The sequence below is a fragment of the Paraburkholderia sp. EG304 genome, from assembly GCF_046543485.1.
In the GTDB taxonomy this organism is placed as follows: Bacteria; Pseudomonadota; Gammaproteobacteria; order Burkholderiales; family Burkholderiaceae; genus Paraburkholderia; species Paraburkholderia youngii.
Genome location: NZ_JBKGUA010000032.1, coordinates 1 through 81860, shown reverse-complemented (window position 1 = coordinate 81860; position 81860 = coordinate 1). Strand labels below are relative to the sequence as shown.

Genomic DNA, 81860 nt, shown 5'->3' with positions numbered 1-81860 from the left:
GATGTCATGCGCAACGCCAATCCTGCCGTCCGGTCCGCTCGGTCACGTTCCCGAAATGACCGGTCACGTTGCCGAAATCCCCGGTCACGATCCCGAAACGGCCGGTCACGTTCATCCGAAATACGCAATTACTCATAAGTCAGGAATTTTGCGGACAGGCGGCATATGCTTGAGCGATAGCTATTGAGAGCATCGCACATGAAAAGAGATGGCCGGAGCCTGGCTCACAACACGCTCGAAGAGATGCGTATCCTTGCAGTTCAGCGTATGGCTGAAGGTGAGCATCCAAATGATGTTGCCGCGATGGAATGCATCGCTCGTGGGCCTACAAGATCAGGGCGCAGGCGCGAGGCAGTGGTCGTGGTGTGCGAGCGCTGCGATCGACCAAGGGCACAGGTCGCCCACGTACGCTTACTGCGACGCAGGAGCAGCGGGTAATCCGCTGGGTTAATGGCAAGAATCCAATGCAGTACGGGGTTCGATTCTGGCTTGTGGACGCGCAACCTGGTTCGTGAACTGGTACGGCAGAGATTCGACGTCACGCTGAGTCTGGCTTCGATCGGTGCGATGCTCGCGCGTCTGAACCTGACGCCGCAAAAGCCGTTGCAGCGTGCTTATCAGCGTGACCCGGAAGCTATCGAGCGTTGGCAGCGAGACACCTATCCGAGCATTGCTAGGCAGGCTCGTGAGCAGAAGGCGGATATCTTCTTCTGGGACGAATCGGGCTTCCGTGCTGACTCGGTACATGGCAGGACGTGGGCGCCGCGCGGTGAGACGCCGGTGGTCGAGCGGTCCGGCGAACGGCAAAGCATGAGCGCCGCGTCCGCTGTTATTTCGAAGGGGGCTTTCTGGTTTGCAACGTATGATGGGGCACTTAGTGGCGAGTTGTTCGTGGAACTGCTCAAGACGTTGATGTTCAATCGGAAAAAAGCGGTTCATTTGATCGTCGACGGATTGCCAGCGCATAAGAAAGCCGTCATTAAGGACTATATCGCTAGCACGCAGGGCAAGTTGACTTTGCATTTCCTGCCTGGTTACGCATCGAGACCTCAATCAAGATGAACTGGTGTGGAGTCACGTGAAGCGGACCGGCGTCGCGCGACGCCCGCTTCAAAAAGGTGAAAAGTTGGGCTCAAAAATTCACGAACAGCTTTCACAAATCAGGAGCGATCCGCGCCTTGTTCGATCCTTTTTTAGGCATCAATCTGTCCGCTATATTTCTGACGTATGAGTAATCCTCCACCGCCACCGTACAAGCTCTAGTACTGCGCGAGCGGTCATTGACGCACATCAAGAGGGGGTGCGAATTGCCGAGTAGGCTCGAAATCGGCGACAGCGACTTGTAAGTCGCGCCCTGCACACCCGGAGGCAACAATGAAGAAGCTTTTTTTCGCGATGACTCTATGCACCGCATTGACTTCGCCGACGCTCCTTGCTGCGTCCAAAGACGCGGCTGCCGCACAAAGCAGTTCAAAATCTCAAAGTCCGGATACTGCTGCATTCGACAAGAAGCTGGCTCAGTTTCAAGAGCAGATGAAGACCATGCAAGCGCAGATGGATCAGATTCGCAAGACCCATGACCCGCAGGAACGTCAGAAGCTCCTGCAGAAACACTGGGCTACGATGCAGACCGCAATGGGCACCTTGCACGGCATGTGGGGCTCCGGCATGATGGGATACGGTGGGATGGGCCCCGGCATGATGGGTGGATGGGGGCACATGGGAGGATATTACTCGCAGTTGACACCTGAACAGCTCAAGAAGCGCCAGTATATGACTGACCAGTACCTGCGGATGCAGCAGGAAATGATGAACAACATGATGTGGCAACAGCAGTACTGGATGGGACCTCCTGCCTCGCCCCAGTAAAGTCCGCGCGAGCGGATGATCCAATTACTTCAATCGTGTCGAAAAAGTCGCGTTTTGGGCGGAGACACTGGACCTGGCAGAACGTCGCGATCGGGGAAGCAGCGAACGGGAACGAGGCAACGGTCCCCGTTGATCGTCATGTGTGCGATTCACAGACATCGTTTCAATTTCTTGAATGCCGTTTTCTCGGCGTGCCTGAGTTTGCGGCTCGTTAGGAGACGCAAACTCAGGCACGCGCCGGTGATGTTCGGCAAGGATCTTGTCAACCCGCCATTCGCGATGTCGTATCCTCTCCTTCAGCCCGTCGTAGGCGTTTTCCACCTGCTCCGCGAGAGGTGTGATTTCGTTCACGTCTGCGATGCGGTCGACGGGCGTCTTACCACCGAGTGATCCGTGCGGGCGGCGCCAATTGTAGTCGAACTGCCACTCCTCAATTCGCCGATCGATCTCGTCCTCGGTCGGGGCATGGTGGGACCAGAACTCGTTGAGGTCAGTAAGCTGTGAGCGCTCGACTTTGCCGTTGAGGTGTGGGGAGCGCGGCGGAATTGGTCGGAATTTGATGCACTCGCTCATCAGACGCCGCTGCACCGAGTCGGCGAAGAACTCGCCGCCCCTGTCGGTCTGGATACGCTGGATTGGAAATGGCATTTCCTCGATGACACGATCAAGAAAAAGCAGCGTATTTCTGGCGTTTCTGCGGGGATAAACAGCCAGAACGCGGAAACGCGAGCAGCCGTCGATGGCAGTGTATTGATAGACACCTCGCGCGATCTTCATCGTGTCCATCTGGACTCGATCCCCGGGAACTGGGCGGCTATAGCGTTTGGGATTTGCAGGCCGTCTGGGGCGCGCTAACGGCTTCACAGACGCCTCAGTCAGAACCTTGTGAATGGTCGCGAGGGACAGCTCTCTTTGCTCATGTAGCCGCAACTCGTTCTGAATCCGGCGTGCTCCCTTTCGTTCTGCGCGCAACCGGAGAATCGTCGCCCGATCGGCTTCGGAAACCTTTCGGTTTGGACCGTTGAGAGGGCGGCGGCTTCGCGAGCGCAGACCTTCTTCGCCAGCATCCCGGTAGCGTCGTAACCATTTGCGAAGTGTCGGTCTCGAAATGCCGCATCGCGCACATACGAGACCGGCGCTGCCGGTCTCGTGATACATCAGCACCCAACGTAACCGAGTCGCAACCTCGCGGTCCATCGCTTCATTTCAGTTGAAACGATGTGTGCGAATCACACACGTCATGCAACCGCCCGATTCATCTGCTTGCTTCTTGGAATAAGCCGCGTGGCCATTCTTCGCAGGTTTTGCGCAGTCGCTGCCATCAGAAACTCATCATGGGCACCGCTTAGACCCCGCAGTCTGAGGCGGCCGAGCTTCAGAATGCGTTTGAGATGAGCGAAGAGCATTTCCACCTTCTTTCGCTCACGGCAGGATCGGCTATATTCAGGCGCCTTCGCAATACGCCTCGTTTGGTCACGCGCAGCCTCATGGATGCTGCGAGCGATCTTGCGGAACGGTGTATTCGGACAGCAGCAATCCTTCATCGAACAGCTCTTGCAGTCGAGCCGGCCCGATACATGATCGTGTCAGCCTTCGTGACACGCGAGCGCGGATTCCTGAATTTGTGCCGATCACTGCGTACTGCGTGTCCGGTGGGACAGCGATATTCATTGGCCTGCTCATTCCATTGGAACTCACTGCTCGACAATGTGTTGTCGTTGCGTGCGGTTTTATCCCAGACCGGAATATGCGGTGCAATCCCTTTCTCCTCGATCATCCGGGCAAGCATCGAAGCTGAGCCATACGCGGTGTCGCCTGCAAGACTTCGAGGTTTGAGATCATGCCGCCACTCAACGCGGTCAAGGATCGTCCTGGTTGATTCCACTTCGTGCCAACAGTTCGCGTGCGTCGCCTCAACGTCTACGATAGTCCCTGCCTGCAGGTCAATCAGATAAGTGGTCGAGTAGGCAAAGAACGCCGAGCTACCCTTCGCAGCTGTCCAGCTCGCCGCGGGATCAGTCAAGGATATCTTCTTTGGAGGTGTCGATATCTCGGCCTCCTCAGCCGCGTTTGCGCCGGCGGAATTCGCGTCGTCCAAAGCTTTTAGATATTCCCTCACTGCGCGGCTTTGGCCTTTGACGCAACCCCAGTCGACGGGCTCGGAACCCGGAGTCCAGGAAGTGATCGATGCCTCTCAACAGGTGCTCACGAGGGACGTGATTATCGAGGTTGAACGAGTATAAGAGTTTGTCCTGTCCGCTGCCCAATTGACCCATCATCGCGAATCACTCCCGTCGATCGATGTCTTCCAGGATACCGAACTGCTACGACAATGCCTGACCGCCCCCCTTTGTCCTGTCCTGACTTACGCCGCGGGATCCTCGCGCAGCAAAGGAACTGGAGACCGCAGACGATATGTTCAGGCGGTTATTCAAAACGCTGCTGCTTTCGATAACGCTGGTTTGCGCTGCACAGGCGCAAGCCGCGAGCCCACCGGTACGTGTGATCACATTCGTTCTGCCGCCATTCGTAATGGAGCAGCAAGGTTCGCTGACCGGATTCAGTATTGATCTTTGGACAGCGATCGCCGCAAAAATGGGCATCGAGAGCCGCTACGAGATGGCGCGTGACGTCAAGGATGTCTTCGATGAATTACGCACCGGCAAGCGGATGTCGCCGTTTCCGGCCTTTTCTACACGACGGAGCGTGATCGCGAATTCGACTTCTCATATCCGATCACGGAGGTGGGCCTGCGCGTCATGGTGCTGGATCCAGGGCAGCCCTCGAAGCCGAGACCGCTGCATGACCTGCTGAGGCTGGTGTTTTCGCGGGTGAGCGTTTATTGACTCGGCGCTGCATTCCTGATTGTCGTGGTTGCTGCGCATCTGATGTAGTTCGTCCAGCGACGGCGCGAGGACAGCGCAACCAGTTCTGATCGGAAATACTTCCCCGGCATATTTCACATGATTGCTGGGCAGCCACGACCCTGATTACGCAGGGTGACGAGCCTCCCCTGATTGGCTCTCCGAATACTCCCTGTCCTGTGGATGTTGGTGGGCATCGTGTTCGTTGCTTTCTACACCGCTCAATTGACAACGATGCTGACCGTAGAGCAGATCCAAGGTGTCGTCAACGGACCGAACGATCTACCAGGGAGGCGCGTCGCCACACTGAACGGCGGCTCCGCCGTCGGCTACCTTCGGGAGCACAACGTTGACGTGCGCGAATTTCCGGACCTCGGCCACGTATATCAAGTCTTGCAGAATCGCGAGGTGGACGCCGTGGTGCTGGGCGCTGCGGCTCTCGACTACTATGCAGCTCATGAGGGAAAGGGCCTGGTCAGGATAGCGGGGCCCGAGTTCAACAGAAACGATGTGGGATTCGTATTTCCGATCGGCAGCCAATTGCGCAGACGGGTCGACAGCGCGTTGATCGCCTTGCGCGAAGACGGTACTTATCAACGGATCTGCGACAAGTGGTTCGGCACCCAGTAGCGGTTCTGGAGGGAACCGCGGGCGACGCGCCTACGAGCCCGTGTTCAGCGTTGCCGTGCACTGTCGCGCATGAGCCTGCGCGATCTCCAGATAGTCGAGCGTACGCCGGCGCCAGTGCCTGACACGTCCGATCTTGCGTTCGAGAAGATGAGCCGCGGCCAATCTTGCCCGCACAGTCGCGCGGAAACTTTGATAAAAATGCAGCAAGCACGGGTCGACGGGGTCGTGCATCGACGCGCTATAGGCATCGAGAATCGCCTTGGCGGTTCTGGGCGCACCGAGACGCTCACATTCGAGCGCGAGAAATCCCGCTTCATCGAGGGTGTCGATTGTCCTCAAGCGCTCTGAAAACTCCAGACAATCGATGATCGCGACCGGCCTCGTCAGGCAAATGTGCTCGGGACGCAAATCGCCATGACATTGGCTGACCCAGCCGTGCGCGACACGCTGTTCGAGTCGGGCCGCGCAACAGGCTACCGCCGCGCGCTGCGCTTCGCACAGTTGACGCACCGCAGCGGCCTGCCGGCTCATGATGCGGACCAGCACCGATTCGTTGATTGCGACCTCTCTCAGAAAATGCGTGCGATACGTGGACGCGCTCAGTTTGCAAGCAGGCAAAGAATGGTAGAACGTGCCGAGCCTGCGAACAATCCGTGCGATGTCGGATTCCTCCACTGCACCCCGCGTGAGCACGCGGTCGAGCATCAGCCCGGCAGGCAATCGACGCATCTTGATCAGCCAGTCGACAACTTTCCCCGAGGCACCGACGCGCATCACTCCATCGGCGCCGAGCGTCAGCGGAACCACACCCAGATACACGGATGGCGACAAACGGCGGTTCAACCGAAGTTCCGTAATGCAGCTTCTTTTTCGTGCAGCGACACTGCGCAAATCCACACCGTCGTAGCAACCAGGCTTCTTCATCTTCCACGCATGGCGCGCAGTGAGGAAAACCCAGGACAGATGCGTTTCGATCGCCTCCACATGGCGTGTCCGATCAGGCCATGCATCACATACGCGCAGCCGGGCGACCTTGTCCTCGGGTGACACGGAGCTGACCGGACTTCGCACCCGTTTAACGTTGCGCTTGCGGACACCGACCCGAGCCATGTTTTATCGGCAACCTTCAACGTGTTCGACCATCTACCAGCTTCGACGCAAACCATTGGACGGCAAGACCCTCTACGACCTCCAGCTTGCCCGGTTCTTCGAACAGGTGCGTCGCCCCTTTCACGATCGTTATCTCGTGCTCGCATCTCATCTGCTTCGCAGCTTTGCGGTTCAGGCGAACCACCTCTTCATCGAGTTCGCCGACTATCAGCAAGGTCGGGGCGACGACTGATGGCAACGCTTCGCGCGCCAGATCCGGTCGCCCTCCGCGCGACAGGATCGCAAGCACTTCAGGCATTTCCGCCGAGGCGGCCAACGCGGCTGCAGCTCCTGTGCTCGCGCCGAACAGACCGATGGGAAGCACGTTAACGAGAGATTGCGCGCGCAGCCACCCAAGTGTTCCAATCAGCCTGCGTGTCAGCAGCGGAATATTGAAGCGATATCCGGCCGTTACGTTGTCGTTTTCCTGTTCGCCGCACGTGAGCAGATCGAACAGCAACGTCGCCATGCCTGCTTTCTGCAAAGCTATCGCGGTCTGGCAGTTGCGAGGGCTGAAGCGGCTGCTTTCGCTTCCGTGAACGAAGACGATCATCGCGCGCGCATCGTGCGAGACACCCAACGTACCTTCGAGCTGCACATAGTCGACTCCGATGGCCACATCCATGGTTTGCATACAATCTCCTTATCGCTCCGGGCATCTCATCGCTAGTGCGGAACGAACGTCCACAGCGCCGCCATGCCCATCACGGCAGTTGCGATGCATCCGAGTCCCCGAATCGGTTTGCTTGCTGTGAATGGGCCCATCACCGATGGCTTTGACACGAGGATGATGATTACGACCATCAGCGGAACTGCGACCACTCCATTGATCACTGCACTCCAGAACAGCGCCCGCATGGGACTGATCGGCGAATACTGCAGGGCAAGTCCGGTGAGTACACTTGCTGCGATGATTCCGTACAAGCCGCGCGCCTCGGCGACACCGTACTCGAGTCCCTCCTTCCAGCCCATCGACTCGGACAGTGCATAAGCCCCCGAGCCTGCCAGTACTGGCACGCCGATCAGCGCTTCGCTCCAAAACACTCGGATATTTCTGACACGCCCGGCAAAGATCGGACGCCAATCCCGGCCGGGGCTGATTGTGCCCGCCGCTCCCATCGCCGATGCTTGAGGCGTGACGGGAACGCAAGCCTTCGGCGGCCACCTGGCGAGCAGAGTCAAGCTCCACGACGCTGTTCGAATGGACCCAGTGCCGCTGCAATGTTCGGGAGCTAGCCATGAGCCTGCAGCAGACAACCGCGTGCATCGACCATGCGTCCATGCGCGACTTGCCGGTCGGCGCCCATCTCACCACGAAGCGCGCCGGCTACATGCATCACGGCATTTATGTCGGGAACGGCCGGGTGATTCACTATGCAGGTCTGTCCAGCCGCCTCTGCGGCGGTCCGATCGAAGCTGTGTCGATCGAACGTTTCGCGGCGGGCCGCGGCATCGAACTCATCCAGCATCCTCATGCGCAATACAGCCGCTTCGAGGTAGCGCACCGCGCGCAATCGCGACTCGGCGAGCGCAACTACCGGCTGCTGACCAACAACTGCGAGCATCTGTGCCTGTGGTGCGTGTTCGGACAAGGCAGAAGCGCCCAGGTCGAAGCCTGCATCCGTAATCCTGTCCGCGCCGTGGGCGTGCTCTTCGCGCTGGTCGTCTGCAAACTCGTCGGTGACCGGATACCGGCGCAGCCGGGCAGGACGCGCGAGATCGCCGTTGCGGCGCTGGGCGATTGGGTCGCGCGCGCGAGCGGCCGCGCCGCGATTCACGCGTAGTTGGAGGGTTGGTCGTCTCCCACACGCCCCCAGCCGGTTTCCCCGGCGGCACGGCGTACGCGTCGAAGGCTAAACGTGCAAGGGTGCCTGTACGCTGCCGATTTTTTCGCGGTTGAGCTCGCTGCGCAGAATGCCCGTGAGCATGCTCCAATCGCGGCCAAATGCATCGATGACATCGTCGAGCGACAGAATCCCGACGATGGCGGCGTCGTCCCGTATCACAGCGAGGCGCCGCACACCGTGACTGGACATGATTTCCATCGCGTCATCCAGATCGGCCATTTCGTTGACCATCGCCACGCCTTTGGTCATCACTTCGCCGACCGCGGTCTCGTTCGGCGGTTTGCCGAACGCTGCCGCCTTCAGCACGATATCGCGATCGGTCACGACCCCGACCATCTCGCCCGGCACGACGTCGTCGGTCACGATCAACGCGCCGACGTGCTGTGATGCCATTTGCCGTGCCGCCTCCTGAAGGTTGCAGGTCACCGGGATGTGAACAGTCCCGCGGCTATAGCACTCATCTACTCTCATGATCGTCTCTCCTTCGGAATGGACCGACCGCGCGGCGAACGCCCGCAGTCATGCCTTCAGTTCCGAGGATAGGTAAGCGCGCCGCCAGGCAATTGACATCGATCAACTAGCGCATGAGTCATGGCAACGGGTCGTCGCGGCGCACGGCTAACGCATCCGAGCCGCCGCCAGGAGCACCGAACTGCCGCGCGGGGTCAGACTTGCGCGAGCGGTCGCGCTATCGCGCCGTTCCACGACTATCAGCTGCCGGATCTCAGGGCTTCCAGTTCGGCACGCTCCAGGTGTTCGACCTCGTGCCCGTCATTGATCAACATGAGTGTGGCGAGTTCGTGCGGACTCAGCATCATCCGGCTCCTGTGCAAATGGTCTGCCTGGGGCGGTAGCGCCGCAGACCGCGGCCTCACGCAAGGCGAGACGCGCAAATAGACACGCAAACCATGAATTGATCCGACCATCGTCTTCGGTTGGCGTGGGGGGCGACAAATATTGAAGTTTCCGACCAGATCGCATCGCGTCATTTGACGCAGATCAACGGGCGCTCCGGCGACGACATCCGGGAAAGATTCTTCAGCCAGCTCAGGCATTCCCTCGGCGGCACGCCGTCAATCCACTGCAGCGGTCCTTGCGCCATGTCAAAACGGCGCGGCACCGATACAGCAGTATGAAACCGGTGCGGCAACCGGTTCCCTTTGCCATCACCGGCAAACGCCGCGACACGCAGTAACGGAGTACCGCAATGAAAGTCGAAGACAGGCGAGCGCCGCAACGGCGGCGCTACACGCGGTGGTACGCGGCGTCCTTGAGCACTCTGGTGGTGACGGCCATCACCTGGCTCAGCGCCATCGTCGATCTTCCGATCGACGATGCAATCGTCGCGGGAATGACGGCGCCACAGTGCGCGAGGGTCGGCAGCATGCCTTCCGGCTCAGTGCTGCTTGCTGCGCTACCGGACGACGCCATCTGTCGCTCCTTCTTTCTCTACCGCGCAACGACACAGAACGCCGCCATGGATGCCCCTTCCTACACGAACATGATCATGCAGGAGCGGGTCGGCGAGTTCTGGAAAATGATCGGCTACGTGCTTCTATTGTGGTTGCTGGCGAGCGCAACCGTGGTCGGACTGGCGCGGCAGCTCAAGCGGTTTTTCACTTGCCGCATGCATCGCTCGTAGCAGCAAATGGTTGGACGCGTCGACGCTCATGGCTTCAGCCGGGGATGTCGAGCCGCCAGATGAGCGAACCGGCTTTCATTTCGCCTCCGTCCGCTCGGCCTGCATCGGTTCGCACGAGTCCATCTGGTTCACGTCCTCGCAAACGAACACGAACGGAAAGCGGGGGTCGGCGGCGCCTTGGGACACGAAATCGGGCACCGACACATCACCTAAGCGGTGTATGACGAGAATGCCCGCGCATACTATGGCCGATGCGGTCACGATTCCGAACGCCAGCCGTTCGAATCTGCGAAAGAAGCGATACATGGCACTGCTCCCTGCATTGCGTCCACATGTGGCCATTCACCTGTCGTTCACGCCGCCTGCACCGACGCGAAATGCCCGCGAACGAATTCACGCACCTGCGCGAAATGCTGGCGGCTATGGCGGGAGGCATCGCCGGGCCGACTTCGTCGAAATGCAGGTGCCCGATCAGGTCGAAACCGGATGCGCGGTACACATGGGTATCCTGCAGCAGCTGCATCGCTTGCCATCGGCCGTCCTCCGCGAACGAGGCCAGCGGTGCCGCGGAGAGGCTCACGACGAGGGCACGGCTGTCCCGACAGCAGGCCGTGAACGCCGTCCGGTTGCGTCTCATACGCGAAATCGCGGCTGAATACGCAGTCGATGTAGCCTTTCATCATCGCAGGCATCGCCATCCACCAAAGGGATTCCCGCACTCCGGCTCATTCGACAAAGCGCTTGTCGATCATGCGGCATGGTGAGCCCTGCACCGCATCTCACATCGACGAGAAGATGTTCGGATATTCCATGTGGTCCTTCACTTCCTTCACACCCGGCACACGCTCTGCCGCCGCGAGGATTGCATTGCGTTCTTCCTCGGAACGCGCCACACCCCAGCAATGCACGACACCGTCGGTGACGATCAGGCCGTCGGAGGCCATTGCCCAGCGATGTCCATCGAGATCATTCGCAATTGCACGACGAATCTGTTCGTCCGACGGTTGCGCATCAAGCTGCGCAGGCGCACAACTCGCGAGAGCGCGCACCAGGTTGGCCCGGCTGACGATGCCGACGAGCTTGCCATCGCGCAACACAGGCAGGCGCTTGATGTGTTTGCGCCCCAGCAGTTCGGCGACCTCGGTGAGCGGGGCGGCCTGACGGACGGTGAGCGCCGGCGTGCTCATTACGTCGCGCACCTGGATCGAATGTTCCTTCAGATACTCGGCCGCGAGTTCACGCGTGGGCGCCATGAACTCGGCAAGCCACGAGCGGCGCTGCGTTTCGGTACCCGTTTCGATGCGTCTGAGCAGATCGCCCTCGCTGACGACGCCGACCACGTCGCCGTTGTCGTCGACTACCGGCATTCCGCTGATGCGGTGCTGCGTCAGCAGCTTCGCCGCGTCGTAGACCGAGCTGTCGGGTGCGATAGAAATGACCGGAGTCGTCATGATGTCCGAGGCTTGCATAGTGAGTCTCCATATCGAGGGCCTACCCTATTGCAAACAAGTGTAGGCATGAGGCAGACCATGCAATTGACGAACGTCAAAGAGAACCTCACTTCGATCCCGCACCGGTCGAGCCCGCGATTCCCGGCGCAGACGTTACGCAGCACATCGCCGGGGCGGCCTCGGAATGGCAGGCCGACGCGATCGTGATAGGCACGCACGGTCGCCGCGGCCTCCGGCGATTCGTGCTCGGCAGCGTCGCCGAGCGCGTGCTGCGCGACGCCCTCTGCCCGGTTCTGATGATCCTTGGCCGAGCGAGCGGCCCGCCGCAGCCTCGACTGTCGCGGCTGCCGCCGAAAAGGAACTGACATGAGCTACCGGACTGTGCTCGCTCATCTCGCCGACAGCCGCTGCTGCGACATGCAGGTCGCCCTCGACCTCGCGTGACGGCTATCCGAGACATGCTTACGGCAGCTCGCCCGGCGCCATCGACGTCGCGGCGCATCTCAAGGCGCACGGCGTGCGCGCATCGTTCTCGACGACGACGCGCCATGGCGCCGCCGGTACGGGGGCGACGTTGCTGAACCGGGCGGCGGATCCGCACGCCGACGTGCTGATGATGGGTGCCGGCGGCGCTTTGCCAGATACTATCCGGCGACGGCTTTGTGCTTGTCCTCTTCGCGAATCAGCAGCACCGGACACCGCGAAAAGCGCACAACCTGCTCCGCCACGCTGCCGATCACCAGACGCCGTACCCCACGGCGTCCATGCGTGCCCATCACGAGCAGATCGGCATGGGCCTGATCCGCGTGCCGCAGCACTGCGCTGGCCACGTCGTCAGACAGGTTGTTGGTTTCGTCCAGTTCGGCGTGACATTCCACGTCGGCGCCAGCGCAGGCCCGCTCTGCGTCCTGCAGCACTGAGCGTCCATCCTTGCGCACCGCATCGATGAAGGTTATCGGATCGTAATAGCCGGCATAGGAGAAGAGCGGTGTCTTGTCTACGACGTAGAGCGCATGCACGAGACCCTTCGTCAGGGCAGCAAGACCCACAGCTTCTTTCAGTGCGCGCTTCGAGGAACTGCTGCCGTCGAGCGCGACGAGGATGTTCTGGTACATGGTGATTCTCCTGCAGGATGGTCATGTGCTCCGGCAACGGCTATGCACACCGCGCATAGCATGTGCATCAGTTACAGCGCAGGTCTCCGTTCGGGCTAGAGGCAACGGCCTGAAACAGAGAAGTTGCTCGGTTACATCATCGGCCGCGATGCGACAGCCAACTTGATCTGGGTCAACCGGTTGCAGGCGATCCGAACGTCGACAGGTGCCGGTCGCTAAACGGGCTCCCGCACCAACTTGCTGATCAGCGTTCTGGGTTGACCTCCTTCGATGACGGTTTCGACGTCGATGCAAAACCGGCATCGCTCGCCTGTCGGTGTTTCGACGGTCAAATCGTGGGCGTCTGTCGGGAATTCCATCCGATGTCGGACATAGCCGGGGCCGAACTTGCGCGGCGCCAACTGGCTCTCGATCAACTTCGTAGGGTCTGAAATGCCCCGAATTGGACCGAAGGGAGAAGCCGTTTCCCACACTACCTCGGGATGCAGAAGGCTGGCGGCGCCAGCGCCGTCCCGCCTGTCGACGTAGTCGAGAAAACGCATCAGAAGCAGTCGTTTGGAATTTCGTGCGGCATAGCCCGTGTGGAGAAAGCGTGGGCGTATGCGGAGTTGGGGTGCACAAGTTCAGTCGCGTAAAGACGTTCGATGTCGCGATTCTCGTACGAGCAACGGTGCGGCGCGAGCTTGTCCATCTCATAGATGGCGTCCATACGTTTCTCAAGAATTAGCGGATCCAAGGATTTAGGCTCCCCGCCTCCTCCCAGGCAGCCTGCAACACACGCCATGACCTCGATGGCGACGTACTCGGCGCGCCAGGCCTCCGTGCGCAACATCCGCTGCGAGACACTGATGCCGTTGCAAACGGCGACCTTGCCGACTGCGGGGATATCAGCCGTCTTCACGCCCACATCCACGCCGCGAATCTGATGCCAGTCCAACACAAGCATGGTCTGATCAAGCAGGTGGGACACGGTACGCGCAATCGCCTCCATGACTCCGCCAGATGCGGCGAAGATCTGTGCGGCCCCCGTGCTCTCGCCAAGAGGATCATCGAATGCTCCAGCTTCCGGCAGAGCGTTGAAGGCAATGCCTCGGGCCCTGATCATCCGGGCTGGCTCACGCGTGGTGAGAACGCGGTCGACGTCACCAGAAACCCCCGGCCGGACGGCCTCATCCTTTTTGGCGGTACAGGGCATTACGCTCACGACATACGGCTCGGCGTCGCCCTGCGCGAAATCCGGGCCAAGTCCGCGCGCGAACGGCCCCCGCTTGGAAAGCGCGCCGTGCATTTGCTGCGGAGATTTCGCCGTGCACAAATGCGGAAGAAGATCCGGCCGGTTGAATTCGACCCAGTGTACCCACCCTGGGCAGCATGACGTAAAAAGCGGCAATCTTCCCTTTTCTCTCAGACGTGAAAGCAGCTCGGCCGCTTCTTCGATGATGGTCAGATCAGCCGCAAAATTCGTATCGAACACATAGTCGAACCCCAACTGTCTCAGGGCGTTGATCATCCGTCCGGTACTGACGGTACCGGGCTGCATCCCGAATTCTTCACTGATTGCAACGCGCGTCGCCGGTGCCTCCTGGACGACGGAAACCCGCCGGTGCCTGTCGAGAGTGTGAAGTACAGCATGCCAATGCGGCGTCTCGATCAGAGCCCCGGAGGGACATACGAGCGCACATTGCCCGCAGGAAATGCATGGGGTTTCGGCCAAAGGGCGATCGAAACCGGTAACGGGCAACCGCTCCGATCCGCGCTCAGCGAACCCGATCACGTTTTGCTGTTGCCCCGCATCGCCACATGCCTCTACACATAAGCCACATTCGATGCATTTCGAAAGGTCGCGCCAGATGCTCGGCGAAGTGTGGTCGTCGAGGGCATGCAGCGGATGATGCGCGGATCCTCGAGAAATCTTCTGCCACTTGTCTTCTAGTTGATACTCGTTGACGAAACTTTGAAAACTGCAGGAGCCGTTTACCTCGCATCGCATACAGTCGTCAGGGTGACGCGCGAGAAGCCACTGTGCGTCCTCGCTGCGAAAAGTCTGCAGTTCGGCGGAGTCTGTCACGACGACATCGCCGTCGTTTGCCCGTGTTGCGCAGGCCGATTGCGGACGAACCTGGCCGCGTACTTCCACGAGACAGATGCGGTATACCGCACGGGACGGCAGGCGGGGGTGGTAACAAAGCGTGGGGATATCCCCCCGGCCTTGCCGGCGGAATCGAGCAAGGTGGAGCCGTCTTTTACCTCGACGGCTTTCCCATTAATTGTCAGCCTGATCATCGGTGTCTCCCGCTGCTATCCCTACTCGTCGGCACCGCCTCACTTGCTGGGGGGGCGGCGGCACTCGTGCAGACGGGCAGCGGTGTTTCAGCGTGCAGAATGCCGGCCGCCAACAGTAGAGACGCAAAATCGCCTGCCAACGGACGCGGCCCGCTTGCAGTCTGTGCCGCCGTTCCGATATTCGTCGCGCCGGCGATGTCCAAGGTCACTTCCGTGGCGAGAAAGATGAACCACCCGGACGCCTGACAAAGGCCGCAACGTTGACAAGGACCGGTGATCCGGCCAGCCCTTGCTGCCCCTCTCTATTGAACCTGTCGACGCGGCACAAGCGTTGATGTACGTCAATCGGGCTTGACGCGGCCCGTCCGAAATACATCGCGCCACGGTGAACGAGATGACCCAGATCAAATGACATCCGGGCGCCTCGCGTATGGTGGACAGCAGACTACCGGAGCACATCGTGTACTCGATCGAACCTTTCTTCGTTGAGATCTTTCCCGAACGGGTCGATGGCTGGAACGCCGAGGCACGGTTTTCGCGCCAAGACGACTACCGGAAACCGATCCGGATACCAAAGATCCGTTTCTTTCTCCGTGCGGTGAAGCCGACCAGGGCAACGGCTGAATATGACGCCATCGAGTGGGCGCGTCGCTACATAGCATCGTCGGCCGAGGTTCTGGAAGAATCGCTAAAACGGGAAGAGGCCCGTCACAACCCGCGTACTCGTTTCTAAGGTTCATTGAAGCGCCCCCTCGGGCGACTCCCAAAGACCGACATCGATAACGACCCGCCAAAGCAGACTTTCGCTCGAGATGCGTATCGCCTTTGACGTGTATCAAACGTCCCGCCATGCGAGGCCTTAGGCTGAAACCATACGTGAAGCCCAAACGGGGCACAGCATGTTGAAACGGATCTTGCTGATCGGCTTTCTCGCGTTGCCGGGGTCCTTCGTGATCGTGTCGGTCGCGTGCGTTCACCCCCGCATCCGCGCCAGGTTGGCCGACCTCGTCTACGCGCCGCAGTTGCTCGCGCGCTTGAACAGGAATATTGCGCCGTTGCAAGCTATCGGACGCAGCGGCGTGAACAACCGCATTTCAGTCGCACGACGCGAGGGGCGCACGAGATGAAACGCGGATGGCAATGGGGGTTACTGACGATCAACGAGAAGCTCGAGAAAACCGCCACGCCAGAGACAGGTCGTAATGGACGGTGAAGGGGAACGCCGGAGCCTTGTCGACCACGTACACCACGTGCACCACACCTCCTGTGAGCTTGGCAAGCCGGGCCGCCTCGCCCAATGCAGCCCTCGACGAGTCGCTCTCATCAAACGCGAGAAGGATTCTTGAATACATAAACCGCTCTACTTCAGCACATCATGTTGCTGCTAACTCTTGAAACCGGGCACAGGAAACGGGGCCGCAAAAATTCATGCTGACACGACGTCGCGTGCAGGTGTGCTAATGACCTCGTAGCCGTCGGCGGCGATCTTCCACGTGGACACGCGCTCCAACTTTTCGAAACGATGAATCGCGCCGCAGATCGCCACCGCCGCTTGCACCGCGCCGTCAGCGCAGACGCGCATTAGCTCACAACGGTGTGGAAAGCCGCGGTGGTCGAGGAGTTCCTTGTAAAACAGCACGACTTCGACACGAGACTGATCCTCGGGCACGGCGCCGCCGGGTCGCAGCGACGGATAACGTGCGCAGTCGTCGATACGACGACCGCGGGCTTTTCTGCCATTGCGCGTCGGCTTCGCCTCGCATCCCACATCGCAACGGTCAAGCTTGCGATTTTCACGTCGTCCAGGTTTCTTTGGCATGGCAGGGCTCCGACTGTGATGCGGCTCGCTGCAACGGACGCGCATTCCGCACGACGAGCGCGATGCGCACGAAAGGCGCGCGCCGATGTAAGGAAAATCTAAGCGTCTCACTCAAGGCGCGGTTGACGCACGTCAACCGGATCGAACTGGCGAGCCACCGCCGTGCGCGAACTCACCGGTGTTGACCGGTACTATCGCAGCGGTTAATTCAAAGTCTCGAACCGGGTGTAAAAATTGCGTTAATCGTCCGTCAGGTGGGTAATAGCTGCTATAAAATGAATGAGTTTCGCATGCTCGCTGGCGGTACTCTTCGAACAGACGGAGATTGAATGGAACCGTACAAGCACTTGAGCAGTCCCACGCATGAGCTATTCGGCCAGGTGGTTGAAGCGGCCCCCAACGCGATGGTCATGGCCGACCGGGATGGCCGGATCGTGCTCGTCAACGCGCAGGCAGAGAAGCTGTTTGGGTATCGGCGAGACGAACTGGTCGGCCATAGCGTCGATATGCTCGTACCCGAGCGTTTTCGTTCGGTGCATCCTGAGTATCGCCGCATGTTCTACGGCAACCCCAGCAGCCGGCCGATGGGCACGGGCCGGGATCTGTTCGCGCTCAGAAAGGATGGTTCCGAAGTCCTCGTGGAGATCGGTCTCAATCCGGTCACGACCTCGGAGGAGGTCTTCGTGCTCGCTGCGATCGTCGATATCACGGAACGCAAGCGCGCGGAGCAGGAACTTATCGGACGCACCGAAGAACTCGCGCGCTCTAACCACGATCTCGAGCAGTTCGCCTACGTAGCGTCGCACGACCTGCAGGAGCCATTGCGCGCTGTCGCGGGGCCTCTTCAACTGCTGCAGCGCCGCTATCAGGGGCAACTGGATGCCCGCGCGGACGAATTCATCGCACATGCGGTAGATGGTGCGACTCGCATGCAGAAACTCATCGATGATCTGCTTGCGTACTCGCGCGTCGGAAGATCAGGGGCCGTGCAGGAGCTGACCGACTGCACGACGGCGCTCGAACAGGCGCTCAAAAGTCTGAGCGTCGTACTGCAGGAATCTAACGCACAGATCAACCACGATGTGCTGCCCGTTGTCGTAGCCATTCCGACGCAACTCGCGCTCCTTTTTCAGAACCTCATCGGCAATGCGATCAAATTCCGGCGAACCGATCAACCGGTACGCATCGACATCGGCGCCCGTCGTGAAGGAGACGAATGGATCGTGTCGGTCAAGGACAATGGAATTGGTATCGAGCCACAATACTTCGAGCGCATTTTCATGATTTTTCAACGCCTGCATTCGCGTGCAGAATACCCCGGCACGGGAATCGGCCTCGCGTTATGCAAGCGTATCGTCGAACAGCATGGCGGCCGCATCTGGGTGGAATCTTCGCGTGACGGAGGTTCGACCTTCTTTTTCACGGTGAAAGCGAAGCTGGATGGCAGCGCTCGAACATAATGTCCGCCCGAGGAGTCGCCGATGCTATCACATGTCATGTGCAATACCGTTAACATCCTTCTCGTCGAAGACAGTCCTACTGACGTGTTGATGACGCGCGAGGCCTTCGAGGACTACAAGGTACCCAATCCGTTACATGTCGTGCAGGACGGTGAGGAGGCCATGGATTTCCTGCGCCGAAAAGGACGGCATCACGATGCACCCCGTCCCGGCCTGATCATTCTCGACCTCAATCTGCCAAAAAAGAGCGGCCGCGAGGTCCTGCAGGAACTGAAAACCGATCCCGAACTGATGAGCATCCCGGTCGTCGTACTGACAACCTCGAAATCGGAGAAAGACGTCGCAAGGTCGTACGGGTTACATGCGAACTGCTACGTCACCAAGCCGGTCGACTTCGCGATGTTCGGCGACGTCCTGCGCAGAATCAACGACTTCTGGTTCAGCGTCGTGACCTTGCCGCCGGCCGCGTCATGAACCCGACCCTGCATCTGCAGATCCTCCTTGTCGAGGATAGTCCGACCGATGCGCTGTTGGTCCGTGAGGCGCTGGCCGACGTGGACGATTTCCAGCACAACCTCGTGCATGTGGGCTTCCTCGCCGAAGCGCTATCGAACTGCGCGGCCAACCGTTTCGACATCGTCCTGCTCGATCTGGGTTTGCCCGATGCGCAGGGAATCTCCACGTTCAGGACCTTTCGCGAACGGGTCCCGGACCTGCCCGTGCTCGTATTTACAGGTCTCGACGACAAGTCGGTCGGTCTTCTGGCGATTCAGGAGGGAGCGCAGGATTATCTCGTCAAGCGCAACATCGACTCTTCCGAATTGAGCCGCGCGATCCGGTACGCGATCGAACGCCATCGCATCGCACGCGCGCTCAAGGAAAGCGAGGAGCGGTTTCAGCTTGCCGTAAGCGGCGCAAGCGCGGGACTGTGGGACTGGAGTCCGCAATCGGGTGCAACCTGGCTTTCCCCCCACTTCAAGGAAATTCTCGGCTATGAGCCAGATGAGTTTCCCGACGACGCCAAGACGGTTCGCGAAGCCATTCACCCGGCTGATGTTGAGCGCGTCAACACATGTCTAGCCACGCATCTCGAACAGATGCGCCCCTACGACGTCGAATATCGCATGCGGACTAAGTCCGGTGAATACTGCTGGGTCCATGCGCGCGGGCAGGCGTTGTGGAATCAGTTCGGGCAACCCTATCGCATGCTGGGCTGGATCATCGATGTCACAGAACGCAGGCTCGCCGAGGAGGCCCTGCGTGCCTCCCGCGAAGAGCTCCAGCGACTGTCGGCAGGCATCCAGCAGGCGCGCGAGGACGAAAAAGCCCGGATCGCGCGCGAATTGCATGACGATTTCGGCCAGCAGCTCGTCGCGCTGAAGATTGCGTGCGCAAGGCTCGATGCGTCGATCACGCGTAGCGATAGCCCGGCTGGCGCGGCCGACCTCGCCAACGTCTACAAACTCATTGATCAGCTGGTTGTGTCAGTAAGGCGCATCGCCACCGATCTGCGGCCGGCGATGCTCGACGATCTGGGCCTGATCCCAGCCCTCGAATGGCTCGTCAACCGGTTTTCGGAGCGACATGGCGTGCGCGTCTCGCGTCGCATTGCCGACAACATCGCTTTCAACGACGACAGCGCCACAGCCGTGTTCCGGATCGTTCAGGAAGCGCTGACGAACGTCGCCCGGCATGCGCGGGCGACCGAAGTGGCGCTTGAAATCCTGCGCAAGGAACCGCATTGCGTCGTTCAGATTGCAGACAACGGCTGCGGCAGCGCGCCGGACCAACGGCCCGCAGCGGACTCGTTCGGCCTGCTGGGAATCCGCGAGCGCGCGTGGGCCCTTCGCGGTGACCTGCAGATCCGCACGGCGCCGGATCGGGGCTTTGTGATCATGGTCTCGTTGCCGCTCGACACCATTGAAGCCCGCAGTGGAAGAAGTTGACGGAGGTCGTATTCGAACAGCGTCTCTGCATGGCTCAGGGACGCAATTGTGGCGCGTTGCATGGTCACACGACGACAGAACAATTCGCGTCGGACAGCATCCGCGACGTGATGAACGCGCGGCATGCCTGCCAGTTGCACATGAGGGCCGCACGTCCGGTCGAGCTGCACATCGTGACCCGATTGATCGAGGTCAACAAATCTCATTTCGCCACTCGTAAACTGACCTTTATCCTAGGGAGCGCCTGCCGTGATTACACCGTCACGAACTGCCTGCACGCATGCGCGACGTTTGCGCTGACCGCCGGTATCGCACACAGAGATTCCGATCGGACCGCTCTCATCGATCAGCAGTTGCATGTTTTGCCATACGCGTGATGCGCCGTTTATCACGTCGTCGTTCCAGCAAATCGCGGAACGGTATCGCAACCTGCCGGATGCGCAGATGTTGCTCGAGCACAAGCTCCGGCTTGGCGGCAAGGCGCACTCGGTGATATGTCGATGCCGTCCAGTCAAACTCCGCGGACCGCTTTCGGCGGAGACGCGCATACCCTGGTGAAATGCGTATTGAGTCAATGAGGCGTCGATGAGTCCGGCTCGGTCTCGTGGTTGCCGGGTCTCCACCATGAATTGCTTTGTTCCGGAGAATGTTCATGCGACTTACCGTTCATCTCGATACGTTCGATCGAATCCACCCGATGGCTTTCGCGATCCTGTGGCTACACAGGGACACTCGGCAATGGTCGCGCGAAGGCCACTTCGGACTCGAACTGCCCGAATCGGGTCCGTTGCAAATCGATTGCGGCAATACACTTGTATGCGCTCCGCACAGCATGGTACCCATGTGTGTGCTCGAAGGGCTCGATTTGAACGACGCGAATGAGCCGGTCGAGGGCAAAGTTGGCCGGCTTCAGTGGTGCACGGAGGGCGCTCGCTACCCGATGACCGGACACTGGCGTGTGACGTGCATCGACACCGAGCGGACGCAGTCCCCAAACGGCGTCTTTTCCAGCGAAGACGATGCTTAAGGCCGTCCACGAAGTGCATCGACCGCGCCGGCGCGCGCAGTTTTTGTTAGCAAGGTTATTCGCCATGAGTCTCGTGTCCGATCTGGACGGTGCGCGGCACGCGTACCGGCTATGCTTCGTGCGTGCGCCGTGGCCACACTTCTCGCGGCTTCCGTTCGATCAGCAATGGCGCGACGGATGGGAGCGCGCGCCACACCAACAACATGCAGGACCGCCTTACGACGACGCAGCTCTGCGCGGCGGATGCTGACCGTCACCCACCACGACCTTCTGACGCTCCGATCCCGGACGTGATGACCGTTCGCTGAGCGCCGACACGACACATGGCGACGCTGCGCCGTGCTTGCGCACGCAGTTCTTATCAACAACGCGCCGGTACGAACTCCCGCCGGCGTTTCGCTCGAATGATTCGTCCGCTTGGTCGAACCGGGACGCGGGCCCGCTTTACCACGGGATCCCGGTGGTTACGAGCGATGCACAAGCATGACCCCCTCTGGAAGGGCTCGATTCGTCGTCGCGCCTTGCATTTTGCGGCGCGAGCCCGTCGTTGCATCGTCCATGCGGTGCGTTGTTCTCCCAGACGGGTAGCGGTTGCCAACCCGAGTCGATCTCACGGTTACCGTGCTTCCGGCACTGACACCATCGGGAGCAGTCGTAAAGGCCGCGGCAGGCCTGCGCGACGCCGCTCGCGGCGCAGTAGGCGCTCATTGTGGGGAAAGGGTTCTGAGCGAGATCTCTCTGCTGGACGATGCGCCAGTCGAAATTCGATTGAACGGGTCGGTCGCGGAGACAGTCATGACCTACTCGACTCGAGCCGTTGTGCCCCATCATAGGTCACTGTCAGTTCGTACGGGATTGGGCAGGCAAGTCCGAAACCGTTCAGCGTGACGGTATGCCATCCGGCGGCGCTGGCGATTATTTCAAGTGAAGCTGACATGTCACTGTAATAGATAGTCTTGCGACCGATTACGTGGCCGTCTGGCCCGACAATTTCGAGCAGGATCGACGCGCTGCGCGACCCTACAGTGCTTGCCGGTTTGAGGAGCGCGATCACTCGACTGCCGGAACCGGCATACACCCGGGCCGGGCTTGTGGCGCCGTTGCTCAAAGGAGGCCGGTCGAGATCCTCAGCACCGAAGAAAGTTTGTGAAGTCGAGCGCAGCCGGGGCTCAAAAGCGGCGCCATACCCTGGCAGAGAAAAACAAAGGTAGCTTTTTCCCGAACCATATGCATTCGACGGCAGCGAAAAGCTCGCGCGACCTTGGCCGTCTGTCCAGATTTCCGAGTGCTTGCCTGTATATTCGTGAAGGCACACGTGAGGCCCAAAACCTGTCGCGCATGTGATCGAATGGCCGTTCATTGAGTCGAAATTGAGCGCCGTCAACAGGCCCGGAAATCCAGTTCGGTTCAAAACAATCACATTCCGGTCGATATACCGTGTGACAGTGCTTCCTGAAGCGAGATTCTCGTGAATCCATATCAGATTGTCGATCCAGGGCTTGAGACCATATGCTCCGCGCCAGACGTCCTCGCCAAAATAGTCCTTCCCGCTAACGAACGGGTAACCTTCGGTTGTCAGTATAAAAGCATAGGCAAGCAGTTTGTTCGACACGATTTGCTGGCCAGGCGACGTGTCAGTGTCGGGGTTGTCGACGAAGGTGCAGGAAAGATGCGGATTCCAGCTCGCGTACCCAGCACCGTTGAGTGCGGATACGTTGCCGCCGTCGCAAGCGGCCTGAAGCGCCCAATGAAGAGGGAAATCGGCGACTAGCGAGCGTGACATCATCGGCGAGCGCGTGGCCCAGTCATCGAGTGCTGCGCGATTGCCGTCGAAGTATTCAGAGTATGCAAACTTCGACGCCATCGATTTCGAACGCATGAACTGCGAAACGAACGGAGCCCACGTGCCTTTGACATCGTCGAAGCGCATACCGTCGGCGCCCGTGGTGCGGAATAGCCAGTCCCCGAAGTCGATTGCGTCGTGCAGCGTATAGCCAGGCGGAACGCAATTTTGATAAACCTTCTCCCGTCCGAACGGAAAATCGTCGTTTGGTGCTGGGACCTCGTCCTCCGGCCTGAACGGCGGAATCGGATCCTGATTACCGGTGCCCCCCCGGAAGCATCCGGGCTGCATGGGACCCCGTCCATTCAACAGATGGCAATCCGCGCCAAGATACCTGAAAACGCCGGGGCCGCAGTTTTCTCCAATGAGCTGATGTAAAACAACGTCGAGATAGACATCGATCCCAACGGCGTGACAACAGGCGATCAAACGGCGCAACGCGTCTGCGTCTCCATAGCGGGTCGGGGTACTGCCCTGCTGTGGCTTGGTCCCGAGGTCCCGCAGGTCAAATACGCCATATCCATCACACCCGGCTTCGGCACCGCCTTCCGCCTTGCTGGCTGGCGGTAATTGCAGTGCGGTAAAGCCGGCGCCGCGTAAGTCCCAAGCAATGCTCGCGAGACGATCCCAAAGCCATAGAGCATCCGGGTCCGTGCTCGGCGCTGGAACAGTCACTCTCTGGCCACGCTCGAAGAATCGTCCCCATGCGATCAATGCTACCCCCATGTCGCTTCCCTCTTAACGATCTGCCATATCAGTTGGACTGCCTTTGACGGACCACGATTCCATCCCTCGATGAACCCGCAACAGGCGCTGCTTGAACAGGGCGGACTGCAGTCCGCACTTGATGTCGGTAGGCGCGCTGCCGTTCCGGCCAACGATGGAAATCGAGAAACACGCGAGCATTCCCGATATCAGCGCAGAGCGCATCGAGGCAGCTTGCGGACAGCGCTGACGGACAGGCCCCGTTCAATCGCCTGTCGAACGTTTAGGGTTTGTCATCAGCGCCTTGATTTCGTCGAGCAGATCAAGCGCGAGCGCAATGCCCGGAGCGTTGATCTGAAGATCTCGAGCCAGCCGGAAAGCCGTTCGCGCACGACACAGCGAAGCGCCGCTGAACCGCCAATCCCGTGGGCCGGCGCCTTTCGGCTCGAAAGCGCCTTCAGCAACCCAAAGGATGATTTCTGCTGCCGATGCGCCAGTTATCCGACTCATCTCGACGAGTGTGATTCAACGGCTTCATCAACGATCTGGCCTGCCAGATAGGTGATCCCGAGTTCTTCATCATGAGCTACCCATAAAGCCGCCCACGCGGGTCAAAGTCAAACGCTTGCCGCATCGTGTCGTAGGCAGCTTTGGCTCGCTCGCTGTCGGCCGGCGGCAACACGTTGTTCAAGATCACGTACAGGTCCCCGGGGGCTTGCCAGGAATTCCCTTACCCTTGAGCCGCAATCGCCTGCCACCGGCCGAGCCCATCGGTACCGTCATGTCGACCTTGCCATCGGGTGTCGGCACTGTCACATGCCCGCCAAGCGCCGCTTCCCACGGCGCCACCGGCAAGTCGAGCAAGACGTCGGAGCCATCGACGCGAAAGTGCGGATGCTCGCGAAACGCGATTTCCAGGTAGAGATCCCCTGCCGCCTTCCACGCCGGACCCTCCCTGGCCTACGAGCCGCAGGTGCTGCCCCGCCCGCACGCCCTTCGGAATGGAAACGTTCAACGTATGTGATCGCAGCGATACTTGGCCGTGCGCATCGACGGTAGGCAATTGCAAAGAAATCGAGCGCTGTGCTCCCCGATAGGCGTCTTCGATATCGATGGCCACCCTGGCGTGGTGATCCTGGCTCATCGTATGAGAGGGCCGCGCATGCGCGGTTCGTTCACCGCGAAACAATGCTTCGAAGAAATCGTTGAGGCCCGCATCCGTGCCGGCTTGCTCACCCGCGCCGCTGAATTCGAAACCTTCGTCCCAGTTCGGCGGCGGCTGGAAGTCCTGCCCGGCGCGCCAGCCTGTGCCCATCTGATCGTAGGCTGCGCGCTTTTCCGGATCCTTGAGCACCTCATATGCTTGGCCCAGCTCCTGGAAACGATCCTCCGCGTCGGCATGCTTGCTGATGTCCGGGTGGTATTTGCGCGCGAGCTGGGGAAGCTAGCGGGTAACTGTCTCACCAGTTGTTGCAACGCGTCGATGCCGCCGTGCGATGCGCCTATCACAAAGATCCGGCCGCTCATGATTAGCATTCGGTTCGAATAGAACCCCATGATCGCTGCGTGAAGCCGGACCATTGTTGATCTGCGTCAAGCCGGCAGTGGCGGCGCTCATGCAGATGCCCCACGACTATCGTGCGCGGCTCGACCGGGTCGACCGGTGGTGCCCGCCCCATTTCATATCGCAGGGTAGCTGCCGGTTCCGCCCCGCTTGATGTGGATCAACGCGACGGCCGCCCTCGACCGTAAGGTAAAGCCATTGGCGGTATGGAGATGCAGATGGCAAGCGCAAAGGAATCCCCGACGCCCGCTGTGATACACGAAGCCGGCGTCAGCCCACCCTCCGCGCTGCCGCCGCGCGTGCGCCGCCTCGTCGAGAACCCCACTTATCTGCAAGCGGACGAAGACCTCGCTTTCCTGCGCAGACCGGAAATGTGCGGCATCCGCCTGCAACTCGACTACTGGAAGACCGAGGAAACGCTGCAACGTTATGAGATCTGTCACACGATCGTCGTGTACGGTAGCACCCGCATTCCCGCGCCCGACCTCGCGCGACGGCGGCTTCGCGAGGCGCGGCGCGCACTGCAGGAGCGGCCCGACGCGCGACGCAACCAGCAGGCGCTGCAAGCCGCGACACATCAGCTAGAGCTCAGCCGCTTCTACCGAGTTGCTCGCGAGCTGGGCCGCATCGTCGGCAGCGCGCGCCTCACCGGCGCCCTGTCGTCGCTCGCGATCGTGACAGGCGGCGGCCCTGGCATCATGGAGGCAGCGAACCGCGGCGCCCACGAGCGCTCCGCGCCGAGCATCGGCCTGAACATCGCGTTGCCGCACGAGCAGCAGCCGAACCCCTACATCACGCCCGACCTGTGCTTCAGGCTCCACTACTTTGCGATCCGCAAGCTTCATTTGCTGGAGCGGGCGCAGGCGGCCATTTTTTTTCCCGGCGGATTCGGCACTTGCGACGAACTGTTCGAAGTCTTGACGCTGCTGCAAACGAGGAAGATCAGGCTACTGCCCGTCGTGCTGGTCGGAGAGTCCTACTGGCGGCGCACGATCGATTTCGACTTCATGGTGACCGAAGGCATGATCCGCGTCGAGGATACAGATCTTTTCGTCTTTCGCGAAACGGCCGAGGACATCTGGTCCGCGATCGTCGAATGGCACACGCGTCATCGATCGGGTCCGTGAACGCGCCGCTGCTCCGCACCGGCCAACTGCTCCGGTCACGCGCTCTTCGACCTACTGGGGGTAGCGGGCGATGCGCCGGACGTCGCGCAAGCCGCGTCACGACGCGTTGACTGAAGTCAAACGGCAGGCGCGTACGCGCCGGTATGTTCAAGACGATGCATCGACATGCGAGGGAACGCATCGCCCCCATCATCGAAGGAGTCGACCATGTCCGACACCCAACTGCTGACCTATGAACCCGCACCCGCTCGAGCGCCGGCACGCGCGCGCGGGCAAGCTCCGGCTTCAATCGAATTGCCGCTGCCCGACATGGGTTCGGGCGCACCACTGATAAAAGCACTTTCGTTGCGTGCGAGCACGCGCGAGTTCTCCGGGGCCGATCTGCCGCCCGCGACGCTCGGCGCGTTGCTGTGGGCTGCCGGCGGGGTCAATCGTCCCGCGACCGGCGGGCGAACGGCGCCGTCCGCGCATGCCGTCCACGAAGTCGACCTCTACGCGGTGCTGCCCAGCGGCGTCTATCGCTACGATCCCGCGTCGCACCGCCTCGTGCTCAAGCATGCCAGCGACGCGCGCAACCTGACCGGCTATCAGGACTTCGTCGGCGAGGCACCGCTCGACCTCGTGTATGTGGTCAACACGTCGCGACTGCTGCAGATGCCGTTGCAGCAACGCGATATCTTTTCAGCCGCCGCAGCGGGCGCTATGGCGCAAAACGTCGCGCTGTATTGCGCATCCGCGGGGCTCGGCAACGTGGTGCGCGGCTGGATCAATCACCGCCTGCTCGCCGACGCGCTCAGATTGAACGAAGACGAATTGCCGATTCTCGCGCAGACGGTTGGCGCACTCGGCACGAAGCTCAGCTCTCTCGCGGATTGAGGCGTGGGTTCGGGAAACAAGAGGCGCGCCCGTGACGGCGCGCCATACTTCATTGTCCAGACTGGGTTGCTGGCTTCTAGTCGACCGTCAGGCGCTTGTGTTCGCTCGACGTCTTTTTCGGCAGGCTCAACGACAGCACACCGTCCTTGTATTCGGCTTTCGCATTGGCCTCGTCGACCTCGCCGCCGAGTGAGAACGAGCGGCTGAACGTGCCGGAGTAACGCTCGCGACGGATCACGCGCTCGCCTTCCTTTTCCTCCTTGTTGCGCTCGACCTTCGCATTGATCGAAACGACGCGCCCGTCGATCTGAACGTCGATATCCTTCTTGTCCACGCCCGGCAGTTCGGCTTTCACCGAATAGGCTCCGTTGTTTTCCGTCACGTCGATCTTCATCGACGCGAGTTCGGTGTCCTGCGTCGTCAGCGCCGTGCGCATCGGCCGGAAAAATCCCTGGAACAGTTCCGAAACGGGGTCCGCCGAAAACGGATCAAAACGCGTTAGATTGCTCATTGCCCTTCTCCTTCAGATAAGCAGGCCATCAACTGGCCCAATTGACCGACTGCAATCCGGCATGCAGTGTCGCCGGATTGCAAGGCGCGGGGTAATTCAGATGCCGTCGCCGTCTCGCGCATTCACGATGGTCGACACCGTGAAACAGCACCTTCAGCGTAGTCGCGCACGACTTCGCGTCGTTGATCCACGTCAAGCGCGGTCCCGGGCACCGGTTGGCCTTCGATCGCCTTTTGCAGCAGCTCGTGATCCAGCACCTCGCGCTCCAGCAACAGGTGCGCGATGCGTTCGAGCGGCGCGCGCTGTGCCTGAAGCGTTGCGGTGACACGCGTATGGGCATCGTTCAGCACGCCGCGAATTTCCTCGTCGACGAGCCTCGCGGTATCGTCGCTGCAAGGCGCGCCGCGCCAAGGATCGAACCCCGGCGCTCCCATCGGATCGGCCGTCTCGCCGAGCGTCGCGAGACCGATGCGCTCGCTCATGCCGTAGCGCGCCACCATATGGCGCGCCATCGCCGTCGCGCGTTCGAGGTCGTTCTCCGCACCCGTCGAGACGTCACCGAACACGATTTCTTCCGCCACGCGTCCCCCGAGCAGCACGTCGAGCCTGTCGAGCAGTTCGCTTTGCCGCAACAGGTAACGGTCTTCGGTCGGCACCTGTTGTGTGTAGCCGAGCGCCGCCACACCCCGCGGGATGATCGACACTTTCTTCACAGGATCGCTGTGCTTGCGGTTGTATGCGACGAGCGCGTGCCCCGCTTCGTGCCAGGCGATCGTCAGCTTTTCCTGCGCGTTCATCACGCGGCTTTTGCGCTCCATGCCGGCCATTGCGCGGTCGATCGCCTCGTCGAAGTCCGACATGTCGACGGCCTGCTTGTCGGCCTCTGCGGCGTGTAACGCGGCTTCGTTGACGACATTCGCCAGATCGGCTCCGACGAAGCCCGGTGTGCGCGACGCGATCTCGCCCAGATCGACTTGCGGCGCCACTGTCACGTGCCGTGTATGGACCGCGAGGATCTGCCGTCGGCCGTTCAGATCGGGCCGGTCGATCGCAATGTGCCGGTCGAAGCGCCCGGGGCGCAGCAGCGCCGGATCGAGCGTCTCCGGCCGGTTGGTCGCCGCCATGATGATCACGCCCGAGTTGGAGCGGAACCCGTCCATTTCGATCAGCAACTGGTTGAGCGTCTGTTCGCGTTCGTCGTTGCCCGATGTCAGGCCCGCTCCGCGCACTTTGCCGAGAGCATCTAGTTCGTCGATGAACACGATGCACGGCGCCTCGGCCTGCGCCTGTTCGAACAGGTCGCGCACGCGCGCCGCGCCCACGCCGACGAACATTTCGACGAACGCCGCGCCGCTCACTGAATAGAACGGCACGCCCGCTTCCCCGGCGACGGCTTTCGCGAGCAGCGTCTTGCCGGTGCCCGGCGCACCGACGATCAGCACGCCCTTCGGTATCTTGCCGCCCAGCGTGCGATAGCGCTCCGCATCACGCAGGAAGGCGACGATCTGCTTGAGTTCGGCTTTCGCTTCATCGATCCCGGCGATGTCGTCGAAGCTGATGCCGGTGTCCTCCTGCATCAACACATGCGGGTTGCCCCGGCCGATCTTCGTGTATTCCTGAATGCCGCCGACGCGCCGGGACATGAAATGCCAGATCACCAGCAACAGCAACAGCGGAGCACCCCATGACAGAAGCAAAGCCGGCCACGCGCTGTCTTCTCCCCCCGTATAACGGATGCCGGCGGCGGCCAGCGTCGGAGCGAGGCCGTCGTCCGCGACGCGCACGGTGGAGAACTCCCACGGCTCGCCGCTTTCCTTCCTGGTTCCGGCGACGGCGGACGCCGGCAGCCACGCGGCGGCGCCCGGCATCCTCAGCGTACCGGTGATGCGTGTCGGCGTCACGACGAGGTTCTGCACCTGCCTCGCGGCGACAAGCTGAAGGAAGTCGCTATAGGCGATATCGATTGTCGGCACCTGCGACGCCAGCAACCGCAACGCAAAGACGATGCCGACAAACATCATCACCGCGACGCTCGTCACGTCGAGCCATGGCGAAGGCTTGCGGCGCTCACGCGAGGGAAGCGGCATCGGCATCAGCGTTGCTCCGCCGCGGCGACATCTGGTCGGCAGGACAGCCGTTCACCATCTGATGGCTCCACGTTTGAGCGCCGTGCAGCGCGATCCGGTCTCATCGTCCCCTCCCTGTCTGCCAATGTGCGAATGATCCAGCATCGCCGATGGCGCGGCGCACCGATTGACAAGGATCAACCGCTCGCAATCCCGCCTGAACGTCGCGCGGGGTGCGCGCGGATCTGTCGCGCCGCCCCGCTTCATTGATACAGATCAATCCGGTCGCTATACACGATGGCTTAAATAAATAGATCATCCCGGCTCGCGCGCAATGCGGGCGCCAGCCATCCCACCACCCGGAGGTCAACCGTGTCGAATGAGACGCTCGTATTTCACCATGACGCCAGACAATTACTGCTCAACGGCGTCAACGCGCTCGCCGAGGCCGTCAAGGTCACGCTCGGCCCCGGAGGTCGCAACGTCATCGTCGAGCGGCCCTCCAGCGCGCCGCTCGTCGCGAATTCCGGCGTGGTCGTCGCGGGCTCGGTCGACCTCACCGACCCCTACGCGGAGATGGGCGCGCAACTGCTGCGCGAAGTGGCCACACGCACGAGCGAGGTGGCCGGGGACGGCACCACCACCGCGACCACGCTGGCGCAGGCCATCGTCGTCGAAGGGAACAAATGCGTGAGCGCGGGCTACGATCCGATGGCGCTCAAGCGCGCAATCGAAGACGCGGGAAAACGGGTCGTAGAGGAACTGCACCGGCTAGCTCGCCCGTGCGCATCCGCCGACGAAATGCGCCAGATCGCGACCATTTCTGCGAGCGGCGACGCCAGTATCGGAATGCTGGTGGCCCAGGCGGTCGAGCGCGTCGGCAATGAAGGCGCGATCAGCATCGAGGATGGCTCCAAACTCGACGACGAGCTGGAGACAGTCGACGGTTCGCTGCTGGATCGCGGCTTCGTGTCGCCGCTGTTCGTCGACGAGGATCGTCGCGATGTCGTGCTCGACGAGCCGCGCGTCCTGCTGTGCGACGTGAACGTGTCGTCGGTCGCGCAACTGCTGCCGGTGCTCGAAGCGGTGATGGCGACGAGCAAGCCGCTTGTCATCATCGCGAACGAGATAGAAGGCGAGGCGCTCGCCACGCTCGTCGTCAATCATCTACGCGGCACCTTCAGGTCCTGCGCGATCCGCTCACCCGGCTTCGGCGAAAGCCGCTCCGAGCAGCTCGCGGACCTCGCCGCGCTCACGGGAGCCACGGTCATCTCGCCGAAGACCGGCCGCACGCTCGAGAACGCGGCGCTGGACGATCTGGGCGCCGCGCGACGCATCGAGGTATCGCGCGACACGACGACGATCGTTGCCGGACATGGCGATCATGCCCGCATCGCGGAGCGGATCGCCGGCCTGAAAAAGCGCATCGACGCCACGGCCGACCAGCACGAGCGAGACGCACTGAACCGGCGTGTCGCGAAGCTGGCCGGAGGCGTCGCCGTGATTCGCGTCGGCGCGGCGACGGAGACCGCGCTGCGTGAGCGCAAGAACCGTTTCGAGGATGCACTGCATTCGACGCGGGCCGCCGTCGAGGAAGGCTTCGTGCCCGGCGGCGGCGTCGCGCTGTTGCGCGCGCGCCGCGTGCTAGAGCAATGCGGTGAAACCCAAATCCAGAAGATCGGGGCAAGGATCGTGCACGATGCGCTCGCCGCGCCGTTGCGGCAAATCGCACAAAATGCCGGCGCGGACGCGCAGGCCATCGTCCATGCGGTCGCCGCGGCCGACGGCGCGTTCGGCTACGACGCCGCGCACGGCGAATACGGCGACATGATCGGGCGTGGCATCGTCGACCCGGTCAAGGTTGCGCGCACGGCGCTGCAGAACGCGATCTCCGTCGCGTCGCTGCTGCTCACGACCGACTGCATGATCGTGCGCCCGGCGACGGAACGCACCTACGGTGCAGGCCGCGGCGCGTCGCGCCCCGAGTTCGGATGAGCGCCGCGCCGGGCAGGAGTCTGGCATGAGTTCGCCGACGCGCTGGCTCCGTCGAATCAGGCGCTGAGCTTTTCATTCGACGCCGCGGCACCCATCGCGGCTTTCGCGTCTTCGGCGCTCGGGCGTGCGGTGCCTGACCTGATGCAGCCACGCACAGAACCGGGCGCCGCTGCCCCGCTCGTTACGTGCAGAACCTGAAAAAGCCGCTGTGCAGCAGCACGGGTTTCGCACCGACCTCGTTGAGCATCCGCTGGGCGGCCAGTTCGATGTCGAAACGATGCGCAGTGAACGCATGAGCCAGATCTTCTTCGCGCAGCGAGCGTGCGCCGAAATGATCTTCGAGCGCTTCGGCCGTGATGGCGCACTGCACCGGTTGATCGTCGACGAGTGCCGGAAACGCCAGCGCCAGATCGCGGGCGCAATACTCGGGAGGGCTGGGTGGAAAGGAAACATGCATGGTGACGCCCCCTTCTGGCATGAAATGCCGCATTGGCAGATCCTCGATGCATCGGCCGCCGGGCTATTTTCCCAGCTTAGCCATGCGGTTCACGGCGGATTTGATCCACGTCAACGCAGCCGGTGCTGGTGACAACACCGGGAACAACATGACGCTCAGGATTGCGGCACAATGCCGCCCCCGAGCGCTGCGTACAGCGCGACCGTGTCCTGCAGACGCTGCGCAGTCGCCTGCAGCCACGCGATGCGGGCCTGATGATACTGGCCATCCGCGATCAGAATCTCCAGATAACCGGCGGTGCCCGCGAGATAGGACACCTTCAGCAGGCGCAGCGCCTCGGCCGCCGACTGCACCGCGCGACTCTGCGCCTCGACGATCTGCGCGTCATGCTCGAGCGCGCGCAACGTATTGGCGACCTGAGAGAAGGCCGCCAGCACGACTTCGTGATAGGCGGCCTCCGACTCCTGGTACTCGGCGATCGCGGCCTTGCGCTGAAACCACAGCGCGCCGCCATGAAACACCGGCGCAGTCACCCCCGCCGCGAGGCTCCATACCTGCCCGGCCGAGTTGCCGAGCTCGTGAAACACCATGCTGTCCAGCCCGCCCGACGCCGACAATGTGATCTGCGGGAACAACGCCGCCGTCGCCACGCCGATGTTCGCGCTCGCCGCATGCAATACCGCTTCCGCTTGCAGGATGTCGGGCCGGCGTCTGACGAGCGAGGACGGCAGCGTTTGCGGCAACAGTCCGGGCAGCCTGATGTCCTGCAACGACAGCGCCGGCGCACTCCACTGCGCCGGAACCATGGCCGCCAACAACGCAAGCAGATGTTCGCTCTCGGCGCGCTTCTGTTCGAGTCCCGGCACCGAGGCCTCCAGCGTGGTCATCTGGTTCTGCAACGACAACACGGCTGACCATGCGCTCGCGCCGGCAGTGACCTGCGCCTCGGTGATCCCGATCTGCTCCCGCACGAGCCCGATCATCTCCTGCGTCGCCTCGATCTCGTCGCTGTACGCGGCTCGCGCGATCATCGTGTTGACGACGTTGGCAGCAAGCGTCAAGTAAGTCGCGGCGAGCGCGTAGCGCTGAGCATCGGTCTGCGCGGCGAGCGACTCGACTTCCCTACGCTCGCCGCCCCAGATATCCAGGGTATAGCTGATCGTGGCTGACAGCGTGAGCAGATTGAAAACGGTCGGTGGTGCCTCGACGCCATTGCGCAACGGCGAATAGCGCTGGCGCGTCGCATCGGCACCGGCGTCGATCTGCGGATAGAAGATGCCGGCGCCTGCACGCAACAGGTCTTCGCTACGCCGCAAGGCAGCTTCGCCGCCCGCGAGGGTCGCGTTGCCAGTCAGGGTCTGATCGACGGCGGCATCGATCGCTGGGCTGCCAAACGAGGTCCACCAGTCGTCGCGCACGCCAATTGCCGGCGACAGCGTCTGTGTGCCGCCCGGCGCCGCGAAGCTCTGCTGCCCGGTCTTCTCGTACCGGTCGACAGACGGCGCAGGCGGCCGCGAAAAATCCGGGCCGACCACGCACGACGCGACGAGCACGGCGCACGGCGCGAGCGCGGCATAGCGAGGCATGCGCACCCTGCGCATGATGCGCCGCCATGCGCCGCCCAAACGCCGATTATTTCGCAGCGATATACACATCGACGATCTGCCCCGGATAGAGACGCGTGCCCGGCTGCGGCACGACGCGAAACAGCACCGGCAGCACACGGACATCGACACGTTCCGTGCGTTGATCGGTCAACTGGATTTTTGGTGTCACATAAGGCTGCACGCGCATGAATTGCAGCTCGGCCTGCACCGCGGTGCCGCGAATGAACATCGTCGCCTTCGTGCCGCGCAGATCCGGCAAGTGACTGATCAGAATCTCGTCGACGTAGCAGCGCACGGCGAGCTGGTCCGAGGGCGTGCCGAGCACGAGCGGCGGCGCGCTCCCCTGCGCATAGGTGTCGTACACGCCCTGCGGCGACAGATAGGCGCCGAGCGCGGTATTGACCGACAGCACCATGCCGTCTGCGGGCGCGCGCAGCGTGTAGCGGCCGAGTTGCGCGGTCGCCGCCTCGGCGGCCTTGCGCAACGCTTCGACCTGGCGCTCCTGATTGCGCACATCGAACGACCATGCGCCGGCGCGCGTAAGCGTGTACTGCCGCGTAACCACGTCCAGATTCGCGCGCGCGACCGCCACGCCGTTGGCGGCGTTGTCGAGCGTGTCGCGGCTTACGGCCTTCGGGTCGATCTCGTACGCGTGCTTCTGTTTGTCGAACTGATCCTGCGCCATCTTGAGGCTCGCGTTCGCCGCGACCACCTGTGCGCTCGCGACATTGAGCGTCTCGGGCCGAGGTTGGGCGCGCAGCTCGTCGAGCAGCGACTGCGCGGCGTCGGCCTGCGCGACCAGTTGCGCGGCGGTGGCCGCCTGTACGGCGTCGTCGATCGTCAGGAGAGGCTGGCCGCGACTCACCCTGTCGCCGTCATGCACGAAGACTCGCGTGACCGCGCCCGACACGTCGGGATAAACGTTGATATTCGAGCCAGCGGCCTGGTCGCTCTCGACGATACCGGTTGCGTAGACGCCATGCGCATAAGGGTTCGACGCAGGATCGAAAACGGGCGGCTGGGGCGGCTGCTGGATACCGTAGACCCAAGCCGCAGCGATTCCCGCCAGAAAGCCCGCGAACGCGAGCACGAAAAGCAGTTTATGTTTCACTTCCCGCCTCCCGCGTCGATCGTCTTCAGCTTGCCGTCTTCCATGTGCATCACGCGATCCGCATACTCGAAGATGCGGCTGTCGTGCGTCACGATGACGATGCAGCGATGGGGGCTGAGCACCTTGTGCTTGACGAACTCGATCACCGAACGGCCGGTGTCGCCATCAAGCGAGGCGGTCGGCTCATCGAGGATCAGGATGTCGGGCTGGCTGACGATCGCGCGCGCGATCGCCACGCGCTGCTGCTCGCCGCCGGAGAGCTTCACTGGCGGCAACGCAGCCCGGTTCTTCAGACCCACCACGTCGAGCCACGTCAGCGCCTCGGCGATCGATTCGTCCCAGTCGCGGCGCTTGAGGATCAGCGGAATCGCGACGTTTTCCGCGGTGGTCAGACGCGGAAACAGGTGATAGTCCTGGAACACGAAGCCGATGCGCTTGAGTCTGAAATCGGCGATCGCGTCGTCGTGCTGATGCCATAGATCGACGCCGTCGATCGATACCGTTCCCGAGTCGGGCCGCAAGATGCCCGATATAACGCTCAGCAGCGTGGTCTTGCCGCTGCCGGAAGGCCCGACGATCAGCAGCATCTCGCCGAAATAAGCCTGCATCGCGACATTGGAAAGAGCCTGAGTGCGCGCCTCGCCCTCGCCGAACGACTTGCTCAGACCGCTTGCGTCGATCGCGACCGCGTTCATCGCTAGCCCCGGAAAATATCGAACGGCTCGATGCGCAGCACGCGACGCACGCCGAGATAGCTCGAAGAAGCGGCGATCACAACGACCATCGCAAACGCGAGCGCGAGATTGCCCGACGTGATCAGCGCCGCGTAGTCCGGAATGCGCAGCCGTGCGAGAGTGATCGACGCCGCACACAATCCCACGCCGAGCCCATAGCCCGTCAATGCGGTGAAAGTGGCCTGAAACAGGATCATCGCGACGAGTTCGTGGCTTTTCGCGCCGATCGCTTTCAGCGCGCCGAACTTTTCCAGGTTCTCGAGGATGAACGTGTAAAACGTCTGCCCCGAGATCGACAGGCCCACGATAAAGCTGATCACCGTCATCAGCAGGATGTTGGTGCCGAGGCTCGTTTCGTATTTGTAGAAGCGTGAGATGCGCTGCATGAACTCCTTTTTCGTATACGCCACATACCCTAGCGACCCGACGACTTGCTTGATGTGCGCGACGTCCGCATCGGTTTTCGGCTCGACGAGAATGTATGAGGTGGTGTAACGCGTCGTCGGGATATATTCGACCGCCCGCGTGTAGGTGGTGTAGAGCGTCGGCGTTCCGAACAGGCCGCTGCTTGCCACCGTCGCGATCCCTACGACGACGCCGCGGTGATCATTGAGTTCGAAATCGGTGCCGAGCCGCGGATTGTGCAGCTTCACGAACTCTGCGTCGTCGATCGCGATGAAGCCGTTCTCCGCGTAGATGTCTTCGATCCTGCCGGCTTTCATCTTCGGCCAGCCGAACAGGCTCGCGTCGTCGAGGCCGATGACCGTGACCGCCTGATACGTACCGTCGCGCAGGCGCACGAGCGCCGCGCCCGAATAGAGCGGCACCGCGTATTTGACGCCGTCGATGCTGCGCACCGCGTCGAGTACATAGTCCGGCATGCCGATGCTACTTGCGATCGTCTGCACGGCCGGGTCCATCACCCATATCTTTGCGCCCACGTTAATCACCGTCGCCGAGGACTTGTTCAGAATGCCCGCAAACAGGGAGGTCATCTCGATCATCAGAAACACCGCGAACGTTATGCCTACGAGCAGGGCCGTGAACTTCGCGCTGTCGTTAACGAGCAGCTTGAACGCGAGACGCAGGATTCCCTTCATATGCGCCGTTCCTTTCGCTTGTAAACGCCTAAATGTGCCTTCACGAATCGCCGCTCGACTGGCTGTTCAGGAACGCGACGACCGCGGTGATCGATACCATCACGATCACGACGCCACATCGAAACGCGAAAACATCATCGAATATCAGCCCGTCCAACGCCCACGCAAGTGCGCCAAGGGCGGCCAAAACGCCGATGACCGAAAGCACGATCAGATACGTGTCGCGCACCATGATGTTCCCCGCCTGGATTTGCGCATGTGCCTCGCTCCGAGCCTCGCTGCTATCTTCGATCGTTACCCCTTTTGCGGCTTGACCTGAATCAAGCGTCGACGACAACCGCTCACCCTCCGCGGCCACGCGCGAGTCGCGCGAAACATGATGTGTCGGGCCACCACCGGTCAGTGGGTGCGCGCTCGCGCTGCGATCGCTTCGAGTTCTTGTTCCGCGAGATCGAACGCACCACGAATCGCCGCCTCTGCGTTGTCGTCAGCGCAATGAGCGATCGGCTTCAATTCGCGCGTGGGAGTGATCAGATCGAGCCGCACGTCGTAATGCGGACTGGCGCGATCCGGGCGCAACGCCTCGATCGCCAGATGGCAGCTCGACACGAGCGCGCCGAACCGCGCGAGACGCACTAGTTGCGCACCCGCCTCCGCTTCGAGCTCTGCCGCGCCCGGGAAGCCGAGATAGACAATCTGCATGCCGATGCCCATCCTCGTCCCCCGCTCCAAATATTGACCGGACCTGTGCGCACCGTCTGCGCCCGGCGCCGTTCACCACAGGCTTATCGTGTTCCTACGTGAAGCGGGGTCATTGACCTGGGTCAACCGCGACGAAAGCGAGGGATAGTGATCAATTGTCTGCGCGCTTGATCGAGCTGGCATTCGCGTGGTACCTGCGGCCCGTGGTCCTACTGCCTAAAGAACGGGTGGCGGACGCTTTGCCGGATCTCCCCAACAGGAAGTAGAGGCTACTTTGCCACCTGAGATAGAAACAGCAGGAGACGGACGCATTTCGGGAAAGTGACCGAACGGACCAGAAGGCAGGATTGGCGTTGCGCATGACACCAACCACGCGGGCTATGCTTGCCAGCTTCGTCCGGAGAGAGCATGTCCGCGCACCGATTGAACGTGCCCATTCGCGTTCGCCTAAATACGCAATTAGCCTATAAGTAAGTAGCGGGAGCGGGATCCTGCACAAATTCGCCGGTTCCCGTGACTTGCGGCACCACTGCAAATGCGATGAGTGGGCCGTCGGATATGCACGCAGGTGTTCCAATGGTGGGTACAAAAAAGTGGACGACTAGATTGGTGCCATCTTACAAGGCTTGGGTAATCCTGGGCGCGAAGCACCATCTGCCGATGCCGAGCGAGATACCAACGGCGGTGTACCTGGAAAAATCATATGTAGGCATGGCGTGCTCGGTTGTGACGATCCCGATTGGATATACCTCGAACGGGGCTGCCGCCCACGCACGAGCCCAATTCGTCCTGGTCGCGCAAAAGATACGTACCGGCCGAAAATGACCGAAAGAAAGTCAAGGTGATGTCTTGAACGGGGACACTCTGCGACGCTGGTTCGACACTGCCACCGCCCCACGCAACCAGGAGCGTTGCAAGAATCACCGCAATAGGTACGCTTTTCATTTCCAGCACACTTCAGCCCATCCTGCTACTGCGTGCGCAGCCATGCTACAGATGCGCAGATGATTCGATTTGGCGTAAATCAATTTAGCTTGGCCCCAGCGTACCTTTACGCGTCCGTCTCGCAGTTGTCGCTATCTCAGATGACAAAATCGTCTCCACTACTCGTTCGGTGGCGCCTACTGTGACCAGTTTGGCGCCATCGGTCTGGACGGTGCTCGCGCAACGCTTGCCCTTGATACAGGGCAGCAGTTAAAGAAACCGCGCGCTCATCGAGGGCACCTGTTCAACCGGCGGAAACACGCCCCACGAACCATTCCCGTGCCGGAAAAAGACGATCGTCAGGGGCCGCGAAGAAATCGCGCCTTCGAGCCAGACATAACGCGCCCGAGTGATCGCCATGCGGCCGGTGCGCACTACATGCGCGGGTGTCGTGGTGGTCGGCGCAAGCCATTTTTCGACCAGTGCTCGCAGAGGGATGATGGTGTCGTTCATTGCCGTCTCCTCAATTTTGCCGACCTTCGCGCCGTGCATTGCGGCGTGCCGTCAGATCCATTATCGGCAGCAGACTGAGGTATCGAAATCAGCGTCGGCGGAATCGCGGGTAGTCCGCCGACGCTGCTCGTAGGAATCGGCTGGCCCACGTTGAACAATGGGACGACGCTCTTCATACTCCCCGCTCGAATGTTCTATTTGCGGATCGCGAGGTTCCGCTCGTCGCGCGCTGCAGTGCGTGTTTCTCGCGTTGTGGGCGACCTTTTTTCTGCTCGCAGCCGCCGAATGGACCGGTTCGGCGACTGCGGCACTCGGGCGGCTATGGTGGCCTGCTGAATGCACTCTTCGCGTTCTATCTGTCCGCGGCGGAAATCATCAACGAGTCGCTGGGAGGCAGTGTGTGCCCCCCGCAGCAGATCATTTGACCGAGGTCAATAAGGGCCGTTTCGCCCCCCATACACTGATCTTGTTCCTGATTCAGGACGATCTGCCGTGATTGCACGAATTCGAAATTGCCTGCTCGTGTGCGCGGCGTCTGCGCTGACGGCCGGCATCGCGTATGGCGAATCCGAGCCGAGCGCGCTCGTCGATCAGCAGCACTGCATGTTCTGCCATACGCGCGATGCGCCATTTCTCGCGCCGTCGTTCCAGCAGATCGCCGAGCACTATCGCAACGTGCCGGACGCGCAGTCGATGCTCGAGCAAAAGCTGCGGCTCGGCGGCAAGGCGCACTGGGGCGATATGCCGATGCCGCCGGCTGCCGAGCGCAGCGGCCCGCTGTCGACGCAGGACGCGCACACGCTGGTGAAATGGGTGCTTAGCCAATGAGCACCCAATGAGAGCTCATCGGCCGCTGTCGACACGCCATTGCCGCTGCAACCTGGAACAGTCGATTCACGTTTGGAGAACTGACATGCGTTTGACGGTTTATCTCGACACGTTCGCTCTACACGTGGCAATGGTCGCGTGAGGGTCGCTTCGATCTTGAACTGCCCCAATGAGGCGTGCTGCTTAGCGATTGCGAAACCGCGGAAGACGCCTGAACCGTCCGTCACAACCGAGGAGGCTACCGAGATGACTCTTGTTACCAATCTGGATGGCGTGCGAGGCGCGTACGCGCTGTGCTTCGTCCGGACCCCGTGGGCCTATTTCACGCGACTGCCGCTCGATCGGCAATGGGGCGACGGATGGGAACGCGCGCCGTATGAGCGCCACGCCCGTCCGCCCTACGAAGATGCCGCGCACCAGATCCTCACCGTCGCATTCGACGGTCCTCTGCTGACGCCGGATACAGGCGACGACGCACGCGCGCTGAGCGTCAACGAGATCAATCGTGGCGACGCGCCGTGGCTGCGAACGCAGAATGACGTCGGCAATGCGCCGGTGCTAATCGTCGCCGGCGTCTCGCTCGAACGATTCGTCGAGCTGGTCGAACTCTCGGGCGGGAGAGTCTTCGCGCCGCTAGGCTGGGGCGCATTGCGGCTGCAACCGGTAGGCGACGCGCAAATGCCCGGAAAGCTCGAAAGCGGGGCAGCGGGTCAGCACAGCGTGGCGGATGTTGCGCGGTAAACCTATGACGGACGGATCGGCATCATTTCGCCGTGTGGACGATGCCTATCAATTGGGGCGAGGTAACGCCGCCGTGCTCGCTGATGGCAGCGTGACGTAAAGGGTAGTGTCCCGATCAACCGGCTTTTCAACCAGGTCGTCCCGACGACAGCTGAAAAGCGTCGCAGCGCTCGGATTGGCATATACGATCTAATCCTGCCTCCCTATCTCCATTAGCGCGACGGGAACGAGATCAAGCGTTCGACGAGAGCTGGGGCTCGCGCATGCAGATCCGACTCGCGGCCGGGTGTTGGGCGAAGGACGCCACAGGATGCCCCGTACCGCGTCCAACGCCATGCGCGACGCCGTACTCAGGCGCTGAACGAGAGCCGTCATGACACCCGTCGTCCGGCTTTTTCAACTTTGTTGGCCGTGGACATCGCACGCACGCCTCCGCCTCGGTGTGTGAGAACAACCTTACCTGTCTTAGCACCCGCCTCGTTGATCCGCGTCAGTTGTCTCGAGCAGGTGGAACGGCGTGGAGTCGATCGTGCAACACATGTGGCCACTCGGGCCGGGCAATTTCTTACCCCGACTTCGCCCCAGCGCCATGTCCATCATGCTGATTGACATGAATCAATCCGTTTTTTCGGCCCGCTCATATCGTTTAGCCAGGTGATAGTCGCGGTTCGATCGATATAAGGCCTGCCGGGGATCCGCGCTTCCCATCCCTCCGCCAACATCAATATTGGTCTACATCTCGTTGATCGTGCCAGCCTATCATCGGAGGAACCATCGTGGCCTGGAATCGGCGATACAGTCTGAACAGCTATGTCAGGTCGGCGCTGTGGGTCGTGCCTATCCTTGCTCTGCTGGCGGCGCTCGCGTTGAATCGGGCGTCGGAATTCGTTGTCCAATGGGTTGGCGTGCGCGGCGGATATGACCTGCGACATGGCTTCCTCAATGTCAGCATGGAAGAGGCGCACGCCATTCTGGACCGGGTCTTCACCCTCAATCTGTCGTGTCTGGTATTTACCTTCGGCTCATTGCTCGTCGCAATTCAGGTCGCAGGCGGACAGTACACTCCACGCATCATCGCGACCACCCTGCTTCGCGACAACGTGATTCGCTGGATCGTCGGGCTATTCGTCTTTTCATTGCTCTGGACGCATCGAACGATGACCGAGATCGGGCAGACGCACCTCGTGCCGCAATTGCAGGTATTGGTTGCGACGATCGTCGGGCTCGGTTCACTGATCGCCTTCATCGTGCTGATCGACTATTCCGCGCGCTTGCTGCGCCCCGTCGCCCTTGTCGGGCGCATCGCGGAACATGGTTTTGCCGTCATCGACAACATTTACCCGAATCCCGAATTGGATGAGCGAACTCCCAGTCGCTTCGGAAGCGGTCCGAGTCCCTTGCAGATGTCGCAGGCGAGCGTCTCCAGCGGCACTTCCGTCGTTTACTACGATGGAAAGTCAGGTGTCGTGCTGGCGGCCAACCTGAAAGCACTTCTGCGCGAGGCAACGATCACCGGCTGCATCATTGAGTTCGCCGTTCAGATAGGCGACTTCCTCGCCACTGATGAGCCCCTTTTCTACGTTCATGGGGATCGTGAAGCGCTTGACGCCCGGCGACTCCAGAGTTTCATCGCGCTCGGCACCGAGCGAACGATGGAACAGGATCCGATGTTCGCTTTTCGTATCGAGGTCGATATCGCACTGAAGGCGCTTTCTCCGGCCATCAACGATCCGACGACCGCGGTGCTCGCATTGGACCAATTGCACAGACTCCTTCGCTCGGTTGGCAAGCAGTCGCTGGCAAATCGCGAATTGAAGGATATAACGGGCAATACGCGGGTGCTGTTCCGCACCCCCGACTGGGAGGACTACGTGCATATCAGCTTCAGGGAAATACGCCGTTGTGGCGCGGGCAGCCTCCAGATCGAAAGGCGCCTGCGGGCAATGATCGAAAATCTGATCCGGACACTTCCAGCATCTCGCTACGATGCGCTGAAGTGTGAACTCGATTTGCTCGACGCCCAGATAGTCGACAGTCACAACTACGAAAGCGACAGACAACTCGCACGCGTCCCGGACACCCAGGGGCTCGGCGGCACATGGTACAGAAGCGGTACGGCCAGCAACGCGGAACAGTCGACTTCCAACGCAGTGTCCGATACCGGTTAACTGTGCATCCCTCCTCCGCGCCATTCTGTGCGCGACTCGCGCGCCCGCTGCGAGATTCGGCGCACATCCGAACGTGTGGCTCGCCAGTTGTCGGCGCAATGCTTCTGCTGTGCGTGCTGCGAGCGTCGGCCCAGGAGTTGGAGCCGCGCGCCTATTCGCCCGCACCGGTAGGCACGAACTTCATCGGTCTAACGTATTCACGGCTGAGCGGACAGGTTCTCACCGACCCCTCGCTTCCCGTCAGCAACATCCACGCGGATATCAATGCGGTATCGCTGGGATATGTCCGCGTTTTCGATCTCGCTGGATATACGGCACAGCTCGGAGTGCTGGCGCCGTTCGTCAGCGGCAATGTCTCAGGGGACGTGCTGGATTCGCCCACTCAGGTGCATCGCGCCGGACTCGGTGACGTGCGCTTCAGGCTGGCGGTCGATCTTCTGGGCGGCCGGGCGCTGACACCGGAAGAGTTCGCGCGCCGCGTACCAGGGACGATCGTCGGCGTGAGTCTGACGGTCGTGGCACCTACCGGGCAATACGAGCCCGCTCACCTGGTCAACGTCGGGACCAATCGCTGGGCGTTCAAACCCGAGTTCGGCATCTCGCAGCCGCTGGGCAACTGGTTTCTCGAAGCCACCGCCGGCGTATGGCTCTTCACTGACAACGACTCTTTTCTCGGCAACAAACGGCGTAGCCAGGCGCCGCTCGCCACGCTGCAGCTTCATGCGGGATACACGTTCCGTCCGGGTTTGTGGCTAGCCTTCGACGCAGGGTTCTATGCTGGTGGCAAATCCACCGTCAATGGCGTTGGCAACGACGACCGGCAGAACAACAGCCGTTATGGCATCACGCTCGCAATACCCGTCACCCGAGGCTGGTCGGCGAAACTCGCCGTATCGAATGGCCTCCTCGTCAGGGCAGGCGGCAACTACAAGGCGATTTCGCTGGCGCTTCAGTATCGCTGGTTCAACTGAAGCGAGGCGAACAAAGCATCGACGCAGTCACTCCGATGCGCTCAGCGCCCGATCCCACACAGCGCCTCTGCCAGACGGCGAGACATTGATTCAGGTCAATCGGCGGCGCACGGCCTGACATATGCTGAAATCGCGCCGCGATAGCTTACCGGCGTAGCGATTCGAGGAGACCGATGATGAACGCAAAGACTTCAAGGCTCGGGGTTTATTCGGAGGCGGGCAAGCTGCGCAAGGTGATGGTGTGCTCGCCAGGCCTCGCGCATCAGCGTCTGACGCCCAGCAACTGCGACGAACTCCTGTTCGATGACGTCATCTGGCTGAGCCAGGCCAAACGTGACCATTTCGACTTCGTCTCGAAGATGCGCGAGCGCGACGTCGAGGTGCTGGAAATGCACAACCTGCTGACCGAAACGGTACGTGATCCAGAAGCGTTGAAATGGATTCTGGATCGCAAGATCCGTCAGGACACCGTTGGCGTAGGACTCGCCAGCGAAGTTCGGTCCTGGATCGAAGGTCTCGAGCCGCGCCAACAGGCTGAATTTCTGATCGGCGGAGTGGTGGCGGAAGACATTCCCGACACCGAAGAGACACAAACCCTCAAGATGTTCCGCGAGTATCTGGGCCATTCCAGCTTCGTATTGTCGCCGCTGCCCAATACTCTGTTTACCCGTGACACAACCTGCTGGATCTATGGTGGCGTCAGCCTCAATCCGATGTACTGGCCGGCCCGCCGCCAGGAAACCTTGCTGGCAACGGCAATCTACAGGTTCCATCCAGACTTCGAAACGCACGAGTTCGAGGTCTGGTATGGCGATCCTGATCGCGATCATGGCCTCGCCACCCTCGAAGGCGGCGACGTGATGCCGATCGGCAACGGCGTGTTGCTGATCGGCATGGGCGAACGTACTTCGAGACAGGCCATCGGCGAGTTGGCTCAAAGCCTGTTCGCCAAAGGCGCTGTCGAGCGCATCATCGTGGCTGGTATGCCGAAGTCGCGCGCGGCGATGCACCTCGATACGGTCTTTACGTTCTGCGACCGGGACCTCGTCACGGTATTCCCGGAGGTCGTGAAGGAAATCGTCCCATTCTCACTGCGGCCCGACGACTCGACGGCGATGAAACTGAACATCCGGCGCGAGGACAAGCCGTTTGTCGAGGTCGTGGGCGAGGCGCTGCGCCTGCCGAAACTGCGCGTCGTGGAAACGGGCGGCAACAGCTTCGCCGCCGAGCGCGAGCAGTGGGACGACGGCAACAACCTCGTCTGCATCGAACCGGGAGTGGTCGTAGGCTATGACCGGAACACCTACACGAACACGCTGCTACGCAAGGCGGGCGTCGAAGTCATCACGATCACCGCGAGCGAACTGGGACGCGGGCGCGGCGGCGGCCATTGCATGACCTGCCCGATCATACGCGATCCCATCGAGTATTGATTTGCAGCCGCGGCCGCCACAGGCGCGCCGTCGTCGAACCGAACGAGACGGAGAACACCATGGCTTTCAATCTGCGCAACCGAAGCCTGCTGAGCCTCATGCATCACACCAATCGTGAGCTTCGTTACCTGCTCGACCTGTCGCGCGATTTGAAGCGCGCGAAGTACACAGGTACTGAACAGCAGCATCTCAAAGGCGTCAACATTGCTCTGATCTTCGAGAAGACGTCCACTCGCACGCGCTGTGCATTCGAAGTCGCGGCATACGATCAGGGCGCCAACGTTACGTATATCGATCCCCATTCCTCGCAGATCGGCCACAAGGAAAGCATGAAAGACACGGCGCGCGTGCTGGGACGCATGTACGACGCGATCGAGTACCGGGGCTTTCATCAGGACATCGTCGAGGAACTGGCGAAATTCGCGGGCGTCCCCGTCTTCAACGGCCTGACCGACGAATACCACCCGACCCAGATGCTCGCCGATGTGTTGACCATGCGCGAGTACAGCGACAAGCCTCTGACCGAGATCCGCTATGCGTATCTCGGCGATGCTCGCAACAACATGGGCAACTCGCTGCTTCTCATCGGCGCAAAGCTCGGCATGGATGTGCGCATCGGCGCGCCGAAGGCGCTGTGGCCGAGCGATGAATACATCGAGAATTGCAAGCGGATTGGCGCCGAAACCGGCGCGCGGATCACGCTGACCGAAGACCCGAAAGCAGCCGTCGACGGCGTCGATTTCGTGCATACGGACGTGTGGGTCTCGATGGGCGAACCGGTGGAAGCCTGGGGCGAGCGCATTGAACAGCTTCTGCCGTACCAGGTCAACAAGGATCTGATGAATGCCACGCACAACAAGAACGCCAAGTTCATGCACTGCCTGCCGGCGTTTCACAACAGCGAAACGGTGGTCGGCAAGCAGATCGCCGAAAAATACCCGGCGCTTGCGAATGGAATCGAAGTGACCGAGGAAGTCTTCGAGTCGCCCTGGTGTATCGCATTCGAGCAGGCGGAAAACCGTATGCACACGATCAAGGCGATCCTCGTCTCGACACTTGCCGACATCTGAAAAGTCAGGCGTGACTGGCCACGGCGCCGCGGCGACCCGGGGCCCCCCCCGGGGTACGACGCCGGCGCCATCTGTCATTTGACGTGCATCGGGAGGTAAGCATCATGCGTATCGTCATTGCGTTGGGCGGTAATGCGCTGCTGCGTCGCGGTCAGCCCATGACCGCCGAATGCCAGCGCGAAAACGTCCGGCTCGCCGTTGGCCAGATCGCGCTGATCGTGCCGGGCAATGAAATTGTGATTGCGCACGGCAATGGTCCGCAGGTCGGGCTGCTGGCGCTTCAGAGCGCGGCCTACAAAGAGGTCGAAGCCTATCCGCTCGATGTGCTCGGTGCGCAGACCGAAGGGATGATCGGCTATCTGATCGAGCAGGAACTCGGCAACCTGTTGCCTTTCGAGGTCCCATTCGCCACGATTCTGACCCAGGTCGAGGTCGATCCCCATGACCCCGCTTTCGCGCGGCCCAGCAAACCGATCGGTCCGGTGTATTCGAAGGAAGAAGCCGAGCGTCTCGCCAAAGAGCGAGGCTGGAGCATCGCGGCCGACGGCGAGCATTTCCGGCGGGTCGTCGCGAGCCCGCGGCCTGGCCGCATCTTTGAAATCCGTCCTATCCGCTGGCTGCTCGAACGTGGCACGATTGTCATCTGCGCGGGTGGCGGCGGCATTCCGACCTGCTACGACGAGAATCGGAAGCTGAGCGGCATCGAAGCGGTCATCGACAAGGATCGGTGCTCGGCTCTGCTTGCGTGGGAACTGGCTGCGGACATGTTGATCGTCGCGACTGATGTCGATGCGGCGTATGTCAACTGGGGGAAGCCGGACCAGAGAGCCATCGCGCAGGCGCACCCGGATGAGTTGGAAAAGCTTGGCTTCGCCAGTGGCTCGATGGGCCCGAAAGTCCAGGCGGCAATCGAATTCGCGCGTAAAACGGGCAAGGATGCCGTCATCGGCTCGCTCGCCGACATCCAGGCCATTGCAGAGCACCGGGGTGGCACCTGCGTGAGCATGTCGGCGCCTGGCATCCGCTACCGCTAGCCGCTAGCCGCTTGCCGGTAACGTCTCGCTGTCTGTGTCTCGCTGCGTGTCTTTCTTCTCTTCTCTTTCTTCGCTCTTCTCTTTCTTCGATCTCGTGACGCACGAGCAGTGCGTTGTCTATATACCGATGCGTGGAAGGAGGGAGCCCATGTGTGCTGTCAGGGCCATTCCCTCCTCCACTTGCCTCGCGTCAATCTGGCAACGCGCTAAGGCGGAAGAAGTTGCGTGTCTCCGCGTCGGGCTCGCCAAACCACTTCGTGTACATGGCGGAGAACTCTGCTGATGAAAAGAGCCGGCTCAACGTTCGATCGGCGAGCAGCCGAATATCGTCGTCTCCGCGCGGGACGCCGATTGCGACGGGCAAATAGGTGAAGCGGCGATCCAGCACCGTCAGCTTGCCCGACGCAGGGCTGCTGCTTGCGACTGCGAGCAGCAGCGAGCGTTCGGCGAACAGAACGTTCGACTGCCGGTCGAGAACCTTGCGCAAGCCTGACTCGACATCGGCGACGGGGACCACGGCAGCCGCGATCTGCAACTGGCCGAGCTTGTCGCCGAGCCAGCGTTGTGCGGGCGAATCCGCGACCACGGAGATGGTTTGCCGCGACAGCAGTTGCGCGGGCGCCGCACGCCAGGTCGGGTGCGATGGGCTTACCCCTGAGAGGACCTCCTTGAGTCCGGCCGGCGCGTCCGAGCGCAGCATCGCGCCAATACCACCGGGATAGACCGGAATCGAGAACGACATGGCCTGCCTGGCCGTGAGCGTTTCGGCGTTGCCGCACAGCAGGTCGATCCGGTGCTCCTGCATCGCGCGCATCCGCTCCTCGAAGGGAATCGCTACCCAGTTGACGCGCAGCGCGGCGAGCCCGAGGTCGGTCTTGATCTCGTCGGCGATCTTCTGGCATAGGGCGATGGTGTAGCCAGTAACCTGGCCATTCGCGTCCTTGTACGAAAACGGCTGCGCGTCGTTGAAGTAGCCCAGATTGATCGCGCCGGACTGCTTGATCCTGGCCAGCGAACCGGTAGGCGTGGGCTCATCCGCGTGGGCGGGCGGCGGCAGCAGACCCGCCAGCACCATCAACGCGAGCGCCAGCACAGCCGCCGCGGTGACTTCCGCCGTGCGCCCGGCGGAAGTCACCGCGGCAAAGCGGAAGGCCATGAAACCGTAGATCACGTAGCCGATTGCCATGACCAGCATGCCGCCGAGTACGGCGTCCTTGCCGGAAGCGTAGATTGCATAAACGGAGTAGACCAGCGCGACGACCGTGACCGCCGCATTGACCCGGTACTTCGCGGTGGGCGTACCGGCGTTGCGCATCATCACGAACAGCGCCGACAGCGAAATGATGTACGGCAGCACATTGGTGACGACCGCGAGGTTGACGAGCCGCGCGAACTGCTCGCTCAGGTTCGGCGAGATCGTGGACAGCGCCATCGCCGACTGGACTATGCCCATGATGACCATGCCCGCGATCGGCGCGCCCATGCGGTTCGCCTTGCCGAAAACGCCCGGGAACATCCTGGTGTCGGCGGCGTCCTTGGCGGTCTGCGCGAGCGTGAACTGCCAGCCCAGCAGCGAGCCCACGCAGGCCAGCGCCGCCAGCGCCATCACGATCGAACCGATCGTCGGGTTGAACATTCGCGCGAAGGCCAGACCAAACGGCCCTGTCGATGCGGCGAGGTCGGCATTCGGCACGATGCCCTGGATCGCGGCGGTGGACAGGATATAGATCACCGCGGCACCCAGCGTGCCGAACATGCAGGCGAGCGGGACGTCGCGCTTCGGATTCTCGACGGCCGACGAGTTCTGGACCGCCGATTCCATCCCGAGAAACGCCCACAGCGTGAGCGAAATGCTCGAGCCCATCCCCTCGGCGAGGCTGACTCCTTTTGGGTTCCAGGCAGCGGCAAAGGTTCCGCCGTGAAACCAGAACCAGCCGGCGATCGAGATGAAGCCGACGGGCAGGATCACACCCCATACGGTGACGCTACCAATGCGCCCGGTCACTTTCGGGCCGCCGAAGTTGGCGACGGTAGTGAGCCACAGCAGCGCTATCACGCCGATACAGGTGGCGACCGGCGATGATGTGAGCACAGGAAAGAACGCCGCGAGATAGCCGAGCGCCGAACTCGCCACCGCCACATTCGCGATCGCAATCGACAGAAAGTAAAGGAAGAACACCTGGAAGTATCCGTCCTTGCCGTAGCCATCTTCGGCATACGCAGCCATGCCGCCTGGGCGCTGATTGAGCAGCCCCGCTTCCGCGAAGCCATAAGCGATCGCCAGCGACCCGACTGCCGTGATCAGCCACGACAGCAGGGAGATCGCCCCCACCTTTGCCATATTGGTCGGTAGCATGATGATGCCCGACCCCATCATGTTGACCGTCACGATGAACGTCAATTGGACGACGTTCATCTTCCTCGGTTGATCCGCCATGATCTCCTCCTCTACGGTGGACCGTTCAAGTCCGCTTACTCGCGGACTACGTACGTGTAAAAGCGAATACGGCCGTTTTCCCGCTCCTGGAAAACGCCCTGCACTTCATAGTTGAATCCGGGGAAGCGATTGAACGATTCCTGGAAAGCCATGAAATAGTCGAGCATCGGTTGCGCGCGTTCATCCCAACGCTCACCAGGCAGCACGACACCGATACCCGGCGGATAGATCAACGCGAGCGTAGCGGAGATGCGACCACGCGCCTGGCCGAGCGGCACATACTCGACGTCGTTCGCGACCAGAGCCTCATAGGCGGCCTCAGGCGGCATCGCCATTTCAGGGAAACTCGACGCGCGAAAGCAGAGCCGCTGCAGTTCCTTCACGTTGGCTTCGCGGTAAAAGCCGTGCATTTCGTTGCACACCTGGCGCAGCGAGTAGTCGGCATAGCGCGCGCCGTGCGCCGCGCACAGGGACGGCAGCACTTCCGCCAGCGGCGCATCGCGGTCCCAAAGATTCTTGAACCTGACGAGCCTCGCGATCAGCGAATTCAGCTTGCTTTCGTCCTCCGCCGGCGTCATCAGGAACAGCACGCTGTTCAGGTCGCACTTCTCCGGAACGATGCCTTCCTCGCGCAGATAGTTCGCAACCACGGTCGCCGGTACGCCGAAGTCGAGATACTCGCCCGTTTTTCGGTCGATGCCCGGCGTGAGCAGAGTGAGCTTATTCGGGTCTACCATCGCATAGCCATCGGCATAACCTGCATAGCCGTGCCAGCGGGCTTCGGGGTTGAACGCCCAGCATTGCTGCTCGCGCTTGATCACGTCGGTCGGCAACGACTCCCATGCAGCGTTCTCGACATCCGTCGTAAAACGCGAATTGCGGGTCGTGACGACATCGGGCACGAAAGGATCGAAGAACCACTGCTCTTCCTTGCTTTTTCCGGTTTCTGCATAGTAGTGAACGAACTCGCGAATCTTCTTGCGAGCTTCGATCCCCAGTGCGATGCAACGGTCCCACAGCATCTCGCCCGCCTTGCCTTCATGAACCTTCGCGTTGACATCGAGGGAGGCAAACAGCGGATAGAACGGAGAAGTACTGGCGTGAATCAGGAACGACTCATTGAACCGCCTGTGCTCGATGAAGCGTTTCTGACCGCGAAGATGTTCGTCGCGCTTGTGAATCTGCGACCCTTGCGAAAAGCCAGCGCCTTGCTTGTGCACGGATTGCGTCGAGAACAATCCCGGCATTTGCGGTGTCAGGTGCTTCATCCGCATCGGACTGTGATCTTCGAACAGCGGGTGAAACGCGTTGTAGCCGATCCACGCTTCGTCCCATAGCACGTAGTCGCACAGGTGGCCGATCTTATCCAGCACCTTTCGTACATTGTAGATCGTGCCGTCATAGGTCGCGAGCTGGATGCAGGCGAGACGGAACGGCCGCTCCGCCCTGCTGCGCTCGAGGTCCTTCACGAGCGGGTTAGAGCGGATCTGTCGGCGCAGCCAGTCTTCGTCCCACGCTTCCCAGTCGACCGCGCCGATCATCCCGAACGGATTGCGGGCGGTCGGCAGAAACACGGGAATGGCCCCCGCCTGCACAAGCGCGCCCTGATGCACCGACTTGTGGTTGTTCCGGTCGAATAGCACGAGATCGCCGCGCCGAAGCACCGCACCTGTGACGATCTTGTTCGACGTGCTGGTGCCATTCAGGACGAAATAGGTCTGGTCCGCGCCGAATACTTCGGCTGCGTGGCGCTCGGCATCGGCGGCCGGGCCTTCGTGAATCAACAGGTCGCCGAGATCGACATCGGCGTTGCACAGGTCGTTGCGGAAAATGCTTTCGCCGAAATACTTGAAGAAAAGCTGTCCCGCGGGCGACTTCCGATAAAACTGGCCGCCCTGGTGTCCCGGGCAGTCGAAGGCGATATTGGCCTCGCCGTCGTAGGCGACGAGCCCGCCGAAGAAGGGCGGCAGAAGGCTCATGCCGTACTTCACGAAGCTCGCCACCACCTGTTTCGCGTAAAAGGCCGGGGTCTGCTGGCCAAGATAAATATAGCCGTCGACTTCACCGAGTCCGCCCGCAACGACAAGGTCGGAGAGGCGATGCGTGTCGGCCAGAGCCCACAGGGGAGTATGAAAGCCTAACGAGCGAACGCCAACCGCGAGATTGCGGGCGCCCTCCATTTGCTTGCCATCAACGCCGACGATATACGCGCCAACGTCAGCATCCTCGTTCAGATCGCGGACCGGATTGCCCGTCACCTCGACATGTATGCCTGCGAGAGCGATGTGATCGAGCAGTTCTTTCGTTGGCTCATTACCCGGATCAACGACCGCGACCACCTTCAGCATCTTATGAAACGGAATCGGTACGGTCGGGGCCTTCACGGAACGCGGGATCATCATCAGTCTCCTCTACGCAGTTTGATTAAAGCATCTGAAGGCAAGCTCTGATTGATGCAGATCAATTGCATTTCCGGACGCTTTAGCGTGCCGTCGGCAGACATCTCGGCAGCATCGTCGTCCGACTTTTCAGGTGGACGCGCCCGCACCGGAGAAACGCCCCAGTGCCGTCCTGCTCGAACTCACGGCGCCCGGTTCGGCTTCATGCACGAACGCCTCGATCACGTCATCGACGCCGACGTGGCGTCCCAATTCGCCGACCTGCTGCTCCAGTCCCTCCGCGCGCAGAATGTCGCGCGCGCTACCGTGGGCGGCGAGAATCCGCAGGCGCATCCCGCGTTTGGCCAGATCGGCGTGCATCGTCGCCAGCATGCGCGCACCGGCGATGTCCACTGCGGGAGAACTCGACAGGTCGCATATCACGAGCCTGATCGGCGCCGTATTCGAGCGGATCCTGTCCCATACCGATGTGCGGACATGTTCGCTGTTGAAGTAAAGCAACGACGCTTCGACACGGAAGATCAGCGCACCGGGCACCGCTTCGTTCTCAGGATGACGCTCGACATCCGAGTACCGGCTCGTACCGGGGATGCGTCCCAGCATGGCCACATGCGGATGCGCGGCGCGTCTGATCAGCAGCAGCATCGATGCGAGCACGGCGAAAATTACCCCCTTGAGGATGCCCAGCATCAACACGGCGGCAAACGCGACCATCGACACCGTGAACTCGTAACGACTCACGCGCCACACGTGCCGCAATTCGCGAATGTCGATAAGGCCCTTGACGGCCACGAGCACGATGGCGGCCAGCACGACGTTGGGCAGGTTGGTGAGCAGGCCAGTCAGGAACATCAGGCACAGTCCGATCGCAATTGATGCGAACACCAGGGCAAGCGGCGATTTCGCGCCGGCCTTGTCGTTCACCGATGACTGCGACAACCCGCCCGCCACCGGATACCCGCGAAACAGGCCTGCGGCGAGGTTGGCCGCGCCGATACCCAACAACTCCTGGCGCGCATCGATTTCATAGCCGTTCTTCTCCGCGATGGCCCGCGCTGCCGACACGCTTTCCACATACGACAGCAGCAAACAGGCGAACGCCAACGGCACGATCCCGTCGACGTCGCGCACCCGCAGCGGAGGAAACTGAAAATTGGGCAATCCACGCGGCAATGCGCCAACGACCTTGAAGCCCATCTGACCGAGAGGGGTCAGCGAAAGCAGGACGATCGACAACACTACGACGAACAGTGCGACCGGTCGACCCGGCAAGAACTTCTCACCCAAGACCAGCAGGGCCAATGCGCCGACGCCAAACACCAGCACGACGAGATGCGTGTCGGGCAGTTGCCCGGCAAGAACCACGATCCGCTCGAAAAACTGCTCGCCGCCTCCCTTGACGCCGAACAGTTTGGGCAGTTGCGTCAGCGCGATGGTAAGCGCGGCGCCGGCCTTGAAACCCAGCAGAATGGTCTCGCTGATGAAGTTGACGAGCGAGCTTAGCCGCAGAAGCCACGCAATCACGCACATCAGCGCGATCAGTATTGCAGTCAACGCCGCGATCGATGCGAATCGAACCGGATCACCACCCGCCATGTCCGCCACCGTCACGCCGACGAGCATGGAAATGGCCGAGGTCGGACCAATAGCCAATTGACGCGACGAACCGAACAGCGCATAGAAGAGCCCGCCCACCAGATAGCAATAGATACCGTACTGCGGTGGCAAGCCGGCCAGCGTCGCATAGGCGAGAGACACCGGGATGCCATATGCCGCCAGCGTCACGCCCGCGACGACGTCCGAAGAAAGCCACTGCAACTGATAGGCGGGCAGCCACTGCGCCGGTGGAAATAGCCCGCGCCAGCCTCGGCTGGACGCGCTGTCGTCGACTTCGACGATGGAAACCTGTTCATCCGCCATCGCCCTCTCCTTGTTCGGCAGTGGTGAAACACATCGGCCCCAGGCGCGCGGCGATCTCACATCGAGCGTATCGAACGCCACCGTGCCTCGGTCTTCAAGGTATCGTCGAGCTTGCTCGTCCGCCCCTCGCGGGAAGCGGCGTCATGGCCGGATTCGTCCCGTCAGGGATCGCGAGTGATGTCGCGTCTATATTCATGATGGCCGGCATCAGAATGAAGTCCCGTTCCGGTTCGGGCATTCTTTCGATCGCGTGCAGCGTCACCCTCGTGGTCCAGCACACGTCGGACGGGGTGGACGACTCTGGGTGCGCCGAATACGACTGGTACCGGTCAAGGTTGACCGGATCGGCATCTAGCTCGATGACGATCTCGCTCGACAGTACGTCGACCGCCGCTGAATATTGTTGCGGGGTTGGCAAGCTCACCGGCACGCCGGACGCACTACTCACCAGAACCTTATAAACAAGCCTCAAATAGAGTTCCGCGTCCGCGTCGGACATCTGAGCAAGTGTGATCCGACTCATCGCGGCATTAATATCGACGAGGCCAAAGCAGTTGACCGGTACGAATTCGTCGAGCAGGTGGGTGAACAATTGCAGGTAGGTCAGCCGGTCTTCGGGTGCCAGACGCGCGAGGCCGCTCGACATCACCGCTTCACGTTTGCCCTCATCGACAAACATCTGTTCGAGCGCATGGACGCCACCGGGGATGCGCCGTTCGATGGCTGGGTCGTTCTCGACGTTCTGCAGCCATGCAGCAACGATGCGCGCTTTCGTCGAGCCACGCGCAATGCCGTATTGGTTCAGCGCGTCGCTCATGTCAGGGCCGCCCAACCGTGATGGAGCGAACATGGTTGGCGCATTGTCCGGCAACGGATTATCAAGATTCTGATGAATGGCCGCGCCCGCGGCCAGCGAGACAATCAGCGTAAGCGATCCTGAGAACCGCAGCGCGTTTCTCTGCGCGGCTCGGAAGTACCTACGGATCAATTCGATTCTCCACGAAAAAGATACGGCGCGTTCAACGAAAAAGCAGAGTCAACGCCGCCACTCGGCGTGACGCGTATAGCGCCAGCGCGCCTATTCGTCGGTCGTCGCCTGTATGCGGCCCTCGCGAATCGCGCGAACGAAATCGCGATAATCCTGCCTGTTCTGCGAGCTGTAATCCGTCGCGAACTCGGTGATTGCATCGTCGAAGGTCTGTCCCGAGCCCATGTAGCCGGCGATCATCGCCGCGTCACCGGAACGCGCGTGCGCGCGCGCCAGCGCGTGTGCGCACATGCGCGCGTACTGCCGGAGCATGCCCGGATCGAGCGCTTCGATCAGCACGGAAATTTTCATGTCGCGAAGCTGACGGACATAAAAATCGCGGCCGTTCTGCCCACGAGTCCAGCCGAGAAACACATCGCTGGCGGACTGCATGATGCGCTGTCCGGCAATCACGCGCTGACCGTGATTAGGGTGCAGGCTCTTGCCAGCATAGGGCTCGAGCACCGACGCTTTGGCTTCCTTCACCTGCAGGAACAACGGATCGTTGTCGCTCGCCATGAACAACCCGACGCCGCACATCGTGCCGACACTGCCGACTCCGACCACCTTGATTGCCATATCGACGAAATGAAACCGCTCGAACACGACGCGCACATGTTCGGCGAGACTCTCGCGGTATGACGCGATCGCTTCCGAATACCCCTTCGCGAGACCGGGAGCCATTTCTTCGGTTGGATGAAAGATCAGCGGCGGCTCATCCTTGATCCGGGGCTGACCGCCCTCCTCCGAGACCAGCTTCGGATACAGATGATCGGGAACGGTCTTGCGTCGCTCCACTTCAATTCTCTGCTCGATCCGCTTGCGCGCGGCTTCGACGACGGCGGGATCGCCCGATCGATCCTGATACTTCTGCAAATCGATTTTGTCGTACCAGACATCGAGAACGCGCATGAACGCGTAGTCATGCATCTGCTCCCGGTATTCGCGCACGAGCTCGACGACGATGCGCGCCGTTTCGCTGTGCGGCAATTCCAGATGCTCCGCCGCAATCACGACGCTTCCCGCGAGCCGTTTCAGATCCCATTCGAACGGGGCCGGCAACGTCTCGTCCAGGTCGTTGATGTCGAAGATGACGTTACGCTCCGGCGTCGCAAAGCCGCCGAAGTTCATCAGGTGTGCGTCGCCACATGCCTGCACGCGTAGACCGCTGGTGGGCGTCGTCGCCAGATCCGCCGCCATCACGGCGGCTGCGCCACGATAGAACGCAAACGGCGATGCCGCCATTCGACCGAAGCGAAGCGGGATCAAGTTCGGCAGGCGGCCCTCATTGGAGATCTCCAGCAGCTCGACTGGATCCCTGCGTTGCTCAGGCGATTTCCAGCCAGCCTGGGACGTTCGGGAAATCGAATCGCGTATCGCCCGGCCTTGCGCGGACCTCTGTTCCGGCGTTAGATACTCGGCCGCCGGTGCGCGTTTTCCGTTTGCTGATTTGCGTGACACGATTTTATCCATGACCTCTCCGGAAAGACTCGATGCGCCCTTATACCGCCGCGACCTCAAGCTCAAGATACGCATATGACCGGTCATCTATTTGATGCAGGTCAACGTTGTGTGGTCACGCGCTTTGCGGACTGATTCGGCGGAGTGATCCCGTGCACTGATACGCATTCGAGCTCGTTGAATTTCGTCATTTCGCTTCGCTCATAAACGCGCGAAACTCGTCCTCGACCGCGACGATCGCATTCGCACAGGTCCAATACATCACGCTCGCGTTACCGTCGGTGCGGTACATGCCGCGGCACATCGCTTTCAGCTGAATTTGCGCGTGATCTTCGTCGAACCGTCCCTTCTGCGCCGCGAGATACACGAAGCCGAACGAATGCGGCAACGCGGTTTCGATCAGCGTATCGTCAGCGCGCACGATGCGGCTCGCCGAATGCGTGGCGACGAACGCGCGCGTGCGTACCCATGCCGACTCGCAATCGACCGTCGGTTCGCAACGCACAGACGCCTGTTGACGCGCCTCGAACAGCGCGACTTCCTCGCGGCGGAAGGCCGCTTCGCGCGCGGTGCTCGCGCATCCGGCAACGAGCACCAGACATAGGATCGACACCCAGATCCGGTACGCGGCGGGCTTCATGACCGCGCCGGTGTCGGTGTGGCCGCCGAACCAATGCATTTATCGATCTCGCTGAGTTTGCTGTTCATCGGGTTTCCAGTCGTTGTCGCGTCTGAACCCGGCCAACCGCAGCTCGTGTGCAGCGAACTCGACATCGACGACCGCGTCGCGTCCCGTGACGATCGCTTCCCGGGTGTTTCCAAACATAGCGGCTCGTCGCGCATGAAGACTGATCCTGATCAAACATCCCATTGGCGGCGATCAGGCGGTGCCACTACCACGCGTCTACGCTTGCCATGAATACCGCCCCGGCCACATCCACACTACCCGGCGAGGACGACCTTGAGGCCCGCCCTGATCGTTTCGTTTCTGTTCGCGCTGCTCTGCATGTCAGGATGCGGGGGCGACATGGTGCCGGCTGCCGATCGCGAAGTCGCTGTGGCCTTTGCCGACGTGCTGGATCTCTACAACGAACGACTCGAACTGACGGAGCAAGCGGTCTTACTCGCGCGCAAGCATCTGTCGCCGGATGCGCCGGCGCTCGCGCAGATGGGTAGGTCGCGCACGGCGGGCGCGGATCTGCATGCGTCGCCAGCCCTGCTCGACTCGCCCGCTTCGTTCGAACGCTTCGATGTCGCGCAACGCGATCTGACCGACGCGATCTCGCAACTGCTGATCGCACGCGAGGGCATCCGCCGTCTGAAAGCGAGCCCGGCGTTCCGCGCGCTGCAGTCGCGGCTCGCCTCGTCCGCGGGGCGGATCGCCTTCGCGCGCGAGCGCTACGATGAAGCGGCCCGGCGCTACAACGCAGCGCGTCACCGTTTTCCGTTCGGCCTCGCGGACATGATTCATCCCACCCAGGATAGGCCCGCTTTCATGGCTCCGGACGGAACGCCTGTGCATCGTCATCCGCGCACCGACTTCGACGCGTTGCGCGGCTCGCTGCGCGTCGAGTCGCAACGTTTTCGACCGCGAGCCTGAACACCCCGCTACACCAGCCACTCCATCTCGCGGCGTGCCGCCATTCTCGACCTGATCTTCTGCGCGAACGTGTCGCGCTTGACGCCGTCTTTGCGTCGATACAGGTCACTGCCGGTAAACACGCAGGTCGCAAGCGGCACCTTGCCCGCCGCCTCAGACATCTGCTTCAGCGCCTCTTTGCCGCCGAACGCGCCCTCGCAGCAAAACAGCGCGAGCCGGCGAACCTGCGGGCCATGCAATTCCAGCCACGCCCGAGCTGGCGCGCATGCGCCGCGTGCCCAGACGGGCGCGCCAACGACGACGAGGTCATACGCTGCGACGTCGCGCAACGCCGGCATGACCTCGGCGTGTCGATGACACAGCGCATCCATCAACGATCTGACGAAACCGCGTGCACCGTTACGCGGCTCGGGACCGCCGGGTTCGCGGATCGGTTCGATGTCGGCGTCCAGCGCGGACGCGAGCAGCTCGGCATCACGCCGCGTTGTGCCGGTTCGCGAGTAATAGACGATGAGAATCCTGCAACGCTCGGACATATGCTTTCTCCGACAGCGGACATTGGGCACCTCATCCGCCAATTGAGCGTCATGCGCTGCTAACGTGCCGGCTCGCGATGCGATGACGCTTCGGTCAAGATTCGACTTGCGGGCGGTGGTGTCAGAGTAATTGAGCTCACCCGGCAGCGATTGACCCACGTCAACTGGCGTGCGGCATCCGCGTGCTTGATCTGCGTCAACAGTCGCGCCGGGCTGGACCATAGACTAAATGTCACCACGGGTTGCGCCCGTTTCCACGCGGTCTGTCAGGGAGCCTTGACGATGAGCTACAAAAGCATTCTCGTTCACCTCGATTCGAGCGTTCGCGCGCATCCGCGTCTCGAGATCGCATTGCAGCTTGCACACCGGTTTCACGCGCGGCTGACCGGTCTGTTTTCGACCTACGTGCCACCGCGCCACGCGTTCTTCGTCATGGCCGGCACTGCCGAGTACTACGCGGAGCACGAGCGCCAGCGCCACGAAAGGGCTGGCTCGCTCGAGCGGCTCTTTCATGCCGAACTCGCGCGTGCAAAGGTCGAAGGTCAGTGGATCACCGCAGACGGCTATGCGAACGACGTTGTGCCGCCGTACGCCCGTCTCGCCGATCTGATCGTGCTCGGACAGACTGATCCGGTCGACCCCGAGGCGTTCGTCGCCGAACAGTTCGTCGAGCACGTCGTGCTGTCGACGGGACGGCCGGTATTGCTGGTGCCGTCGAGCGGGCGCGTCACGCCGCCGGGCCGGCACGTGCTGATCGCGTGGGACGGCAGCCGTGAAGCCACCCGCGCGATCCACGACGCGCTGCCGTTCCTCGCGCATGCCGCGAAGGTGTCGCTGCTGACGGTCCATTCGCCCAGCGATCGACCGCCGCGCGATCGGATTCCCGGCGCGGACATCGCGCTGACCATCGCGCGTCACGGCGTGAAGATCGACGTGCGAGAGCTGACCATCGAAAACGACACGCCGGTCGGCGATGCTTTGCTGTCGCAGGCGTCGGAGCTCGGCTGCGACCTGATCGTGATGGGCGCGTACGCACACTCCCGCCTGCATGAAGTCGTACTGGGAGGCGCAACGCGCACGATGCTCGAGTCGATGACCGTGCCCAGACTTGTCCTGAGAGGTACTTGCAGACTCTTTAGGCGGGAACGCTCCCTCGCCCCGCTCTTAGCGTATGAGACTTCAATATGAATCCGACGGCGACATTCAACATTTCCCCACTAGATCGCGAGCTCACGAACCGCATTGAGGACCGCATGCATGGTGATCCCGTGTTGAGTCAGGAGCCTGTCTGGGTCGATGTGCGCGATGGCCATGCGATCTTGCGAGGTCGCGTTTCTGGCTATGCTGCGAAGGTTGCCGCCTGTGAAGTAGCCCGAGCTGTACCCGGCATCGCTTCGGTCACAGCAGAACTGGCTGTGAAAGTGCCGACGCAATTGCGCCGAACCGATGCAGAGATACGCGACGCCATACTGTCAGCACTCAGATGGCGAGCCTGTTTGCCGCCGGGATCAGTGGATGTCAACGTTCATGACGGCTGCGTCTGGCTCGCCGGTCACGTGGACTGGTCCTACCAGAAGAAGCTCGCTGAGCAGGTTCTGGTACATCTTCCGGGCATTACGTCGATCTGCAACGAGCTGGTTGTGAGCGACCGTCAGATACAGATGGAAGTTCTGACACGAATCCGCGCGGCGCTACGCACAGTTGCGGAGGCGCAGGCCGATAAGATCGAGGTCGTGGCGCGAGACGGCATGGTCACGCTGCGTGGCACGCTGGCGACATCAGCCTGGCGGGATCTCGTTTGCGGCGCGGCACGTGGACACTCGGAAGTGCACTGGGTGTGTGACGAAATGGCGCCGTCACGTTAGCGTAGAACGAAGGAATTCTGTCCCGCTCGCAGCAGGAATACTCTCAACTTTAAGGCGGCGCAGTTCATCGTCCGAAAATCAGGCGATTATTCAGTCACTTACCGCCAAAGGAAATGTGTCATCGCGCTCTTCGTGACAAGGTGCCCCCCCCCCGTGTGGGATCGGCCGCCGGCGCTCACGCACCGCCCCGGAGACGTGAACCGGGCAACGCTTGCAGATTTTGAAGATGACCGCTTCACACGAGGTAGGACGTCAGGTAGCGACGCGTGCACACCGTCCGTTGCTCCGATTTCACAGGCACACCGTGCGACGCGCTGGGTTTCTGAAGCATTTCGCGAACCGGTCTCCTTGTCTTATCGGAATGGAAGCGTGCGGCAGAGCGCATCACTCGGCACGCAAGCTGGTGCGGATGGGGCATCAGGTCAAGCTGAGGCGAGGGCAATTCGTGAAGGCGCTCAATATCCGCAACAACAAGAATCCTTTCGATGGGACTGTTGAAAGCGGCAGCAATGAATGACGTGATACTGTCCGACGCGGTCGGCCGGACCCGACCCGTTTCTGCCGTTCGAGCTGTCAGAGAGGCAACGGCAGGTATCAGAGTCGAACAGTCGCTCAGCAGCGTCACTCGCGGACAGCAAATCGACACGGTCAACGTCGCCACGATATTCTCAACTTGTTTGGCGCGCGTCTCGCATACCGACTGACGCGCCACCCTTTGCCGTCACTCGAGCAACGCGAGGTCGATGTCAGCCGGTCGACGCTGAGCAGCTGAAGAACGGGCAGGCTCAAGAACGGCTGACTCATCGCCATCAATTAGCCGTGGACCTACTTTCGCCTGCTCTGTAAGTTTTGCGAACGACGGCTCTCGGGGAGCAATGAAAACGAGGACAGGTGACGTTCCGAACTACCGTCGGTGGGGGGGGCGAGTGAAGATCCGTCACCATCGCACGCATGGCAGTCTGATCAAAAGAGAAGACGCATTCGTTACCAGGCACCACAGTCAAGTCGTCCGCGTCATCTGGGTTCCGTCGCCGATCGGTATGCAGACGGTCGTGTTGCTGGCATTCGGCGAGGGCCGGATGTTCAGACTCCGTGCGTCGCTGTTCGGCATAGCGGCGCTTGGGCATGGTAGGTGGGCACCGAGACGAAAGGGGTCGCGCTCGAAACACTGGTTTCCCGGGGGTGCACCGGAGGCGATCGGACTTCCCGTGACCATCAACGCCGTCCGCAACATTGAAGCTCACGCTCTCATCACTTGACGAGCGCGGCAACTCGGGTCAATCGTCGGAATGGCCGCCTTCGCGGGGCACCCTCCCTTGCTGTCGCTGCGCGCGCACCACGCGATCACGCGCTGCTTGCGCCGCGATCGTCGCGTCGACGGGGTCATCACGCTGCCGCATCAGCCAGTAGACGATCCCCAGTGCGACCAGCGCGAATGCAAGCGCCGCGATCTGGGCGGGCGCACTGGCCGGATCGAGAATGATGAATTTTCGGGCGATAGCCAGAAGCGCAACCAGAAGCACCGTTTTGACCTGCACGATGTGATCGCGCCGCGCCATCACGCGCGTAATCGAGTGCTTGAATTCCATCGCGATCAGCAGCGTCATGACCATCCCGAAGATGGTCTGGTACACCGTGTGATCCAGCGGGTTCAGCGCATCCGAAACCAGCAACGAAATCACCGCGTGAATCAACTGCCAGAGCGACACGAGGATAATGATAGAGATCATGAAGCTCAGCACATGCGCGACAAGCTGCTCAAATCGTTCATAAAAGGTGAGCATGTCCCACTGCAGACGCAACGCATCGAGATCCTTGCGTAGCCAGCTTTTCTTACTTTCCATGACTTGACTCCCGGAGGGCAGTCGCTGCGCCGCGAGCACACCGCACGTGCATGGATTGCACACGCTCCGTGCACAGTCCATTCGATGGTCGTAACGGACATGCTACGGTCCTTCGCGTTGCGCGGCTTCTTTATGGATAGCTGCCCAAGGCAGAACTGACGTATTCGGTCATTGATAACAGCGGCCGAACTATCTCGTGCTTCTGATACAGGTTCCTATCGAGTAGTCGAAGAGGTACTGAGCCGGAAGCAGCAGGTCCATGCAACTGTACCCCAACGAGCGCGAGATGGAAGACGCCATTCTGGCGGCGCCACAGCGCTTGCTCCTACCCGCGTGACCGAGGATGCGCCGGCCGGCCGCCAACCGTGCATACGATCTATGCAGGTCTCAGGAGGCCTCGCTTGACGCACGGTCAATGCAGCCTCGAACGTTCCACGCGCGGCACGGCCCAGCACGTCTGATACCGCGTATTCTCAGCTCGCAAGCAGCTCATCCGCTGCGGACGCCCGCTTTAGAGAGGAAACGGGCTGGCCCGTGGAGGATCGGGCCCTTGTGGGCCTTTTGTCCATTTTTCCGAAGCGCAGCTTTTCGGCGCGCTTTCCCTTGATGCAGTCCATAACAGCGAGCGCCAATCCGTACGTCCCGGACGGGTTAGCGACTAGAATTAAAGCATCGTCGGTGCATGCTCACGCAGGAGGCACGTATGCGCTATTCAGTCACGATTAGGACGTGCGATCGAGGGAGGCAGACCTATGCCGAAGACCGTTCGAACCGCTGAGCAGATTCGCGACGAACTGCAGAACCGCATGGCGAAAATCGCCGCTGACGTGCCGGGAGCTTTGCGGGTGCGCATACCGCTACCGGAGCGGCACCCGCCCGACGCATCCGGCCGCAACTGGAACATGGTGCCGCTCAATGACCTCGGCGCAGATTGCGCACATCATGTCCAGAAGGTGATCGAAGATATGCGCACCGAGTTCGTGCTTCCAGATTGACGCCTTGATACCAAACCGGAGCCGCTCATGCAAACCCACGTGTTTGAGCATCGAGGCTACGAGATCGCGGTACAGCCGGAGCAGAATGCATACGGCGCGTGGCAGGCGAGGGTGAGTGTGCGCCATGCCGATAGCCCCGTGGCCGAATTCCGTCTGGAGACGATTCAGCCAGAATGGCTGACGCAGGCGGAGGCGGTGCGCGACGGCATCGAATGGGGCACGCGATTTATCGATCACAAGCTGGAAGAGTCGCAAAACCCGATGTGATGGAGCCATCGGCAGAAAGCGAACAAAATCCGGCAGTTTCGCGAAAGACGCCACTTTCCGATGCGCTTATGGTGCACGAACACGGCAAAGCGCCATTTTCCTGGCGCGGCCGCCTGCTCTTGAAGCGCGAGAAAACGAAACAAGGTCGTGACGTCCTCAATGGTGGATAGCATATTCATGGTCAGGATCTATGGACGCATGCGCAGCGCACATGGCTACGCGATACGGGACTTCCTGCATCGCTGCGACATACCGTTCGAATGGATCGAACTGGGCAGCGATAAGGAAGCTGAAGAACTGGCGAATGTGCAGCACGTTTCAGATTCCCGCCTGCCGGTCTGCGTCTTCCACGACGGAACGCGGCTGGAATGTCCGACCATCCGGCAAATCACCGAGAAGCTCGGCTGGTTTGCGAATCCATCCCGTGAGGCCTACGATCTTGCGATTTACGGCGCAGGACCAGCGGGATTGAGCGCCGCCGTGTACGGTGCATCGGAGGGACTGCATACCGTACTGGTGGAGCGCTGGGCACTGGGCGGTCAGGCAGGCAGCAGTTCGAAGATCGAGAACTATCTGGGCTTTCCACAGGGCGTGAGCGGCGCGGAACTCGCTGAACGGGCGCGCGACCAGGCCGTCAAATTCGGCGCCGAAATCCTGCTGGCGCGCGCCGGCGTGCACGCGGAGTTCCCGCCCGGTCAGGGCATCGTGTATCTGGAAGACGGCACGCGTATCACGGCGCGCACGTCTATCTGCGCGACTGGCGTGGCGTATCGCACGCTAGGCCTGGCAGGTGAAGAGCGCTTTCTTGGCGCAGGCCTTTATTACGGCGCTGGCGCCAGTGAGGCCGCGTTGATCCATGGCGAAGACGTATATGTCGTGGGCGGCGGCAATTCGGCGGGACAGGCCGCCATTCACTTTTCGCAGTCGGCCAACCGCGTCTATATGCTCGTGCGTGAGGCATCGCTCAAGAACACATTGTCCCAATACCTGGTGGATCGCATCACATCGGCGTCGAACATTGAAGTGCGCACGTGCACCGAAGTTACCGCGCTCGCTGGCAGTGACGTGTTGCAGGAGATCACGCTGACCGATGTGCGAGCCGCCCGGTCCTACCCTGTAAGAACGAATTGGCTATTCGTCTGCATTGGCGGCGTGCCGCAGACGCAATGGGCGCAGGAGGTCGGCGTCGTTCGCGATGAAGGCGGCTATCTCGTCACCGGTCCCGATCTGCAGGAATATCGGGCAAACCTGAATTGGCCTCTCGAACGCGCGCCGCTGCATCTGGAAACGAGTATGCCCGGCGTCTTCGCAGCGGGCGACGTGCGGCACGCATCGATCAAGCGCGTGGCGTCGGCAGTCGGCGAGGGCGCAATGGCTGTGGCGCTGGTGCATCGCTATCTGAATAGCACTTGAGCACGAGCGCAAGCTTGATCCTCGCAAGTCTGCGCATACCTGTCCAAGGAGACGATCATGTCCTCCCATTGCACGCACCTGGGCGAGGCCCGCATCCTCGACACAACCATCGACTATTGCGAGGAGTGCGTGAAGCTCAACCAGCCATGGGTACATTTGAGGCTCTGTCTTTCTTGCGGACACGTCGGCTGTTGCGATTCGTCGCCCAACCGGCATGCAAGCAGGCATTTTCACGCGACCGGTCATCCGCTGGTGCGTTCAATCGAACCCGGCGAAACCTGGATCTGGTGCTATCGCGACGAGATCGTGGCAGGTGAACTTGAATCGTGAGGGCGACGCCCCCGCACGGCCGGGCGGCGTCGCGTTCTCACTCACGCCAGCATCACGCGTGTGCCGGTGCCTGCTCTGAGGCGTCGCTGCGCGCTTGCGTGGGCGATGCTCCTTTCTGCACACGCACAGAGCGCGTACCTGAATCGTAAGTCATTGTGACCTTGTCACCTTCGCGCACGTCGCCTCGCAACAGCGCATCGGCGAGTTGCGATTCCACCTCAAGGCGGATCTTGCGTTTGAGCATCCGCGCGCCGAATTCGGGGTCATAGCCGATCTGCGCAAGATGATCGCGCAACGCGTCGTCGAACGAGAGATCGATGTTTTGGGCCAACGCGGTACGCCGTACGCGCGCAAGTTGCAGGTCTACGATACTGCGAATCTGCTCCTTGCCGAGCGCATGGAACACGACGACTTCATCGACCCGGTTCAAAAACTCGGGCCTGAAATGATGCCGCAGCATTTCCATTAACCGGTCGCGCAGTTCAGGGTATCCGAGCTGCTTGGAGTCGGCCTTCATGTTCTCCTGGATCAGTTGCGAACCAATATTGCTGGTCGCGATGATGATCGTGTTGGTGAAATCGACCAGACGTCCCTTGCCGTCGGTGAGCCGACCTTCGTCGAACAGTTGCAGCAGCAGGTTGTGCACCTCTGAGTTCGCCTTTTCGATCTCGTCGAGCAACACGACGCAATATGGCCTGCGCCGCACGCGCTCGGTGAGTTGCCCGCCTTCCTCGTAGCCGACATATCCGGGCGGCGCGCCAACCAGCCGCGCCACCGTATGACGCTCGGAATACTCGCTCATGTCGATGCGCACCAGCGCGTTCTCGTCGCCGAACACCGAAGCGGCTAGCGCCTTGGCGAGTTCGGTTTTACCCACACCTGTAGGCCCAAGAAAAAGGAAGCTCGCAGTCGGCTTGCCGGCCTCTGTCAAACCGGCGCGCGAAAGCCGCACTGCTTTGGCGACCGCGGAGACGGCTTCGTCCTGGCCGACTACGCGCTCCTTCAGATGGTCTTCGAGTCGCAACAGCTTTTCACGGTCCTCGGCCGTGAGTTCAGATACCGGTACGCCCGTGAGCGACGAAACGATCTGCGCAATGTCTTCGGCCGTCACTTCCTGCGAACTGGTGCCGCGCTCCTTCTTCCATTTTTCAGTGGCCTCGTGCAGGCGCTTTTGTTCCGCGACGAGCCGTTCTTCCAGTTCCTTAGCCTTATCGAATTGCTTTGCAGCGCTGGCCGCGTCCTGTTCCTGCCTGATGCGGCGGATGCTCGCCTCGACATCGTGCAAGGGCTGCGGACGCGAATTCGACGAAATGCGCACGCGTGCGGCTGCCTGATCGAGCAAATCGATTGCCTTGTCTGGCAAAAAGCGGGCGGCGATGTAGCGGTCCGAAAGCTTTGCCGCTGCAGCGATCGCCTCTTCGGTAATTTTCACCTTGTGATGTGCTTCGAGCCGGTCGCGCAGGCCACGCAGAATCTCGATCGTTTCCTCGACGCTAGGCTCAGGCACCATCACGGGCTGAAAGCGCCGTTCCAATGCCGAGTCCTTTTCAATGTACTTCTGGTATTCGTTCAATGTGGTCGCACCCACGAGGTGCAGCTCACCGCGAGCGAGCGCTGGCTTGAAGACATTGCCGATGTCGAGGCCGCCTTCGCCGCCGCCCTGGCCCGCGCCGACAATCGTATGCAGTTCGTCGATAAATACAACCAGACGATCCTGGTTCTCGATGATCTCATCCAGTACCTGCTTGACGCGCTCCTCGAACTCGCCACGATACTTCGCGCCAGCCACGACGCTATTGATATTCAGTTCGACCACGCGCTTGCCGCGCAGCACTTCCGGCACCTGGTCCTGGGCAATGCGCTGCGCCAGACCTTCGACGATAGCGGTCTTGCCCACACCGGGCTCGCCGATCAGCACCGGATTGTTCTTGCGCCGCCTCGCGAGCACTTCAATCGTGGTTTCGATTTCCTTGTCACGGCCGATCACCGGATCGAGCTTGCCTTGACGCGCAAGCGCGCTGAGATCGCGCGCGTACTTGTCGAGCGTGGGCGTGGTGGAGCGGTTTTCCATCTTGCCGTCTTCGGCACCCTTCCCGACCACCTTGACTGCTTTTTGCCGCATCGATTGTGGCGACAGCCCGAGCTTGCGCAGCAATTCACCTGCAAAGCCGTCTTCTTCCTCGACGAGCCCAATCAGAATGTGTTCTGGTCCGACGTAGCTATGGCCCAGTTCCAGCGACGCCTTCAACGCATTTTCCAGCGCACTCTTCGCGCGCGGCGACACGCCGATCTGCTCGTGGTCGCTCGGCTCCTTGCGAGTACCACGTGGCGCGGTCTGGTCGATGGTCTTCTTGATCTCTTCGGGATCAAGCTTGAATTCGCGCAGGATTTCCTGCACCACATTGTTATCGGCGAGCCCCAGCAACAGGTGTTCCGTATCGACTTCGTTCTTCCCATATTCGACCGCGGCTTGAGCCGCGGCTTGCAGGCGGTCCAGACCGCTCTGGCTCAGATACGTCTGCAGGTCCACCGCTTCACGCGCCCGGCGATGCCGGCGCGTGCGGCCGCCTGGGTGTCCGCCCGCTGAATCGCCCATTTGCCCGCTACCGGCGCCTGTACCCTGATCCGCGCCGCCGGATTGTCCTGGCGAGCGTCCGATGAACCGTCTATCGCGGCCGCTTTCCGTCTCCGGCCACATGTCGTCGAACAGACTGTCGAACAGTCCGCCGTGAAAGAGGGACTCGAGCGGCGACAGGCGGCGCTGATTGCGCGCCATGAATTCCATGTAATGCTCATCGCACAGCATCAGTTGACGGCGTTGGCCGTTTTCGGTGATCGTGATCTGTGAGGTTGCGGGCTTTCCACAAACGCTGCACTCGGCCATGATGATCTCCTTTTCGTCCGAGCGGGCATTGCTTCCCGCGCGGGTATCGGGTGGGTGAAAGATATCTATTCCGCTGCTTATTCCGCTACCTATTTCGCCTTGTTTGCGTGCTGGGCTCGTGCTGCACTCGAAACGATTCAAGCGAATCCCATCGTCCTTCCTCGCGTCGGCCGGCGCGCTGATTCACCGTGCAGTACCAATAGCAGGAGGCAATGCAGCGTGTCCTCTCCAATGGATATGCTGGGATGCTCGTTGGCGCGCTGACATGCGCGCGCCAACCTTTTGTCGATCCCGTCAACGAGCGTCGGGTCGTCATGCAAGGTGTGACGCTCTAGCCAGTTGTCGTTCGGGTTCGTCGAACGCAGTTCCGGGCGCGGCCGTCAGTTGGTCGGCTTCTTCCTCAGCGGCTCACGTGGTAGTCGACCTTACCAACCGCAGCTTGACGCGATAAGCGTCGCCGGTGGGCAGCATGTCGCTCACAACCCGCGCCCCCAAACTGACCACCATGCTGACGGACAGTGTCATTTGATCTCAATGCGCCGCTTCGCTGCCGGTTCTCCGGCCGCTTTGGGGACGCGCAGCGTCAGCACGCCGTTTTCAAATCTGGCCTCTGCCCGATTGAGATCAACGCCCGCGGGCAGCGGGACCGCACGCTGAAAATGTCCGAACGACCGCTCGACCCGATAGCACCCCTGTTCTTCGCTAGACGATTCGAACCGCTTGTCGCCGCTCACGATCAGCATGTCGTCGATCACTTCAAGTTCGACGTCGTCGCGGGTCATGCCTGGCAATTCGGCGACGATACGCAGTGCGTCGCCTTCATCGGTGACGTCGATCCGCGGTTGAAACTCGCTCGCGCTGAAGTCGCCGAACCAGCTAGCGAGCGGTCCACGTCCTCCGAACGGATCGCGGATCAATTCGGCAAACAGATGAATCGGATCAGGCAGCCGCCAGTTGGCAGGCGCAAGTGATACCGGCGCAGCACCGACTTCCATCGGTGCCCCGTTACCGGTTTGCGTGCGAGGCTGTTGCGCGTTTTGCTGGGCGCTTTGCTGACCGGTGGGCGGCGCACCGGCGTGGCCGGATGCGCCTTTTGGCGCGTGCGAGCGTAAAAATCGGAACGGATTCCATTTATCGAGATCCAGAGCCATATGATTCTCCTTACGTGGGGTACGCCAGTGCCAGAGTTGAGACTGGGCCACTGGAGATGACGGGAGGTCCGTTCGGCCTTCTGATGCCAAGGCATGACCGGCGTGGCATCGCCCGCAGGTTTGACCGTGCGACCCACGAGTGCCCGCGAGCGGTGCGTTTACGGATGCAATGGCGCGTGTGGCTCGCCGGTCAGGCCGTCATGATGCCAGGCACGGGCAAGGGTGCCGAGTACAAACAGCAGCGCGCCCGTGAACAACGCATACATGCCGATCAGCCAGACGAGCGCTAGTGCGCCGGCGCCCGGAAAGAGCAGCACAAAGATGCCGAAAAGCACGGACAGCACTCCAGTTAGCACCAGCATCCACGCATTGCGCAGGCGCCGGCGCCGGCGCAGCCGCGTTGCAGCGATCAGATCGAATACGCCAGTGATAGTCGCGTTTGCGCCGATTACGGCGACCAGCACGAAGGTGGTAATGCCCGGCACCAGCGCGGCTATCACACCGGCGCCGATGCTGCAAATGCCGAGCAGCAAGGGCACCCACCAGCCGCCGTGTGTCGCGCGGTAGCGGATAGCCGCGGCAATCGCGACAATGCCGCTGGCGATTGCGTAGGCGCTGAAGAGGGCGATAAGCAGTAGAAGAGTAAGGCCGGGCCAGAATAGCGCCAGAGTGCCGAACAGCAGCGCTACGGTGCCGCGCAGAATGAGCATCCACCAAGCGCGCCCAAGCAGTTCATCCATGTAGGACTCCAACTGTACGTCAGGTGATGAACTTCAGTCTAGGCTCCCTGCATCTGCGATTCTTTCGCGTTTCTGCCATGCGTTTCGCAATTCTGCGTTCATTCGTGAGGCGTTCTGGATGGCGCGCATATCGACGTCCAGGATGCGCCGAAATAACGCGATCCCCCACCGTTTTTTTCATGGCGGCTCACCGTGAGGCCTCCTAACATGAACCTACGCTACTCACGGTCCAGCATGAGCCTGTTCACCGCTGGCTCGGTGTAGCACCGTGAAATCACAAAGGGAATCTCATGAAAAAGAATCTGCTTGTATGGCTGCTCGCGTCGTCGCTCGGAACTCCCTCTAGACGCGCACGCCCAGGTGGCCGGCGCCCAGCCGCTTGGTGTCAGTGTGGAAGAGTCGGCCGCAATCGTGGCAGGCTGGAGCGTGAGAAAGTCGTTCATGGACAAGCCGGTCTTCAACGAGAAGGGTGAGCGTGTCGGTGTTATTCATGACATTATTGTGGCACCGAACCGGTCGGTATCGTTTGCAATTGTCGCGGCAAACCAGTTTCTGGGAGTGTCGCATCACGACGTGACCATTCCGATCGAGCAGCTCGATTTCAACAATGGCAGACTGGTGCTTGCCGGTGCGACGAAAGATGCGATCAAGGCGCTGCCCGAGTTTCAATACGCAAAGGTGCGCGTGACACCCAGGCCGAGGTCCGACTACAGCGGGCATCACTGACCTATGTCTCGCATCGTCGGTGGTCGATGCATTTGACGTGCGGCACATTCGTTCCACGGGCAGTGCGCCGATCAGTGCGCCGCCGCACTATTCGTCGTGCCGCGTGATTGCCGCCTGCTCTTCGGGCGACTTTCTTAGCCAGCGCCGGTGCAACGCACGTTCAATCCTGCCCCCCACCGAGAGCAGCAGCAGGAGCAGGGCGGCGGCAATACCCGCAATCTGCCATGCGCCGATGCCGCACACAATGCCGAGCGCGGCGGTGACCCAGATCGAAGCCGCTGTCGTCAAGCCGCTGATCTTGCCGGTGGCGCGGTTTTGCAGGATCACCCCGGCGCCGAGAAAACCGATGCCCGTAATGACGCCTTGAATCGCACGACCGGCGTCGCTGCCGTTAGTAAAGCCGTGTAGTTCGAAGGACATGCCGGCCATCGTGACAAGACAGGAGCCGAGCGCAACGAGGCCCAGCGTCTTGACGCCGGTCGGCTTGCCATGCAGGTTTCGATCGAGCCCGACGATACAACCCACCAGCACTGCCGCGACCATGCGCAAGATCGACTCAAACAATTGGACGTGCGAAATCATCGGCACCTTGCAAATTTTCCAGGTAACGTCGCGCTCGGCGAGCACTTTGCTGCTCACTACAGTCTAGCGTCGAGGGGAGCCAACTGCACGAGCGTCAAACGCCGTTCGGGAGTCCCTTTTGCCTAAAAGCCGCAGTTATCCTCTTACGATCGCAGCGATTGGGGGCGGCCTAGAAGCGGTGATGCGCGCCCTGATCTGGCGCAGCAATTCGCGCGAGCGGCCGGGCATGGCACGTGCTCTGCAAAGCGTGCGACGTTGAAACCGTGGGGCGCCTTGACAATAAACCGGTATAGCAAAGTATTTAACTGATCGAGTTCCGGCTACTCGAAACGAGGTGGGGTCGCTTCTGCCCATATGAGGAATCCGTATTTAGCAGCCCTGAAGTTGGGCCCAATCTTCCTGTACCGACGACGTGGAAACGAGAGTCCTGCGTATCATGAGTCAGACTACAAGTTCGACCCCGGACCGCGGATTGCGCTGCAAACCGATGAATGTCGCTTTTACCGACCGCGGGTGGACTGTGCCGGGATTTCAGCTGCTTGTACCGACAGGTCCCACTGTTGTGCATGCTGCGGGCTGCGACGACATGGGATTGTGTCACTCCGTTCTGATAGGTGCACCATTTACCGCAGTTATTCCGACGTGGGCGACGTTGCTCACGATTGCTGACAGCGATCCCAGCGGATGGGTTATCGCACTCAAACCAGGCGTACTGGGGCCAGTCTCGCAAGAGGCGTTTTGCGCGGTCCCGAAATGGTCTACGTCTTGGGATCCGTTCCTACGCGAGGCCGTGGATACATTGGGCGCTTTGCATAACGCCGATCTCATCGACGCTGCCTGCGCCGACGCTTTTGCCGATGTCATCTCGGCGCACATCATTCTCCGCTACGGGCACTGTGCTGGTGTGGCCGAGCCGGCCAGGCCACTAACGCGTCAAATGCTGACTCGCATTCGAGTCTTCGTTCATGAGCACATAGCCGAAACCATTTTGGTCGAGCAACTCGCAGTGCTGGTCCACATGAGTGCCTCGAACTTTGCACGCGCTTTCAAAGCAGCGACAGGTAACCCGCCCCATCTGTACGTGACACTCGAACGAGTGAAGTTTGCCAGGACTATGTTGTGCGAGGAGACCATTCCCTTGGTTGAGGTAGCCGCGCGCGCGGGGTTCCAGACTCAGCAGCATTTCACCGACGTGTTTCATCGATATAGCGGTGCGACGCCTCGCGCATTCCGGCTTGCCCACCAAAACGTCGGTAGCTAGTCATTTTTTGGGAAGTTGAGAGCATTACAATGACCGCGGGAATTCCGCGCTCGCCATTGAATCAGAGTCCCGAAATGCCGGGTCGCTTCGGTTTGTGAATCCTGATCGTCGCTCGTCGGATCAAGGGAGCTGCCCGCCTTTGGCGAAGCGAGTGTCATCTCGACCCCTGCGTCCCTAAACACGTCATAAGGCGCGGCAAGCTCGTCGAGCCAGAATCCGGTTTTCCGGCTCGTATCGCCGAGCCGGTCGTGTGAAGCCAGTACCACCAGGATTTCATGACAACCTCGCGAGTCCATTCAATTCACGTTGCAACGAGCCGAAGAGCGGTGTCATCAACCCAAAGTCATTCTGGCAGTAGGCGACTGTCAGGAGCGCTGAGGGTGTTTCCGGTTTTGGTGCTGTGTCCTTTCCCGCCCCTCGGCCATTCGGTACGCAAGCGAGCCGACCTGTCTCCAGTGGCCTGTCAGTAATCGATCGTGATCCGGTTGTCGACCCGCATCACACCAGGGGCAAGCCATGCGATCCGCTCGGCCTCTTCGCGCTCGGCCCACGAGTGGACTGTTCCGCGCAGGACGACCTTATTGCCTTCGGCTTCCACCGTGACGCGCTGTGCGTCGACTTCCGCGTTGCGCTTGAACGCGTCCTCGATCTTGCGCTTGAGGTCCTCGGGCTTGACCTTTGGCTTGATTTCGATCTCGTTCGTCAGGCCGGTCACGCCGCTCACCCTCAGCGCCGTGTCGGCCGCGCGGCGGCGCTGGTAGTCCCATTCGACTTCGCCCTTCAGCGTCACGTGTCCGTCCCTGACGATCGCCTTGATGTCGTCCGCCGCATAAGGCAACTCGGCCTTCAGTTCGGCAATGATCTCGCGCACGATCTCCGGATCGGGCCGCTTGTTAATCAGAGGCAACCGCACCTCGATATCGTTTGCGACCCCCTTCACGCCGCGCACACGCGTCGCGTCCTCCGCGGCCTTTGTCCTTTGCCGGAAGCTGCGTGCGAAACCAGACAATGTGACCGCACCGTCCTTGACCGCAACCCCGATATCTGATGGATCGATGTCCGGATCCCACGTCAGTTCATACTCCACGTCTCGCTTGATGTCTTCGTCGGTTCTCATCGCTGCTCCTCGTCGGCTTGTTGATGGACTAACGCGCGCACGCGGGCCACACCCAGCGCGACACGCATCGCGCCACGGTAGGGCGTGCCGTGCCGATTTTCTTCCCTACGCCTGTGCAGTTTTTGCGCAATCCCGCCGTAGGTTCACATCTGAAGGCCGAGCGGCAGAAGCGCAGAGATCCGACACGTCCTGCAGGAATGAGGAAGAAGTGCAAGCCGCAAGAATCTAATCTTGATGCCATCGTCGCCGCGTCAATGGCTCCGGCCAAAGTTCCAAAGTGCGCGCCGGGCGGCATGTGCAAGGTTGGCTGGCAGCGCAGCTGCTTTGCGATGCGATCGACCGGCTCGCGCGTGGCGCTGAGCATGAATTCGACCATCTTCCCGCGGAAGGGTCTCGGATTATTTCCCAGAGAAAAGGAGAAAATCGATGAGCGATCTAGTCGTTGTAAGCTTCAAAGGCGAAGAGACAGCCGACCAGGTGTTGACCAAACTCCAGCAGATGCAAAAGGAACATCTGATCGACCTTGAGGATGCCTGCATCGTGGTCCGTAGCGCGAAGGGCAAGGTACACCTCAAGCAAGCCGTCGATCTCGTCAAGATCGGCGCTGTCAGTGGTGCGGCTTGGGGTGGTCTATTTGGTGCGCTGGTTGGGCTCATGTTGCTCAATCCCCTCGTCGGGCTGGCAACAGGCATGGCCATTGGTGCTGGCACGGGCGCATTGTCGGGCGCGCTGTCGGACTATGGAATCGATGACGATTTCATGCGTTCGACGGGCCAGAACATTGAGCCGGGTTCGTCGGCGCTCTTCATCCTTGTGCGTCGCGTGAATTTCGACAAGGTCCTGCCAGAGTTAAAGCCTTTCGGCGGAAAGGTATTAAAGACGTCTCTCACGAACGATCAGGAGGAACGCCTGAGGAAGGCGCTAGAGAGCCTGAACAGCAGTGGAACGACAGCATAAGCATCGCTGCCCTGCATCAGGGTTGTGATCTTGAATTCTGCTTTACGCACGCGCCGATCTCTCGCCAACCCGAAGGAAGATCAGTGACGTCGACCCGAATGTCGTCATGCCGCGTTTTTTGATGTGCGGGATGGAGGTGACGATCTCCGTCTCCAACCACCGTGATTGCATGCACGCAACGCCGGTGCGACAGCGAGATTCCGCTGGTTCCCTATGGAGCGTTATATGACAAAGGACAGCCGCGTCGACATCCGGAAGTCGAAAGTCGAGGAGCAGGAAGCGCCGATGACCCTCGACGAACAACTCGACGAGGCGCTCGGAGAGACCTTTCCCGCGAGCGATCCAATCGCCGTTCACCCCGAGCCCGAACAACCCGCGAAGACGCAAACTCACTCGTCGTCGGTACTAACGGGGATCATGTCGATGCGATCTGACACCGACGCATCGACGCATCGACGCATCGACGCGTCTATGGCAGCACTTTTCGGGGCGAATCAAAGACACAAGGAGCGAATATGCCTGAGACGGAAATCGCGCCCAGGGACGCCGGGCAGCACGACGAGCAAGTCTCGCTGCGCAAGCTCTTCCAACCCGTAAAGGTCGGACGCTACCACCTGCGTCATCGTGTCGTGATGGCGCCCCTGACGCGTTCGCGCGCGAGCCGACCAGGCAACATACCGTCGCAGCTCAACGCCTGCTATTACGCGCAGCGCGCAGCGGCCGCGCTCATCATCAGCGAGGCGACGCAGGTGTCGATGCAAGGACAGGGCTATGCATGGACGCCTGGGATCCATAGTCGCGAGCAGGTCGAAGGCTGGCGGCTCGTGGCGGACGCCGTGCACGAGGCGGCCGGGTTGATGTTCATGCAGCTGTGGCACGTCGGACGCATATCGCACCCCTCGTTGCAGCCCGATGAAATGCTGCCCGTTGCGCCCTCTGCTGTTCGGCCGAAAGCGGAGGCGTTCATCGAAAACGAGCGCGGCGAAGGTGTCGTCGCGCCCTGCGTCACGCCTCGCGCGCTGCAGGTCGAAGAGGTGCCGTATCTCGTGCGCCAATACTTCAGGGGTGCGCGCAACGCAAAGGCTGCCGGAGTGGACGGCGTCGAAGTGCACGCAGCGAACGGATATCTGGTCGATCAGTTTCTGTTGTCTGGCACGAACCGTCGCACGGACGAATACGGCGGATCGAGCGAGCGTCGGGCCAAGCTGCTATTCGAGGTGATCGAAACGGTTTGCGAAGTGTGGGGGCCGGAAAAGGTCGGCGTCCGGCTGTCGCCTCTCGGCACCTTCAACGACATGCATGACGACGATCCCGAGACGACCTTTTCTTATGTCATCGAGAAGCTCAATCGATACGGGCTGGCTTATTTGCACATCGTCAATCCCGCGCTCGCGGCGACCGGTGAGGATGTCGCTTTCACGGCGCGCGCGAAACGCATGACCGATTTGATACGCCGCACCTACCGTGGCGTGCTGATGGTCGCGGGCGGGTTCGACGGCGGCAGTGCAGAAAGATGGCTCGAGGACGGCAACGCGGACCTGATCGCGTTCGGACGGATGTTCATCGCCAATCCCGACCTGCCGGAACGCTTGCGGTTGCACGCTCCGCTCAATTCGCCGGATCCGTCCACGTTCTATGGAGGCGGCGAGCGCGGATATACGGATTATCCGTCGCTCGCGCAGGAACGAGGGGAGGCCCCACGGTCCGTCATCGACGGGCGTTGGAGATAGAGTGTCGCTGACCCGCGAGCTCGCTAGCGTGACGCGACGATTGGCGATGCCCGCCGGGCCGGCGACCAATCACACTGAGAGGCGCATCATGGCTGTCACTACCTGGGTCGTCGTTGCCGACGGCAGTCGTGCTCGAATCTTCGAGACACGGGGACTTAAACTGGACTTGCGGGAAATCGAAGACCTCGTCAATGTCGTCCCTGGTGGACGGACGCTGAGCGAGAAGGAACGCGAAAAATTCGCCAGGACCGTCGCCGACTACATCGAACAGGGACGGCTCCATCAGCGGTATCAGCGATTGCGATTTGCCGTAGCGCCGAAGTTTCTCGGGATGCTGCGCGAGCGTGTGAGCGAGGAGACGCGTCACTTGATTTTCGAAGAGATCAACGAGGATCTCTCGGCCCTCGATGCGCGCGAAATTGAGGCGCACCTGCAAAGGCATTAACGGCGACCTGCCCGGTCATAGACCGCATTCAATGCGTCATCCGTGGATGGCTCAAAGTCAAGGGATAGATACTTCTCTCTCAGTCTTTAACCTGGTTGGCTGAGACATTTCAGCCACCCTACGTCGGTGCGCATAAGCATCCGCCCGATTATTCGCTCACCGGGTTGCAAAGCCGGTGAGCGAAGACGAGCACACTTGCTTGTCGTTGCGATGCAGGTGGTTGGAATGTGCCCCTCCCTGCTCGGCCGCACGGGCTCGCTCAGGGCCAGGGGCGACAAAATCTGAGGGCCTTCCAATTCTCTAGATCGAAAAGTATGGCTAGCCCTTCGTTTATAGATGAAAGGGTGAAAATCGGATTCTCGGCGGCTGATTTCAACCCTTGGCGTATTGGAATTCCGGGAGTTTGCTCAGCGCATCCTTGCTCGCGCCATCCAGTATCATTTTCGGTGTGATCTGCTTGAACCGCTGCACCGGAATAGCGACGCGGTGCGCGGCGATGCCGAGAAATCCACCAACATCTATAATGGCCACGGAAAGTGACCCGTCGGGCGCGATAATCATGTCGTCGACCCGTCCTATCTTTTCGTTTTTGTCGTTGTACACGTCGGTGTGGACTAGCTTCGATGCACGCCACCCCTTCGCTACGAGTTCCGTTTGCGTGACGCTCACGCCGAGAGGCACCGCGCCCGCGATCGGGGCCGCGGGCTGCTGCCCCATCGCTGAGCCGGGCGGGAACACGGTCGCCGTCACGGCGAACAAAACTGCGAGGATTCTTGTAGCCTTTTCGATTTTTTCATTCATGATGTACTCCCGATGCGCACTAGTAAATAATGGGGCACCCTGCGCCGCAGCGGCCTCTTATCGGTGCAGCGGCCCGTTCGGCTTGCCGGAGAAGTCGCAACGCTGCCGGCCACGCGCTCTGTTGCGGAGTGCTTCAGTAGCACTGGAGTGATCATGGTCCGCATAGGCCGCGCGGCAATGGAATCCACCGGTCTTTTTGGCTCGAGCGATGGCGGAGCGCTGTGACGACCGCCGCGGCCCATCCTAACAGCGCGTACGCCGCCTACACGGCGATAGACAGAACAGGCGTAATTCCACCGTCGCTGGTGCTCCGATCTCAATCAAAGGTAACTTCATGGGCGTCATGTTTTGCGCCGAGCTGATTGGCCCATGACGTCAAGCCTAAGCTCGCCAAGGCCGTGATTCTTTCTCTTTTCTGCCGAGATGTACCAAAAATCTGCAGTGTGACCCGCGCGGACCGGTCGTGAAACGCTGCCATCGTAGCGTTTGCCGCCCAGATGAATCGGTTATCAAGTTCCATGCCAACATCTCTTAACAAAAGTATCAACGATTTCGCGGCTGCGCCTTTCTGACAACATCCGTCGAACGCTGCCGCGAGCCCATGGATGACGGTCGCTCTGCACGCGCTACCATCCGAACGGAAAATTGATCAGCCGCTTACAGGAGGAACGGTTCGGTGACCGTTTGCAAAGGCAGCGCCGCCATTCGAACGTCAGTGCGCAGTGGTGATGCAATGTCCTCTTTTGGCCGCGTTCGGCCGGACGCGGGCGCAACGCGGCCGCCCCGATCCGGCCACTCGGAGCCGCAGGAGGTTAACGACGGCTTCAAAGGGCAGATAAGCTGAACACTTTCCCAAAAGGAGGCGGGCCTCTCCAGTACCAGCCTCCCGGCTCAGGGAGGCACGCGGGCGAGGCGCGTGTAGCCGTTAGGCGCGGTGTCGGTTTCGGTGCCGATGACGCTACCCGTGGGGTTCACCCAGTAGAATTTGTGGGCGTTGGCGACAGTGTATCGGATCCCGGTCAATGGATCGGCATAGATATCGATGCCGAGCCGAGCGCGGGAGCCCTCCTCCATCACGCGGTCGATGACCGCGCCTCGATTCTCCCAGCCGCGCATGATCGAGTTCGACATCGCCGCGTTCGTCTGCGCTGCGATGCGCGAGACGTCCATGTTAGTCTGGGACTGGCGCGCGACCCAAGCGGGGTTGACCTCGACTGAACGCACCATATGAGCCATCAATCCGGCCGCCATGCCCGCCATTGGCGTTGGCGACAAGAAACCGAGGATCGTGTCGGCATACCAGATGGTGCCAGCCGGGCCGCCGATAGCGATGACGTTCGTAAGGACATAGGACGTCATCGCCAGCCCGCCCTTCGAGCAGGTGAAAGTCGCCTCGCCAACGTCGTGGTGAATGCCGTAGGCCCGCGCATAACCATTGATCTGCTGCGTAAGGTCCAGTCGCGCACGGCCGTCCGCGAGTCTGACTGCACCGCAGGCGGAAGCCAGCTTGCGCTGACCCCATGCGGCGGCGAAATGCGCTCCATCGCGGTAGGGCGCCACAGTGTAGGTCGTGCCGCCACCGCCACCATAGATGCTTCCCTCGCGAAAGCCGGCAGCTGCGAGCATCGGCGTTGGCTCGACGTAACTCCATTCGGTGGGATCGTTGATCGCGAGGATGGTCGCGCCATCAGGTGCCGTGACCGTGACCCAACTGCGATACTGGAGCGCGTTCCGCCGAACTGTCCCGCCCGAGACCTTCCAGCCCTCCGGTACTTCGACTGCGAACGCGCTTTCCTGCGGGTCGGTGAACTTGACCCACTTTTGCACGAGAGGGAGGGAAGGCACCGGCTGGGGGGCCTGCGCTGCGGATATCCCGCTCACAACAGTGACCGCCGCGAAGGCGGCGAGCAGCTTCATCTCCATTCCCCTTCTACACGGCAGAAATTTCGCCGCGCGTTCCGGCCAAACCTGCCGCAGGGAACACTCCGTTTGCCAGTCTACAACGGCACCATGGTGGCGTCTTGCAGCGTCACCGTCGCGATGAACGTCGGCGAATGAGGCAGACCTCTCGTAGAGCGCAACAGGCGCTTGCGACCCACAAGGGGCCTTCAGTTTGCTCAATAACGGCCATTCATTCGGCCTTTGCATCGACGTCAGCGGGACGCCAGGTAACTGAGAATCGCCGCCTGAACTGGGATAAGCAGCTCCTTTTGTTTATAGACGGAAAATCCTCTGTAGCTGGTTGGATCAAACGCGAGTTCGCGTCCGATGGCAAACGGCGGTGTGGGCAGCATTTTCGGCTTTCCATGCGATCAAGATGATTGGAGGTCAAGGTCCAATCTGGAGCTTCTACGCCTGTCGGCCATGCGCCGCTATCGAAGTCGGCAGGCGCGGGAGCGCGTCCGTGACTCGGCCTACTCCGGTCAGACGATGTTTTCCGAAGCGTCGAGCGGCGCCGCATCGGACTTGCAGGAGTCCTCGCGCATCAGCCTCGACATGGTGTCGAAGTTCAGCTTCAACAGCGACGGCGACCTGTTCAGTCTCGCGGCGCCGCCGTCGCAGTACGCCGGCCTGCAAATGAAGAGCGAGATCGAGCATGCGAGCGTGCTGCTCAAGGGACTCAACGAACCGTGTTATGGGCTGCTGCACGCATACCAGCCGGTGCGGCACGACATTTCAAACCAGTTGCCCGAACAAGAGACCGTGCCAGGCGAGACGGTTTATCGTCTCATCGCCGAGCACAAGAGCGCGATGATGATCGTGCCTGAACCCGAGGCGGCTTGACGGAGGTTTTCAATGACGAGTCGCCGCGCGCCTTCACTTGCAAAATCGGTGCCTCGATTAACCGCCACGACAGCACTGCAATGCCAAGCGAAATCGCAAACGACGCGACGATACCCAGCGCATGTGCCCACGCCGGCACGGCGCCCCCAAACAATGCTTCGGCACGACGGCTACGCGTCAGGTCGGGGATCAGGTTGTGATACAGATAAAAGCCGTAACTGATACGCCCGAGAGCGGCGAGCCAACGCGTCTGTAACAGACCCATCACGGTGGCATTGCGGCAACACGCGATCGAAGTCACCAGCGCCGCAATGCCAACCCCATACGTCGCGCTGATCGCGGTATACAGCCACGGATCATCGAGCAGGTTCCACCTCGGCTCCGTCGCGCATAAACCGATCACGACGAGGCTCAGCATGAACAGCGTCAGGCCATGACCGAGCCAGGCGCGCACGCGGCCCCCATCGTTTGCGATGATCCCGCCACCAATACCGCCTAACGCGAGCAGCCAGACATTGCTCAACGGGTGCGTGTAGATGGTGATCTCCTCCCAATGCGCAGCGCGCATCGCAAACAATGCAGCGAGGCCGACCGCCACCATCGCGCAACATGCCGCTCGATGTCGCCGCGTCGCGAGCAGCAGCAACAGCGGCGCCACCACGAGATAGAACTGCTCCTCGATCGCGAGGCTCCACAAGTGCGAATAGCGGCCCGGCCAGTAGCGCAGCACCGAGCCGATCCAGAAGTTCGAAAGATACGCGAAGTGAAACGGCATGCCGCTCGCGAGTTCCCGATTCGTGAGACCGAATGCCATCATCCCGCACGTCACGACCAGCATCAGGTAATAGATCGGAAAGATGCGCAGCGTGCGGCGAAACAGAAAGCGTCCGAGTTCGGCGCCGAAGCGGCTGTCGCCGGATTCGATGTGCGCGCGCTGCGACGACAGGATGCCGATGATCAGAAAGCCGCTCAGCGCAAAGAAGATCCATACGCCGAGATGCCCGATCTCGCCTATGCCGTCGAACAGCCGATGGTGGAGAAACACCATGAGCACGGCGATCGCGCGCAATCCATCGAATCCGGCAATTCTGGTTTTCATCAATCTCTATTCGCAAAGCGGCGGAAATGCAAGAAAACATCGTACCGGGACCATCGTTGAAGGGACGTGGCCAGACGCACACCGCAAAGGCGCTTGCGAGGTTTCACTTCGCTCGATGTCTCAGATTGGTAGATGAAGCTGGAGGCTATTCCCTTGCTGGCGAATGTCCATAGGGTAAGCTTAGGCAGTATGACTTTCCGTGATGTGGTGGCTGGCCCGCCGTGAGAAACCAGACGCGGGTTAGCATTGCTGCCAGAGCCGCATGGTGTGCACGAGGGCGACACCCGGCGATTTCCAGCACGGAGGC

The 81860-nt window shown here is 61.0% G+C and carries 75 protein-coding genes and 12 pseudogenes; 41 read left to right on the top strand and 46 right to left on the bottom strand.

All coding sequences use genetic code 11. The features are described 5' to 3' along the window. The 3 genes and pseudogenes from ACLFKU_RS29725 to ACLFKU_RS29715 form a co-directional block, all read left to right on the top strand. The coding region (locus tag ACLFKU_RS29725; RefSeq protein ID WP_410851465.1) for a hypothetical protein at positions 1–187 on the top strand (187 nt) is incomplete at its 5' end. Between the two features lie 11 nt (positions 188–198). Continuing rightward, positions 199–1231, top strand: a pseudogene (locus ACLFKU_RS29720) (IS630 family transposase). 143 nt (positions 1232–1374) lie between these two features. Next, positions 1375–1869: a hypothetical protein gene (locus tag ACLFKU_RS29715; RefSeq protein ID WP_410851464.1), complete on the top strand. Its 495-nt coding sequence runs from the start codon at positions 1375–1377 to the stop codon at positions 1867–1869. Between the two features lie 163 nt (positions 1870–2032). Here the strand turns inward: ACLFKU_RS29715 and ACLFKU_RS29710 are convergent. Both ACLFKU_RS29710 and ACLFKU_RS29705 read right to left on the bottom strand, forming a co-directional pair. Further along, positions 2033–3066, bottom strand: a pseudogene (locus tag ACLFKU_RS29710) (IS481 family transposase). 41 nt (positions 3067–3107) lie between these two features. Beyond that, positions 3108–4030, bottom strand: a pseudogene (locus ACLFKU_RS29705) (transposase); the annotation flags it as partial. Between the two features lie 254 nt (positions 4031–4284). Here ACLFKU_RS29705 and ACLFKU_RS29700 point away from each other — a divergent pair. Next, positions 4285–4683: a transporter substrate-binding domain-containing protein gene (locus ACLFKU_RS29700; protein WP_410851463.1), complete on the top strand. Its 399-nt coding sequence runs from the start codon at positions 4285–4287 to the stop codon at positions 4681–4683. A gap of 203 nt (positions 4684–4886) precedes the next feature. Continuing rightward, the gene (locus ACLFKU_RS29695) at positions 4887–5363 is read left to right on the top strand and encodes a hypothetical protein (protein WP_410851462.1); all 477 of its coding nucleotides are present in this window, start codon (positions 4887–4889) and stop codon (positions 5361–5363) included. A 30-nt stretch (positions 5364–5393) separates the two neighbouring features. On the opposite strand, the gene ACLFKU_RS29690 is transcribed toward ACLFKU_RS29695, so the two are convergent. The 3 genes and pseudogenes from ACLFKU_RS29690 to ACLFKU_RS29680 all read right to left on the bottom strand — a co-directional run. Beyond that, positions 5394–6206 (bottom strand): hypothetical protein, encoded by an 813-nt coding sequence (locus ACLFKU_RS29690; protein ID WP_410851461.1) that lies wholly within the window; start codon positions 6204–6206, stop codon positions 5394–5396. 283 nt (positions 6207–6489) lie between these two features. Beyond that, positions 6490–7146 carry a dienelactone hydrolase family protein gene (locus ACLFKU_RS29685; RefSeq protein ID WP_410851460.1) on the bottom strand — a complete coding sequence of 219 codons (657 nt, stop codon included), beginning with the start codon at positions 7144–7146 and terminating at the stop codon, positions 6490–6492. A 32-nt stretch (positions 7147–7178) separates the two neighbouring features. Then, positions 7179–7538 (bottom strand): annotated as a pseudogene (locus ACLFKU_RS29680) (divalent metal cation transporter); the annotation flags it as partial. 212 nt (positions 7539–7750) lie between these two features. On the opposite strand from ACLFKU_RS29680, the gene ACLFKU_RS29675 reads away from it, so the two are divergent. Next, positions 7751–8296 (top strand): lecithin retinol acyltransferase family protein, encoded by a 546-nt coding sequence (locus ACLFKU_RS29675; protein WP_410851459.1) that lies wholly within the window; start codon positions 7751–7753, stop codon positions 8294–8296. 69 nt (positions 8297–8365) lie between these two features. On the opposite strand, the gene ACLFKU_RS29670 is transcribed toward ACLFKU_RS29675, so the two are convergent. Next, entirely contained in the window at positions 8366–8830 is a 465-nt protein-coding gene (locus ACLFKU_RS29670) for a CBS domain-containing protein (protein WP_410851458.1), read from the bottom strand. A gap of 736 nt (positions 8831–9566) precedes the next feature. Here ACLFKU_RS29670 and ACLFKU_RS29665 point away from each other — a divergent pair. Then, entirely contained in the window at positions 9567–10001 is a 435-nt protein-coding gene (locus tag ACLFKU_RS29665; protein ID WP_410851457.1) for a hypothetical protein, read from the top strand. 75 nt (positions 10002–10076) lie between these two features. Here ACLFKU_RS29665 and ACLFKU_RS29660 read toward each other — a convergent pair whose 3' ends face one another. The 3 genes from ACLFKU_RS29660 to ACLFKU_RS29650 form a co-directional block, all read right to left on the bottom strand. Next, complete coding sequence (locus tag ACLFKU_RS29660; protein WP_410851456.1) at positions 10077–10307, bottom strand: hypothetical protein; 231 nt, start codon at positions 10305–10307, stop codon at positions 10077–10079. A gap of 47 nt (positions 10308–10354) precedes the next feature. Beyond that, positions 10355–10699 (bottom strand): hypothetical protein, encoded by a 345-nt coding sequence (locus ACLFKU_RS29655; protein ID WP_410851455.1) that lies wholly within the window; start codon positions 10697–10699, stop codon positions 10355–10357. 81 nt (positions 10700–10780) lie between these two features. Continuing rightward, a complete protein-coding gene (locus tag ACLFKU_RS29650) occupies positions 10781–11470 on the bottom strand; it encodes a CBS domain-containing protein (protein WP_410851454.1) in 690 nt (229 codons plus the stop codon). Between the two features lie 11 nt (positions 11471–11481). On the opposite strand from ACLFKU_RS29650, the gene ACLFKU_RS29645 reads away from it, so the two are divergent. Then, positions 11482–11817 carry a universal stress protein gene (locus tag ACLFKU_RS29645; RefSeq protein ID WP_410851470.1) on the top strand — a complete coding sequence of 112 codons (336 nt, stop codon included), beginning with the start codon at positions 11482–11484 and terminating at the stop codon, positions 11815–11817. A 116-nt stretch (positions 11818–11933) separates the two neighbouring features. Then, positions 11934–12074: pseudogene (locus ACLFKU_RS29640) on the top strand (universal stress protein); the annotation flags it as partial. Between the two features lie 22 nt (positions 12075–12096). Here ACLFKU_RS29640 and ACLFKU_RS29635 read toward each other — a convergent pair. From ACLFKU_RS29635 to ACLFKU_RS29625, 3 genes are all read right to left on the bottom strand, one after another. Then, positions 12097–12567: a universal stress protein gene (locus ACLFKU_RS29635; RefSeq protein WP_410851453.1), complete on the bottom strand. Its 471-nt coding sequence runs from the start codon at positions 12565–12567 to the stop codon at positions 12097–12099. 215 nt (positions 12568–12782) lie between these two features. Beyond that, positions 12783–13109, bottom strand: coding sequence for a hypothetical protein (locus ACLFKU_RS29630; protein WP_410851452.1), 327 nt, complete (start codon positions 13107–13109; stop codon positions 12783–12785). Next, the gene (locus ACLFKU_RS29625) at positions 13109–14635 is read right to left on the bottom strand and encodes a [FeFe] hydrogenase, group A (protein ID WP_410851451.1); all 1527 of its coding nucleotides are present in this window, start codon (positions 14633–14635) and stop codon (positions 13109–13111) included. Before ACLFKU_RS29625 ends, ACLFKU_RS29630 begins: the two co-directional genes overlap by 1 nt. A gap of 675 nt (positions 14636–15310) precedes the next feature. On the opposite strand from ACLFKU_RS29625, the gene ACLFKU_RS29620 reads away from it, so the two are divergent. Then, entirely contained in the window at positions 15311–15583 is a 273-nt protein-coding gene (locus ACLFKU_RS29620) for a hypothetical protein (RefSeq protein ID WP_410851450.1), read from the top strand. A gap of 166 nt (positions 15584–15749) precedes the next feature. Then, a complete protein-coding gene (locus ACLFKU_RS29615) occupies positions 15750–15977 on the top strand; it encodes a hypothetical protein (RefSeq protein ID WP_410851449.1) in 228 nt (75 codons plus the stop codon). A gap of 30 nt (positions 15978–16007) precedes the next feature. On the opposite strand, the gene ACLFKU_RS29610 is transcribed toward ACLFKU_RS29615, so the two are convergent. Both ACLFKU_RS29610 and ACLFKU_RS29605 read right to left on the bottom strand, forming a co-directional pair. After that, positions 16008–16202 (bottom strand): universal stress protein, encoded by a 195-nt coding sequence (locus ACLFKU_RS29610; RefSeq protein WP_410851448.1) that lies wholly within the window; start codon positions 16200–16202, stop codon positions 16008–16010. Between the two features lie 74 nt (positions 16203–16276). Further along, positions 16277–16669, bottom strand: coding sequence for a hypothetical protein (locus tag ACLFKU_RS29605; protein ID WP_410851447.1), 393 nt, complete (start codon positions 16667–16669; stop codon positions 16277–16279). A 365-nt stretch (positions 16670–17034) separates the two neighbouring features. Between ACLFKU_RS29605 and ACLFKU_RS29600 the strand changes: the two are divergent. The 5 genes and pseudogenes from ACLFKU_RS29600 to ACLFKU_RS29580 all read left to right on the top strand — a co-directional run. After that, a pseudogene (locus tag ACLFKU_RS29600) lies at positions 17035–18129 on the top strand (sensor histidine kinase); the annotation flags it as partial. 21 nt (positions 18130–18150) lie between these two features. Beyond that, positions 18151–18603, top strand: a complete 453-nt coding sequence (locus ACLFKU_RS29595) for a response regulator (protein ID WP_410851446.1) — start codon at positions 18151–18153, stop codon at positions 18601–18603. Further along, a complete protein-coding gene (locus ACLFKU_RS29590) occupies positions 18600–20075 on the top strand; it encodes a PAS domain-containing protein (RefSeq protein WP_410851445.1) in 1476 nt (491 codons plus the stop codon). Before ACLFKU_RS29595 ends, ACLFKU_RS29590 begins: the two co-directional genes overlap by 4 nt. Before the next feature lie 29 nt (positions 20076–20104). Further along, positions 20105–20452, top strand: coding sequence for a hypothetical protein (locus tag ACLFKU_RS29585; RefSeq protein ID WP_410851444.1), 348 nt, complete (start codon positions 20105–20107; stop codon positions 20450–20452). A 275-nt stretch (positions 20453–20727) separates the two neighbouring features. After that, complete coding sequence (locus ACLFKU_RS29580) at positions 20728–21102, top strand: DUF3564 family protein (RefSeq protein ID WP_410851443.1); 375 nt, start codon at positions 20728–20730, stop codon at positions 21100–21102. 793 nt (positions 21103–21895) lie between these two features. On the opposite strand, the gene ACLFKU_RS29575 is transcribed toward ACLFKU_RS29580, so the two are convergent. The 3 genes and pseudogenes from ACLFKU_RS29575 to ACLFKU_RS29565 all read right to left on the bottom strand — a co-directional run. Then, positions 21896–23671, bottom strand: coding sequence for a hypothetical protein (locus ACLFKU_RS29575; protein WP_410851442.1), 1776 nt, complete (start codon positions 23669–23671; stop codon positions 21896–21898). 243 nt (positions 23672–23914) lie between these two features. After that, the gene (locus tag ACLFKU_RS29570) at positions 23915–24160 is read right to left on the bottom strand and encodes a chaperone modulator CbpM (RefSeq protein ID WP_410851441.1); all 246 of its coding nucleotides are present in this window, start codon (positions 24158–24160) and stop codon (positions 23915–23917) included. Positions 24161–24236: 76 nt separating this feature from the next. Next, positions 24237–25088, bottom strand: a pseudogene (locus ACLFKU_RS29565) (DnaJ C-terminal domain-containing protein); the annotation flags it as partial. A gap of 344 nt (positions 25089–25432) precedes the next feature. Between ACLFKU_RS29565 and ACLFKU_RS29560 the strand changes: the two are divergent. Both ACLFKU_RS29560 and ACLFKU_RS29555 read left to right on the top strand, forming a co-directional pair. Further along, positions 25433–26341, top strand: coding sequence for an LOG family protein (locus ACLFKU_RS29560; protein ID WP_410851440.1), 909 nt, complete (start codon positions 25433–25435; stop codon positions 26339–26341). Positions 26342–26548: 207 nt separating this feature from the next. After that, positions 26549–27217, top strand: a complete 669-nt coding sequence (locus tag ACLFKU_RS29555) for a nitroreductase family protein (protein WP_410851439.1) — start codon at positions 26549–26551, stop codon at positions 27215–27217. 76 nt (positions 27218–27293) lie between these two features. Here the strand turns inward: ACLFKU_RS29555 and ACLFKU_RS29550 are convergent, their stop codons facing one another. Both ACLFKU_RS29550 and ftsH read right to left on the bottom strand, forming a co-directional pair. Continuing rightward, positions 27294–27728: an Hsp20/alpha crystallin family protein gene (locus tag ACLFKU_RS29550; protein ID WP_410851438.1), complete on the bottom strand. Its 435-nt coding sequence runs from the start codon at positions 27726–27728 to the stop codon at positions 27294–27296. Positions 27729–27850: 122 nt separating this feature from the next. Beyond that, complete coding sequence (ftsH, locus tag ACLFKU_RS29545; protein WP_410851469.1) at positions 27851–29815, bottom strand: ATP-dependent zinc metalloprotease FtsH; 1965 nt, start codon at positions 29813–29815, stop codon at positions 27851–27853. Between the two features lie 351 nt (positions 29816–30166). Between ftsH and groL the strand changes: the two genes are divergently transcribed. Further along, on the top strand, positions 30167–31789 hold the full coding sequence (groL, locus tag ACLFKU_RS29540) for a chaperonin GroEL (RefSeq protein ID WP_410851437.1): 1623 nt from the start codon (positions 30167–30169) through the stop codon (positions 31787–31789). 181 nt (positions 31790–31970) lie between these two features. On the opposite strand, the gene ACLFKU_RS29535 is transcribed toward groL, so the two are convergent. From ACLFKU_RS29535 to ACLFKU_RS29500, 8 genes are all read right to left on the bottom strand, one after another. After that, positions 31971–32246 (bottom strand): DUF1488 domain-containing protein, encoded by a 276-nt coding sequence (locus ACLFKU_RS29535; RefSeq protein ID WP_410851436.1) that lies wholly within the window; start codon positions 32244–32246, stop codon positions 31971–31973. A 155-nt stretch (positions 32247–32401) separates the two neighbouring features. After that, a complete protein-coding gene (locus ACLFKU_RS29530) occupies positions 32402–33901 on the bottom strand; it encodes an efflux transporter outer membrane subunit (RefSeq protein WP_410851435.1) in 1500 nt (499 codons plus the stop codon). Further along, positions 33879–34964 carry an HlyD family secretion protein gene (locus ACLFKU_RS29525; protein ID WP_410851434.1) on the bottom strand — a complete coding sequence of 362 codons (1086 nt, stop codon included), beginning with the start codon at positions 34962–34964 and terminating at the stop codon, positions 33879–33881. Before ACLFKU_RS29525 ends, ACLFKU_RS29530 begins: the two co-directional genes overlap by 23 nt. Then, positions 34961–35659 (bottom strand): ABC transporter ATP-binding protein, encoded by a 699-nt coding sequence (locus tag ACLFKU_RS29520; protein WP_410851433.1) that lies wholly within the window; start codon positions 35657–35659, stop codon positions 34961–34963. The genes ACLFKU_RS29525 and ACLFKU_RS29520 overlap by 4 nt, the downstream gene beginning before the upstream one ends. Positions 35660–35661: 2 nt before the next feature. Continuing rightward, the gene (locus ACLFKU_RS29515; RefSeq protein WP_410851432.1) at positions 35662–36798 is read right to left on the bottom strand and encodes an ABC transporter permease; all 1137 of its coding nucleotides are present in this window, start codon (positions 36796–36798) and stop codon (positions 35662–35664) included. Between the two features lie 40 nt (positions 36799–36838). Continuing rightward, positions 36839–37156: a DUF2964 family protein gene (locus tag ACLFKU_RS29510; protein ID WP_410851431.1), complete on the bottom strand. Its 318-nt coding sequence runs from the start codon at positions 37154–37156 to the stop codon at positions 36839–36841. 41 nt (positions 37157–37197) lie between these two features. After that, the gene (locus ACLFKU_RS29505) at positions 37198–37512 is read right to left on the bottom strand and encodes a hypothetical protein (protein ID WP_410851430.1); all 315 of its coding nucleotides are present in this window, start codon (positions 37510–37512) and stop codon (positions 37198–37200) included. A 1182-nt stretch (positions 37513–38694) separates the two neighbouring features. Then, positions 38695–38976 carry a hypothetical protein gene (locus ACLFKU_RS29500; RefSeq protein ID WP_410851429.1) on the bottom strand — a complete coding sequence of 94 codons (282 nt, stop codon included), beginning with the start codon at positions 38974–38976 and terminating at the stop codon, positions 38695–38697. Between the two features lie 453 nt (positions 38977–39429). Between ACLFKU_RS29500 and ACLFKU_RS29495 the strand changes: the two genes are divergently transcribed. From ACLFKU_RS29495 to arcC, 7 genes are all read left to right on the top strand, one after another. Further along, on the top strand, positions 39430–39765 hold the full coding sequence (locus ACLFKU_RS29495; RefSeq protein ID WP_410851428.1) for a c-type cytochrome: 336 nt from the start codon (positions 39430–39432) through the stop codon (positions 39763–39765). Positions 39766–40011: 246 nt separating this feature from the next. Continuing rightward, complete coding sequence (locus ACLFKU_RS29490) at positions 40012–40506, top strand: hypothetical protein (protein WP_410851427.1); 495 nt, start codon at positions 40012–40014, stop codon at positions 40504–40506. Positions 40507–41282: 776 nt separating this feature from the next. Then, positions 41283–42674: a DUF2254 domain-containing protein gene (locus ACLFKU_RS29485; RefSeq protein ID WP_410851426.1), complete on the top strand. Its 1392-nt coding sequence runs from the start codon at positions 41283–41285 to the stop codon at positions 42672–42674. Between the two features lie 98 nt (positions 42675–42772). After that, complete coding sequence (locus ACLFKU_RS29480; protein WP_410851425.1) at positions 42773–43645, top strand: transporter; 873 nt, start codon at positions 42773–42775, stop codon at positions 43643–43645. A gap of 176 nt (positions 43646–43821) precedes the next feature. Next, complete coding sequence (gene arcA / locus ACLFKU_RS29475) at positions 43822–45078, top strand: arginine deiminase (protein WP_410851424.1); 1257 nt, start codon at positions 43822–43824, stop codon at positions 45076–45078. 59 nt (positions 45079–45137) lie between these two features. Next, a complete protein-coding gene (locus tag ACLFKU_RS29470) occupies positions 45138–46148 on the top strand; it encodes an ornithine carbamoyltransferase (protein WP_410851423.1) in 1011 nt (336 codons plus the stop codon). 104 nt (positions 46149–46252) lie between these two features. After that, positions 46253–47182 (top strand): carbamate kinase, encoded by a 930-nt coding sequence (gene arcC / locus ACLFKU_RS29465; protein WP_410851422.1) that lies wholly within the window; start codon positions 46253–46255, stop codon positions 47180–47182. Positions 47183–47372: 190 nt separating this feature from the next. On the opposite strand, the gene potE is transcribed toward arcC, so the two are convergent. The 6 genes from potE to ACLFKU_RS29435 form a co-directional block, all read right to left on the bottom strand. Next, positions 47373–49619: a putrescine-ornithine antiporter gene (gene potE / locus ACLFKU_RS29460; protein WP_410851421.1), complete on the bottom strand. Its 2247-nt coding sequence runs from the start codon at positions 49617–49619 to the stop codon at positions 47373–47375. A gap of 35 nt (positions 49620–49654) precedes the next feature. Continuing rightward, positions 49655–52018 carry an ornithine decarboxylase gene (speC, locus tag ACLFKU_RS29455; protein ID WP_410851420.1) on the bottom strand — a complete coding sequence of 788 codons (2364 nt, stop codon included), beginning with the start codon at positions 52016–52018 and terminating at the stop codon, positions 49655–49657. 129 nt (positions 52019–52147) lie between these two features. Next, positions 52148–53938 carry a SulP family inorganic anion transporter gene (locus tag ACLFKU_RS29450; RefSeq protein WP_410851419.1) on the bottom strand — a complete coding sequence of 597 codons (1791 nt, stop codon included), beginning with the start codon at positions 53936–53938 and terminating at the stop codon, positions 52148–52150. A gap of 94 nt (positions 53939–54032) precedes the next feature. Then, entirely contained in the window at positions 54033–54926 is an 894-nt protein-coding gene (locus ACLFKU_RS29445) for a hypothetical protein (RefSeq protein ID WP_410851418.1), read from the bottom strand. Between the two features lie 90 nt (positions 54927–55016). Next, positions 55017–56438, bottom strand: coding sequence for a DUF2252 domain-containing protein (locus ACLFKU_RS29440; RefSeq protein WP_410851417.1), 1422 nt, complete (start codon positions 56436–56438; stop codon positions 55017–55019). Positions 56439–56613: 175 nt separating this feature from the next. Further along, positions 56614–57105, bottom strand: a complete 492-nt coding sequence (locus tag ACLFKU_RS29435) for a hypothetical protein (RefSeq protein ID WP_410851416.1) — start codon at positions 57103–57105, stop codon at positions 56614–56616. Positions 57106–57387: 282 nt separating this feature from the next. Between ACLFKU_RS29435 and ACLFKU_RS29430 the strand changes: the two genes are divergently transcribed. Then, entirely contained in the window at positions 57388–58026 is a 639-nt protein-coding gene (locus ACLFKU_RS29430) for a LemA family protein (RefSeq protein WP_410851415.1), read from the top strand. Between the two features lie 8 nt (positions 58027–58034). Here the strand turns inward: ACLFKU_RS29430 and ACLFKU_RS29425 are convergent, their stop codons facing one another. Then, on the bottom strand, positions 58035–58562 hold the full coding sequence (locus tag ACLFKU_RS29425; protein ID WP_410851414.1) for a flavodoxin family protein: 528 nt from the start codon (positions 58560–58562) through the stop codon (positions 58035–58037). A gap of 282 nt (positions 58563–58844) precedes the next feature. Between ACLFKU_RS29425 and ACLFKU_RS29420 the strand changes: the two are divergent. From ACLFKU_RS29420 to ACLFKU_RS29410, 3 genes and pseudogenes are all read left to right on the top strand, one after another. Then, positions 58845–59675 (top strand): annotated as a pseudogene (locus ACLFKU_RS29420) (universal stress protein); the annotation flags it as partial. A gap of 71 nt (positions 59676–59746) precedes the next feature. Then, positions 59747–60427, top strand: coding sequence for a BON domain-containing protein (locus ACLFKU_RS29415; RefSeq protein WP_410851413.1), 681 nt, complete (start codon positions 59747–59749; stop codon positions 60425–60427). A 304-nt stretch (positions 60428–60731) separates the two neighbouring features. Then, positions 60732–60905, top strand: a pseudogene (locus ACLFKU_RS29410) (IS110 family transposase); the annotation flags it as partial. Positions 60906–61704: 799 nt separating this feature from the next. On the opposite strand, the gene ACLFKU_RS29405 reads toward ACLFKU_RS29410, so the two are convergent. Next, positions 61705–62271, bottom strand: coding sequence for a phosphate-starvation-inducible PsiE family protein (locus ACLFKU_RS29405; protein WP_410851468.1), 567 nt, complete (start codon positions 62269–62271; stop codon positions 61705–61707). Positions 62272–63023: 752 nt separating this feature from the next. Between ACLFKU_RS29405 and ACLFKU_RS29400 the strand changes: the two genes are divergently transcribed. The 4 genes from ACLFKU_RS29400 (at position 63024) to ACLFKU_RS29385 (ending at position 65276) form a co-directional block, all read left to right on the top strand. After that, a complete protein-coding gene (locus ACLFKU_RS29400) occupies positions 63024–63266 on the top strand; it encodes a hypothetical protein (RefSeq protein WP_410851412.1) in 243 nt (80 codons plus the stop codon). Positions 63267–63293: 27 nt separating this feature from the next. Beyond that, a complete protein-coding gene (locus ACLFKU_RS29395; protein ID WP_410851411.1) occupies positions 63294–63533 on the top strand; it encodes a DUF6566 family protein in 240 nt (79 codons plus the stop codon). Between the two features lie 177 nt (positions 63534–63710). Continuing rightward, complete coding sequence (locus ACLFKU_RS29390; RefSeq protein WP_410851410.1) at positions 63711–64946, top strand: NAD(P)/FAD-dependent oxidoreductase; 1236 nt, start codon at positions 63711–63713, stop codon at positions 64944–64946. A gap of 57 nt (positions 64947–65003) precedes the next feature. Then, complete coding sequence (locus ACLFKU_RS29385) at positions 65004–65276, top strand: UBP-type zinc finger domain-containing protein (RefSeq protein WP_410851409.1); 273 nt, start codon at positions 65004–65006, stop codon at positions 65274–65276. 52 nt (positions 65277–65328) lie between these two features. Here ACLFKU_RS29385 and ACLFKU_RS29380 read toward each other — a convergent pair whose 3' ends face one another. From ACLFKU_RS29380 to ACLFKU_RS29370, 3 genes are all read right to left on the bottom strand, one after another. Then, on the bottom strand, positions 65329–68160 hold the full coding sequence (locus tag ACLFKU_RS29380; protein ID WP_410851408.1) for an AAA family ATPase: 2832 nt from the start codon (positions 68158–68160) through the stop codon (positions 65329–65331). 521 nt (positions 68161–68681) lie between these two features. Next, complete coding sequence (locus tag ACLFKU_RS29375; protein ID WP_410851407.1) at positions 68682–69401, bottom strand: Hsp20/alpha crystallin family protein; 720 nt, start codon at positions 69399–69401, stop codon at positions 68682–68684. Between the two features lie 68 nt (positions 69402–69469). Then, positions 69470–70051, bottom strand: a complete 582-nt coding sequence (locus ACLFKU_RS29370; RefSeq protein ID WP_410851406.1) for an HdeD family acid-resistance protein — start codon at positions 70049–70051, stop codon at positions 69470–69472. 290 nt (positions 70052–70341) lie between these two features. Here ACLFKU_RS29370 and ACLFKU_RS29365 point away from each other — a divergent pair. Continuing rightward, positions 70342–70777, top strand: a pseudogene (locus ACLFKU_RS29365) (PRC-barrel domain-containing protein). An 87-nt stretch (positions 70778–70864) separates the two neighbouring features. On the opposite strand, the gene ACLFKU_RS29360 reads toward ACLFKU_RS29365, so the two are convergent. Then, positions 70865–71359: an MgtC/SapB family protein gene (locus ACLFKU_RS29360; RefSeq protein WP_410851467.1), complete on the bottom strand. Its 495-nt coding sequence runs from the start codon at positions 71357–71359 to the stop codon at positions 70865–70867. Between the two features lie 436 nt (positions 71360–71795). Between ACLFKU_RS29360 and ACLFKU_RS29355 the strand changes: the two genes are divergently transcribed. Continuing rightward, positions 71796–72620: a helix-turn-helix domain-containing protein gene (locus tag ACLFKU_RS29355; RefSeq protein ID WP_410851405.1), complete on the top strand. Its 825-nt coding sequence runs from the start codon at positions 71796–71798 to the stop codon at positions 72618–72620. Positions 72621–72662: 42 nt separating this feature from the next. Here the strand turns inward: ACLFKU_RS29355 and ACLFKU_RS29350 are convergent. After that, positions 72663–72916, bottom strand: a pseudogene (locus ACLFKU_RS29350) (type 1 glutamine amidotransferase domain-containing protein); the annotation flags it as partial. 167 nt (positions 72917–73083) lie between these two features. Then, entirely contained in the window at positions 73084–73737 is a 654-nt protein-coding gene (locus ACLFKU_RS29345; protein WP_410851404.1) for a BON domain-containing protein, read from the bottom strand. 426 nt (positions 73738–74163) lie between these two features. On the opposite strand from ACLFKU_RS29345, the gene ACLFKU_RS29340 reads away from it, so the two are divergent. From ACLFKU_RS29340 to ACLFKU_RS29325, 4 genes are all read left to right on the top strand, one after another. Beyond that, positions 74164–74694 (top strand): DUF1269 domain-containing protein, encoded by a 531-nt coding sequence (locus ACLFKU_RS29340; protein ID WP_410851403.1) that lies wholly within the window; start codon positions 74164–74166, stop codon positions 74692–74694. Positions 74695–74919: 225 nt separating this feature from the next. Then, a complete protein-coding gene (locus ACLFKU_RS29335) occupies positions 74920–75291 on the top strand; it encodes a hypothetical protein (protein ID WP_410851402.1) in 372 nt (123 codons plus the stop codon). Continuing rightward, positions 75210–76424, top strand: a complete 1215-nt coding sequence (locus ACLFKU_RS29330; protein WP_410851401.1) for an alkene reductase — start codon at positions 75210–75212, stop codon at positions 76422–76424. Before ACLFKU_RS29335 ends, ACLFKU_RS29330 begins: the two co-directional genes overlap by 82 nt. A gap of 1 nt (position 76425) precedes the next feature. Beyond that, positions 76426–76869: a host attachment protein gene (locus tag ACLFKU_RS29325; protein WP_410851400.1), complete on the top strand. Its 444-nt coding sequence runs from the start codon at positions 76426–76428 to the stop codon at positions 76867–76869. A gap of 372 nt (positions 76870–77241) precedes the next feature. Here the strand turns inward: ACLFKU_RS29325 and ACLFKU_RS29320 are convergent, their stop codons facing one another. The 4 genes from ACLFKU_RS29320 to ACLFKU_RS29305 all read right to left on the bottom strand — a co-directional run bounded on the left by ACLFKU_RS29320 (position 77242) and on the right by ACLFKU_RS29305 (position 79964). Continuing rightward, complete coding sequence (locus tag ACLFKU_RS29320; RefSeq protein WP_410851466.1) at positions 77242–77586, bottom strand: PRC-barrel domain-containing protein; 345 nt, start codon at positions 77584–77586, stop codon at positions 77242–77244. 400 nt (positions 77587–77986) lie between these two features. Next, positions 77987–78190: a hypothetical protein gene (locus tag ACLFKU_RS29315; RefSeq protein ID WP_410851399.1), complete on the bottom strand. Its 204-nt coding sequence runs from the start codon at positions 78188–78190 to the stop codon at positions 77987–77989. A gap of 371 nt (positions 78191–78561) precedes the next feature. After that, a complete protein-coding gene (locus ACLFKU_RS29310; protein ID WP_410851398.1) occupies positions 78562–79587 on the bottom strand; it encodes a hypothetical protein in 1026 nt (341 codons plus the stop codon). Positions 79588–79823: 236 nt separating this feature from the next. Then, complete coding sequence (locus ACLFKU_RS29305; protein WP_410851397.1) at positions 79824–79964, bottom strand: hypothetical protein; 141 nt, start codon at positions 79962–79964, stop codon at positions 79824–79826. Between the two features lie 139 nt (positions 79965–80103). Here ACLFKU_RS29305 and ACLFKU_RS29300 point away from each other — a divergent pair. Continuing rightward, positions 80104–80454: pseudogene (locus ACLFKU_RS29300) on the top strand (cell division protein); the annotation flags it as partial. On the opposite strand, the gene ACLFKU_RS29295 reads toward ACLFKU_RS29300, so the two are convergent. Beyond that, a complete protein-coding gene (locus ACLFKU_RS29295; protein ID WP_410851396.1) occupies positions 80399–81553 on the bottom strand; it encodes an acyltransferase family protein in 1155 nt (384 codons plus the stop codon). The pseudogene ACLFKU_RS29300 and the gene ACLFKU_RS29295 sit on opposite strands and share 56 nt — an antisense overlap. Positions 81554–81860: the final 307 nt, after the last annotated feature.

What these genes read in the sequence shown, in the direction of transcription:
- ACLFKU_RS29715 (WP_410851464.1), top strand. Translation starts at nt 1,375, where the DNA reads ATGAAGAAGCTTTTTTTCGCGATGACTCTATGCACCGCATTGACTTCG.
- ACLFKU_RS29700 (WP_410851463.1), top strand. Translation starts at nt 4,285, where the DNA reads ATGTTCAGGCGGTTATTCAAAACGCTGCTGCTTTCGATAACGCTGGTT.
- ACLFKU_RS29685 (WP_410851460.1), bottom strand. Translation starts at nt 7,146, where the DNA reads ATGCAAACCATGGATGTGGCCATCGGAGTCGACTATGTGCAGCTCGAA.
- ACLFKU_RS29675 (WP_410851459.1), top strand. Translation starts at nt 7,751, where the DNA reads ATGAGCCTGCAGCAGACAACCGCGTGCATCGACCATGCGTCCATGCGC.
- ACLFKU_RS29670 (WP_410851458.1), bottom strand. Translation starts at nt 8,830, where the DNA reads ATGAGAGTAGATGAGTGCTATAGCCGCGGGACTGTTCACATCCCGGTG.
- ACLFKU_RS29665 (WP_410851457.1), top strand. Translation starts at nt 9,567, where the DNA reads ATGAAAGTCGAAGACAGGCGAGCGCCGCAACGGCGGCGCTACACGCGG.
- ACLFKU_RS29660 (WP_410851456.1), bottom strand. Translation starts at nt 10,307, where the DNA reads ATGTATCGCTTCTTTCGCAGATTCGAACGGCTGGCGTTCGGAATCGTG.
- ACLFKU_RS29655 (WP_410851455.1), bottom strand. Translation starts at nt 10,699, where the DNA reads ATGGCGATGCCTGCGATGATGAAAGGCTACATCGACTGCGTATTCAGC.
- ACLFKU_RS29650 (WP_410851454.1), bottom strand. Translation starts at nt 11,470, where the DNA reads ATGCAAGCCTCGGACATCATGACGACTCCGGTCATTTCTATCGCACCC.
- ACLFKU_RS29635 (WP_410851453.1), bottom strand. Translation starts at nt 12,567, where the DNA reads ATGTACCAGAACATCCTCGTCGCGCTCGACGGCAGCAGTTCCTCGAAG.
- ACLFKU_RS29630 (WP_410851452.1), bottom strand. Translation starts at nt 13,109, where the DNA reads ATGCGTTTTCTCGACTACGTCGACAGGCGGGACGGCGCTGGCGCCGCC.
- ACLFKU_RS29615 (WP_410851449.1), top strand. Translation starts at nt 15,750, where the DNA reads ATGTTGAAACGGATCTTGCTGATCGGCTTTCTCGCGTTGCCGGGGTCC.
- ACLFKU_RS29610 (WP_410851448.1), bottom strand. Translation starts at nt 16,202, where the DNA reads ATGTATTCAAGAATCCTTCTCGCGTTTGATGAGAGCGACTCGTCGAGG.
- ACLFKU_RS29605 (WP_410851447.1), bottom strand. Translation starts at nt 16,669, where the DNA reads ATGCCAAAGAAACCTGGACGACGTGAAAATCGCAAGCTTGACCGTTGC.
- ACLFKU_RS29595 (WP_410851446.1), top strand. Translation starts at nt 18,151, where the DNA reads ATGCTATCACATGTCATGTGCAATACCGTTAACATCCTTCTCGTCGAA.
- ACLFKU_RS29590 (WP_410851445.1), top strand. Translation starts at nt 18,600, where the DNA reads ATGAACCCGACCCTGCATCTGCAGATCCTCCTTGTCGAGGATAGTCCG.
- ACLFKU_RS29585 (WP_410851444.1), top strand. Translation starts at nt 20,105, where the DNA reads ATGGCTCAGGGACGCAATTGTGGCGCGTTGCATGGTCACACGACGACA.
- ACLFKU_RS29580 (WP_410851443.1), top strand. Translation starts at nt 20,728, where the DNA reads ATGCGACTTACCGTTCATCTCGATACGTTCGATCGAATCCACCCGATG.
- ACLFKU_RS29575 (WP_410851442.1), bottom strand. Translation starts at nt 23,671, where the DNA reads ATGGGGGTAGCATTGATCGCATGGGGACGATTCTTCGAGCGTGGCCAG.
- ACLFKU_RS29570 (WP_410851441.1), bottom strand. Translation starts at nt 24,160, where the DNA reads ATGAGTCGGATAACTGGCGCATCGGCAGCAGAAATCATCCTTTGGGTT.
- ACLFKU_RS29560 (WP_410851440.1), top strand. Translation starts at nt 25,433, where the DNA reads ATGGCAAGCGCAAAGGAATCCCCGACGCCCGCTGTGATACACGAAGCC.
- ACLFKU_RS29555 (WP_410851439.1), top strand. Translation starts at nt 26,549, where the DNA reads ATGTCCGACACCCAACTGCTGACCTATGAACCCGCACCCGCTCGAGCG.
- ACLFKU_RS29550 (WP_410851438.1), bottom strand. Translation starts at nt 27,728, where the DNA reads ATGAGCAATCTAACGCGTTTTGATCCGTTTTCGGCGGACCCCGTTTCG.
- ftsH (WP_410851469.1), bottom strand. Translation starts at nt 29,815, where the DNA reads ATGCCGCTTCCCTCGCGTGAGCGCCGCAAGCCTTCGCCATGGCTCGAC.
- ACLFKU_RS29535 (WP_410851436.1), bottom strand. Translation starts at nt 32,246, where the DNA reads ATGCATGTTTCCTTTCCACCCAGCCCTCCCGAGTATTGCGCCCGCGAT.
- ACLFKU_RS29530 (WP_410851435.1), bottom strand. Translation starts at nt 33,901, where the DNA reads ATGTGTATATCGCTGCGAAATAATCGGCGTTTGGGCGGCGCATGGCGG.
- ACLFKU_RS29520 (WP_410851433.1), bottom strand. Translation starts at nt 35,659, where the DNA reads ATGAACGCGGTCGCGATCGACGCAAGCGGTCTGAGCAAGTCGTTCGGC.
- ACLFKU_RS29515 (WP_410851432.1), bottom strand. Translation starts at nt 36,798, where the DNA reads ATGAAGGGAATCCTGCGTCTCGCGTTCAAGCTGCTCGTTAACGACAGC.
- ACLFKU_RS29505 (WP_410851430.1), bottom strand. Translation starts at nt 37,512, where the DNA reads ATGGGCATCGGCATGCAGATTGTCTATCTCGGCTTCCCGGGCGCGGCA.
- ACLFKU_RS29500 (WP_410851429.1), bottom strand. Translation starts at nt 38,976, where the DNA reads ATGCACGGCGCGAAGGTCGGCAAAATTGAGGAGACGGCAATGAACGAC.
- ACLFKU_RS29490 (WP_410851427.1), top strand. Translation starts at nt 40,012, where the DNA reads ATGACTCTTGTTACCAATCTGGATGGCGTGCGAGGCGCGTACGCGCTG.
- ACLFKU_RS29480 (WP_410851425.1), top strand. Translation starts at nt 42,773, where the DNA reads ATGCTTCTGCTGTGCGTGCTGCGAGCGTCGGCCCAGGAGTTGGAGCCG.
- arcA (WP_410851424.1), top strand. Translation starts at nt 43,822, where the DNA reads ATGAACGCAAAGACTTCAAGGCTCGGGGTTTATTCGGAGGCGGGCAAG.
- ACLFKU_RS29470 (WP_410851423.1), top strand. Translation starts at nt 45,138, where the DNA reads ATGGCTTTCAATCTGCGCAACCGAAGCCTGCTGAGCCTCATGCATCAC.
- arcC (WP_410851422.1), top strand. Translation starts at nt 46,253, where the DNA reads ATGCGTATCGTCATTGCGTTGGGCGGTAATGCGCTGCTGCGTCGCGGT.
- potE (WP_410851421.1), bottom strand. Translation starts at nt 49,619, where the DNA reads ATGGCGGATCAACCGAGGAAGATGAACGTCGTCCAATTGACGTTCATC.
- speC (WP_410851420.1), bottom strand. Translation starts at nt 52,018, where the DNA reads ATGATCCCGCGTTCCGTGAAGGCCCCGACCGTACCGATTCCGTTTCAT.
- ACLFKU_RS29450 (WP_410851419.1), bottom strand. Translation starts at nt 53,938, where the DNA reads ATGGCGGATGAACAGGTTTCCATCGTCGAAGTCGACGACAGCGCGTCC.
- ACLFKU_RS29440 (WP_410851417.1), bottom strand. Translation starts at nt 56,438, where the DNA reads ATGGATAAAATCGTGTCACGCAAATCAGCAAACGGAAAACGCGCACCG.
- ACLFKU_RS29435 (WP_410851416.1), bottom strand. Translation starts at nt 57,105, where the DNA reads ATGCATTGGTTCGGCGGCCACACCGACACCGGCGCGGTCATGAAGCCC.
- ACLFKU_RS29425 (WP_410851414.1), bottom strand. Translation starts at nt 58,562, where the DNA reads ATGTCCGAGCGTTGCAGGATTCTCATCGTCTATTACTCGCGAACCGGC.
- ACLFKU_RS29415 (WP_410851413.1), top strand. Translation starts at nt 59,747, where the DNA reads ATGAATCCGACGGCGACATTCAACATTTCCCCACTAGATCGCGAGCTC.
- ACLFKU_RS29405 (WP_410851468.1), bottom strand. Translation starts at nt 62,271, where the DNA reads ATGGAAAGTAAGAAAAGCTGGCTACGCAAGGATCTCGATGCGTTGCGT.
- ACLFKU_RS29400 (WP_410851412.1), top strand. Translation starts at nt 63,024, where the DNA reads ATGCCGAAGACCGTTCGAACCGCTGAGCAGATTCGCGACGAACTGCAG.
- ACLFKU_RS29395 (WP_410851411.1), top strand. Translation starts at nt 63,294, where the DNA reads ATGCAAACCCACGTGTTTGAGCATCGAGGCTACGAGATCGCGGTACAG.
- ACLFKU_RS29390 (WP_410851410.1), top strand. Translation starts at nt 63,711, where the DNA reads ATGGTCAGGATCTATGGACGCATGCGCAGCGCACATGGCTACGCGATA.
- ACLFKU_RS29385 (WP_410851409.1), top strand. Translation starts at nt 65,004, where the DNA reads ATGTCCTCCCATTGCACGCACCTGGGCGAGGCCCGCATCCTCGACACA.
- ACLFKU_RS29380 (WP_410851408.1), bottom strand. Translation starts at nt 68,160, where the DNA reads ATGGCCGAGTGCAGCGTTTGTGGAAAGCCCGCAACCTCACAGATCACG.
- ACLFKU_RS29370 (WP_410851406.1), bottom strand. Translation starts at nt 70,051, where the DNA reads ATGGATGAACTGCTTGGGCGCGCTTGGTGGATGCTCATTCTGCGCGGC.
- ACLFKU_RS29360 (WP_410851467.1), bottom strand. Translation starts at nt 71,359, where the DNA reads ATGATTTCGCACGTCCAATTGTTTGAGTCGATCTTGCGCATGGTCGCG.
- ACLFKU_RS29355 (WP_410851405.1), top strand. Translation starts at nt 71,796, where the DNA reads ATGAGTCAGACTACAAGTTCGACCCCGGACCGCGGATTGCGCTGCAAA.
- ACLFKU_RS29345 (WP_410851404.1), bottom strand. Translation starts at nt 73,737, where the DNA reads ATGAGAACCGACGAAGACATCAAGCGAGACGTGGAGTATGAACTGACG.
- ACLFKU_RS29340 (WP_410851403.1), top strand. Translation starts at nt 74,164, where the DNA reads ATGAGCGATCTAGTCGTTGTAAGCTTCAAAGGCGAAGAGACAGCCGAC.
- ACLFKU_RS29335 (WP_410851402.1), top strand. Translation starts at nt 74,920, where the DNA reads ATGACAAAGGACAGCCGCGTCGACATCCGGAAGTCGAAAGTCGAGGAG.
- ACLFKU_RS29330 (WP_410851401.1), top strand. Translation starts at nt 75,210, where the DNA reads ATGCCTGAGACGGAAATCGCGCCCAGGGACGCCGGGCAGCACGACGAG.
- ACLFKU_RS29320 (WP_410851466.1), bottom strand. Translation starts at nt 77,586, where the DNA reads ATGGGGCAGCAGCCCGCGGCCCCGATCGCGGGCGCGGTGCCTCTCGGC.
- ACLFKU_RS29315 (WP_410851399.1), bottom strand. Translation starts at nt 78,190, where the DNA reads ATGGAACTTGATAACCGATTCATCTGGGCGGCAAACGCTACGATGGCA.
- ACLFKU_RS29310 (WP_410851398.1), bottom strand. Translation starts at nt 79,587, where the DNA reads ATGAAGCTGCTCGCCGCCTTCGCGGCGGTCACTGTTGTGAGCGGGATA.
- ACLFKU_RS29305 (WP_410851397.1), bottom strand. Translation starts at nt 79,964, where the DNA reads ATGCTGCCCACACCGCCGTTTGCCATCGGACGCGAACTCGCGTTTGAT.
- ACLFKU_RS29295 (WP_410851396.1), bottom strand. Translation starts at nt 81,553, where the DNA reads ATGAAAACCAGAATTGCCGGATTCGATGGATTGCGCGCGATCGCCGTG.